This is a genomic window from Metamycoplasma auris (assembly GCF_003253435.1).
Taxonomy (GTDB): Bacteria; Bacillota_I; Bacilli_A; order Mycoplasmatales; family Metamycoplasmataceae; genus Metamycoplasma; species Metamycoplasma auris.
Genome location: NZ_QKUB01000003.1, coordinates 1 through 101015 on the forward strand (window position 1 = coordinate 1; position 101015 = coordinate 101015).

Below are 101015 nucleotides of genomic sequence, written 5' to 3' on the forward strand. Positions count from 1 at the left end.
TTTTTTTTTTTTTTTTTTTTTTTGTATAGGCTTCTGTTTTATTTTGGCAACATTACTGGTGGCACTAAAATATTTATCTATATACCCTAAATACAACAATTTATTTTAGAAACTCTAGTAATCTAATGTCATTATTTATATAATTTTGTTCTTTATTTGCTAATATAAGTTAAATGCTATCTGATAGGAGGATATATGAAAAGATCTAAAAAATTCTTATTTAGTTTGCTATCTATTAATCTTATTTCAAACTCTTTTTTTGTTATAAGTTGCAATACAAACAATCAATCTAATAATCAAAGTAATAGAAATATTCCATTACTTCCAGGTAATCATGTAATTCCTTCAGAACCAATAAATACCAAACCTATCAATCCGTCAAGCAATACAAACCCAACAAATTTAAATCCTAAAAACCCTACAGATTCAAATGAATCTAAAATAATTAATGATGAAAATAGAAACCCTTCAAACAACTCAGATTCAACAAATAATAATCATGCAAATAACTTAATTCCATCCTCTACCACTCAATATATCTCTAACTCTAATTCAAGATTAAAGAGTTTAGATTCATTTTATCTAGTCAATACAAATTCAAAAACAAGTTTTGTTGAAAAATCTCTTTCAGAAAAAGAAATCGAGTCAATGATTCTAAATAATGAAGTTCCTTCTAATTTTTATTCCCATTCTAAGTATGAAATAGATAAAAAAGATATTCATTTGAACTCAAATGGTATTGATACTATAAAACTCAATCTCATTGATACAGAAACTAAGGAAATAATTACTAAAGACATACAATGATATCAAAGAAATTGATATGCTAAAAAAGAAGTTATGAAGGCTGGTGAGGATGAAGATGACGCGAAATTAAAATTAACAATCAATGGACAAATAAGTGGCAAAAAGCATACTAATAATGATTTTGGAAAGGTACAAGTTTGAGCTCATTATAAAGGTTATTTATATTCAACATTGATTGATGTAGATTCAATTGATTTAACTAAATCTAACAAAGAATACACTGAAGCAAAAAACAAAGCAAAAGAAATTGCAAACCAATGAAAAAACCTACCTACCTTACAAAAGATTATTGAAGCTTATAAATGAATGACTAAAAATGTGAAATATGATTATTCACAAGAAAATTTGATTGATGACCAAAGTGCATATTCAGCCCTAGTTAAACAAAAAACGGTATGTACTGGATATGCTAAGGGTTTTAAGATGCTTATGGATGAGTTAAATATTCCATGTCGTTTGATGACTGGAAATGCTGATTATGGATATCTAACTGGGTCTGCTTCAAGACATGCTTGAAATCAAATTGAAATAGATGGAGAATGATATCACGTTGATGCAACCTCTGATCGAGCAGATGAAAAGAAGCCTAATGCTGAAGGTACCTTTAATTTCTTTATGATGCATGATGATGATTTTATTAAGGAAAGCATCTTTACTCGTGGATTATATAAAATGGGTAATCGCTTTAGAAATCTGAAGATTAAAAATTACATTAATTCAAAGGAAGGTGCAATAGATGCTATCGATAGAGAACTAGGTGGTTTAGAAAAACTTCCTCCTTATTTAAAACTAAATTTAGCTAAAGATTCCTATAAATATGTAACTGCAGTATTAGATGAATATAAATTACAGTTAAGTGAGAAGGGAGGTAAAAAACTTAGACTTCCCTATGTAACGTATGATGAAATTACCTACTATCTAAATCAAAGTAAACCAAATGAAAAAATTGATCTAAAACATGTCTCATATAATATTGAAAAAACATTCTTATCAAACAAAGAATTAGGTCAATATGCTCTAAGAATTAAATTTGATCAAAATATTAAAGACATAAATCTAAAATTAGGAAATTTCATTATTAAAAATGCATATGTTAAAGAAACAATTAAAGAAAATGATTCAACATATATTTTAATTCTTGATCATTTTATTAATTATGGAAATGTTGACATTGAACTTCAAGACATTAAAAAATTTGGTTATAAATTTAATATAAAAAATAACAAAAAAGTAAATTTTAATGTTCAAAAAAATGAAATTCCTAAGGCAAAATTAATTTCATTAGACGAAGACAAGATCAAACTAACTGGTGTTGCTTCTAACATGGAATATCGAAATAATTTCAACGAATGAAAACCTATTGTATCTAATAATCAAATAATTGATAAAATAGTCCCAGGTACACTTTCCATAAGATTTAAGAATACAAATGACAAGTTTCAATCAGATATTCAAATAATAAAAATTACTAAAGGTAATGATTTGGATAGAATAGTAAAAATATACAATAACAACATCATTGTTGGTGTCGATTCTACAATGCAATATAGAGTTGAGCATGAAACTACTTGACATTCAATTTCAACCACTAAATTAAAACTTTCTCCTGGGAAATATATTATTAGAAAAGCTCCAAAAGACAACCAACTTGCATCCGAGTCGTTCATAGCAATCATTAAATAAAAAATAAAAAAGTCTATAAGGCAACTTATTTCCTTCCTTATAAACTTTTTTATAAAATCTTATCCATTATTTTAATTTTAGAAATTTCTAAAGTTATAAAATTAATCATTATGAAAAAACTAAGTAAATTTATTTCAATTGTTGGAGCAGTTGCATCTCTAAGCACAATACCAATAATTTCAGCAAAATGCAATGTTTCTGATAATAACAAACCAAACAAAGAAGATCCAAATACTAAAAAGGATGAAGATAAAAACAAGCCAGAAAATAATAAAAATCCTAAGGATGGTGGGGACACAAGCACTCCAAGTAAACCTTCTAATACAGATAACCAAAACGGTGAAAATCATAATGGCAATAGCGAAGTAGCGCCTACGGATCCTAAGAAACCTAGTGAAATAGAAACGCCTTCAAAACCTGAAGAAAATGAAGGAGAAAATCAAGGAAATAATAATGCAAACCAAGGCGGTTCAAATAATGGAAATGAACAACCTAAAGATTCAATGCCTAATGACAAACCTAGAAGCGATAGTGATTCAAATATTTCAGACGAAATTAAAAATAAAACTCCAAAAGAAAAAATTAAATTTATATATGAAACTTTTGAAAAATATAAAGATTTAGATAAATATTTGAAGGATAGAAATTCCGCATCAGAATTTAATAATGGATTAAAGCCTATAGATGAACTATTCAAATATGATAGTGATACTAGAGATAAATTTGCTACCTTTGGATTGGATCATAATTTTCTAGGTGAATTTTCAGATCTTGTTGATCTTCTTTCAGAAATAATACAAAATGAATCTTCGTTATCAACTACAAAAGATAAGTTTAAAAAATTATTTGAAGATATTAAGTCAAAAGTTGATGATGCTTACAAAAAATCCAAACAAAATTAAATCATTAAATAAAAACTAAAAACAATAGAAGATTAATAAAATTAAAAATTTATTTATTCTATTGGAATTATTAAATTTGATAAATGCCTAAAGTTTATAAAGTAAGTTTTTTCTTTATAAACTTTTTTTTAAATAGTGTTTTAGTACATTTTTTTATATATTGAAATAATGAAAGTTATAATATTGAGAATTATGAAAAAATTAACTAAATTTCTTGCAATTATTGGATCAATCACATCATTAAGTGTAATTCCAATCATTTCATCCAAATGCAATGTTTCTGATAATAACAAACCAAACAAAGAAGAATCAAATACTAAAAAAGATGATGATAAAGACAAAAATAAGATAGATAAAAATAAAGATCCAAAAAATGAAGGAGAAACAAATACTCCAAATAAGCCTTCTAATACAGATAATCCAAATGATGCAAAACCAAAAGATGATGGTGAAATAATTCCTAAAGAACCAAATAAACCTAGCGACGCTGAGGCTCCCAAAGAACCTGAAATGCCTGAAATGCCTAAAAAACCTGAAAAAACTGAAAATGGAGATCGAGAAAATAATAATGAAAATGAGGGTAGTTCAAATAATGAGGGAACTCAACCTAAAGATGTAATGCCTAATGATGAATCTCCAAAAAATGAAAACCAACCAATGAATAATGGTGACTCTGCTACTCCAAATAGTAATTCAGAACAAAGCACACCAAAACAAAAACTAGAAGCAATATATAAAGAATTTGAAAAAGTTAAAGATATTGAAAAACAACTAAAGGATAATGATTCAATATTAAAGTTTAATAGCCAATTCGATACACTATATTATAATGTAATGAAGAATCTTAATGAAGATGATAAAAAATACTTTGAAGAAGTGGGATTTGATGATAAATCATATATTGAATTATGAGACCTTTTTGAATTACTTTCAGCAATAATTCATGGGAATCAAAATGTAGAAGAAACAAAAGCTAAATTTATAAAATCATTTAAAGATATTAAATCAAAAATTCAAAAAGCATATGAGATGGCTAATAAGGCAAAATAGACACATTTTTAAAATTAAAAAACTGGCTACTAATGATAGTCAGTTTTTTAATTCATATCTTATTATTTTGCTTATTTGGTATTTAAGAAAAGTAAACAGTAATTTTAGAATATGGGGAAGAAAATGTAAAAGAATTTAAGGTATTGAATTAAATACTAGTCCTTCAATGCATTAATTGGGACAACAACTATTCCATCTTCCCTTTTATAAATACCATTACCAATTCCAACTATTATGCATTTTAGAATTGGTGCCTTATTGTTACTTTGAACAATCTTATCTACAGCATTATTTAAACTTTTAGCAGCTGATTCAACTTGTGCAAAAGACAACTTTATTTCAATTGCTATTCAATCACTATTGTTTAATTCTATTATTGCATCTAATTCATTACCGTCATAATCCCTATAATGAAATATCTTTGCATCCATTGCTTGTGCATAAACTCTTAAATCTCTAATAACTAATGATTCAAATAAAATCCCAAATAACTTAACATCACGTACTAGTTTATTTGGTGTAACATTCAAAAGTGCGCATGCTAATGATGGGTCGCAGAAGTGTTTCTTCTCAGAAATTCTTACTCTTTTTGATGATCTAAGATTTGGTGCATATGGCTCTTGATTATTAAAAATAAACATTCGATTTAAAACATCAATATATTTGTTAACTGTAGGTCTAGAAATTTTTTCATCATCATTTGCAGATATATCTTTTATGATTTTATCTTCTGAAACAAGAGTAGATTCATTTCTTGCAAGTGACTTTAAAATTAATTTTATCTTTAGTGGGTCATATGTTGAATTATCAATTTCTTTAATTGTTTCATTTAAAATTGTTTCAATATATGAGTTAGGTAGCAAATGACAATTTTGAATCGAACTATTAATATTTCTAGGTCACCCTCCTCTAACAATAAAGTATGCTAATTTTTCAAATGACAAAGGTTCAATTAATTGTTCTTTAATTTTTTGATTGCTCAAATCCCTTAATGACACAATTCCGCTTGATTCGTTTGATTCATACAACGACATTGTTTCCATTCTTAATTTAACAATTCTTCCAGCTCCACTGTGTAATATTCCCTTTTTTTTGGGAGTGGATGACCCTGTAAGTATGAATAATCCATTTTGATTTCTTCAGTCAATTTCTCATCTAATTGCGTCTCAAAGGGAAGGTATTTCCTGTCATTCATCAATAAGTCTTGGATTTTTTCCATCTAATATCAATTTAGGATTTATTAATGCAAGTTCTCGATTAGCAAAGTTATTTGATGGATCTCCCACAAAGAAAGAACTCTTAGACTTAAAAAAAGAGGTTCATGTCTTACCACATCATTTTGGCCCTTCAATACATATTGCCCCTACAATATTGTAGTATCTATCAATGACATTTTCAATGATTCTTGATTTGTAATTTTTTATTATTTTTTCTTCTTCTATCATAATGTTTATATTATTTAATTACTGTATATTATATATTGAATTTTACAATATTTAATGCTTATTGTTTACAATATTTAATGCTTATTGTTTACAATATTTAATGCTTATTGTTTACAATATTTAATACTTTTAATTTACAATTTTTAACAAAGAAACTTTACAATTTTTCATAAAATCAATGTTTTCTTGTTTAATTTAATATTAAAAAAAGAGCCCTCTAGTTTTAAAATTGGCTCCTTTTTTTATATTAGAATATTCTTTTTTTCGATTAAAAAAATCTTAAAATTTCTTCATAATTTGGTTCATGACCAACTACTTTAACATAATCAACATATAAGACTTTGTTATTTTCATCTAAAACAAATACAGCTCTTGTAAGTAATTCCTTACCTTCTAACAAAGTTCCTGTTTTTCTACCGAAATCTTTATATTTGAATTCACTTAAAGTTTGAATTGTTTTATTATTTCTGATTGCACATCAACGACCTAAGGCAAAAGGTAGATCTTGGGAAATAACTAAAACTGGGTACTCTTTATTAATAAAATAATTCATAAATTTAGTTGTTTCAGTTTCACAAACGCCTGTGTCGATTGATGGAATAGATAAAATTAATTTCTTTGTTTTTGGTAAACTGCTTAGTTCAAAATCATTAAAATCTAAATCTACTGCCATAAAGTTTGGGAAAGTATCTCCGATTCTAATTTCATTACCTAAAAGATTAACATCATCACTACCAAATTTTACTTTCATAAATCCTCCTAAATGTTATTAATTTATTAAGTGATTAATTATAGACTATTGAATGTATTAATGATTATACATTGATTTTTAATTGCCCATTACTTGAAATTTTTCATTAAAAATGAGTTACTAACTCTTTTTTAATGTTAATAACTCATTTTTATTTTGATTCATCTTCAATAATGTAATCAGTGAAAATTGATAAATCTTCCATCTTAAAAACATGTAAGGATACTAAAGATTTTTTAAATCAATCAATTGTTTTAAGATGATTAATGGCTTTTATAATTTGCAAAAGATTGTTTATAGAACGTGAAAAGTAAAAACTGTTTGATAATCAATGAAAACCATAGTGTCTTAAAATATCACGAATATCCTCGTATGCTTGTTTGTAATTGTCAGAATTTATTCCTTCATGAGTCTTAGAATATTCTCTAATTAAATTCTCTTTTTTTAAATAAAACACTAGTCCGTACATATTTTTCCTTTTTTTACATTTTAATTATATCACAACAATTTTTTATAGAATTTTCCATAATTTAAGCTAATTTCAGAAATATGAATTGCCTAATTTACTAACTTTTTAGCTTCAGCTAAATTCACTCCAAAGAAACTTGTAACACCTCTTTTTTGCATTGTTGCTCCATATAATTTGTCAACTCTTTCCATTGTCCCTTGACGATGTGTTATAACAATAAATTGAGTATTTTCTTTTAAACTTTGAAGAAACTCAGCGAATCTAATTACATTTGCTTCATCAAGCGCTGCTTCAACCTCGTCCAAAATACATAATGGTAGAGGTTTTGCTTTAAGAACTGAAAATAGAAGCGAAATAGCAATCAATGCTTTTTCACCACCTGAAAATAATTTAATATTTTTAATTGACTTTCCAGGGGGTTGTGCCATAACATCAATACCGCTATCTAATAAATTATTTGGATCTGTATATCTGATTTCTGCTGTTCCACCACCAAACATTTTAGAAAAAACATGTTTAAATTCAATGTTTGCAAGGTTCACTGTTTCAGTAATCTTTTCAATGATAATTTTATCCATTTCAATGATTACTTCTTCAATTATTTTCTTTGCCTCGATAATGTCATATTCTTGTTTTTTAAGTTCGTCATAGCGCTCTTCAATTTCCTGAAGCTGGTCAATTGAACCTAAATTAACATATCCTAATTCTTTAATATCATTTTTTAGATCGTTAACTATTCTTCTTGCTGCTTCAAAATCAATTTCAGGATTATATAATTCCTTAGCACTTTCAAAAAGCATGTTATATTGTTCCGAAAGACGTTGTGTAATTGTATTAATCATCACCTCAGCATGACTTTTTTCAGCAATCTTATTTGCATTATTTGTAATCAATGTATTTAATTCATTGTTTGCAATATTCTTTTTTATATTCGCATCACTAAGTTCTTTCTTAGTTGCTTGAAGCAATTCATTTTGCGAATTTTTATTCGCAATAAGATTGCTTTTTTCTAAAATTAATTTTTGAATTTCAGCTGAAATGTCAATCACATTTAATTCATCAAGTTTCTCATCGGCAATATTCTCATATTGAATTCTTAACTCATCAAATTTAGCTTGTGTAGTTTTTAGTTGGTATTCCTGTTTAACAATATCTAAACTAATATTTGAAAATAGGTTTCCTAAATTTTTTTCTTCTTGTTCAAGAATAATTAGTCCCTCATTTTTTTGAGAAATTAGACTAAGAATATTAGGTTTTTGTGCTTCCAAATTCTTAATTTGTTCATCAATTCCAAGTAGATGAGAATCTTCTTCTTTTTGACCTCCGCTTAAGATTCCGCCTACTCTTATAATATCTCCATCCAATGTAACAACCATGTATCTATGCTCTAGAAGTTTGGATATCTTGTTTGCACTTTCAATATTATTTGCAATAAGAATATGACCTAATAAAAATTTCTTCAAAACATCAAATTCTTTTTCTACTTCAACTAAATCACTAGCAACACCAATGAAACCTTTTTGTGTCTGCGCAGCAATATAATAGTGTTCTAATACTTTTTTTGGACTAATTGAAGATAGAGGAATAAATGTAGCTCTACCTCCATTGTTTTCTTTTAGAAATTCAATAGCTTTGACCGCAGTTTCAGGAGTATCAACAACAATATTTTGAAGGGCGCTGGCTAATGTGGTTTCAATGGCAATTTTGTATTGTGAATCAACATTTAGGATATCTAAAACAAGTGCCTTATAACCTTTAAAAAGATGTGCATTTTGCACAATATTTTTAGTTCCTTTATGAAGATTATTTTTTGAATTTTTTAGATTGATTAGGTATTCAAGTTTCGAATTTATTTTTTGAATTCGATCTTTTTGTAAATCGAGTTCATTCTTTATTTCTTGTTTTTTTGCTACTGTATTGATAATTTTTGCATTTATTTCATCGTTTTTTTGTTTTTGATCTTTAATAAATTCTTTAATTAATTCAATCTTTGTATAGAGTGAACTTAGTTCTTCTTTTAGTGCTGATTTTCTTTGTTTATTATCAATGATAATCTCATTATTAATAAGCATTTCACGATGTTTTTCTTCTTTTGCTGCTCTTATTTCAAGATTAGTAATTTGTGATGTAATATCATCAATCTGAATTCCTAAATTTAAAATATTTTGCTCAAGGTTAGCAATCAAATTACTTTTTTTATTGTATATATCTGTATAAGTTTTAATCTGTAATTCTAAGTCTTCTTTTTCTTGCTTGTATGATGATGAATCGGCGCTCAAGTCTTCAAGTTTTGCTGAGTAATCTAAAAAATCATGAATCAATAACGAAACTTCAATGTTTTTTAACTCATTTGTTTTTTGTCTGTATGTTTGTGCTTTTTGAGCTTGTTTTTGAAGAGGTTTAATTTGTCTTTCTAATTCTTGAATCACAATCCCAATCTTATTCAGTGATTCTTCAGTCCGTTCTAATTTCCGCATTGCTTCTTGCTTTTTTGCACGATACATTGAAGTACCAGAAGCTTCTTCGAAAAAATCACGTCTTCTTTCCGGACTAGCTTCTGCAATATCAGAAATTGTTCCTTGACTAATAATTGCTAATGATGATTTAGAAATCCCACTTTGCATTGCAATCTCTTTAATATCTCTCTGACGTGCAATCTCACCATTGATGTAGTATTCATTTGATCCTTGTCCCCGATTTAGAACACGTGAAATTGTAAAAAAATCATGAGGGATATCAACTGCCCGATCTTGATTATCAAAAGTCAAAATTACTTCGGCACGATCCATTTCTTTTTCAGTCTTTGATCCTGCAAAAATAACATCTTCCATGCTATCTCCACGTAATGCTTTCGAACTACTTTCACCAAGTACTCATCTAATTGCATCATTGATATTCGACTTCCCAGACCCATTTGGTCCAATGATTGCAACAACGCCGCCATTAAACTTTAATGTTACCTTATCTGCAAAAGATTTAAATCCATGGGCTTCTACCTGTATTAACTTCATTTTCTTAGCCTCCAATTATTTTTTATAGCTAATACCTACTTAACATTTATCATACACAACTAATTTATAATTATAGATAGTCTAAAAAAATTATTGTCATATATTCTATTATTAAATCTATTAAGTCTATCTTTAAAAATTGTTTAACAATTACTAAAAATGAATTCTCTTTAATATTCATATTAAAACCCATCTAAATATTAAATTAAGAATAGGTCAATATTTGGTAAAATTTATTTATTTCAAATAGACGGAGTATTTCAATGTCAAATAATAAAAAATGGAAGAATAAAAAAATCAACATTAATAACTATAAAAGTTTTGAAATTCAAAGAGAAAAAAAAGAACTTTCTCATTCATGAAAAGTAGCCTTAATTTCTTTATTTCTAATTGCAATTCCTTCATTTATTATATTTATTTTAATTGGTAAAGACAGCTGAGCATTTCCTGCCACTAAGGATTTTGAAAGATGAAGTTTTTTACTTCCTGTTGCTTTTTTGGTTTCTATTATTCAAATCTCAATTGTATGCTTACTTATTTTTAGATTTAAAGTAATTAAAAAAAGCACATTAACTTTTTTGGTTCCGTTTGCCATTGCTATGTCTTCCTTTATGGTTTCTTCAGGAACTGAAAATTGAATCTATAGAGTTTTACCAGCAGTTGGTCTTGGATTACTATCACTTCCAATTTTATTAATCATTAAAAACATTGAAAAAAGACAAGAAACTAAAAAGAAAATTGAAGAAGAAAAATTAGAAAAGCAACATAAATCACTACTAGACTAATTAAGTTTAGTTTTTTTATTTTTACAAGATAAAAATTTTGTTTTAAATCTACTTAATTTTCTTTTAGAAAAGGAGAAAAAATATGTACAAAAAAATATCACTTAATGATAAAGAATTAGCTGAAATGATTGAAAATGAAAATAAAAGACAATCAGAACACATTGAATTAATTGCCTCCGAAAATTATGTATCTGAGGATGTACTTGCTGCAGTGGGATCGTGTTTAACCAACAAATATGGTGAAGGATATCCTAACAAAAGATACTATGGAGGTTGTGAATTCATTGACCAAGTTGAAATACTAGCGCAAGAAAGAGCTAAAAAACTATTCAATGTTAATTATGCTAATGTACAACCTTATTCAGGTTCCGTTGCAAATGCCGCCGTCTATATGGCTCTTTTAAAACCCGGCGAAAAAGTTCTTGGACTTTCTTTAGATTCTGGTGGACATTTAACTCATGGATATCGTATTTCATTTAGTGGTATTTTTTATGAATCATATAGTTATACTGTTAATGAAGAAGGAATTATTGATTATGATGAAGTCCTAAAAATCGCTAAGAAAGTTAAACCTAAAATGATTATTTGTGGTTATTCAGCATATTCGCAAATTGTCGAATTTGATAAATTTAAGAAGATTGCTGATGAGGTTAATGCTTATTTATTTGCCGATATATCACATATATCTGGTTTAGTTATTGCTGGTCTTCATCCTTCACCTGTTGGTTATGCTGATGTTATCATGACCACAACACACAAAACCCTAAGAGGGACTAGGGGTGCTATCATCTTAACAAACAACGAAGAAATTGCCAAAAAAATAGACCGTGCTGTATTTCCTGGATATCAAGGTGGGGCTTTATTTCACCAAATTGCAGGTAAAGCAGTATCATTCTATGAGGCTTTACAACCTGAATTTATTGACTATCAAAAACAACTTCTAAAAAACTCCAAAGTCTTTTGTCAAACTTTTATCAATAAAGGAATAAAGATTATTTCAGGATTAACACAAAACCATTTGTTTATGATTGATGTTAAAGAATCTTATGGTTTAACTGGAAAAGTGGCTGCAAATATTCTTCAAGAATGTAACATTACAGTTAATAAGAATTCGATTCCAAATGATACAGAAAGTCCGTTTGTATCAAGTGGAATTAGGCTCGGTTCAGCAGCAATGACATCAAGGGGTTTCGGTGAGGATGAATTTATTATTCTAGCTAATTTAATTGATAAACTTTTGAAAGAACCTGCAAATGAAGAACTAAAAAAAGTTATAAAAAAAGAAGTTGCAAAATTAACTTCAATGTTTCCAATTAAAAGAAGTTATATCAAAAAATAATTGAGGTTTTAAAATGAATTACAATTTACTTGAAACTGAAATAAGAAACTGAATATCATCAGTCGCTGGTGTTGTCGACTTTTGTGCATTAGACTCTAAAAATCAGATTGACTTTAAAAACAATGGAATTATTGTTCAAAAAAGTATTAAGGCAAAAAATGCAATTGATTTAACTCTTGGATTAATTATTTTAGTAAACCTTAATGCAAGAATTATTGTTGAAGAAATATATCAAATTGTAAGTTACAAACTACAAGAAAAAAATCTTAAGATTTCTAAATTAAACGTTTATATCAAAGGAATTAAATAATGAGTAAAATTACTGGTAATCAATGAATCAATGCTCTTTTATCTGGGACATATAATTTAAAAAATAAACAGAATCTTATTAATGCATTAAACGTTTTTCCAGTGCCTGATGGTGATACTGGATCTAATATGGCTTCAACAATTCTTAGCATTGAAGAAATAAAAATTTCAGATGATTTGAAAATTTCAGACGTTGCCTCATTAGCGGCACAAAATATGTTATTTTCTGCGCGTGGAAATTCAGGAGTTATTTTAAGTCAAATTTTTAAGGGTTTTGCTGTTGCATTTCAAAACAAAAATGAAATCAATGCATATGATCTAGTTAAAGGTTTTGAAGAAGCCTCAAAATACGCTTACAATGCTGTTTTAAAACCAATCGAAGGTACTATTCTAACAGTTATAAGAGAAACATCTGAAGGACTAAAGGATAATATTCTTATTGACGCTGATATATTAGATGTTTTAAGGGCTGCACTTTCATTTGCACGTAAGAGTTGTGATAATACTCCTAATTTACTTCCTATACTTAAAGAAGTTAGTGTTACAGATTCTGGTGGAGAAGGTCTTTATGCCATTATCGAAGGAATGTATTCATATTTCGAAGGCAATCCAATTTCATTACTTGAAAAAGGTATTGAAGTAAATAAATTTATTTCTGACGATGAAGTATTTAATGGTGAATTTGGGTATTGCACAGAGTTTATTATTGAACTAAAAAAACCAAAGAAATTTAACCGTGAAAATCTAATTGCTAAATTAGAAAAGCATGGTAATTCTACTGTTGTTGTCAAAGATGATTTTTACCTAAAAGTTCACATTCATGCAATAAAACCTGGAAATATTCTAAATTTAGTTGATAATCTTGGTCAGTTTGTAAAAATCAAGATCGAAAATATGACCATGCAAGCTAATGATGGCAAAAAAAATAGTAACGAATTAGCAAAGAAAAATAATTCTAATGAGAATGATACTGATGCTAAATTACCTAAAAAATCAGCCGTTATATCATGTAACACAGGAATAGGAATTATTAATCTTTTAAAAGAAAATGGCGCTTCTTACATTATTGAAGGCGGTCAAACCAATAATCCGTCAATTAAAGATATAATCTTTGCAATCGATTCAATCAATGCAGAAACTATTTTCATTTTGCCAAATAATTCAAATATTATTCTTTCAGCTCAACAAGCATCAACAATCATAAAAGATAAAAAAATTATAATCATTCCAACGAAATCACAAGCCCAAAGTTTAAGTGTTCTATATAACTTCAATGAAGAAAATAGTGTTGAAGATAACCATATTTTAATGAAAGAGGCGTTAACCAATATTCATTATGGTGAGATTGCTCCTTCAATCAAAACTACAAAACTAAATAACATCAAAGTTAAGGCTGGAAGTTATATGGTTATTAGTGAAGGAAAACTTATTAATACTGCAACAACATTCAACGAAGCAGCATATAAATTGTTAGATGAAATTGTTAACGAAGAAATTCAATTGGTTACAATCTACTATGGTCAGGGTGTCACTGAAGCTGATATCAATGAATTAAAAAACTATATTGAAATTAATTTTGATATTCAATTTGAAATTCACAATGGTGGACAAGATATTTATCCATATCTAATTGCAGCGGAATAAGCTAAATTAAGGAGTAAAACAATGAAAAAAATAGTCTTTGATGTAATGAATAATGATAATGGAATTTATGACGCAATTAAAGGTGCTATAGCATTTAAAATAAAAAATCCAGAATATAAGATTGCATTAGTAGGTAATAAAGAAATCATTGAGGCTGAATTATCAAAGAATAATCCAACTATCAATAAAGATTCATTCACAATCATTGATTCAAAAAATATCATTCATCTTAGTTCTTCTCCAAGAGATGCACTAAAAAATCCATCATCAATGTTAGATGCATTTAATTACCTAATTGAAAATGATTATGATGCAATTTTGAGTAGTGGTGATAGTGGCGCTTTTACAACACTTTCAATGCTTAAAATAAAAAGATTAAACAATGTTGAAAGAATTGCATTTATGCCTATTCTTCCAACATTAATTGGCAAACACACCCTACTTTTAGACGCTGGGGCGAATATCGAAACCTCTGCTGAATATCTAAATAATTGAGCAATTTTAGCAACTTATTATCATAAATTAATTTTCAATAGCAATATCAAACCAAGTATTGGGCTTTTAAACATTGGAACTGAAGAATATAAAGGAAGTCCTTTAAATAAAGAGGCTTACAAAATTTTAAGAGAAAACCAACATATCAATTTTTATGGCTTTATTGAACCAAAGGATGCAATTGAAGGAAAAATTGATATTATCCTAGCTGATGGACAAAGTGGAAATATATTTTTAAAAACCTTAGAGTCTTCATTCCTTGGCTTCGGTAAAATGTTAAAGGATATAATCCATACAAATATAGTTACAAAATTTGGTGGTTTACTTCTTAAAAAACAACTAAAGAAAATGAAAAGCAATTTTGATTATCGGAATGTCGGTGGTGCCTACATTATTGGATTAGACAAAGTCGTTGTTAAAGCTCATGGTGGTTCAGATGAGATTGCTTTCGAAGGTGCTTTAAATCAAATCAAAAATCTTTTAGACAAAGAAACCTTTATTGATGATCTTAAAAAGGAATTAGATAATATAAATTATGTTTCAATTGAATAAACAAGACCAAATATTTTGAAATGATCTATCTAAACTTTTAGTTGAATTTGAGCTTCCTATATATTTTGTGTCTGATGAAAAGAAATATATTTTTATAACTGCATTTACACATAAATCATATTCAAATGAACATAGAAATTCTGAACATAATGACTATCTTGAATTTATTGGAGATGGAGTTCTTCAATTCATTGTTACAGATTGAATAGCAAAGAGAAATCCTACTTGAGAATCGGGTTTAGCTACACAACTTCGAAGTTCAATTGTTGATAAAAATAATTTATCCGACCTTGCAGAAGAATATGAATTATTCAGATATTTAAGACATTCAAAATCTGCCTTTATTAATGGAATTAATCGAAAAACAATTTCTAATCTTTATGAGGCTTTTATTGGTGCTGTATATGTTGCCTTTGGCATCGAAACTGCAATGAGAATAGCAGAACAAACACTAGGTAAAACTTTTGATTCACACTACTATTCGCAACACTCACATCCTAAGAATGTATTACAAGAATTTTTTCAACAATCAAGTAACTCGAACGTTGAATATAAAACAGAAAAACTTCCTAACAATATTTTTCACTCTTCAGTTATATTTCAATGAGTTAAATATGGTGAAGGAAGAGGGTATTCAAAAAAAGAAGCAGAAACCAATGCAGCAATTGATGCATTAAAGAAATTAAAAACAATAGTAAAATAGTGATTTTAAATTGTAATAAAACTTTTATAAAACAATTTAAAATCACTATTTTTATTTATTCTTAAAATAATTCAACTTGATTGGTTTCGTTTAAATCTTTTAGAATTCCTAATCTTCTTAACTCGTTACAAATTTTTATATTTATTTTTGCTCTTTCTGTTAAATCCTCAATAGAAAGAAATGGAGATTCTGCTCTTGCCTTAATAATTGATTCAGCAACTGTCTCACCTAAGCCATCAACAACATTAAATGGAGGGATTAGTGATTTTTTATCCTTGTCTACAATTCAATTTTTAGCATCAGATTTTTCTAGTGATACATTTTGAATACTAAATCCTCTTGCATACATTTCCTTAGTAATTTCAAATGTTGTTATTAGCGCAGATTCTTTTGTTGAAAGAGGATTTGCCTTATCATTTTTACGATTTTTATAATCATATAGTATTTCACTAACTTTGTTATATCCGTTTGACATAACCTCAATATCTATTGCATCAGGTCGTATTGAAAAATATGAAGCATAAAATTCAAGTGGATAATATAGTTTATATCATCCGATTCTTCAAGCCATAATAACATATGCAGTCGCATGAGCCTTAGGAAACATATATTCAATTTTTTTAAGTGAATTAATATATCAATCAGGAACGTTACTATTGATTAATAGATCTTCTTGTTCAACAGTCAATCCCTTTCCCTTACGTACTCTTTCCATAATCTCAAAAGCCACTAAAGGCTCAATTTTTCTTTTTATTAACTCTTGCATGATATCATCACGACAACAAACACAATCTTTTAGTTTAAACCCTTTTTTTACTAACTCTTCAGCATTTCCTGCTCACACATTTGTTCCATGACTCAATCCACTCAATAGAATTAAGTCATTAAATGTCCGAGGTTGTGCTTCCTTTAACATTCCACGCACAAAATTTGTTCCAAATTCAGGTAGTCCATATGCCCCAGTTGTTTCATTATCAATCATACTTGGACTTATTTTCATTGATTCAGTTGTATAAAATAATTTCATTACTTCTTTATCAAATTTAGGAATACTTTTTACACTTACACCAGTTAAATCTTCAAGCATTTTTATCGTTGTTGGATCATCATGTCCAAGTAAATCAAGTTTTAAAACATTATCATGAATAGATTCGAAATTAAAATGCGTTGTTTTTCAGGTACTATTAGTATCATTTGCTGGATAATTAACTGGCGTAAAATCCTCAACATCAAACTCTTTTGGAATAACAATTATTCCTCCAGGATGCTGACCTGTTGTTCTCTTAACTCCCGCTGCTTTTGATGCTAGAAAATCCAAAAAAGTTCTTGATCAAGGAATCTCATCTTTTCTTTCTTCATGCATATATTTTTCACAAAATCCAAATGCTGTTTTTAGTGCAATTTTTGATATTGTTCCAGCTCTAAAAGAGTGATCATCACCAAATAATTCTCTAACTAGATTATGAATTGTAGGTTGATATTCACCACTAAAATTTAAATCAATGTCAGGAACCTTATTTGCTTCGAATCCCAAGAATGTTTCAAATGGAATATTATGTCCGTCCTTTGAAAGCATTTGATCGCATTTTGGACATCTTTTATCAGGTAAATCTCAACCTGAATAAATATTTGAATCTTCACTTCATTCAAAATATTTACAATTTGAACATAAATAATGTGGTTCAAGCGGATTAACTTCGGATATTTGAGATAAATTAGCAACGATTGACGAACCTACTGATCCTCTACTTCCTACTAAGTATCCATCTTCATTTGATCTTTTTACTAACTTATGACTTATTCAATAAATTGCTGAATAACCATATTTAATAATTGGATTTAATTCTTTTTCAACACGTTCAATAATTTTTTTATCTGGATTGCTTCCATATTTTTCATATAAGTTCTTGTAAACTAATTCTCTTAATTTTACTGGTGAATTGTCAAAACTAGGTACATACAATTTGTCTTTTATAACTTGAATATCTTCAATTTGTTCAACAATCTTCTTAGGATTATTAATCACAAGATCCTTTATTATCTTTTCATCGCCTAAGAAAATAAATTGATCAATCATTTCTCTTGTTGTTAAATATTTAAATGAAGGTTGTGCTCTTCCTTTTAATCAATGCTTTCCTCCACCTAGTGACGGAGCATTAATATAGATTGCATGAATTTGTTTTTGGTATTCATAAACATATCTAGCATCCGAAGTAGCAATGCACATTTTATTTAATGATTTACATTTTGTTAGCAAATCTTTATAGGCTCATTGTAGGTCTGACATTGAAATATCTTCAATTTTTACATAATAAACAAAGGAATCAATCGGAGGAAGTTCAATATAGTCAAAATTCTTGATTTCTTCAATGATTTCATCATCAGTTCCAAACAACACCTTATCTCATAAAAGGGATTGATTTGTTGCTGAACCAAATAAAAGATTAGGATATTTGTCTTTATCTTCAATGTAAAATTTTGGTCCATCAGCAAAGTCATTTGTCAATGAATTAGATAATATTTTGAATAATTCTTTCAATCCTTGTTGATTTTTTGCTAGCACTCTAATTTCTGATGATCTTCTTCTTTTAGCTCATAATGATGTATCATAGTTAAATAAATCCATTGAACTGAATATTTGTTTTTCAATATTTAATCTAGATATCATTCGCAATCACACTTGAGCTAAAACATTGGCATCATAATCTGCTCTATGTGCCTCAGCAACATTGTATGCTATATTAAAACGTTTACATACTCTTTCTAATTTATGTAATCTATCATCAGTATCTAATAGGTATGAAACTCTTAAGGTATCAATACAAACCAAATTACTTATATCTAAATTTAATTCCTTAAATTTTTGAAAACACATTCGCATATCGAAACTACCATTATGTGCGACAGCAATACGATTGTTTAAAATTTCATATATCTTTTTAATTCCTTCTTCTTGTTCATAACCTTTTGCTAACATTGATTCATTGATATTTGTCAATTCTTGAATCTTTTGTGTTAGTGGTTTATTTGTTTTTAAGAAGAATTGAATCTTTTCAATCTGTTTTCCATTTTTTATAATCGAAGCACCAAATTCGATAATATCATCAAATCTTGAAGAAAGTCCAGTTGTTTCAAGGTCAAAAACAACGTATTCTGCATCAGACAATATAAAATCTTTATATCCAATAAAAATTGAATTCTTATTCGATATAGTTGATAACGTGGCTCCATATATTGGTTTAATTGTCTTATTTTTCTTTAAGAGATTATAGAAGCTTGGAAAACTTTGGACATTATCTAGATCGGTGATTGCAATAGCTTTATGTCCTAATTTTTCCATTGCCTCAATATATTCTTCTGGCGATGAAATTCCATCTTGAGCACTCATGTTTGTTCTAACTGCCAAATCAATTCTTTTTTCAGTTTCATTATCTTGTGTAATTGAAACTAATGATTCAGTTGGTGTGTATCAATTCTTGCCTGATGTTAAAATAAATTTACTTTTGGTATACGTATCATCACTTAGAAGACCTTGAACATAAATTGTGTCACCTATTTTTAGGTTAGGTTTTTCATCATTTATATCTTGAATATATTTAATTGCAATTGCTTCTTTATAGTCAGAAATTCGAATGTTTAAAATTCTCTTATTTGTATTTGTCGTTCTTCATTCAAGAAAGAAAATTTCTCCTTTTAACATCACTCTAATCTGCTCAAATGTGATTAACGCATCAGAAATACTCATCTCAATTGGTTTATGTGATGCTTTATAAGATTTATTAAAAAATGGATTATTATCGTCCTTTGATAAAGATTTATTGTTAGTATCCTTCTTGATTGAATCAAAAGAATTAATTAAATCTTTGACAATTGTTTTTCCTTCATTAATTTCTTTTTTTTCACTTAATTTATACAAAGGAGTAAGAAACTCGAATCCTATTTTTTCAAGACATAATTTTATTTCTCTATCAAAGGATTTAAAAGACTCATACGCCTTTTTGGTTGGAATATTGAATGAAATTTGGTTATCATTTAAGTCTAAAATTTCAGGATTAATAAACCCTGAAATTGAATGTAATCTACGATATGAAGTATCTATCATGTATTTTAAATAATCAGCAATAACTTTTTTATCTAAAATCATATTTTGAACATATAGATTAATTTTACAATCTGGAAATTTAGAGCGCATTGCCTTCTTAAACTCAAGATATTTGGTTATTTCAATATGTTCTTCAAATTGAATATCAAAGATTCAATTTTTAAGACTTGCTAATGCAGGCTGCACAGATAAAAGTTTTGTACCCTCAAATAAACTTGAAGGTTTAAAATTTATTTCCTTACATAAATTTTCAAAACCTTTGTCTAGCATAATAACTCCCCTTAAAATTATTTGATTAATAGAATTAAGGACATAGATATCGCAACAAAAGACATTGAATCAAAACGATCCATAAAGCCTCCATGTCCTGGAATAAGATTAGAAAAATCTTTAATTCCTAATATTCTTTTTATCCCTGAGAATACCAAATCACCAATGATTGAAGCAATAGGTAAAATAAACAAACCAGTCACTAATTGTCTTCAATTTGTTAGTATTAAGAAAATAGATGGACCTTGCATTAAGTGTCCTAAGTACATTGTAATAAATACAAAAAGAGAACCAAATATAAAACCAATAATTACTCCTTCTCAAGATTTCTTGGGACTAATTGTTGGCGCAAATCCGACCTTTATTATCTTTCTTCCTAATAATGATCCACCAATATATGCCATTGAATCTGTAAATATTGGAATTGTAATCATGGCAAATAATAAATATATGTTTGCTGCATTAAAAATAAAAATTGCCTTAAATGCTAGCGGAATAAATCATGTTACAAAAATAACAATTAAATAAGAATTTATTTTTCTTTTTAATTTAGCTTTTGAAACAAAAAGCTCAACTAAATAGATGAAAGAAATCAATGTAATTAGAATCAATAATTGAAGAACTCTAAATTTTGTTATTTCATCATAGCCAAAGAACACAGTTAACTTAATTTGTTCAACTAAAGTTTGAATGTCAATCCCAGTATTACTTGCTAAATTTATAAATGAATTATTTGGATTATTTTCTTGATTTATAAATCAATTAATAGGCATCAACCATATTAAAACACTAGATATTGAAATTATGATACTTTCTCATTTTCTTAAAATTCGATGTGAAATAACTTCATAGACTGCCCATGTTGAAATTAAACTATAAAATATGATTCCAATTATTTTTCCTGAAATTTTTCCATAATAAATTACAAATAAAAAAGGTATCAATATTAATAACAAAATGATTGCAGATTTTAATCTAACTTTTATATCTTTCATTTCTTTATCCTAATCTGTTTTAAATTAATTTGACATAAAACAGTTAACTTAAAGAATTTAAATTGTCATTAATTCTTTTTCTTTTGTCTTAAGTAGATTATTCACTTGTTCAATTGCTTTATCAATTTCTTTTTGAATTTGATCTAAAAAATTCTTTTGTAAGTCTTCAGATAGTTCTTTATCTGCTTTTATTTGCTTATTTATGTCTTGGCGAATTTGTCTAATTACTATTTTTGCTTGCTCAGATAATTGTGCTAAGACCTTAGTCATTTCAATACGTTTTTCAGTAGTCATTTGAGGATATATCAATCTTAATTGATGTCCAACATTAACAATTGTAATGTTTAGTTTTTGATCCATTAATGTTTTTTCAATCGCCTTTAAAATCCCCATATCATATGGTTTAACTAGTAATTCTAAGGGTCCATTAGGTGTGATTGATGCTAATTCTTCCAAACTCATTCATGAATCATAGTAATTAATTTTGATTTTATTAATCAATGTTGGATTCGCCTTTCCAACTGCAACCTTTAATAATTGATGCTCAAAATTATTAATTGCTTTATCAATACTATCTTTTAATTCTTCAATATAAAAACTCAACTCCATACTTCTTCCTTATATTATTTATTCCTTTATTTCTTTTGTAATAAGTGTATTTGGGATTCTATTTTCAATTGCTCTTAATAAGGCATTTTCTTCATTAATATCAAAAATGATTATGTCAATATTGTTATCTTTTGCCATTGATGCAGCTGTTTGATCAATAACTCTTAGATCTTTTTCCAATAATTGATCATAAGTTATTTTGTCAAACTTAATTGCATTTTTATTAAATTTAGGATCGCTATCATAAACTCCATCAACATTATTTTTTCCCATTAGAATTGCATCAGCTTCAATTTCAGATGCATATAATGTTGAAGCAGTATCAGTTGTAAAAAATGGTCTTCCAGTTCCACCTGCAAAAATAACAACCTCGCCATCGCGTAAGTATTTTTTTGCTTTTTCATTAATATATACTTCACAAACCTTCGGATCCATTGTTAGAGAAGATAAAACTCGTGATTGTAGGCCGTTATTTTCAAATCCAGATTGAAGTGCTAAAGCATTCATAGTTGTTGCAAGCATTCCGATATAGTCAGCTCTTACTCGATTTATTCCATTCTTAGCTGCGCTAGTTCCTCGCCAAAAGTTTCCGCCGCCAACAACTATTGCTACTTCAACATTATTACTAATTATTGTTTTTAGTTGTTTTGCAAATTTTGTAACTAGTTCATAGTCAATTGCTAAATGTTTATCTTTGTTAGCGAGCCCTTCACCAGATAGTTTGATTAAAATTCTTTTATATTTATAATTCACGATAACCTCATTAAACCAAACTAAATTTATATAAATTTAGTCTATTAAATATTTATATATAATCTAAGCAAAATTATATATTAGTTTAATTTAAATGCTTTTATAAAGATTTGTCATTTATTTTTTTATCTAGAAGAAATAATTTTTCCTTACCTTTTTTCATTGCATCATATGCTCCAGATCTTGTCATTGCTAATTCATTAGCAATTTCTTGAAAAGATAAATCTTCAAATAGATATAGATATAATGCCTGTTTTTGAGATTGAGCTAAAAGAGCGCCATACTTTTCGAATAATTTAATTAATTTATCTCTTTCTTCAAAATCTTGCATTATTCATTAATACCCTTCATTAAACCAAAAATGTATGAATCTAAATCAAACTCTTCTAAATCCTCAATCTTCTCTCCTAATCCGATGTATTTTACGGCTAAATTTATTTCATCTTTAATTGTTAATACAATTCCACCTTTTGAGGTACCATCCATCTTAGTCAACACAATACCACTAAGGTTTGTAGCTTCACCAAATGATTTAGCTTGTGAAATTCCATTTTGACCTGTTGTTGCATCTAAAACTAACAAACTTTCCTGTGGAGCACCTTCAATCTTTGAACTAATTATTTTATTGATCTTTGATAATTCATTCATTAAATTAACTTTATTTTGCAATCTACCCGCTGTATCAATAATTAAAACATCATATTTTTCTTCTTTAGCCTTATCAATAGCTCTATAAACAACCGCAGCAGGATCGACCTCGTTTTGTAATGGTTTAACTATATCTGCTCCAACTTTATTTGCTCATATTTCAAGTTGCTCAACAGCTGCTGTTCTAAAGGTATCAGCCGCAGCAATCAATACCTTATATCCCTCATTAATTAATTTGTAAGCAATTTTTGAAATTGATGTTGTTTTGCCAGACCCATTAACTCCAACAACTAAAACTACATTAGTTCTATTTTTCTTAACATTTAAAGTCGTATCAATAATTGAATTTGATGTATAGATTGTAAAAAGTTTGTCAGCAATAATTTCATTTATTAATTTAGGATCGACAATATTTTCATTTTTTACTTCTTTTTTACACTCTTCAATGATTATTTGAACTAATTTCATTGAAATATCAGCCATTATTAGTATTTCTTCGAGTTCTTCAAAAAATTCTTCATCAATCTTATTGTGTTTATTTTGAAGCTGTTTAATACTTTCGATGAAGGATGAGTTAGATTTTGATAGACCTGCAATGTATGTATCTAGTTTATTTTTTTTCTTTAATTCTTTTTCAAGTTGTTTCTTTTCTTTTGCTTCAATCTTTTCTTGTTTTTTTGCAATTCTTTCTTCTTTAGTACCAAAAAGTTTATCTTTTAATTTTGACCAAAACCCCATCATTTCTCCTAAAAAGATTAATAAATTAATTGTATTTATATAAATTTTAATATAAAAAATCTAATAAAAAAAGAATAGTAAACTATTGAGTTTTTTTATATTTATTCATTTTAAAGTAACTCAATTATTTGCTATTCGATTATTTGTTTAAGTGATACATAAATTATTAAATTTGATATTTTTTTTCAATCAAAACAAGTGTTTCAATATGTGGGGTTTGTGGGAACATATCAAATGGTTGAACTTTTTTAATTAAATAATCATTCTTAACAAACTCATTTAAGTCTCTTATTAAGGTCTTGGGGTCACAACTTAAATATAAGATTTTATTGATTTTTGATTCAACAATAGCATTGATACTTTCTTTTCTTAATCCTTCTCTAGGAGGATCAAAGATAATTAGATCAATTTTTTCTTTATTTTGATTTATTCATTCATTTGCATCTGCATTTATTATTTCTATATTTGAAATATTATTTAATTCAATATTTCTTTTTGCTTGGTCTGTCGCATTTTTGTTTAATTCAATTGAATAAACCTTATTTGTCTTGTTAGCAATATAACACGCAATCGTACCAACCCCACTAAATGCATCAACAACATTTAAATTTTCATTTGGAATTAATTCATATATTTGTTGATAGATTTCTTTAGTAACCTCTTCATTAATTTGATAGAAACTATCATTTTTGACTTCAAAAATATTATTATTGATTTTACATTTTATTCCTTGATGATTTAATAAATTGATTCATTTATTCTCTAGTTCATTAAAGATACTAATTTTATATGCATCATCTAATTTATTGATTTCATTCAAATTGTCTATCAATCTTTTTTCAATATTTCTATCAATATATAGAATAATTTCTATTTCATTTGTTGAATAATTGTTGGCTCTTAAAGTAATTTTTTTAGGTTTTAGTGAAAGAATTGTATCTTTAAATTGTTTGTTATTTTTACTAGACGGATTTAATAAAACTGATTTATAAAAGTCTCGTATTGTTTGATTTGCTAACAATAAATCTTTTTGTTCAACTAATTCATGACTATGTCTTTTATAAAATCCAAAGGATATCTTATTAGTTTTATAATCAACTTGAAGTGTAATCTTATTACGATAGGATAATTGATTTGGTGACTTGATTATTGAATTAATTTTATTAATTCCTAAATTTCTTCTGAATAAGTTTTCAATAAGATTTTGTTTAAACTCTATTTGATTTTCATAACTTAGAACAACAAGTAGAGCACTGCCGCTTTCATATAACATGCTTTCATCAAGATCTAATTTTCTTCTTGCATTTGAGGTTTTTATAAAGTTTATAACTTTTGCAAAACAGCACTTTTTGGAATAATAAGTAATTTGAATATCAGCAATTTCTTGAGGTAGTAAATTATAAACAAAAATAGGAACTTCAAAATCCCTTATGATACAAAGCCCTTCATAACTTAGTCCATCAAACAAAGATTGATTATTTGTTATATTCCTTAAAATTAAATCTTTTTTTAATTGAATATTTTTATTCATTATTTACCCAAGCAAAATTTATTAAACATATTATCAAGTAACGCTTCGTTATCATGCTCTTTGTTCAAAATTTCTCTTAATATTGCTCAAGCTTTATTTATATCTAAGATAACAACTTCTGGTCCAAAACCTGCTTTTAAGCTTTCAATTGTGGTATTTAGTTCATTAATGCATTGTTTTAAAAGTCCGATTCTTCTTGTGTTATAAATTAATTCAGGATCTTCATAATCTAAGTTTAAATAATTTTTAATAAGTGCATTTTTTAGTTCTCATAGATAACCATTTTTAGCTGAAGTTAGAATTACATTATTGGAAACTTTTTCTTTAAGCAAATCACTTTTGTTTATTACTGGAATATAGATTTTATTTTTTGATAATTCTTTTATTTTTATATCTTCTTCATTTTCTTTATGCATTGGACTTGTTAAATGAACCACAATTTTAGCTTCTTCGATAGCTTTAATTGAACGTTCTATTCCAATTGATTCAATTTTGTCATTTGTTTTTCTTATTCCAGCTGTATCAATCATTTTGAATAGAATACCATTTAATTCATATGTATCTTCCACTATATCTCTAGTAGTTCCTGCTATGTCTGTAACTATAGCTTTTTCTTTTCCTAATAGATTATTTAAAATTGATGATTTCCCAGTATTGGGTTGACCTACAATAGCTACCTTAATTCCGTTATAAACATCTGAGGCATTTTCTGATTTTTTAACAATTATTTCAATATTATTTTTTAAATTATTAATCATAGTTAATAATTTTTCACTATTCATTTGTTCAATATCATTGTAGTCAGAATAATCAATATTTATTTCGATAATTGAAATAATCATTAAAAGTTGTTGTTCTAATTTATCAATTATTTCACTGTCTTTATCATTGAATTGTGTGATTGCTATTTCAGCTTGAATATTTGTTTGCGCATGAATTAATGAATTGATTGCTTCTGCTTTTTCTAGACTTATTTTTCCATTTAAAAAGGCTCTTCTTGAAAATTCTCCACGATTTGCCATTCTAGCTCCGTTGGCTAGAATTAAGTTTAAGATTTTATTTGTTACTATAATCCCACCATGAGCATTAATTTCAATTGTATCTTCACCAGTAAAATTTTTGTTTCCAATAAAAAAATTAACTAAAACTTCATCAATTATTTTTTTTGTTCTTGGGTCAACTATATATCCGTAAGTAATCGTTTTATCTGTTCCAATTTTTCCTGTGTAAATTTTCTTTATTATTTCAATAGCATCTGGACCGGATATTCTAATTATAGAAATTGCTTGGTTAATATTACCTGATGAAATAGCAGCAATTGTATCGTTATAAATATTTTTCATAGATTAAATTATAGAATAATTTATTTTTTGTTATACATATGAGTTTTTAATAAATTTTAAATTTAATTGTTAAATTTTGAAATTAATGAAAGACAAGTTATCTGTTATTTTAATTAATAATATAAATAAAGGCTGTAAATAAATAAAAAAGCAATATAAATTGCTTAAATTAAGTTGAAAATGATGTTAATAATCATGTATATAAAAAAGGATATTATAAAAATTATTGACATTTCTATATTTTATAGAAAATAAAAAAGCAAGTTACCTTGCTTTAATTATCATATCTTAACTCTTTTGTTGGAAGGAAGATACATCTTGTCACCTTTTTTAATGTCAAAGGCATCATAGAAATCATCTGAGTTTTGAATTTGAATATTTGCTCTTAAGACCACTGGAGCATGTACATCAGTATCGATTAATAGTTTTTGTAATTCCTTACGGTATTTTGAACGTCAATTAATTGCGTAATTGATATAAAATTCCTTGGCATTAAAGTCATCTTCGGTTTTTGCTGCTTCTAGAGCGCAAGACACTCCGCCCGCATCTGCGATGTTTTCTGAAACAGTTAATTTACCATTACATTTTCCTGCTTCAGTTTTTTTACCATCGAATAATTCAATCATCTTTTGTGCACGTTTATTGAACTCGTTTTTGTCTTGTTCTGTTCATCAATTAACCATATTTCCGACTTCATCAAAATTGGCACCGTTATTATCAAATGCATGTGATATTTCATGTGCGATAACAGTTCCTATACCACCATAATTTCTTGATGATGATTGTTTTTTACTATAGAATGGAGCTTGAAGAATTCCAGCTGGAAATACAATGATATTTTTAGTTGGGTTATAGTAGGCATTTACTATTGCAGGTGTCATTGATCATAAGTCTTTGTTTTTCTTTTTTCCATATTGTTGGAATTTATATTCTGATTCAATTCTTTGAAATTCCATAACATTCATTAATAGGGCATTGTAGCCATCATATTCTTTAAGAATTAGCTTATCGTAGTATTCTTCGTATATTTTAGGAAAACCTACATATGCACCTATTTTGGATAGTTTTAAAATTGCTTTTTCTTTTGTTGCTTCAGAAAGTCAATTATTACTCTTTAAACGTTTAGCATAGATTGAAATCATTTTATCAATCATTGATTCAACATTTTTCTTATTTTCTTCTCCAAAGAAAGTTTCACCATAATATTTTCCAAAAGGCATTTTGTAAATACTGTCAACAACTAATTTAATGGCAATTTTTTGTTTTGGTTGAGCTTTTAATTGTCCTCTTAGTGATCTCGAGAATTCACCAGAAATGACTAAACTATCGTAATCTAAAAAAGGAGCCAAAGATAAGATTGTATTTATGTACAAGAAAGCTTTGTAATTATCAAAGTTTTCTGGAGTAAGTAAGAGTGATAAATCATCAATCAAGCGATCTGAAACAGAAATTACTTGGTCAATTTCTTCGCTATAAATACTTCTAATAATGTTTGATAATTTAAGTGTCTTGATTTTCGAATCAAATTCTGAAACTTTTTTTGGATTGTAAATATTGGTTATAACTGCTCATTCCTCAGCAGATAATATGTATTTAGCTGCTTCAGTATCTCATAATAAAGCTTTGTTAATTAAATTCTCAACTCATTTAGTATCTTTACTAATTTTTAAAAGAAGTTTCTTAACCATTGAAATTCAAATTTTATACATTGAATTCTTTTTTTCTTCATCTGAATAGTATTGCTTTTCAGGGAGAATAACATTAGGACACGAAACAAAAAGAATTTGTTTCTCAAAATTTTTGAAATCAGTCTCAATGAAAAATGGAATAGGAAGTTCAAATCCGCTGAATAGAAAATATTTATAATTACTTTCTAAATCAGCTCAACTTTGAAGTGAATTAATTTTGTCCAAGATTGGTAGTATGGGTTTAATACCATTGCTTCTTCTTTGGTTTCAATCACTAAATAATTTGTAAAATTTAACCATTTCTAAAAGCGTTGGATTATTTTTTATATCAGAAGGATCTTCGATTCATTTGTTCATTAATTTTATTTTCAATTTCGTTAGACTTTCATCTAGTCTTTCAAAAGAACCAACAGACGATTTGTTATCCGGAATTTTGTGTTTAGCTAATCATTCACCATTAATTGCCTCAAAAAAATTATCTTTTATAAGTTTCTTATTCATAAATTACCTTTCTTTATTCTTTACACCAAACTTTTTATCGATTTTATTTTTTGCATAAAATATTTTCAAATTATTGAGTGTAATTGCTTTTTTGAAATTCTTGTAATTGATTTTTTCAAAAACAATTGATATATTTAATTTTTCAGCTTTTCTTAAAAGAAAATTTAAGTGTATGATGATACTTGGTTGATCATTTTTTTTTACAATTTCTTCATCAATTCAAATCATATCAATTCAATCATCAATATTGAATATGATACTTTCATTTATTTCAGTTAATTTTATTTTGGCTTTAAAAGCATTATTAATCTTTCTAATTTGCTCAACTTTTTTCTTTGTTCGACCTAAAGTTTTTTTGCTATTAATTTTTATTAATTGCAAAAAATTTTGAGATTTGGAATTAAGTTCATTGATTGTTGTATTATCAATGGTATTAAAAATATAGTCTTGAATATTAATAATTTTATTTTCGATACTTTCGGAACCAATATTTTTATAAAAATGTCAAAAAGAATTCTTATAGAGATCAAAAATAGTTCAAATTTCCTTGTTTTCTTTATCAAGAAACTTAAATTCTTTTTTAAACTCTTTATCAATCTGCAATATATCAAACCTTTGGATTGAATCTTCTAAATCATTTAAGTAAATTTGTTTTTTATCAAAATCATTCAATTTTAGATTACTTTTAATTAAATCGTATTTATTCTTGAATGCAATAAATTCATTTGAATCAATTAAATTATTAGATAACCAATAACTGTCAAGATTCAAATCTAATTTTAAATAGTCAAATATTAACTCATAGTTATAAATGGCTAACGAAGGATCTTCTTTATTTACAATCAATGAACTATTAAATGCATAAAATGACTTAAAAAAATTCTTATATCAATAAGAGTAGTAGTTTTTAATAATCTTAATGATTTTATTGGAACTTTTTAAACTAAATTTATTTTTAGGAAATAGCAAAAAGAGTTTATTTCAATCTAAAATAGTTTGAACTCCCATAATCTTATGTTGAATGAATAGATCTCTAAATATCTTTATTAAACCATCAAAACTATTGATGTTTTTGATATTTAACATGAGTACACAAGCAACATATTCGTCTTCGGGATTTAGTAGATAATTGATGTTTGTATTCAATCCTTCAATGATTGTTCTTTCAATATTTGTAATTTCTTTTCAACTAAGACTTACCAATAATTTGTTTTCATCAATAAAATTAAGTTCAATATTTACTTTTGTAATACTTAATGATAATTTGTTTTTTTGTTTGTTAAAATCGATTCTTATATTTTTTCTAGTTTCAATTGCATGTTCAAAAGCATAAGAAGCTTTTTCATCTAGCAAACTTAGGAAGGATTCGAGTTTCTTTCATCTTTTATTTCATAATGAAAGTTTTTTTAAAAAGAAAGGTTGAGTATAAAGATTTTGAATATCACTGCGATATTTAATTCTTTCTTTTGCAATATTAACTTCAAGAAAAATTTGGCCATTTGTATTATTGATATCCCATTTTCTTTTGTTAATTAAATAAATAAGTAGGAAGGTGACTACACATACGCTGCTTAATAATATAAGAATAAATATGATTAAAGCATTATTCAAACTCATTGATATTGCCATCCCATTTTTTGATTGAGTGATGTGAACGTTCGAATTGTTTGATTCCTTTATCGTTTTGGAATTTAACGGTAATGATTGAACCAATTAAGTCAATAATTTGTCCCTTGCCATAGACTTTATGAATAATATAATCTCCAACAATTAAATCACTATTATTTAAATCGTTTTCCTTAGTTAGTGCAAAATCAGAAGCTAAATTTATTGAATCGTGTTTACTTCTAATTCCTGTTTCATCAATAAAACGACTTCTTTTTGTAAATCCAGAACGATTGATGGCGAATGAAAAATACAATTTTTTCTTTGCACGTGTGATTGCTACATACATTAATCTTCGTTCTTCTTCTAAAGCTTCAATATCTTCTTTATAGTTATCAAGATTTCTTATAAAAGTAAATTCACGATTAGGGGAATGAATGATAGATCTTCTTAGAGGGAATATCCCATCTGCAAGGCCGCAGATGAAAACATAATCAAATTCAAGACCTTTAGCATTATGTACTGTCATTAATGAGACAAAACTGGTTGCATCATCTTCAACATCACGATCTGTAATCAATGTGATTTCTTGAAGATATTCATCAATGCTACCTTTTTTGTTTTTGTTTTCTCAACGTTCAATTGCATTAATTAAACTTAGAAAATTTTCTTTTCTACTTTCATATTCTTCTTCAATATTTCTAAATGGTTCAAAATAACCAATAACTTGAATCATAAATTCTTTTAGCATTGTGCTAATTTTATTAGTTTTAAGTGCAACTCTAGCTCAACGAATGTTATTAATTAGATTTGCTATTTGTTGAATTGTGATTGTTGATATGTGTAAAGTATTCTGAATTTTATCAAAGTGATTTTCAATTGCATCAAATAAATTAATACCTTTTTCACGTGCAAAATTAAGAAGTTTTTCAATTGTAACTTCACCAATTTTTCTTGATGGTTTATTAATTATTCTTAGAAACATTAATTCATTTCCATCGTGAATAACTCTTAGGTAAGCAAGAGCATCTTTAATTTCTTCTCTTTGATAAAATTTGATTGAACCAAAAAGTTTATAGATTGTATTTTCTCTAATCAATGCTTCTTCGATAGCTCTTGAATAACTATTTGTACGAAATAAGATTGCGATATTTTTTAATTGAATTCGATTTCTTTTTAATTTTGATATGTTTTGAGCAATTCATCTTGCTTCATCTTCTTCAGAATAACCACTAAAGAATTCAACATCCTCACCCTCTTCGTTATAAGTATAAAGTTTTTTTTCTAGTCTTATTTTGTTGTTAGTAATCAATCTATTAGCATACTTCAAAATGGTTTTAGTTGATCGATAATTTTCTTCAAGTTTTATGGTTAAGGCATTTGGATAATCTTTATGAAAATTGATGATGATATTGATATCAGCATTTCTTCAACTATAAATTGTCTGATCTGGGTCACCAACGATTGTTAGATTGTTTGTTGAACATAATTTTTGAAGAATTTTATATTGAATTATGCTTGTATCTTGGAATTCATCAATTAATAAATAATTATATCTTCTTGCTCATTTATTAGCAGTTCGATAAAATTTTGGGTCATAAAACAACTTATAAACAAAAACTAAGAGATCATCAAAGTCAAGCGCTTGTGATCTTTCTAGTCTATCTTGATATTTCTTATAAATTAATTCTTTTGTTTGGATTGATTTTTTTTCTTCATCTGAAAGTGTTGGGTCATCTTCTTCGGATTCAATATTTAAAAAATCAAATAAGGCGTTTTTTTTGTTTTGAATAAAACTAATAATTGAATTATAACTATATTCAACATTTGAAATTTCAAGTTCTGAATATACTGATTTTAGAATGGCTTTTTGGTCTATTTCATCAACAATTTGAAAGTCATTGCGATAACCTAAAAGATGTATATCACGTCTAAGAATATTTGAACAGATTGAATGAAATGTTGTAATTGTTGGAAGTTTTGTTTCATCATCAAGGATACTAGCAACTCTTGATTTCATTTCGCTTGCAGCCTTGTTAGAAAAAGTTAAAGCTAAAATTCGCGAAGGATCTATGTCTAATTCATTAATTAGATAAGTTATTTTATATGTTAGAACTCTGGTTTTTCCAGAACCAGCTCCCGCAATAATCCGCAGCGGACCCTCGTTATATTCAACAGCTCTGCGTTGCTGTTCATTTAAATTATCTAAATTTAGCATATTATCCTCCTTTTGTTATAACTTATTTAATTATATCTTATTAAATATGCGCAAAATAGTACTACTAAAAAATAGCTATAATTAGCTATTTAAACCAATTAATTTTTGGAAGTTCTCTTCTTTTGGAAATAATTAATTTATTTTTAAATTCTTCATCATCTTCAATTTCTTCAAATTTATTTTTCCAAACAGTTTGTGTTCTTGATAATTTATCATTTCAATTAAGTCTAGTTGAACTTATTCCTGAGAGAATGATTAAGATTTGAGCATTTATTGCAATTGTTGCAAGCAATGAAGGAATGGCTAATATTATTTTTTGTCCAGCGTTTAACTTTTTACCTCTTGCTGCATCAATAAAACCATCAGCTGAAATGAGCATAAAACTTAGAAAAACAAAAATTCAAAATAAGGCAAATAATCTTTGGCGATCAAAAATATACTTAGATAATTTTCTGTTTTGGTCAATTTGAATAATTTTAATTTTGCAAATTAACATCCCGATAGTTTGTCCCTTGAGAATAATAGGAATTAAAATGTATTCAAGAATAATAAATAAAATTATTACTAGCAACCAAACTCTAAAAATTATCTCTTTGAAGATTTTGTTATTTGTATAGAAATCCATATTCTTGTAATTAAAAACAATAAATGAAGTCCCAATTGAAAAAATAATAAACAATAATAAATCAATTAATGTAGCTAGAAGTCTGATTCAAAAATTAGCTTTTATATTTTTTTTTACTATCATGTGAATTTTTTAAAAATTAAATTTCATTTTTTGCTAAAACCATCAGTTAAATTGTTTAAATCATTGATTTTGAATTCTTTAAAATAAGGATTAGTCTCTAGTTGTTTTAGTCAAAACTCTTTTTGATTCTTTATTTCTTTTAAAAGCGAGTTTCTTATGTTGGTATAGACCTTGTATTTTAATGAATCTTTTTTAATTTTAAAAATACCTAAATACCCAGCGACATAGTAACAAAAAGAAATAAGATTAGCAAAAATTAATGCATCTTTTTTGTTAGTATCTTCATCGTTGATTGAAGAAATGATTGAGTTTCAAACTCTTGTTAAAGAATTAATATTGAATAAAATGAATTTACCATTTACATCAGAGATTCAAGTATTTTTGTAATAAACGTATGATTTTGCTTTAAAAAAGCAATCAAAAATGAATTTTATGGAACTTTCAAAGTTAAAGTTTTTAATTTTGGATTTCTTAATTACTTCAGAAATAATTTCTTTCTTAATAATGTAATTTGAGTTAGATGAGGATGCTAAAGCAAGAGGTAAATTATTGGTTTCTAAATCGATAATATTAAGGTTTGGAAGAATCTCATCTTTGTAAAATGAAAATACATTTTCTTTTTTAGAATAAGGAATTTCAATAATATCTGGAAATTTATCTAGTGTTTCTAGAAACGAATTTATTCGTTCAATAAATTCACTCTTTATCTTGTAAGTTTGCTTCAAAATGTGAACATATGGCGTGTCAACTAAGTCAATTGCAGTTTTAAGTGTGGAATCAAGACTTTGGTGTGATGAATTGATAAGAATTTTACTTTTTTCTTTATGTTTTGTTTGTAATTTATCAAATTCAAATATTTGCTCATTAGTTGGATTATCGATTGTAATAATAAGATCAAAATTATTATTTTTTTGTTTATATATGTTGTGTAGAATTTTATCAATAGCAATATTTGGATTGTAAATAGGAATTATAATTGTTAAATTTTTATTCATATTTTAACCTACATTTTTATTTGTCCTGCGACTCTTGGAAATGGAATTACATCCCTAATATTCGCAATTCCAGTTACATACATAACTAATCTTTCAAAACCGATACCAAAACCTGAAGTTGGGGCATAGCCAAAGCGTCTTAAATCTAAATATCATTGTAATGGATTAGTTGGAATATGAAGTTCATTCATACGGTCAAGTAACTTTTGATATCTCTCTTCACGCTGACTTCCACCAATTAATTCACCAATTCCAGGAACTAATAAATCAAATGCAGCAACTGTTTTGTTGTCATCATTTTGATACATATAGAAAGCCTTAATATCTTTAGGATAGTTAATAACGGCAACTGGGCCTTTAATGATTTGCTCAGATAAGAATTTCTCATGTTCTGATGCTAAATCCATTCCGAAATGAATATCTTTTTCAATAAAGTGTTCTGTATAGTTCTTTAATTTTTCAACAACATCTTTATATTCAATTATTGTTAGAGTATTATCTAAAAACTTATTTAGGTTATCAAGTAATCCTGGATTTAATGAGTCTAAATAATTCATTTCAGCGCCAAAGTTTTTAATCGTATTTCTAATTGAAGTCTTTAATAAATCATCTGCAAGAAAAATAATATCTTTAAGTTTATAAAAAGCTACTTCAGGTTCAATCATTCAAAATTCTGCTAAATGTCTTGAGGTGTGTGAGTTTTCAGCTCTAAAAGTTGGGCCAAAAGTATATACTTTCTTAAAACTTTGTGCATAGGCTTCAGCATGCAGTTGTCCAGTAACACCAAGAAATGCCTTTTGTTTAAAGAAATAATCTTTGCTTTCATCATCGACTAAAAGGGTTTCGCCAGCCCCTTCTCCATCATTGGAAGTAATAATTGGTGAAGCCATATATAAGAAATTATGTTCTTGAAAGTATTTGTGGATTTCGAAGGATAATGAGTTTCTTATCAACATTATGCATTTAAAAAGGTTTGTTTTATTTCTTAAGTGAGGAATTTCTCTTAGAAATTCAAGTGAAGTTTCTTTTTTTTGGATAGGAAAATCTTCATCAACAGTGTTAATAATTGTTAATGATTCTAAAACTAACTCAAAGGGTTGTTGTGCTGATGGAGTAAGATGTATGTTTCCACTAACAATTACTGAAGTTCCAAGTGATATATTAGATACTGAATAATTTTCAATATCTTTTCCCTTAGCAACGATTTGAAGATTAGAAATTGAACTACCATCATTTAATGTTAGAAAGCGAATTTTTTCATTTCCACGATTAGAAACAATTCAACCTTTTAATTCGAGTTTTAATCCTTCTGTAATTTCATTTTTCTTTTGTATTGTAAACAAATCTTTAATTGTCATAATGTTCGTGTATTGATTCCTTATTTATATTAAATATATTTTAATTAATATTTAATTATACTTAATTATTTTACTAGCGTTACTTATATAGGATTTTCTAAGAATTAAAGATTGAATTTGATTGTGGTAAAAATAAGAAGAGCATAAAATAAATAGAATTAAAAAAAACAAAAAAGGCTTATTTATGAATTATAAAAACCTTTTTTTGTTTTAATAAACAAAGTATAAATTTAATTTAGGATTTTAGACAAATTTAATTTTAGTTTTTAGTTTTTTCGAAGTAATATGAAACAATTTTTGTTCTTAAATTATTGTCAATAAGAGGGTAGGTGAATAAGGAATATCCATTATCCTTTGTTGGATGAGGTTGCTCAAAAATTCCTCTTGCAATTTCATCATTTCCAAAGTATCATTTATCAATAAATTGATATGTTAATGAGTCAGCAGGAGTGTATGAAATATAATCAAAGTTTCCTATTTCAGATAATTCAATATCTCCAAAAACATCACTAAATATGTCTTCAAATAATTTATATCCATCATCAGAATGAGATCTAAGTAAATAAAGAAATTCTTTGAATTTATTGTCTTCAACTTGATTTGGATTAATGTGTTTAAATCATTCCTTTAAGTCAGATCAATTATTGTTTTTTAATAATTGATTCTTATTTAATAAATCAATTATTTCTTTCTTAGTTTCTTCATTTTCAAAGATATGTTGAAGAATTTCTTTTGCATCTTCTATTGCTTTTTCATTAATGTTCTCAATAATTTTCTCAATGAATTTTTCTTCGAGATTGTTTAATGCATTTTGGCCATTATACTCAGAATTATTACGATAAATATTTTCTTTTAAGGTATTTAGAAATTTATTTGTATCTTCTTCACTTAGTTTGTGTGAGATAATTCATCCATCCATTAGAATGTAATTATGTTTTGGTCTTATAAAGCGAATTAGTCCTTCTTCAACACTAGAAAAATTATCTTTTGAATAATAAGCATCTAATGCATCCCCATTGTAAACGACGGCAGCATCACTACGTCCTGAGGTTGGTTCAATTAAATGGTTAACTAATTCCAAACCATCCCCACTTAAGAAATTGTATTTTGTATCTCTAATTTCTTTTCCTGATGCATTTTTAACAAAGTTAACAAATGAATCAATTGCATCCTTATAATTATCTTCATTGAATTCAAAAAGTTTACCTTCTTCATTTGCAGTGAATTTTTTTTCTCAACCATCGCCATAATTGAATGCACCAATCATTAGGTTATCAACATATGCATTAGTTCATCCGACCCTTTGATAGTTGTTTTTTTGCAATGTTTTAAAGATATCAAGTCAATCTTTTTTTAATGTTTCATTTGCTAAATTTTCTATTTCTTCATCACTGATTTGTAAATGAGGTCTTGTACTCTTATTGATATTATAAGCAACGCCTTTATCTTGAGAATAATAAGGAATAATAAAGTCAGCAAAATGATCTCATTCATCAATATTTTTAGTCTTAGTTTCAAGTGATCTTCATGATCTTTTAGTAGAATCAATCTCAAAGCCAATTCTTTTTAAGTCTTCAGGGGTCATTGATGCTAATTTATTGTAGATTAATTGATCAAAGTTTTCAAGATGGTCTTGAATTGTTTCGGTAAATAGTTTCTTACGATTTTTTCAATCATTAGTTTCTTTTCCAAAAATGATTGAATAATCGATTTTCTTTATTTTTTTATCTAGGATTAGTTGTGCTGCTTGAAAGTCGCTACCAACACCGGCAATTGCTTTATCTTGAACTAATGCCTGTGTAAACTCATTTACTTCCTTGAATTGTTTGTAGTTGTAATCTTGGTTAATTTTTTTAATAATATCAGGCGCTAAATATGATTCATAATTGTATATACTAGGACGATATTTATTATTCAATTTTAAGGCTAGGGAACCAATAAATAGAAATAGAATTAGTATGCTAGCAAAGAAAAATATTAATGCTTTAAAAAGTCTTCTATGCAATTTATAAGAACCTCCCTAAAAATCTCTTTGTTGTTGTTTTCTTGTAAGTAAAATAGTCTTCTTAGTTTTTATGTTTTGACTTTTTTTGAATATGATATAGATTGTGTTTGAGAAGATAACAACAATTAGTGATATGGCACCTATCGCTAATGATCAGGCTTGAAATTGTCCTTCATACAATTTAGTTCCTAAGGTTTGAGTATTAGAAACTATTCTTGTAATAATGAAATCATCAAATGATAGAGTCATTGTCATGACAAATGTAAAACCAATCGAACCTAACATATATACAAAGTAAGTTTTAAATCATGTTTTAAATTTTGAATAACCTAAATCTTGACTTGCTTCGAATAGGTTTTTTGAAAATTTATCACTTTTAGGAAGCATGATTAGGATACCGTATGGTAAACACATAACTGTGTGTCCAATGATTGCTCTAAAGAATCCTTCGCTTGTTGCTTTAAGAGTTCCAAAGAAAATAAAGTTTAGAACAATTGCTAATGTTAGACCTGTAATAACATCGGGATTAATTAGAGGAATATTTGAAGTAGTTTGAACAAATGAACGCGCTGCCTTATTTTTGTGTCTCCAAAGAGCAAAAACAGTAAGTAATGATAGGGAAATAACTAAAATCGATGTTGCTAAGCCTAATAAAAATGAATTTGCAAATGCTAATAAATTTGATTTTGAAAATAGTTCTGTATATGCTTCAAACGAAGTTCGATTTCAAGTAGTTACAGAGAAAATTCCTTTATCAGATGGAGAATTGAAACTATATATGCTTCCAAAAATAATTGGAATATATAGAAATGCTAGGATTACAAACACATATGAGTATTTAATAAAACTTTTAAATTTATTCATAGTGACTCCCTTGTTTCTTTCTTGAAATTAGATATGGAATACCATAGATAATTCCATAGATAGTTAGCAATACTGAAAGTGTAATAATAACTAGAGTTGATGAGTTCGCTAGATCAAATGGATTTGCTGTATTTGCAAATTGATTAATTAGGTTACCAATCAATTGTTTTTGACTTCCGTTTGGTAGTAGTTTATCTGAAATAATAATTGAGGTTGCAGCCATCATAAGTACAATTCCTAATCCACTTAAAATTGCCTTTGCTGAGTAAGGAATAATAACAGTAAAGACTGTTTTAAACTTTGAATAACCTAAATCTTGGGATGCTTCAATAATATTATTTGGCATATCCTTTAAAACTTGGTATAAAGGAAGTACCATAAAAGGTAAGTATAAATAAACCATTCCAAGAATAATAAAGAAGTTATTGTTAAGTTGATTTTCATCAAAGATCGCTGAAAATAACCCTCTTACTGCTAAAGCTTTTGAAATTGTAAAGATTGCTAGTGGACTTAAAATTAAGGTTAATCCTAGAATCTTAATGACCGAATATTTTGAACGAGAAACAATGTAAGCATAAGGGAAACCAATAATAAGTGTTATTATTGCAGCAATTCCACCAGTTAAAAGTGATCTACCAATGATTACTCAAGTTGAAGGTCTTAATGCAATTGCTCAGTTTTCAAGTTGTTTTTGTTGACCTTCTAAGGGCTTAAAAGCATAAATTGAAACAAAAATCATTGGAAGAATAATAAATAAGATTGTAAAGATAACATATGGAATTATTAATGATAGCTGAAGTTTTTGAACAGGAGAAATAAATGTTTTCTTTTTATTTTTCTTAGTTTGAGTTTGCATTTTAAGATTTAAACTTCACTTTCGTGGTTTTCTTGTTCACCAAATTTTTTATCTTTCTTCATTAAATGAATTGCATCAGTATCTCAGTTCAAATATACTTCTTTTCCAACATCATGTTTTGAAGGTGTCTTAACATTAATAATATTACCTTTTACATTAATATCATAGTTATAAAAGATTCCACTATATGTTGATTTTATGATTTCACCAGTTAGTTTAGCTTTAGCCTTTGTTTTTGTAATGATAATATCTTCAGGTCGAATTAAAGCATCAACTTTTTCTCCTGGTTTAAATTCAGTGTGAATTGTTTCAAAGGTTTTTGAAATGAATTTTACTTTATTATCTTCAACAAAGGTAGCGTCAAAGAAATTCGAGTCGCCAATGAAATTTGCTACTCATTTATTTATTGGATAATCATACAATTCTTTAGGTGTTGCAAATTGTTCAACCTTACCATCTCTAATAACAGCAATACGATCACTCAATTGAAGAGCTTCATTACGGTCGTGAGTAACAAAAATAAATGTTAATTTAAGTTTTTGTTGAATATCTCTTAGTAAAATTTGCATTTTTTCACGAATCTTAGCATCTAGAGCACTAAGTGGTTCATCAAGTAATAAAATTTCAGGCTCAATAACTAATGAACGAGCTAATGCAACTCTTTGTTTCATCCCGCCTGATAAGAAATTTACATTTTTCTTTTCATTACCGCTTAAACCAACCAATTCCATGATTTCTTTAACTTCTTTATCCATTTCAGCATTATTAATTGGACGAGTTAAATATCTTTTCTCATAGCTTTCTGTTTTTAAGTCAACATAGTTTTCTCAATATGAGTATTTGAAATCCATATCATCAATTCATTGTTGATATTTCTCTCTCTTTTTCTTTGAAAGTTTGGAATTATTATTCAATTCCTTTTCATAAATTTCAAATTCTTTGTCAAGCATTGCCATTTTTTGCTGAGCAAATTTTTTTCATTTTGTCTTTTGTAAAGTCAACTTTGTTTTAAATGACTTAGGAACATTTTCTTTTTTAATACGTTTAAGTCTTAAACCGTATTTAATGTTATTTTCCACATTAAGATGACTAAAAAGTGCATAATCTTGAAAAATTGTTGAAACGTCTCGTTTGTGAGGAGATAAATCCTTAATATCTTTCCCGTGTAATTTTACTTCACCACGAGTTACTCATTCAAAGCCGCCAATTATTCTAAGAATCGTTGTTTTTCCTGAACCAGATGGGCCTAATAAAGTAATGAATTCACCTTTATTAATTTTTAGATTAACATTATCAAGAACGATTTTATCTTCAAATTCTTTGACAACATCAACTAGTTCAATAATTGAGGAATCCTCCTTTTTAATCTTTTTCTTTTCCATTTTTGCCTTTCATTATGTTTTAAATTTAAGAATTAGTTATTTCATAATAATATTCAATCATTTTTGTCTTTAATTCAAGACTAAGAGGTTGGTACGCTCTAAATTTAGTTGTTTTTTTAGTTTGTTCATCATCAATGTCAAAAATCCTTAAGGCCTTTTGATCTTTATTTTTCTTTTCATCTAAAAAGTATCATTTTTTTATAAATTCTTTTACATTCTTAAAACTAGGAGTGTAGTTTATATGATGAAAGTTTAAAATAAATGGCGAATCAAATGATTCTCATGCTTCTTGGAATGATTCAAAATTTTCTTTAAAGAAAGAAGCTTCTATTTCATCTAGTGATCTATTTTTGTTAGGAATTTTATCGTTGAAGTCTTTGAATAGAATTTTCTTATATTCATTCTCTTTAGAAGGATTTTTTTCTATAAGTGTATTAAGAACATTCTTAATATATTGAGATTCAAGTTGTTTGCTATTGTAAGCGGCATCTTTATAAAGATTGTCATGAAGTTCTGATAATAATAAATCAGATTGTAAGTCATTTGTATCTTTTGAGATTATTCAACCATCGATATTTATATAACTATAATTTGGTCTTACAAAAGAAATATTATCTGATTCCGGCAATGAAGCAAAGTTATCATTTCCATAATAAGCATCTAGTGCATCACCATTATACATAATTGCAATGTCAGCCTTATTTTTCTTTGGTTCAATAATTGAAGAAACTAATTCCTGACCATCAGTTACTAACTTATTTCTATTTGTATCTTTGATTGAAGATTTAGTTGTATCAAGCACTAATTTACTAAAATCATTAAAAGTTTCTTTGAAGTTATCAAGGTTATAAAGAATTCAATTTCCATCTTTATCAATTTGATTTTTAAAAGTAACTTTATCTTTTTCATATTGATCTTGTGTGTAAAATTGACCAATCATTGCGTTATCTAAGAAATAATGTGTTCAGTATACATTAGGGTTTTTATATTTGCTAACTAATTTAGACAAAGTAGTTGATCAACTTTCTCCGTCAATAACGTCATCAAATTTAGAGTTTTCTTTAAGATTGTTTCTTTGTTTTTTAGAAATATCTGTATTTTCGGGATTATATGCAATAAGTTTGTCTAGTGTGAAATAAGGAATAATGTACTCATAGAAACTATCAACTTTGCCATCTAAATCAATATCAAATCCTATTGGTTTTTTATGATTATTTTTATCGTAGATAATTCTTTTATCATTTGGATTAGATTTCTTAATTTGTTCAATGATTCATGAATCAAAGTATTCAAATTGCTTTTGGACTTCTGGAGAATATAGAGCGAAGATTTTATCTTTTTTATTATTTTCATCGTAATCAACAAATTCACCATATATTTTTTTGAAATTTATTTTTTTAAGTTCATTTTCAAGAATTAATTGTGCAATTTGATAATCTGAATGAACACCGGCAACAGCTTTTTTATTTTTTATTGCCCTTGTGAATTCATCAAGATTTTTAAATACATGATATGAGTAATTCTTTTTAAGATTATTAATAATAGGTCTACTTAGATATGATTCGTAGTTATAGATGCTGACTTTATATGGATTATTAATTTTAATAAAAAGAATAATAAAGAAGATAACAAATAACATTGAAAATAAAATCGAGAGGAGAATTAATCTAATTCGATGAGTTAAAAAATATTTTTTCATCTAATAACCCGCTCTCTTAATTTTTTGTTCATCATCAACTCAATTTTCGTTTACTTTAACTCTTAAGAATAAGACGATTGAATGTTGAAATACATTTATCATCTTTTGTCTTGCGGACATTGAAATTGTTTTAATTTTCGATCCAGATTTTCCAATTACAATTCCTTTTTGAGATTCGCTCTTTACAAAAATAGTTGCTGAAATTTTATAAGGTTTTCTATCATCTTCATCTTCTATGAATTCGTCTATATCTATTGATATTGAATGAGGGATTTCATGATACAAATTATTGATTGCAGCTTCTCGAATAATTTCTTTTGCCATAAAGCGTAGTGAAACATCACTAAATTGGTCTTCTTCATATATTGGTTCAGAATCATAAGCATAATTTTTAATCTCATCAATTAAATCATAATAACTTTGATTATATCCAAGACCAACACCCAAAACAGTATTAAAGCCTAACTCTTTTAATTGGGAGGCTTTTTCATCTAGAATTTCTTTATTATTTACTAAATCGATTTTAGTTATGATTGCAATTAAATTAGCCTTTGTTGATTCTTTAATTTTGTTTATGATGTATTTATCACCGGTACCTAATTTTTCATTTGCTGCAGTAACAAATAGAACTAAATCAACATCTTTAATTGTGCTATAACTTTTTTCATTTAATTTTTCAGACAACAAAAATTCAGCCTTATGAATGCCTGGAGTATCTATAAATATAAGTTGACTATCATGGTCATTGTAAATGCCTTTGATATTATCTCGAGTGGTTTGTGCTAAATGAGTAACAATTGATAAATCGAAATTTAATATATTGTTTAATATTGTACTTTTGCCTACGTTAGGTCTGCCAATAAGGCCAACATAGCAAACTTTTTTCATATATGACCTCACTTTAATATCTAGTAATATTTAATCTTTGCATTATATTTTCGACATGTTCATTCATTATTTTTGCTTCTTCTTCTGTTTGATGGTCAAAGCCAAATAAATGTGCAATACCATGAGTAAAAATATAACAAAATTCTCTTCTCAAACTATGATTAAATTCTTTAGCTTGTTTAATTATTTTTCAAGGTGAAATTATGATTTGTCCAAGTTCCAATAATTCTAAAAAATCGAGTTCTTTTTGTGCTTCAAAAGGAAAGCTTAAAATATCAGTTGTATAGTTCTTTTGACGGTGCAGAAAATTAAGTTTTTTCATCTTAAATTTAGTTACAAATAACAGGTCAACTGATATGTTCTTGGGGGCATTAAATTCCCTCTTAGCTTCAGCTAAAATGTTTAAAAAATCTTCCTTAAATTTAAATGCAAAAAGACTGCAATTTTTGATATTCAAATTATTCATACGCATAATTATAAATTAATGAAAAAAAATATTAAATATTTATGAAAACTTATAAATTTTGTGATTATTAGTAATGAATGTATTCGTATGACTTACTTCAATAATTATTGAAGTCTTTTGCTTTTTTAGAATAAGATTTTTTATATTTTCTAATAGATCTTTTGCTATAAATTCAAGTGATTCATCTAATAAAATCAATTGGAATTTTTTAATCATTAAGGGCAATAATTTTATGATTTGAATTTGTCCCATTGAAAGTTTATTTTTTAGCATAAATAAATTAGCAAATAGATCAACATTTAACTCATTTAATAGATCAATAAAATTTTGGTCTTTCAATATCATTTCTTTTTCGTTATCTGGTATTTTAAAAAATAAATATGTGTATAGATCTACATTAGGAAAATTATTATCTTTGTTAATCATAAAGATATTGTTCATAATTCAATCATTTTCAATCTCTTCAATTGGTATATCATTGAGAAAAACAAAATTTTTTACATTCGGAAAGGAACCTGAAAGAATTTTTAAAAGTGTAGTTTTTCCTGTGCCATTTTTGCCTTCAAAAACAAAGTTGCTATCAATTACTAGGTTTAAGTTAGAAATGATTTTCTTTGAAGAATAACCAAAACTTAAGTTCTTAATTTTTATACTCTCTAAGTCTTCTTTTAAACAAAGTTTATTATTGTTGTCTATAGTTGGAATATCTAAAACAAAAAATAAACGTTCTACATTGATTTTGTTTATCTTTTTTTCTGTTAAAAAAATTTGTAAATTATTTAGCGGTTCATTCAATAATGATTGAATTTGAAAAACAAATAAAATTTCTGAGATATTGCTATTTTTGACATTTGCAAAAATTAAAAATATAAATGTGTTGCTAATAATTGTCATTAAAGAAAATAATGAATTTTTAATTATATTTAATTTGTTAATTTTTTGCTCAATGGAAATCCCAAAATTGATATTGTCATTGTAGTTTAATACTGAAAAATATTTTCAAATTTTTTTGCCATATGGTTCATTATTTTTTGATAAAAAAGTCAACTCATTTATCTCATTTAAATTATTTGTGATTAATTGTTTAGAAGAAAAATAAATTCTTAAATTTATTAAGTAAGTTAAAAGTAACTTTATTGCATTGGTAAGGATAATAATGCTAATTGACTTAAAATTAACAAATAAAATAAAGGGTATTAGATATGCTAGTGTAAAAATAATTGAAGGGCAAAAAAATATTATTGATGCATAAAAGTTTGATACTAAATTAATTGATAAGTATCTTAGAAGAATTTCATTTTGTTCAATTTTATTAATCTGTTGATGTTGTGCATCATCTAATTTGGATATGAAGTCCTTTTTTAGTTTCTTTACTATTTTTAATCTTATAAAATTTAGGCAAAGATTACTTATTAAATTTGATAGTAAGATTGCAATTGAGATTCAAAATAAGAAAATAATGGTTTTAGAAGTCTGTATTCAATCTAAATTTTGGATATAGGAAAAAATATATTTGTTAATAAGCGATAAAAAGAAATTAAGAGTAACAGTAATTAAACTTAGAAAAATTACAAGGAAGATAAAACCAAAATAGATTTTAAATGGTCATTTAAAGACTTTTATTAGTTTATTATCACATTGCTTTTCTTGAGTTCTTTTAGTAAAGAGAATTATGTTTGAATACATTTGCTTAAAGATTGAAAGTTTTATTACTCGTTTTCCATTTATTGAATCATATATCTCAATAGAATCATGTTTTATTTTCTTTATTATTATGTAATGCAAGAGATTATCAATCTTTATGATAGAGATACAAGGAAAAGTAATATTCAAAGAAATTAATTCATCAAATTCAATCTTGTAAGGTTCAATTTCTATTGATATTTTACTTGCAGTTTCAACTAGGTCAGATATTGAAATCCCATTCTCGCTATAGGAAGTCATATATTTTAGTTGGTTGATATCTAATCATTTTTTTCAATAAAATCTATATAAGGCTTGCAAGACATATAATCCGCAATCTTTTATGTCCTCTTGAATTCTTATTTGCATACCTCAATTTTCAAGTACAATCGCAATTAAAATAGATAATTAGCGAAAAAAAAGCGAAAACTTATATTTTGTTTAAAATTATTTGTTATGAATAACAAATACAGAAAAATTTCTTTTAGTTTACCTTTTATAGGTGCTTCAGCTTCATTGCTATCTCCATTGGTTTTAGCAGCAACTTGTAGTTATGATAAACCTACTATTTCAATTTCCGAAGATAGCAGACACAGTTATCTAAACAAAAAAGGTGAAAGAATTATTAAGGGCAGTGCTTTAGAATTCTATAATACAAATCGTCAAGGTGTATTTAATCCAATTGATTCGTCAGATAAGTTTTATAAGATCTTTAAGGACCATAATCAAAATGCTTTAAATGCAACACACGATCCAAACCATAAACCAAAAATAAAAGGAAACTTTGAATTTCTTAAATTTAATAATCTAACAGCGCCATATAGTTATCGGATTTATTCATTTAGATATCCTGAACTAGTTGCCAATATTCCTGGGGTGGCAAAAAGAAAAAAATATACTGACTATAAAAATAATCCAAAAGCAGTCTATATTGTTTTATATTGAACTTCTAAGATAAATGAAGCACCTTCAAATTGAGTATCAGATATTGTTAGTCGTTCTGCTGCGCATTTAAATGTTGGATTTAGTCCCGAAAGAAGAGAAGAAGCTCCTTGACCTTTTGTTAGAGGAATTATAAACAATGAGTTTTGAAAAAATATTATTGAACCAGTAGTTTTGATTTTTGATAAGGAATAAAAAGGAATAAAGTTATGAAAACAGTTAGAACAAGATATGCCCCTAGTCCAACTGGATATTTACACATTGGTGGAGCTAGAACAGCATTATTTAATTATTTATTTGCAAAACATTTTAAAGGTGACTTTGTTTTTAGATTAGAAGATACAGACGTTGCAAGAAATGTTGAAGGCGGAGAAGAAAGTCAACTTGATAATTTGGCATGACTTGGGATTATTCCTGACGAAAGTCCTTTAAATCCTAATAAAAAATATGGTTTCTATCGTCAATCTGAAAGACTTGATATCTATCAAAAAGTAATCAACAAACTTTTAAGTAAAAATTTAGCCTACAAAGCTTATGATACACCTGAAGAGTTGGAACTACAACGTAAGGAACAAGAGGAAGCAAAGATTGCATCATTCAGATATGACTCAAGCTGACTAAAAATCTCAGATGAAGAGAAAAAAAAGCGAGATGAAAATAACCAATATTCAATTAGATTAAGATTAAAGAAAAATGTCGTTTATGGTTGAAATGATTTAGTTCGTGGAAGAATTGAAGTAAATAGTGATGATATTGGAGATTTTGTCATTATGAAAAGTGACGGATATCCAACTTATAATTTTGCCGTTGTAGTTGACGATCACATGATGGAAATAAGTCATGTTTTAAGAGGTGAAGAACATATTACAAATACGCCTAAGCAACTAGCAATCTATGAAGCACTAAATTGAGATACTCCAATCTTTGGACATTTAACGATTATTACAAATATGGAAGGTAAGAAACTTTCAAAAAGAGATAAAAGTCTAAAACAATTCATTGAAGACTATAAGAATGAAGGTTACCAACCACATGCAATTTTCAATTTCTTATCCCTTCTAGGTTGAACCTCAAAAGATAGTAAAGAAATTATGAGTCATGCTGAATTAATTGAAAATTTTGATTATGAACGCCTATCTAAATCACCTTCTAAATTCGATATTGTAAAAATGGAATGATTTTCAAAACAATATATGAAAAAAGCAGCAAATGAAGAAATTATTAAGCAAATTGACTCTCCATTTGAAGCAAGTTGAAATGAGTTATTTGTTGATACTTATAAACAATCTGCAGCAACAATAAATGAAATTAAAAATAATCTTTTAATCTACAGTAATCCAAAAAAAGAAACCAAATTAGAAATTCAAAATTTGGATGTTGTTAAAACATTTTCTATGTATCTAAAAGATTTAGATTTTAGTATTGAAGGAATTCAAAAAGCTATTGAAGCAACAAAAGAAAAATTGAATCTTAAAGGTAAAGAATTATTTATGCCAATTAGAATTGCTACAACTCTTGAAGAGCATGGTCCCGAGTTAGCAAAAGCAATTTTTCTATTCGGAAAAGAAATTATTTTTGAAAGACTTTCAAAATGAAATTAAAATATGTATTAATTTCTGATTTTAATAATCATGAAGAAAAAGTGATTGAAACAGAATATGTTGATTTCAATGAAGAAGAAAGAGGAAAATTTAGTCATATTGAATTCAGTGATGAAAAAGAAATGCATTGTATTCTAGATGTTGCTGACGATGAAATTAGAATATCATATGCTGCTCAAAGTTTGAGTATGAAAAAGAATCAATTCATTGAAAATAGATTGAATATTTCAGAAAAAGACTGAATAGCATTAGATGTATATTTAATCAAAGTAATTATTAGCAAGGAATTGATTTCTTTTACATACGATTTGTTGCAAGATAGAAATATCATTGTAAGAAATACAGCTAAACTAGTATTTAAAGATTAAAAAATCTAGGCTTTATGTCCTAGATTTTTTAATTCAGATTAAGAAAATTACTTTATCTTTTTAGTTTTGAGACAAAATCTTTTAATTTAGAAGTATATGACTCTTTTATACTTTCATATTTTGTAACAATATCTTTTCATATAGAGTTATCTTTTCTAGCTCTAGATTCATCATAAGAATTTTTTGTCTTATATTCTGTATAAGAGTCTGAATCTTTTATTTGAGCACCTAAAGAAAATAAAGATAATGAATAAGTAAATAAATTGCCGTCTTTCATTATCGTATTTTCAAAAGTATGTCCAAATCTTCCTTGCTTATTATTTCAAATTTCATTCTTTTCTTTTATATATTTCTTTATTTTGTTAAATAACTCTTCATTTTCTGAGTGAATAGAAGGTAAATCTTTTGGTAATTCATTCATAGAAGTTTCAGGACTATCAGCTTGAGGTTCATCACTTCTAGTTGTTCCTTCTTCTGTAGTTTCTGGTTGTGTTGGGGACATTGATTCAGAATTAGTTCCTTCAGATCCGCTAGTAGATCCTTCTGAACTATTTGAAGAATCTATAGATTCAGGAGTTGGTGGAACCTCAACCCCCCCCTATTGCTATCGGTGGTATTTTCAGTAGTACTTCCTTCTGCGGAACTACTACTACTACTACTATTTGTTTCTGTTTCTGTTGTACTTGATGAGCTTGAACTTTCATCTGTTGTTGAATTTGGTTGTTCTTGATTCGTTCCTTCAGGGGAAGTTTCAGGTGTTAAAGATGGTGTTGCATTGTTTCCATCTTGAGTGGAATTACCTTCAGGTTTCTTTAGATTTGGATTATCTGCCTGAGGTAAATTAATATCCATATTTTTTTTAGGATCTTTTGATTTGTCATCATTGACATTATTGCTATTTTGACATGATGCAACAATCAATGTTGGAGTAATTGTTACAAATGATCCTAGTAGTAATGCAATTTTCTTAATCATAATTTATTCTCCTATTATTTTTTTTATGGGTATTCATAGGTATATTTTTATTAATGAATAAAATATAAACCTTATTAAAGTCAATTATTATAAGGAAATAATTCAATAATTTATTGAATTTTGATTAAAAAAATATTGAATTTATTGAGATTCTTATCATAAATTACTAAATATTTACTATAGAAATGAAGTGAAATTAGAATCTAAGAATCTTTAACTACTAGTTAAAAAATATCAAATATAATTAAGTTATAAAAGAATTAAGTTAAAACATTATATAAAAAAGAAGTAAAAAAATGAGTTATCCTAAGATTGTTATTGATGAAGAAAAATTTAAAAATAATGTAAGAAAAGCTATTGGCATTTGTGCAAAAAAAGGCATTGAAGTTCTAGCTGTGACTAAGGGATTTTGTGGCAATAGAAGAATGGCAGAATTGTATTATGAAGCTGGGATTAGATATTTTGGAGATTCAAGACTTGACAATTTTGAAGTCTATAAAGATATACAAGGACATAAGCAACTTCTAAGAATTCCAATGATTTCTGAGATACCAAGAATGCTTGAGTTGTGTGATTCATCACTCCAAGGCGATATTAATGTAATTAAGAAGATTAGCGAATATGTAATATTTAAAAATCTGAAACCTCATGAAATTGTATTAATGGTGGATTTAGGAGATCGTAGAGAAGGTTATTTACCTGAGGAAACACTTGAAATAGCTAAGGAAATAAATAAGTTAAAAGGTGTTAAATTAATTGGATTAGGTTGTAACTTTGGTTGCTATGGTGCTAGAATTCCCTCAGATGAAGCAATGGCAAAGTTTGTTGAATTACAGCATCAAATTGAAAATGAATTGCATATTAAATTAAGTCATATGTCAGGCGGGAATTCATTAAGTTTACATATGGTATGAGAAAATCGAATGCCATCTGAAGTAAATTTCTTAAGAATGGGTTTTGCAATGATATTCGGAACTGAAGATATGCACCGTCAAACAATTGAGGGTATGTATCGTGATGCATTTCATTGTGAAGCTGAAGTAATTGAAGTTGATTTTAAATCATCGCTTCCAGTCGGAGCTTGTGGGATTGATGCATTTGGTCATGTTCCATATTTTGAAGATATTGGAAATATAAGAAGACTTATTCTTGGCATTGGAAAACTAGATACGATGTTTGATGCTATGATTCCTAAGGATAAAGATCTAAAAATCTTAGGAGGATCTTCAGATCATTTAATTATTAATGCACAAGATAGCAAAATTGATTATAAACCAGGGGATATTGTCTCATTTGATTTAGATTGAGGTAGCTTACTTTATTTATTCAATTCAGATTACGTAGAAAAAGAATTTAAAAAATAAAAATTTAAAACTAAGAAACTAAATTTAAAAGTAATTTTAGAATTTATTTAATTTGACAATAAATTTAAAATTACTTTTTTGTTTTATTATTTTTTAATTCGCTTTTGCTATCATATTTAAATTAAATATTTTTATATAAAAATATGTATTATTTTTTATATGTTTGATTGAAGATATATTTGAATAAATCTATTAATTTTTATTATTGCTTATTTCATAGGTTCAATTAATATAAGCATTTTGATCTCTAAAAAATGAAATAAAGATATAAGACAACATGGTTCACACAATGCGGGTTCAACAAATGCTCTGAGAGTATTTGGATTCAAATTTGCAATTTTAGTTTTTATCTTTGATTGCTTGAAGTCATTTATTCCAACAATGATAGTTTTCTTATTCAAGAAATTTCTTAATAATGGTGATACTAAATCTATTATTCCTTTGTTTGCTGGATTAGGAGCATTCATTGGACACATTATTCCTTGTTACTTTAAATTTAAAGGTGGTAAAGGAGTGGCGTCTTTCTTTGGAATGATTCTAGCCTTTGATTTAACTACATTCTTTATGCTTGCTTTATTTTATCTTTGTTTAGTATTAATTACTAAATATGTTTCGCTTACTTCAGTTATATCAGCAATTGTTTTTGCTTTTTTAAGTTTCATTCCTTATTACTATAATGAATGAGTTTTATCTTTCATTAATCAAAATATACCACTATGATCCCACAGTTACATTCTAGTTGGATGCACAATTATTATTATGCTTAAACATATTCCAAACTATATTAGATTAATTAAAAAAGAAGAGTCAAGATTAAATTTAATGAAATTTAGCAATTAAAATGTTAAAGTGCTAATTTAGTGCTAAAATTATTGAGATAATAAAACTTTAAGGAGTAATTTTATTATTTCAATTATGGATTTAAAGAATCGTCATCTTGATATTTTTAAAATGATTGTTGAGACTTTTTTTGAAACAGGCGAACCAGTTGGATCTAAAAAACTTGTTGATATAAAAAAACTTGAACTTTCATCTGCAACAATAAGAAATATTATGTCGGATCTAGAAAAGCAAGGTTTTTTAGAAAAACCGCATACTTCAGGTGGAAGAATACCAACTACCTATGGTCTTGAATACTATACTAAATATATTGCATATAATCCTAAAAAATTTTTTAATCGAAGCCTAAACGACATACTAATTAAAAAAAGATTAAGTGTTGATACTACGTTGGATGAAGCAGCTAATTTGATCAGTAAAATGGCGCATTTTACAGTTATTGCAACTTCGAATAATAAAGATGAGAAATTAAAAAGTATTCAACTAACTCCACTTGATGAAAAATCAGCAGTTATTGTTATTGTGACAAGTTCTGGTAATGTGCAAAATAAACTATTTGACTTTGAAGAAGGAATTGAATTGAATGATCTTAGAATTGCAATTCGATTATTTAAGGAGCGACTTATTGATACACCAATGATTGAGTTAGCAATAAGAGCAAAAGCTCTACTTCCATTATTTAAGGAAAGAATTGGAAATTATGAGCGCCTCCTTGAGCGATTCATCAAAACAATTTTTGTTTTTGAAGAAAAAACACAAAATAAAACGTATAACAAAGATGCAATGATTTTATCTAAAAATATTTCAAGAGAAGAATTAGTTGGATTGCTCGAATTAATTGAAAAACATTCAGTTTGATCAACGATTGAAAATAACCTAGATGAGGATAACAAAATTAGACTTGATTTCTCTAGAGAAAATTTAAATATAATCAGTAAAAAAATTGATTTTGAAAATGATAAAAATATCAAAGAAATTTCAATCATGGGTCCCAAAAACATTGATATTGAAGAATCATTAGAAACACTTGATTTATTGTCAATACTAATAAAAAAAGGAGATAGATAATGTGAACTTTTGAAAAATTTGAACAAGTTATATTTGAGTTATTGAAAAAGGATAATTCAAATCAAAAGGAAGAGTCAAAAAAATATTCCTATATTTGAAATTATGATGAAATTGATCCATTAATATTGGAAATTATTAGTAATGGTAAGAAATTAAGTGAAACTGAAATAATATTTAAGAATAAAAAGACTGTTTACAAACTTAAATTAATCTCAAGAAAAAAAATTAATGCAAAAGAAAGATCATTGATTGAAAAAAATCAATCTTTATGCAATGATTTAAATAAATTGAAGAATGAACTTCAATTAAAAGAAGCTGAGATTAAAAAACTTAATGATGATATTGAAAACCTAAAAACTAAAGCAATTTTAGATGCAAATGTTTTTAAACAAGAAGCAATTAATGTTCAAAAGAAAGCACAATCTACAATTAATGAATATAAGGCAAAAATATCAGAACACCAAGAAGAACAAATTAAAGAAGCAAAATTATATGCTTTGCAATCATTTTTAGAAAAATTAATTTTGCCACTTAATAATTTTGAGATTGCAATCAATGCCGCTCAAAACATTGATAACTCAGTCTTAAAGAACTTTATTGTTGGATTCAATATGCTTTATAAGCAAGTTGAAGAAGTGTTATTAAGCGTCGGACTTACAAAAATTATTCCTAGTGTTGGAGAACAATTCGATGCTAATATTCATCAGGTTTATGAATTAGTTACATCAGATTTAGAAAAAGATACAATTATTGAAATTAAAAATATCGGATATAAATTGCATGATCGTGTAATTAAACCGGCATTAGTTATTGTTGCTAAATAATTCCTATTTTTTTCTCAAAAATTAGAAATATTTAATCAGATCAAATAAAATAAAAATAAATTTGAAAGAGGAAAAATGATATTACCTTTTATACCAATCAAAAAGCAAATTCTTCTGCCATATGACACAGATCAAATTAGAGTTGGAAAACCTAATTCAGTTTTAGCAATGATGCAATCTCTTGAAAACAAAGAATATAAAAATAAAATTCTAATTACTTTTATTAAGGATGAATTTGCAAGAGAAACTGAAATAACTAATAGAGATATGATAGAAGATATTGCAGTTGTTGCAACAGTAAAAAACTCAACAGAAAACAATGGTGTGTATACACTTAAATTAAATTGTTCAGCAGCTGTAAAGTTAGGAGACCTTCTAAAACTAGATGAGAATGATAAAAGTAGTCCTTTAATATTTGGTTCATATGAGCAAATTATTGAACCTAAGGGTTTAATTTCAATTGAGTTATTACAAAAATCGTTAAAAAAATTAGATGATTTTATTGCTAAAAAACCATCTAATCAATCTGATGCAAAATTCTTTAATCCAAATACTTTTGATTTTGCTGCCGCTGAGACATTTAGAAAATTTATCGTAAATGAAATTATTGATGTTGAAACCACTACATATAAAGAACCTCAATTGAATGAGAAAATTTGAACGATTATAAAAATAATTAAAACTCATCTAACGAGAGAAGATTTAATTAAACTACTTCATTTAAAAAATGATGAATTAATTAATGAAGTAGTTGCAATATTATCATTAAAATTTGAATCAGTTAATGTTGATTATGAATTAAGCAAGAAAATGAATGAAGAAATGGAAAATTCTCAAAGAGATTTCCTAGTAAGAGAAAAAATTAAGCAATTAAGATCGATGCTTAATGATGATTCGACAAATAATGCTGAAAAAATTGAAAAAGACCCTGAAGAAAGTAAAAGATATCCATCATATGTTTTAGAAGCTCTAAAGATTGAACAAGCTAGATTAGCATCAATGATGGCATCAAGCCCAGAAGCAAACATTACAAAAAATTACATTGATTTAATTCTAGCGTTACCATGAAGAAAAGTAAGCAAAGAATTAATAGATATAAATCATGTAAGAAAAATACTTGATAAGCATCACTCTGGTCTTGAAAAACCAAAGCAAAGAATTCTAGAATTCATTTCTGTTTTAACTCATACAAAAAGCAAAAATGCTGATGAAGAATATATTGCAATCAAGAATGATAACGAACATTTTATTGATAAGAATCTATTTGTTCATAAAACAGGCGAAACGTTAAACAATCCAGTTAATAATATTCCAATTTTAACTTTAATTGGTCCTCCAGGTACAGGTAAAACTACTCTAGCAAAATCGATTGCCGAAGCATTACAACGTAGATTTATTAAGGTATCTTTAGGTGGAGTTAAGGATGAAAGTGAAATAAGAGGACATAGAAGAACTTATGTTGGAGCAATGCCTGGAAAAATAATTTCTGCAATTAAAAAAGCAGGAGTTTCAAACCCAGTTATATTGCTTGATGAGATTGATAAAATGTCTTCAGACTTTAGAGGTGATCCAACAAGTGCAATGCTTGAAGTACTAGATCCTGAACAAAATCCTAACTTCCAAGATCATTACTTAGATCTTGAATATGACTTATCAAAAGTTTTATTTATTGCAACAGCAAACTACTATGATAGTATCCCTGCTGCTTTAATTGATAGAGTTGAGTTACTTGAATTATCAACTTATACTACTGCTGAAAAGATAGAGATTGCTAAAACTCATTTAATGCCTAAAGTATTAGAACAAAATGCTCTAACTGAATCACAAATGAAAATTTCTTCTGAAATGCTTGAATTTATAATTTGCTCATACACAAGAGAAAGCGGAGTTCGTGAACTTAAACGTTTACTAGATAGTATTGCTCGTAAAATCGTAGTTAAGATTTTAGACAAAGAAATCACTGATAGTTTTGATGTATCTGAGGAAATAATAATTGATTTTTTAGGACCAATTAAATTCGAAGAAGATGAAAATGAGAATAAAGATCAAGTAGGAGTTGTTAATGGACTGGCATATACTAGTTTTGGTGGTTCTACTTTAGCAATTGAGGTTACAACTTTTCCTGGTAAGGAAGGATTAAAACTAACTGGACATTTAAAAGATGTTATGAAAGAGTCAGCTCAAATTGCATTGGCTTATGTAAGAGCTAACGCAGAAAAATTTGGAATTGATTTTGATTTTGATAACAAGTCAATTCATATTCACGTGCCTGCCGGAGCAATACCAAAGGATGGCCCTTCAGCCGGTGTAACATTTACTACTTCAATCATAAGTGCCCTATCTAAAAAAGCAGTTCCAGCTAATATCGGAATGACAGGTGAAATAACACTAAGAGGAAAAGTTCTTCCAATTGGTGGATTAAAAGAAAAATCACTTGCTGCAGCGCAATTTGGAATTAAAAAGATTTTTATTCCATATGATAATGCTAAGAATTTAATCGATGTTCCTGAAGAAGTTAAGAAGGAAGTTGAGTTTATTCCAGTAAAATACTACGAAGAAATATTTGACGCACTTTTTAAATAATTAAAAATAAAAAAAGAAAAAATTAGCCTAACTAACTTGGGCTAATTTTTTATAAGCGATTCTTTATTTTAAATTTGCAAGGTGTTTTAGAGTTCTAATGTATTGATTTACAAATGATGACTCATTGTCGTATCATGCATACACTTTGTATAACTTCTTACCATCTACTTCTAGAGCTTGGGTTAATTGTGAATCAAAGATTGCTCCTGCTGTAGAACCAATAACATCACTAGATACAATAGGATCTTCAGTGTATTTTAATGAATCTGAGGCTGCATTTTTCATTGCTTGATTTATTTCTTGAACTGTAACATCTTTTTTAAGTTCAATTGTTAAATCAATGATTGAACCAGTGATTGTTGGAACTCTTAAAGCAATACCATTCATTTTTCCTTTTAATGTTGGAATAACTTTTCCAATTGACTTAGCTGCTCCAGTAGTTGTAGGAATCATATTTGATGCTGCTGCTCTTGCTCTTCTTAAATCTGAGTGAGGTGCATCTTGTAATCTTTGGTCAGCAGTATATGAGTGTACGGTGGTCATGTATCCTTTTGCCACACCAAATTCTTTTTCTAATACATTTAATACCGGTGCTAAGCAATTAGTTGTACATGATGCTCCAGACACAATAACATCATCTTTTGTTAAAGAATCCTCATTAACTGAGTAAACAACTGTTTTGACTTCAGAACTCTTTGATGGGGCAGTGATTAAAACCTTTTTAGCTCCAGCATCAATGTGTAGTTGCGCTAATTCGGTAGTTAAAAATCTACCAGTTCCCTCAACAACAATATCAACACCTAATTCACTTCATGGTAGTTGTTTTGGATCTTTTTCACTGAAAATTAGGTATTCTTTGCCGCTGACAACTATTGCCTTGTCGTTGCTACTAATTTCATAGTCAAATGTTCCATGTGCTGTGTCGTATTTTAATAAATGTGCTAAAGTTTTAGCATCTGTTAAATCATTAATTGCAACAACTTCTAAATCTTTGTCATTAATTAATTCTCTAAAAACTAGACGTCCAATTCTTCCAAAGCCATTAATAGCTATTTTTGTTTTCATTGTTCTCCTTTTTTACTCCATATTAAATTAAATCGATGATTTAAGTTAATATCTACATAAAAAATTATATTCCAATTAACTAATTCGAATTTTCAATTTTTTTAATGGCATTATACACACCTGAATTTTTGTATGACCCAGCAACTCATGCTGCTTGACTTTTAACATTTCGTAAAGCATTTTTCATCGCAACAAAGGCACCAACATAAGGGATTGAAGAGGTATCATTTCCTGAATCACCAAAATGAATAGTTTCTTTTGGATTTACATCTAGTAATTTTGAGACGAATTCAATAGCTTTTCCTTTGCTTGCATTGATATCATTAATTTCAATTGCAAATCCTTTTGAAACTATAAAAATTGAAATATTTTTGAATTCACTCTCTAGTTCTTCTTTTAATTTTTTAATTCCTTTTTTAGTGGTACCAAAGACAATTATTTTTGTGCAATCAGTAATTGTTTCCAAATCATCATAATTCTTTTGTGTCATGCTTCTAACTCATGGTCTAATTAATTTTAGTCTAGCTTTATTACCATAAATTGTGTTTCCACTATTTAAAATGAAAAATAGATTCTTTTGTTTAATTAAATCAAGAATTTCAATTACTGTGTCTTTATTTATTTCATGTTTTGCAATAATTTCACCATTTGAATCAACAATGATGCCACCGTTTTGGCAAATCACATATTTAGAGTTTGCTTTTTTAGCTAAGTCTAAGACGAAATCAGATGCATAACGACCAGTGGCAATAATAAAAGGAGTACCACTAGTATTTTTTCCTTTTAATATTTGCAGATTTTTTTCACTAATCTTTTCTTTTGTTTTTGGTAAATCTAATAAAGTACCATCTAAGTCTGTGAAATAGGCTTTTGGTTTGAAATTAATCATAATTTACTTTATTTTTTAATAAATTGTTTCTTTAATTCTTCAACTGGTAAATAGCCTCTAGTAGAATTTACTAATTTACCATCGTCATAATAGAATAATGAAGGAATTACACTAACTCCCATTTCACGTGCAAATTCAACATTTTGATCAACATCAAAATCAAAAACATTAATGTCTTCATTTTCTGTTGCAAGACGTTGCAATTCTGGACCAATCATTTGACATGGACCACATCATGTAGCTCTAAATGCAACGATTGACTTACCATTTAAATGTTCATTATTTAATTCTTCTCTTAATAATTTTTTATACATATTTAACTCCTTAAATTAGATTAATAAGATTTTGCAAAAATTACAATTTTATCAGTTTTTTTATTTGAGTAGAAGCAATTATCGCTTTGTATTTTTATGTCTAAATTGAATGGCATACAGCGTGACGTTGCGCCAGTATCTTTCTTAATTTCATCCTCAAGAATTGAATCACCGCAGAATTTAGTAATTGCTCAATAACCTGAATTAATTATTTGTTTGAATTCATCATAGTTATAAGCAATTTTGATGCTATTAATTAATCTTAGTTTTGCTTGATTAAATAAATTATTTTGGATATCATCTAGTAACTTTTTAGTCATTTGCAATACATTAGAGATTGGAACTTGGTGTTTTTCAAGTGTATCCCTTCTAACGAAGGTTACAACGTCATTATCTAAATCTCTAGGTCCAATTTCAATCCGTAATGGTGTACCATGAATTTCGGAATTAGCTGCTTTAAAACCTGCGTTTTTATTGCTTTTATCAATCTCATTAGATATAAATTCATTATCTAAAAGCATTGATATTTGAGATGCAACTTCTGAAACTCTACTATCTTTGGCAGCGAACAATTCAATAATATCTACTTTTGTTGGAGCAATCTTTGGAGGAATGATGATGCCGCGGTCATCCCCATGAGTCATTATTAGAGCCCCAAGCAATCTAGTTGAAACTCCTCATGATGTTCCATAAGGATTTTCAAGTTTATTCTCTTTGTTTTTAAATGTAATATTAAAAGCTTTTGTAAAATTTTGACCTAAATAATGACTTGTACCAGTTTGCAATGCTTTTTTATCTTTCATCATTGCTTCAATTGTGTATGTGTATGTTGCGCCAGCAAATTTTTCGTGTTCGGTTTTTTGACCTTTAACAACCGGAATAGCTAAATATTCCTCAACAAATGATGTGTAAATATCTAGCATTTTTTTTGTTAATGTTTCTGCTTCTTCTTGCGTTGAATGAATTGTGTGACCTTCTTGTCATAGAAATTCACGTGTTCTTAAGAATGGATTAGTTGTCTTTTCTCATCTCAAAACATTTACTCATTGATTATAAATAAGTGGAAGATCATTATAAGATTCAATCTCATTTTTAAAGAAATCACCAAATAACACTTCACTTGTTGGTCTAATAAAGAATTTTTCAGTTAATTTCTTGCCTCCAACTTCAGTGACTGTTGCTAATTCAGGATTGAAACCATCAATATGATTTTTTTCTTTATTTAGTAGACTCTCGGGAATTAAAAGAGGCAGATTAACATTTTTGACGCCAATTCTTTTAAATTCTTTGTCTAAAATTAAACGAATATTGTCTCAAATTCCAAATGATAAAGGTTTAAAAATAATTGACCCTTTTGAAGAACCATAGGCCATTAAATCACCATTTTGAATTACATCTGTATATCATTTGGCAAAATTTTCTTCTTGTGTTGTAATTTTTTCCAATTTCTTCATAACTAATAATTTTATAGATTTTATTGATTTTTAACTTAAATTAAAACAGGCCATTTTACCTGTTTTAATTTAATAATAAATTAAACTATATTAATTGATCAAAAATATCGTCTCCAGTTTCAATTAGTGGAACACCAAAGTTTTTAGCAACAATGTTACCTGCAGTTCCTAAGCCCTTTAGAGTTCCAAGAATTTTTGGATTCTTAAATGATTTAGAAAATACTGTCAATGGCAATGCTTCTCTTGTGTGATCTGGACCGAATGTTGGATCGTTACCGTGATCCGATGTCATGATTAGTAAGTCGTCTTCCTTCATTGCATTAATTAACTTAGCTAATTTAATGTCTAATCTCGAAACATTTTGACTATATCCAACTGGATCTTCACGATGGCCATAGTGGCTATCAAATTGAACTAGATTTACAAAAATAAATTGATTTTTTGAATCTGATGTGGCAATATCAATTGCAACATCCATGTTTTCATCATCAGAAGCTGGTCCATAATTTTTATCCACACCAACGCCAGTAAAAATGTCATTGATTTTTCCAACAGCAATAACTTCAATTCCTGCTTTTTGTAAGTCTTCCATGATAATGTGACCAGTAGGTCTATTTGCAAAATCATGTCTATTAAATGTTCTTGTGAATTTTCCATTTTCATAAACAAATGGTCTTGAAATAACTCTAGCAACATTTCATTCAGGTTTTGATGAACAAATTTCTCTTGCTTTTTTTGCATATGCATTCAATTTTTCAACACCCAATGTCTTTTCATCACCAATGATTTGCAATGTTGAATCTGGGGAAGTATAGATAATCATATCCCCAGTTTCCATATGTTGATGTCCAAGTTCAGCTAAAATAACTGTTCCTGATGCGTTTCTATTTCCAATGATTTTTCTTCCATCTCATGCTTTTGATAGCTCAGCAACTAAGTCATCTGGAAATCCTTTTTCTGTGAATTGAGGGTTAGGAGTTTTTGTATAAATACCCATCATTTCTCAATGTCCAGTTAATGTATCTTTTCCATTTGACATTTCATGAATTGTGCCAACATATGCTAAAGGTTTTTTAACTCTTTGGTTGTGTCCTGCAATCTTTGCAATTTCAGTAATTCCTAGTGATTTTCAAGTTGGAATTTCTAAAGGTAAAGCTTCTGAAGCATGTAATAAACTATTAGCTCCCTTGTCTCCGAATTCTTCTTGTCTTGGTTCAGGTCCGATACCCAATCCATCTGTTACAATAAAAAATATACGTTTGAATCTCATAATCTCTCCATTAATTACATTAATTATTATATTACTATAAATTGCTTTTAGAAAAAGTAAGCATTTATTGATTTTTCAACTTAATTTATTGAGTTTTTTTAATTAAAAAAGCCATGTTTTTTATTCAAAAATTCAGTTTTTTATCTATTTTAGTTGAAACAAAAACAAAAAAATATTTTTCAAATAAGAAAGGCATTTATTCTTAATGTTTATAAGGAAAAAAATAAAATTCATTCTGAAATAAAAAATATATTATTCATTAGATTACTAAATTAGTGCTTAGATATTTTTTTAGTTTCAAATATGATAAAATAAGTAACAATTATGAAATCAACAAAAAAAATATTATTATCAATTGCATCAGTGTCACCAATTATAGCTTCAGCTTTTGTAGTTTCTTGTGGTAAGGGAGAAAAGGCTAACGATTTTGCGAAAACTTATGTTTTAGGAAATAATGGGATTGCAAATTACAATAAAGATACAAAAACTTTAGATTTAAGTAGAGCTACAAATCTAAAAGTTATTCCACAAGCTTCATTTTCTGATAAAGCATTAAAAATTTTATTTACACACACATCAACTAATTTTTCAAATCCACAATTTAGATTACCTGAAGGAATTTTTGACCCAACTACAGGAGCTATTAATATTGAAAAGATTATTTTACCAAGTAGTATTACAACAATTGAATCAGGTGCATTTGAAGGACTTGGTCTTAAAGAAGTTAAGTTTGATCAAACATCTAGTAATTTAACATCTATCCAGGATAATGCATTTTTAAATAATAATTTGACTTCTTTAGAGTTGCCTGAATCAATAGTTAATATTGGCAATGGCGCATTTATGAATAATAATATTAAATCTATTAACCTTGATAAGTTAAAGAATTTTAAAAAATTAAAAACTGCAGTTTTTGCCAATAATGAATTAAGTACTATTGATCTAAGTAATATTGTTGAAATCGAAGAGTCTGCCTTAGCAATGAATAAATTTAAAAGCATTACCCTACCTAATAATTTAAAACATGGCAATGTCTCAGAAAAATTATTTTTCTATATTCAAAAAGATGCAAAAAATGAAAATGAAAAAGTTAGTTTAGATATCAAAGATAATCTTTTAAAAGACTATCTAAAGAAGAAATTAAATGAAAATAAAGATAATAATCTAAATTATCAAATTACTAACTAAGAGATGTAATCTTTTTATTCTTCAATCAGTAAAAAAATATTTAAAAAGTATTGATTTTACTAAAAAAATAGTATAAAAAAACTCCTAATTCAAGAGTGGGAATTTGGAGTTTTTTTATTCAAATTAGAATTCATGTATTGTTATATTTAGACTATCAACAACGATGAATTTGTCACCCTTTCTTGCACCATAAGCACCTAGAATTTGACGTCCTGCTTCATGGTCATGTTTGATTAATCCTCTAATTGCTTCAGAGTGTTTTTCACAAAATACACCAGCGGTTACGCCATAACTTCAAACCAGTTTATCATCACTTACAATACCAATAATATAAGCATTTGGACGATATTTAGCAATCTCTTTTAGTAGTTTTCCACTGTGACTTAAAACTATTGCATATTTATATTCACCAGTTTGTAAGATAGAAGCAACTTCATATGAAATAAGCATTCTTGAATCTTGATCGTTAGCAACTTTTTGAATTTGTTTTTCATAGAATAATTCAGTGAAGTATTCCTTCTCAGCTCTTTTTACAATTTGAGACATAACTTTAACTGCTTGCACAGGGTATTTACCACTTGCAGATTCACCAGAAAGCATTGTAGCGTCAGCACCTAACTCAACTGCATAATAAACATCAGTTACTTCAGCTCTTGTTGGCATTGGTGAGTTTTCCATTGAGTCCAACATTTGTGTTGCTACAATGACCTCTTTACCTTGCATTCTTGCCGAACGAATAATTTTCTTTTCATAATATGGAACATCATAAAAAGGAATTTCTAAACCTAAATCACCACGTGCAATCATGATTCCATCTGATGCGCGAATAATTTCTTCTATATTATCTATGGCTGTTTGAGATTCAATTTTAGAAATAATTTGAATATGTTTTCCATTATTTTCATCAAGAATTTTTCTTATTTCTTTGACTTGATTTGCATTATTAACAAAAGATGCTGCAATATAATCAACCTTATATTTTGCACCTCAAATAATGTCATCAATATCCTTTTTGCTTAAGAAAGGAAGGGAAAAATCAACACCAGGAATATTAACTCTTTTGTTTGTCTTTAAAAGATGTGAATTTAAGGTTTCAACAATAATTTCAGCATCTTTTACTTCTTTAACAAAAGTTACTAACTTTCCATCATCCAATAAAACTCGATTGCCTTCTTTTACATCTAAGTCCATCCGATATGAAACAGTTATTTGGTTTTCATTACCAATTAAATTTTCATATGATTCCTTATCAGTTCTTATTGATAGTAATTGTTTAGCTGGAATTAAACAGCTTCCATCTTTTATTTTTCCAACTCTAATTTCAGGACCTTTTGTATCCAACATTAAGGAAATTGGTCGATCTAGTTCACTTGATATTTGTCTTGCAATATCAAACTTGTGTTTGTGTTCTTCTCCATTGCCATGTGAAAAGTTGGCTCTAATCGTTGTTACGCCAGCTTCAATCAACTCTTTCATTGTTTGATAATTATCGCTTGAAGGTCCAATTGTTGCCACAATTTTCGTTCTTTGCTCATTAAATTTCATTGTTTTTTGCCTTTCAACATAGTTTTTTTAGATTATATAAAAATTTTACAATAAATTAAAATCGTCTTTTTTATTAAGAAAAATAAAGGGATTGCTTTTATTAAAATTTGATTGTAATTTAAATATAATTTAAAAATATAAATTTCAAGTAGTAAATGGTGGATAGAATGTTAAAAGGTTTTGATAATGAAAAATACATAAATTTACAATCGGAAGCAATTCGAAATCGAATTAATAAATTTGGATGTAAATTGTATATTGAATTTGGTGGAAAACTATTTAATGATTTTCATGCCACAAGAGTTCTGCCAGGATTTCAACACAATACCAAATTCAATATGCTTTTAAAACTAAAAGATGACCTTGAAATGATTATTGTGATCTCAAGTTTAGATATTAAAAATAAAAAAGTTAGATCTGATATAAATTTAACTTATGAGGAAGATGTTTTTAGATTGATAAGTAAATTTAAAAAACATAAACTAGATATCAATAGTGTAATTATTACGCAATTTGAGAATTCAGATGAGATTAATTCTTTTATTAATAAATTAAATAAGAAAAAAATTAAAGTAGTTAGACAATATAAGATTAAAAATTATCCAAATGACATTGACTTAATTGTTTCAGATGAAGGTTTTGGTAAAAATGAATATACTAAAATTAAAAAGAAATTAGCAATTGTTACTGCCCCTGGACCAGGATCCGGAAAATTAAGTGCAATACTTTCCCAACTATATCATGATTATAAAAATAATGTTAAATCTAGTTATGCCAAATTTGAAACGTTTCCAATCTGAAATTTAGATGTTAAACATCCTGTTAATTTAGCATATGAAGCAGCTACTGTTGATTTAAATGATTTAAACATGTTAGATCATTATCACTATAAGGCATATAGAACCAAAGCAACAAATTACAATCGTGACCTTGAAGCCTTTCCAATTCTTAATAAAATCTTAAGTTCAATTTATCAGAATTCAATGTATAAATCTCCTACAGATATGGGAGTTAATATGGCTGGTTTTTGTATTACTAATGATGAAGTAGTATCAATAGCTTCAAAAAAGGAAATTATTCGTAGATACTATCAAACCAATATTAATTACCAATTAGATAAATGTCCAAAAATTCATGTGACAAGATTAGCAAAGATAATTAAACAAAATGATATTGATCTCAATCTTATTAAGTCAATAAAAGTGGCTAATGAATTTAGTGCTACAAATAATATTATCTGTTCAGCAATCGAAATTGATGAAAACAATGTTTTAATTGGTAAAGAATCAAATCTTTTAAATTCCAATAGTGCAGCAATTTTGAATGCATTGAAATACTTTGCAAAGATTGATAGAAGTATTGACGTACTTGAACCTTCAGTCATTGAATTAGTTCAAAATCTCAAGCAATCATTACACTATAACCAACTAAGTTTAGATTTGAAGGAAACTTTATTTGCTCTATCTGTTAGTGCCAATAATTCTGAAATCGCAAAGAAAGCATATTTACAACTTAAGAATCTCTCAGGTTTATTTTTACATCGTACTTCTATATCAAGTGATTCAGATCGAGAAATACTTAAAAACATTGATATTCAATTGACAGAAGAAACAATCTTATAGTTCAAAATAATAAAAAGCAGATGACAAATAGTTTCAATCTGCTTTTTATTATTTTGTTATAAGGGATTATTTTGTTATTGTATTTCTAACTCAGAAGTTTGAGAAGCAAGAGTTGTGCCAAATGCTTTTCTTCTGATTAAATAAGTACCTTTTTTAGGATTAGACATCACTGAATTTGCAATTGGTTTTCAATCTTTTTCATCCTTAAGCCTATATTCCATTGAATCATCTAGACCAATAATTAGATTATTGTAAATCAATTTAACTTGATTATCTACATCTTGTGCTTTTTCAAGATTAATTGTTTGAACTTCAGAATCAACTTTGTATGTATCTTTATAACGAATCGAAATAGTTCCTAAGGTTGCGTTATTAATTAGAAAATTATCATTAGTTATATCAAACCATTCATTATTATTTTTCTTATATTGCATACCACTTGACACATTTTTAAGGACAACTTGATTTGATGATATTGCTTGAAGAGTGGCATTTGGTTTGCTATGTTTTTCAATCTTAAATTTTAATTTACTATCTGATTTGATATTAAATTTGTAACCCATTTTCTTTATAGATTTTAGAGTTATTTCAAGATCACCGAATTTCTTAAAATGATCAAGAAATAGTATGTATCCATCATCAATCTTTTTAACTTCTTTTATCATTGCGTTTTCAATGTTGAAGTTACCAACTTTTAAATCAGTGATTTGTTCTTTATTATTGAATTTAACCTTAATTGCGAATGAATTTTCAGTTTTATATTTTTCAAGATAAATATCTGCATCAATAACAGGAATTTCTTTATTTTTGTTTATAAACTCATATTCAATTTTCTTAGTAACACCATTTTCAAGAATTTTTGGTCTTTCAGAAATTTCCAATCCTTTTTCTTCAAAAGCTTTGATAACGCCAGAAAATGAACTAGCAACTAAGGTTAAATGAGTAGGTATCTTATTTAATTCTCCTAACTTATTATCAATTAGAGCTAAAACTTCATCTTTTGTGTGAACAAAGTCATTAATTTTATAGTTTCTTAAGCGACTTCCCTCTTTACCTATACTACGATTGAATTTATCTTTTTTATCAAAGTCTTCATTACTATTCATAAAAAACTTAAATTCAGTTTCTGTCATTGGTTTTTCTCCAACTCTATTTTCCAAACGGTCAGAAGTAGGGTCGACATGATATCATTCACCATCAACCTCAATTAGATTTCAAACGTGTCTTGCAGCATTTTCACGACTACTTTGTCCTTCGATTAAACGACATTGTATTCCTAATTCATCCATAAGCATTTTGAAACCTTTAGCATAACCAGTACATACTGTATGCTTCTCGACTAATGCTGAATATGCAGTTTGATTAAGTAGAACATTTTGAAGTTCACGATTATGGTCGTATTTAACATTCTTTGTAATTCATTTATAAGTTTCAGTAATTTTTTCTAGGATTGGAAGGTTGTGTCAATCCTTAACAATCTTTTTAGCTTCTTCTCTAGCTTTCTTTTCTTCATTAAATTTCTTAGTATTCTCAACTGACATAACATCAACAATAGTTGAATATAAATGTCCCTTGTAATAGGCTCAAACTTCTGTTGCACCAGAATCATAACTGTCATGTTGCTTTCCAGTTATACTTCCGTCAGCATCTAATTTAAGTTTAGTATTGCTATTGTCTTCACCACCTTTGATAACGGCAGTTTCTGGATATCTTAATCTTTGATATCAACTAACACCATCGACTACTTCAGTCTGAGTAGTTGTATCTACTAATGAAAGTTTGCCTTTTTGTTCATTGCCAATTACTGAATTTTCATTTTTAATTTTATATCTTGGATGTGAGTAAAAGTTTTTTGGAAGAAAATCATTTAAGATCATTTTTCTAATTGAATCTTCTGATTGATTAATTTCTTTAAATTCTTTACTTGAATTATCAATATAATTTCTATCATTATCTAGGAAACTATAAGTTGAATTTGTTATTTTAAGATTGGTTTCAATTTCATTATTGATTTTATAATGATCAAAATTAGGTTCTACTGATTGGTTTGAATTAGAGTCTGAATTAGAGTTTGAATTTGGCAATGATTGATTGGAATTTGAATCTTTTTCAGGATTAATGAAATTATTTGAAGGTTCTATAATTTTGTTATTTTGAGGATGATTGGGTTTAATACTTGGAGTAATACTTGGTTTGTTTGTGTGATCGATATTTGCATCATAGTTATCATTATGATTATCTATCTTAATGTATGATTCGTTATTGTTACTACAACTAATTGCTATTGTTCCAATTGCTACAATATTAAGTGATCCAAGTATGCTAAGTATATTTTTCTTTTTCATAAATATAAATCTCCAAAAGTAATAAAAGAAATATTCTATATTATTACTAATTAAAATTTTAAATTTTTAAATTTATTTAATTAAATTTGAATACAAAAAGTTAGTAATTTAGAATCATTAATTTCTATTTATAGAAAAAGTATTAGAAAAAATAATTAAAAAACAAACCTTTGTAGGAATGTAAAATTAACATAGAATATTTATCGTATTTAGTTAATAGTAATCTTTTCAAATAACTCAGAAATTGTTTGTTTGAACAATTCCTCTAGATCATTTGTTTGATCATATTTTGAGTAATAATAATTGCTTAGAAGCTTAGTTTTTGGTGAAACAATATCTCTTGATGATGAAATTAGTGTAGGAAGATTTTTTGTATTTCTAGTCGTGAAAATATTTATTAGACTATCTAAATATCATTGAGGTTTGATACCTAAAGTTAGATTATTAATAATTAAAACATCAACACGATTGAGATGTCATATGATTGATTTTTTTTCATCAATATTTGAAGAAATATAACTGTACAAGTCATTAGAATTAATAAATGCGACAGTTTTATTAAATAAAAGTGCACTTAGTGATGCTATGTATTTCAATATATTGGATGCATACTTATTTTTATTATCAAATAATCAAAGATTAGCTTCAAAAATTCCTTTTGAGGCAATATTCTTAAACAATGTTTTTATTCTTCCAGACTCTTTTGTATTTATTAGATTATCCAAGAAATTTTGTAGGGATGACTTAAGGGGAGTAAAAACGCGATTGCTTTTGTTCTCAATAAAGTAACTTTCAATGATTGGATCCAATTCTGTAACTGAAGTTAGTCAGAAATTTTCTAATTTCTTTGATTTTTCAAAAATCGGATTTTTTGAATGATCTTCATCTAAAAATCCATACATATTTACATACAATTCATAATGTGGTTTGTGATTGTGTTCAATAATAAAATCATGATATCTTTGAAGGATGCCCATACCTTTTTTTATTTGTTGTTCATTCAAATTAAGACGTTGAATCTCTTTTTTAATGTATTCATCTGATAGAACTTCTTCACGCAATTTATTTATATCTAATTCATCGTTGGATGAAAAAATGGATTCTAGTATTTTTTTATCCATATATTTTTCCTCCCATTAATCATCTCAAGCCAATCCATCACTTAAATCATTTTGCATAGCATTATTGTCTTTAGATTTCATTGATGAGTGAACCAAGTTTCTATTTTTAAATAAACTAGCTTGATTCAATTCATTGTCAATCATATCTGCTTCAAAAAGATTTCTTTTAGCAAAATCATTCGCAATCTTTTCAATATAGTTGCATACAATTGAATTATTTATAGCGATCGAATATTTTATAATGGAATTAATAGCAGAGTCGCTAAAATTCATTAGTTTAATTTTCTTAAGCATCAATATTTGCGAAGGACTTAATTCTCTTTTAGTGTAGTAGTGAATATATTCTTCAGCACTTAAACTATTCATAAGTTGATAGTCATTTTTTAATTTAAAATCTAATTTTATATCCTGTGTATATAGCAGTTTTTTTGTATCAAATATATCAAAAAAACTTTTTGAAATATTATTTAACTTATTTTCATCAAATGTGTAATTTGCATTTTTTTGAATAATTTTATAATAATTTTCTTGACCTATTTTTTCTTGTAGAATACTTGAAATTAATATGTTGTTTGAGATTTCATTTGCATTAAGAGGTCTTATTAATCTAAAAAGAATATCACCATTTATATCTTGAAAAGTTTTTATAAGACCTATAGCCTCAAGCTCATTTTTCGTTTTTTGAAGTTCTGAAAAATCTAAGATCAAGAAATTCATCGTTGAAACTAAATCGTATTTTTTTTCTTTATTAATATTATATAAGTCATATAAGTGATGATAAAATGCAATTCCATTATTCCCGATTATTGGAGTATAAAATGTTCTAAGGTTAACTAAATCTTTTGAACTAATGGTTCCTGCATTATCGATCCAAAATTTATAGTTTTGCATGTAACATATACCTCCCTTATCTTAATGTTTAATCTGAAATTTGATTTTCGAATTGCATTTATTTATGCTTCGTAAAATAATTTTATGAGACTAAAAATACAATAAGTCTCATTTTTTATCAATTTCGAATTTATAAGGTATAAATGTCTCTATTATAGACAAAAACTATTTGCTTTTTTCATCTTAAATTAAGATGTTTTTATTTCTAAAAATGGTTTTTTGACACATATTTATTAACAAAAAAATAATTATTTAAGCTGTTTTTAAAAATAGATTAATAATTTTAAAAATCTCATTTCAATTTGAGTTGAAAACATTAAATTATCTTGTAGATAATGATTAGAAATTATTAATTTTTGAAGTTTTAAATTTTTTTAGATAGTCTCAATTAAAAAACTTAATTGACCTTTTGATTATAATTAAACTATGAAATTATTAAATCTCCATTTAAATACAACATACTCATTTTTACAAAGTACAATAACTGTTGATGAAGCCATTTCTAAGGCTTTGGAAAATAATGTTGAATATTTAGTGTTTAGCGAAAAAAATCACTTTTTTAGTTTGGGAGAAGCCAATTTAAAATGTATTAAAAATAATCTAAAACCTATTTTTGGACTTGATGTTTTTTTGCAAGTAAATAATAAAGAATTTCGATATAACTTATTTGCAAAAAATAAAGAAGCTTTTTATAACTTGAAACTTATTTCCTATTTATTACTAAGCGGTAGAAAATTTTCAGTAGATGAAATATTAGAAAATTACTTGGATATTATTCTAGTCGAAAATCCGCATTTAAGTTACTTCAAGGAAACAAAAATAGAAATAGAAAATAAAAATTATTATATTGGAATTGAGTTTGACGAGTTAGATAGCTATTTAGATTCAATTGATCAAAATAAAAACATTTTAATTTTTAATAACTTCAATATTTTAAGTTTAGATGATTACTCAATTATTGAATTACTTAACAAGATGTCTAATAGAAATAGTGATTTAAATTTAGGCAATTCATTCAATTTTCAATTTGATTCATCATTAGAAATAATTAATAGATTGTTCTTAAGAACAAACGAATTTATAAAAAGTTTATATTTTCCATTGGAAAAAAAAGAATATTTATTGCCTAAATTTGAGAATGATAAAAATCTTCAGTCCGATGAGTATTTAAAGTTTTTAGTATTTAAAAAAATAAGAGAATCAGTGCAGTTAACTTCGCTATTTCAACAAGACATTTATGCTACAAGATTAGAGAAAGAACTAAACATAATAGCAAAAATGAATTTCTCAGATTATTTTTTAATTGTTCAAGATTGAGTGAATTGAGCAAAAAATAATGATATTGCAATCGGACCAGGAAGAGGTTCTGCTGCTGGTTCATTAGTTTGCTTTGTTCTAGGAATAACTGAAATTGATCCAATCAAGTACAATTTGATTTTTGAGCGTTTTTTAAATACAAAAAGAATTTCAACGCCTGATATTGATATTGATGTTCAAGATGATAAAAGGTATCAAGTTATCAATTATTTAATTAGTAAATATGGATATGATAGAGTTAATAATATTGTTACTTTTTCTACCTTAGGAAAGAAATCTGCAATTAGAGATGTCTTAAGAGCGTATGGTACAGTGCCATCTAAGATTAATAGTATTTCAAAACTCATATCTTCAAATGATGATGATTTAAATGAAGAATATGAAAAGAATACTTTTCTTAAAAAGGAACTTGAACAATTGAATAGCAATGACTCTGAATTTGCAAGTAAAGTCATTAGTCAAACTTCAAGAATTTCAGGTTTTTATCGTCAGATTGGAACTCATGCAGCTGGAATTATCATTTCTTCAACTCCAATCATTGAATCAATCCCAATATCAAAAAACGTTGATAACTTCTTGCAAACGCAAATTAGTTTGGAATATCTTGAATATTTTGGACTTATCAAAATGGATATTCTAGGTCTTAAAACACTGACAACAATTAAAGAAATTGAGAGTCTTATTAATTCTAAATATCCTAACAATAAGATTGATTGAGAAAAAATAAATTATTATGATAAAAAGACTTTTGAGTTGCTATCAAGCGGAAGCACATTAGGCGTATTTCAAGTTGAAAGTCCAGTAATGATAAAAGGTCTTAAAGAAATTCAAATTGATAATTTTAATGATATTGCAGCAGTTATTTCACTAAATAGACCTGGACCAATTGCATATGTATCTAATTATGCGAAACGTAAAAAAGGAATTGAAATCATTCCTTCAATTTCAATTGAATATGACAAAATTGTTAATGCTACATATGGAATAATAATTTATCAAGAGCAAATTATGCAAATAGCTCAAAAAATATCTAATATGCCATTTGAAGAAGCGGATCTTTTGAGAAAGATAATTTCCAAAAAACAAGCTAATGAAATGGTTCGAATAAAAAATGAATTCATAAATAAAGCCATTCAAAATGGATATGATAGCAAAGTTGCAAATGATATCTTTAATAACATTGAAAAATTTGCAGACTATGGATTTAATAAATCACATGCAATTGCATATTCGACATTAACATTTAAAATGGCCTATTTAAAGGCTAACTATCCACTTGAATTTTATGCTTCATGTATAACATCAGCAAATGGAGCTCAGGCTACTATTGCTAAGTATGTGAATGAAGCAAAAAATATGGGAATTGAATTTATAAGTCCAAATATCAATAAATCGACTGATATAGCAAGGATTGAAGACAATAAGATTGTTCTTCCATTGGGTCTAATAAAAGGTATTGGGCCAGAAATGGTTAAATTAATTGTTGAAAATAGATTTGAAGTTAAGGGATATAAAAATTTTGTTCACTGCCTTCTAAGTCTTTCAAAAATTAAATCACTAGGTAGAGCAACGCTCGAACTTTTGATTAAATCAGGCACTTTTAGGGACTTTAATTTAAGTCAACAAACAATGATTAATGAACTAGATTCTAAGTCAGATTTGAATATATTTATAAGAGAAAATATCACAGAAACAAATGAAAAAATTCTTAATAAAGTAATTAATTATCAATTAATTGATAATAATGAAGACGATGAAGTTTTATTACAAACTAATGAAATTGAATTGTTAGGACAATCCTATAATTATTTTGCGACATCAAAATATGAAATAGAAGGCAATAGATTAATTAACACAAGATCAAATAATGAATATATTTTAATTGCTCAATGTGTTGATGTTGTTGAAAGAATTAATAAGTATAGAACAAAGCAACAAATCTTATATTTTCAGGATTCTAGTTATAAGGTTGTCTCAATTCAATTCAAATACAATGAGGAACTAAAAAAACTTAAAAATAAAATTGTAAAGATTAAATTTATAAGAAGAAAAGAAAATTGAATTGATTTAATTGATTTTAAGGTTATTAAATAATGAATAATAAATTGTTAATTATAGATGGAACTTATTTGGCATATAGATCGTACTTTGCACTAAATAAGTCCAATGTGCTTTTGGTTAATGAAAGTGGGTTTTCAACAAACGAAGTTGTACTATTCTTTAAAACACTATTCAATTTAATTAATGAATATCATCCAACACATTTATTTATTGCTTTTGATGCAAAAGAAAAGACTTTTAGACACCAAATGTATGATTTATATAAGGCAAATCGAAGTAAAATGGAACCTAGTTTCTATTTGCAATTAGATTTGATTAAAGAAATTCTTAGTGCTCTTAAAATAAGAAATATTGAGAAGAGCGGATATGAAGCAGATGATATTATTGCAAAGGTATGCAATATGTATACCTCTACAAGCAAATTAATATTCTCAGCCGATCAAGACTTAAATCAATTGATTGATGAAAAAACATCAATTATTAAAAAAAATAAAGACTCATACTTCATATTGAATAATTTGAATTTCAAAGATTCATATTTCATTGAACCCAGTCAGGTTATTGATTACAAAGCAATTATTGGAGATAGTAGTGATAATTTTATGGGTATTAAAGGAATTGGCCCAAAAACAGCATCAAAACTTCTAAGTGAATATCAAAATCTTGATAATATCTATGCAAATCTAGATAAGATTAAAGATTCATGAGCTTCAAAATTTATTGAATATAAAGAATATGCATTTAGAAATAAAATCATAGCCAAATTAGTAACTGATTTTGATTTAGAGAATATCAATGAGGACACTCTTGCTTTAGGAAATATTGAACTTTCAGACAAAGCAATCAACTTGATTGATGAATATGGTCTTAATTCAATAAAAATTAATGTAACAAAATTATTAAAAAATTCGGCAATTAAGTAAGCCGAATTTTACTTTGTTTTTTGCTTTAATTCATTTAAATAAAGTTCTAAATTTCTTTTATGAAATTCAAGTTTTTCTTTCTTTTCATTTATTTGTTTTTGAGGAGCATTTTGTATAAATTGAGGATTATTTAAGAATTTTTCATTAAATGCAATTTCATCTCTTGTTTTTTTAATTAATTTTTCTAGTTCACTAATTTCGTTAAGTTTATCTTCATTTCTTTGTTCAATGAAAATCTTTCCAAATGAACATTGAATTAAAAAATCATTATTTTTATTGACATTGAAGTTGGATAACTTATTAATTATTAATTGATTTAAAGAATTAATATTGCAATCTTCAATAAAGTAATTTAGAGTTATCGATTTTGAAATCTTTTTGTCTTCGCGATATTTTCTTAAATTTGTAATTAATTCAATAAGGTTGTCAATGCTTTGATAATTAGAATTTTTATTAATACTATATTCAATGCTTTTTGTTTGTAGTAACTCTTCATGATATATATCTTCAAATAAATAATCACTTAAAAAAGGCATATATGGATGAAGAGTAATTAGAATTTCTCTGAATAAATAATGAATGAAATAATTATTATTCTTAAATTTTAAAAATTCTAAGTATCAAGATGAGAATTTATTAATAATAAAATCATAAATAAACTTATAAACTATTGTAAATTCATATTTATTCATTGCTACATCAATGCTTTGCTTCATTGAATTAAATTGTAAAAGAATTCAAAAATCAAATTCATCTAATTTATCATATTTAATTTTTTCTTCAAGATTTACTTCAATAGGTTTGATTAGTCTTGCAATGTTTCAAAACTTGTTAATGAATAATCTTGCACTTTGAATTTTGTCATCACCGAAGTTGATGTCGGCTCCCGGTGAGCAATTGAAAATCAATGACATTCTTAAGACATCTGAACCATATTGATCGATAACAGAGATTGGGTCAATTCCATTTCCTAATGATTTCGACATTTTTCTTCCCTGAGAATCTCTTACTAATCCATGAAGAAGAACTTGTTTAAATGGAATGTTATCCATAAATTGTAAACTTTGAAAATACATCCTTGAAACTCAAAAGAAAATAATATCATAGCCTGTAACTAGTAAGTTAGTTGGGAAGTATCTTTTAATTTTTTCATTTGTTTGAGGCCATCCTAAAAAAACAAATGGAGCTAATGCTGAACTAAATCATGTATCTAAAACGTCATTATCTTGAATTCAATCTTCTCCAGGATTATCAATCTGAACTAACATCTCATCATTTTTATATCATGCAGGAATTCTATGCCCTCATCAAAGTTGTCTACTAATAGTTCAATCATGAACATTTTCCATTCATTTAATTAAAACTTCTTCGAATCTAGCAGGAATAAATTGGACTGCATTTGATGAATCTAAATTCTTAAGAATTTTCTCTGCCAATGATTTCATCTTAACAAATCATTGCGGTTTAACAAGAATTTCAATTGGTTCATTAGTTCTTTCTCCATAACCTACGTTAGAAATAGTATCTTCTACTTTTTCCATTAGGTTATTTTCACTTAGTTCTTTTGCAATTAAAACTCTTGCTTTGAAACGATCCATTCCTTGATATTTTTTTGCATTGGAATTCATTTTTCCTTCATCATCAATGCATTCAATGACTTCAAGATTGTTTTTCTTTATTATTTCAATATCATCAATTGCATGAGCTGAAACTTTCATGATTCCAGTTCCAAATGAAGGATCAATTAAGGTCGAAGAAATAATTGGAATTTCTTTGTTTGTTAGTGGATGAATGATTGTTTCATTCATTAATTGTTTGTATTTTGAATCATTTGGATTAAGAGCCAAAGCAACATCTGAAAACATTGTTTCTAATCTTGTTGTTGCAACAGTTAAATGAGTATTTTTTCCCTTAAGAGGATATTTAACATAATATAGTTTTTGTTTTACTTCAGTAGGGATAACTTCGATATTTGATAAAGCAGTTTTTAATTTCGGATCCCATGAAATAGCTTTTGTATCGCGATAGATTAAACCATCTTTAAACATTGATACAAATACTTTAAGAACAGCTTCATTAGCATATTTATCTAATGTAAATCGTTCACTTGGATAATCTAATGCGAGTCCGAGTTTGCCTCATTGTTGACTAATTCGGTTAGAGTATTCATCTTTTCATTTTCAAATTTCATCAACAAATTTTTCTCTTCCTAATTTATATTTATCTAATCCAATATTCGATAGTTTTTTTTCTACAACAACTTGGGTAGCAATACCTGCATGGTCTTTACCAGCAACTCATTTGACATCAAAACCCTTGCTACGTTTATATCTTATGATTGTATCGGCAATAAATGTGTCTAGCGCATGACCAATATGTAATTGGCCTGTAACGTTTGGCGGTGGTAGGATGATAGTAAATGGAGGTTTATTCAAATTATGAGTTGAAAACGCTTGCATATCAACTCATTTTTTATTTCTTCCCTTTTCTACTAATATGTGATCGAAATTTTTTTCCATATTTTCACCATCATTAATGTTTTTTACTTCCGCGATTTTCTTGTTGAAATTAATTATTGTTTCTTCTTCAAAATCATATTTGTCATTAATTTCAGCCTCTTTTTTAGTTTGATTTTCATCTAATAAAAGAAGATCTCTTATTTTTTTATTTTTAATATTATTGTCTTCTACTCATTTAGTTAATTGCGATCAAGTACATCAGACATAGTGGTCAGGTTCAATTTCGTATTTAAAAATACCTTCAACATTATTGCTTTTTTCAATGAAATTTCTTAAATCATCTTCGCTATCAAAAGTAGTTTTGTTGAGGATTTTTTTTACATAAGGATTTATTGGATTATTGATAATTTTATTAGTCTTTCCTTGTTCTATTGTACTCGAGTTATAAATAACATTTAAATCAGTCGTAATTTTTGATGCGAGTTCAATATTATCTAAAAAATAAATTCCAATTCCTTCTTTACTTAAAATGTACTCATTTAACTTATTTAATGTGTCAAGTTGAATTTTGAAATTTAACTTGGAAATTAAATTTCCTAAGATAATAACGTCTGGATTATTTAAGAAAATTTTATTAATTTCAAGAGCAATTTTTTCATCAAGTGTTAAATATGATAAATTCATTACCAATTTATCTAATGACATGCCAGAATTTTGAATTATTTTATAGATATTTAATTTCAATATTAATTGAAAGAAAGCATCCTTATTATTTTTTATATTATTGATAATTTTTTCATAATTATGAAATTTATGAAATGAATCAAATAAAAGAAATTTCATTGATGTAAGATCGTAGAAAATTCTTGACATAGGATTTGAAAATAAAGACTTTATGTCTGAATTATCAATTTCAGTTGAATGTTGCTTAAATATTTCATCTAATAATGAATTAATTTTCTGTTTAATGAGTAAAAGATTGTTTTTATTTTTGTTATAAAAAGGTAAAGAATTTAAGTAAATTTTGAAAGATTCATTTTTTATCTTTTTTCCTTCAGTATCTATTTTTCAATAATACTCATACTTCTTTTCTTCTAAATCATACTCATATTCTTTAAGTTTGGCAATACTAATATGATTAAATTCTTTTACATTTTTTAACTTAGAAATTTCGTCATTAATTTTTTTAACTATGTTTGTTGTTTCTTCTTCAATTAGATTCTTAAATCTTTCATCATACATTTTGATACTTTTTTCGATGATAGATTTAGTAATATATTTTGCTTGAGATTTTAGTTGCTTGTGTGAACTAAGAATACCTAGAGCACTGATTTCATTGACGATGTAATCTCTTAAATCATAGATTTCCTTAATAAAATCAATGATTAAAGATTTCTCAAATAATCTTATTTTGGGTAGATACTTTTTACATGCTTCATAAAATTTTTTATTTACATAATATCTTGGATAATAATACGAAAATGCATCAACTTTATTTTTTTTATTTAGATTAGCTTTGTTAAAAGAAGTTTCTAAAATGAACTCATGTTTTAATTTATCAAAATATTTTTTTGTTTCTAATTTTGTGTTTTTCTTTAATTTAAATATCTTTAAACGATTTTTTAATTTATTTAAAACAGGAGAATTTAAAGGAATTTTTTTTCTTTGATTATTTTGATTAATTAATTTTTCGTATTCTAACTTAGCGAAATTATATTCTTTAAATTTAAGAAGTGATGAACCACTTTCATAATCACTAATCCGGTCTTCAAGATAAGTTAAAAATTCTTGTTCATAATTTTGAATTATCTTAATGACATTTTTAATTAAATTGTAAACGTTTTGCATTAAGATAATTTTGTCATTGTAACTAAGCTCATGAAGTTTTTCATTTGCATCAATATCTACTATTGATTTGATTTCTTCGATTATTGGTTCAATTTCTTTTTGAAGACTTTGATTGATTGAAGAGTATTTTAAATTTAAATGATACTTTGAATCTTGGTAAACATCTTGTCAACCTTTTTTAAAAACAGTTGTCATAAAATTAATGATGTTATTATTCTTGATGTATCTTTCAAGGTAAGAAAAAACAGTATCTTTTGTTTTATTTGAAAAAAGATTTTCATCATCAAATCCGAATGCTAGTTTCTTTTGATATTCATCGTTTTTGTATGTCAATGAGTAGTTTTTTTCTTCACCTTGTTTAAATTCAATAAAACCTTGATATCCTTTTCATTTGATTTTATTATTTGTCAATAATCTAAAAATGGCATCTTTTGTTTTGACATCATTTGAAAGAATTGCTAAAATATTGTTTTTAGAAATTGAAAAATTAAGATTACTAATGAGTAAATCAAAATTCATCTTATTATTTGTTCAGTTTTTTGCTCTTGCTTTTAAACCTGTAACTCTTAGTCCTGTAATTTTTTTATCCATTAAAATCTATTGCCTTCTTTCGATCTAATAAGTGAGGCAACTACTTTGTATGTTGCTAAAATGATTGCGAGATTAAAGAATATTTTAATTGGACTAGTTAAGGTTTGACCAGTAAAGTTGACCCAAAAATCAGTTTTAAGTGTCTCAGTATCTGCTCAAGCTAATAAAAGAGTATTAATTAATTCAAGAATTGCACAAAATGTTATGATTGCCATAACCTCAATAAATGTTTGGTAATTCTTTCTTAAAAACAAGCGATAAAGAACTACAAACACAATCATGCCAATGAAACCTGAAGTTGTAAGGATTACATAAAATAATCTATTTTTAATAAAACGGTTGTGTTCAAAAATTGAACTATCCAATTTTGAAAATATTGCTAGAATAATTATAATTTGCAATGCTAAAAAAGCAATTGCTGAAATAAATGAGAAATTAATCATTGCAACAGGTTTTTGCTTTGTTTCAAGAATAATAACCTTAACTTCATAGAAGGCAATCTTTTCTGAAAAATATTGTAAGTCTTCAGAGTTACCTCTTGCCTGAGCCTCTAAATATTGAATCTTAAAAAATTCAATAGTTTGTTTATATTTATAAATTCTGTATCTTCTTGAAAAAAACAACTCATTTAGATTGAAAAAGTAGTAGCCAATTAGACCTGGAATAAATCCGGCAGTCGCGACAGCTAACGTATACAAAACATTGTAATAAGTAGGAACCAAAGCAAATGAAATTAAATCAGCTAGAATTCCAGTTATAATGCCAACAATTGGTCCAAATACAAAACCAGTTATTTTTATTGGAAGGCCAATAAAACTAAACTTAAAAGCAGGAAGTGCACTAATTGGAAGAATTCTAACTGAAATTAGAAACATAACAACTGAAATCGCAATTAAAACACCAACAAATGCAATCTTTTTAGGATTTCATTTTCTAAAAGATATATTTGTTTGTGATCTTGCTCACTTTAAGTAGTGATTAATACCACCAGGCAATTTCTCTTTCATATCCTTCCTTTTATTTCTTAATTTTATTCATACTATGAACTTTATAAGTTTTTATCTCTAGTAATAAACTAGTCTAATTAATATAAATAATAATATATTATTATTCTCTTTATTTAAGTAATTTGAAACAAACCAAAAGTTGATTAGTTTCTTTTATTTAATCATCTTCCTTTTTCAATAGTTGGAAGATTAATAAAAGTTTTATAAAAACTTGCATTTACTATGACACCTGTGTAAATAAAATATGACATTATACTTAAAAGTAAAATAATGTACATAAACGAGGCAACTATTCCAAATTGTTTATAGTTTATCAATGATGCTAAAGATCCAAAAATCAAAATATATAGTGAAGTAGGAATTGTTGCAATTAATACTCCGGGGCTAATTTGTGAGAATTTAATCTTAAAACTAGGAGAAAATTTAAATGAGATAAGTAGTGAGCAGTATATTAACATTGGCAAGAAGAGAATAATTGGCAATCAAAAAATAATTTGAAAGTCTCATCTTAAATCAATAAGACCCTTAATTGAAGATACTTTTTGTTTAAAAACATTTTCTAAAATAAAAGCTAAAAATGCGGAATAAGTTAATAAAAATATTGTTAAAGAAATTGTAATGATAATACTTGTAAGAAATCCCTTTACTCTTGTTTTTCAAAGAGCATTTGTTGTTTTGTGTCCATAAAGAGCATCAATTGAAAGAATAAATTTGCTATATCCTTTTGATGAAAGCCATAAAACAGAAAGAGACAAAATAATAAAGGTTATTGCTCCACCAGCATTATTTAAAATTCCAGAAAACGCAGGGATAACTTTATCAATTCCAGGAATTAATTGACCTAAAATAATAACCTTAATTATAGTCTCATAATCTTTGTTAATTAGACCTATGATTCCAATAACTAAACCAATAGTTGGAATAAAAGAAAGAAACATATACATTGCAAACCCGGCAGGAACAAATGCGAATTCATAGGAATTTATTTTTAAATATGTTGTATTAACAATTTCTTTAGCTTTAGATCTTGAACTTCGCAATGAATTTGGCATTGCAATAAAAAGAATGCCGTAAATGATTGACTTAATAATTTTTTCAATTATATTATTTCTCTTTTTATTCTTTACAATGTGCTTTGATGAAAAGTTCTTTGATTGTCTAGTATCTTGTTTCTTTTCTTCTTCCTGATTGTCTGGTTCTTTATCTCATCCAGTTTGTAAATAATCTCTATTCTTTTTCTTCATTTAATGCCTTAATTAGTTGATTTAATTTAATTATATCTGCTTTACCACTAGTTTTTTTCATCACCTGACCACTTAGAAATTTTGAAGCACGCGCAAAATTATTCTTAAATTCAACTTTAAGTGAAGGGTTTTCATTAAAAATTTCTTCAATAACTTCTTCAAGGTTTATATTTTTATTCTCAATAAAAAGTCCATTGTCTTTAATAATTAAGTCGACTAAAAACTCTTTATATATTTGGACTAATTCTAAGATTTGTTTAATGCTATTTTTTGATACTTTGTTATCAATAACATATTGAATCAACTTTGAGATTTCCTTTGAATTGGATATAATTTGGTGACTAAAGTTTGGATTTTGATTCATATATGAAACAATTTCTGAAAAAAAGATATTAGTTGTTTTCTTAAAATCTGTTGTATTTAATGAATCTAAAAAATTAGCATATGTTGGATTATTAATCAATTGCGAAATTTGAACATTATTTAATCCATTGACTAGATATCTTTGTTCTTTTTGATATGGAAGTTCTTCGATAGAAATGCTATCAATTAATTCATTGGAAAGTCTAATATATGGAATATTAGGTTCAGGAAAATATTTATAATCAATTGCACTTGATTTTGAACGCATTAAGACTGTAATTTGCTTATCTTCATCAAATCTTTTTGTGGATTGCTCAAACGGAATGTTATTTTCATAGCAATTAATTTGATAATTTGCTTCATAATTAATTGCTTTTTCAATATTAGAAATTGAATTTAGATTTTTTATTTCAACTCTTGTGTTTAAGTCGTTAGTTCCCTTTCTTCTTACTGAAATATTAACATCAACTCTTAGACTTCCTTCATTCATTTTAGCATCGGAGATATTAATAGCTAAAGCAGTTTGTCTTATTGCTTCAACATATGCAATTGCTTCCTGTGAAGAATGAATTACAGGGTCTGAGACAATCTCAATTAGTGGTATTCCTGAACGATTATAATTTAGGAATGTTAATTTATTTTGGTGTAAGGATTTTGCTGTATCTTCTTCAAGATGAATTCTTTCAATCGAAACATCTTTTCACTCATTGTCGACTTTTATTTTGATATTGCCATTTTTGCCTATGGGATTAAATTGCTGAGTTATTTGATAACCTTTAGTTAGGTCGGGATAAAAGTAATTTTTTCGATCAAATCTAACTAAATGGTCAATTGTCATATTTAGTGCTTTAGCTAACTTAATTCCCTTAATTATTGCTTCTTTATTAAGAATAGGTAGAGTTCCTGGGTATGCTAAATCAATTGGTGATACATATATATTTGGATTATCTGAATATGAATTAGGTTGAGATGAAAACATTTTTGTTTTAGTGTTTAGTTCAATATGTATTTCAATTCCAATAACTAATTCTCAATCATTATTCATTTAGATCCTCCAATATTTTTTCAATATATAATGCATGTTCAAATAATTTTGTATCTTTGTAGATCTTTGTATCAATAGCAATGTTGAATGGCATTGATGTTGTTTTATCAATTCCCAGTTTCATTGTTAATGATGGATTACCAACTAAATTAGCATATGTTAATATAAAATCTAGATAGGATTTATATTTTGAATCTTTTCCGATTTCAGGAGCAATATCATTTGAGGCAGGATAGATAAATAAGTCTACACTCTCATGAATTTTAGTGAAGTATTCAGATAGTAATCTTCTAATTTTTTTAGCCTTCACAAAGTATTTAATTTGATTTTCATTTTCCAAAAATAATGAACCAAGAATTAAACGACTTTTAACCATTTTTCCAAGATATTTAGATCTTGTTTTGATGAATGTTTCAGTTCAATCATTACCTTCATCTCTTTGTCCAAAGCAAACTCCGGTTAGATTAGCTAAATTTGATGAAGCTTCAGAGAATGATATGACTTTATAAATTACATCAATTGAATTAAGAAGTTTTTCGTTTTCCTCAATTGCAATTAATTCAATGTTCTCTTTTTCTAATTTATCCAATAAATTTCGATAAGAAATAGCAACTGAAGGACTTAACTTATCAAAACAATTTAGGTATGCAATCTTTAGAGGCTTTTTTTCTTTTATATTATTGTAATCAAAACTTAGATTAATCGAAGTCATATCATTTTCAAAATCTTGCTTATATAAAACTGATGAAATTTTAATTAAGTCATTAATGTTATGAGAGAAATAAGCAACTGTATCAAGTGATGAAGCATAAGAAAAAAGACCATATCTACTAATTGCGCCATAACTTGGTTTGAAACCGATTGTTCCAATATTTGAAGCAGGTTTTCGAACGGAATCCCCTGTATCTGAACCGATAGCAAAATCAATTTGGTGATCAAATGTTGCTGCCGCTCCTGATGAAGAACCTCCAACTAAAAATCTTTTATCTAGAGGGTTTTTAATTAGACCGTATGCTGAATGTTCACCACTACCAGCTAATCCAAATTCATCTAAATTAGTTCTAGCAATACATGTAGAGCCTGCATCTTCTAATAATTTAAGAATTGTTGCCTTATATTGAGGTTTAAATGTTTCTAAGAATAAACTTGAAGCACGACATGGAACATCTATATCAGCATAATTATCTTTAATAGTAAAAATATAATTAGCTAAAAGACCTTTATCATTTAATTTTGCATCTTTAAAAACAAATGAAAGTGCATTATTGTCATCTGTAGATAATTTTTTAATTATTGGTTCAAGATTCTTATTCTTCATTGACTACTCTTTTCATTATTACTAGATCATCATTACTATTGGCAGCATTGGCTAATAAATCTTTTTTTTCAATTTTCTTTGTGCTGTCAACTACATCTTCTCTTAGATCTTCAAAAGCAATTTCTTTTTCATTGATATGTGAAAGAGGCTTAATCCCCTCTAAGTCCATTCATTCTAGTTCATGCAATGATTCATCAATTGAAGCAAGAAGTTTTTTTGTTAACTCAATAACCTCGTCATTTGGTTCAAGTAATAAATCATTTGCAAGTTTCTTTATTTTTTCAATTTTCATATTTAATTAATTCCTATCATCTTGGATATGAAATAAAAATCTGGTCATTGTATTCAGCAAATTTTTCTGGTAAATGAGAAAATTTAATTGAATATGAATGTAAATACATACGTTTAGCTTTTTTGCCACCATATTTAGTGTCACCTAGAATAGGTGCTTTTAGATATTCTAGAGTAGCTCTAATTTGATGTTTTTTTCCAGTAAGAATTTGTGCAAACTTACGATTTCCTTCCTTAAAAAAGATAGTTTTTGCTTTAGTTCCAAAATCTGGATTAACTTTCATTTTTTCATTTTTAATATCTTTTTCAAGTCTAACAGTAATATCTAATTTTTCTTGGTTAAAATTCTCTGAGACAAATTGGTAAATTTTTTCAAAATGTTTTTGATTATCTTCAAATGTCACTAGTGCTTCATAATTTTTAGCATAAACAACAAGCCCACTTGTTTTTTTATCTAATCTTCCAATTGATGCAGGCACAAAAGAACTAGTCTTTTTGAAATTAAGATATTTATGAACTTGATCATCCAAGCAGTTTTCTTCAGAATGCATTGCTACATTTGTTTCTTTGTCAATGATCAAAAGATTTTTATCTTCATAAATGACCTTAAAATTGATATTTGCTGTGTTTCTTTTTTCTTCTTTTTTAATTTGGCTAAGACCATAGATAATAATTTCATCGCCAAGTTGCAATTTATATTGTTTATCATTGGTTCTTAAACCATTAATCTTTATATCTTTTTGTCTAAAAATTTTTTCTATTCTAGACTTTGGAACATTATCACAAACACGAAGAATGTATTTGTAAAGAATACGTCCAACATCATCTTTCTTAGCACTAAATTTATTCATTTAAATCATCCTTTATAAAAATACCATCATTGTTTGTATCACTTCTTTGTGAATCAAAGAGATTGAATTCTTTTTCATTTATATTTTCGTCTACATTTGAATATCTCTCAAATTCAGGAAAAACAGGAAGTTCAGCTAATGTCTTAATCTTAAAATAGTCATAAAATTTGTTTGTTATACCATATAAAATTGGGCTACCTGGACTTTGAGCTACTCCTACTTCTTCAATAATTCCTTTTTCTAATAAGCTTGCTACGATTCCATCACTAATAACACCACGGATACTTGAAATGATTGAGCGTGTAACTGGTTGTTTATATGCTACAATCCCTGCAACTTCAATAGCTGCATTGGAAAGTTTTTGCTTTCTTGCAATGCTTAATAAGTCGGAAATATGATCTTTAGCAGCCTCAATAGTTAAAAACTTATAAACATCATTAAATTCAAAAACCTTAATTCCGCGGTCTTGATTGTTAAAAAATGTTTTAAAGTCTTTTAACATTTTTTTTCCTTCTTGAATTGTATTCAGTTTAAATACATCCCTTATTTGCTCTGGACTAATACCTTCACTGCCTTGAATAAATAAAAGCGCCTCGATAATCTTATTATTCATATTTATCCCCTTTAGTTATTCTTATTGCACCTTCATCTTCAAATTGCTCAATGATTAAAATTTCTTGTCTTGCTAAGTCGAGAATGGCTAACAAAGTAATTACAAAATGCCCCATTGAAGGTACATCAAAAATTTGTTCAAATGAAACATTGTCTTTATTTCTAAATAGATTAATGATTCTTTCTTTTTGTTGTTCTGGACTAACTGAGATTGTTGAAATGGTAATGTTTCGAATGATTTCTGAATAGGTACGTTCAAACATTTTTCGTAAAGTAATAACTAACTTTGAACTACTTGAATACCCATCTAATATAGAAGGATCAACTTCTTTTTTAAATTGATCTGCTTCTTCAGGTTCCTTTGAAAAAATATTTTGTCTTCGTTCTTCTTTTTCCTTTAGAATTGTTGAAATTTCTTTGAATTTCTCATATTCAGCAATTTGCTCAATCAATCTTTTCTTTTCTTGTTTTACTTCTTCATCATCCTCACCATCCTGAAGTAGCATTTTTGCCTTAAGTTGCAATAATGAGGCTGCCATAATTAAATAGTCTGAAGCGATATCAATTTCATAAGGTTTGATATTTTTAATTATTTCAAGATATTGAGTAACTAGTTCGATAAGATCAATTTCAAAAATACTTATATTTTTTTCTTTGACCAATGTTACAAGTAAATCAAGTGGACCATCAAAATTAGATAATCTAAAAATGTGTTTGTTAGATGAATTTATAAATTCATCTGAATCTCTATTTTCAAGATTATTCATATTTAAAACTAATCCTTTTTATCTTTTAGAAAATGTATTATTGATTGTTTCAGATGATGTAATTGTTTGATTAGTATATGAACTTTCGACAATACTCTTAATTCAATCAGCAAAATCTTTTTTGTCTAGAGTTTGGAATTGTTGCGGTCTAATAACTGGGTGAAATTTAATAGTTACCACTAATTTACCATCTCTATTTTTATCTAATGCATTAGCTGCATTGTTGATTGTTACTGGTACTAGAGGAATATATGTTGATTGTGCTGTTAAAAAAGCCCCGGCATGAAATGTTTGAAGTTTTCCGTCTTTAGTTCGAGTTCCTTCAGGAAAAATAACACCACAAGTTGAATTTCTTTTAACATATTGGCCAAATTCTCTTAGAATTGAAAGAGCTTCTTTTGGTTTATTTGTGTCAATATAAAAAGTATCTATTAAATCACTAATTTTTTTGATTGTTTTTTTCTTCTGAACTTCAGAACGCGCTACAAATGTCGCTTGTTTAGATTTTTTTGATCCATCTCCATGATTTCAAAGAGCTGAAACAATAATTAAAGGATCTAAATATGTAGAATGATTTGGTGTAAGAAAACATGGCCCACTAGGGATGTTTTCAAATCCTTCAACCTGAACGTCAACATTTAAATGTTTAAGAATATTGGAACAGTGTTTTTGAATATAAAAATGTTTTTCACCTTGTTTATAATAATCAGGCATTCTTCTATTTCTTGCTGCCTTTGATTTTAGAACTGTAATATTATGAAGTATTGGAATAATTCTTCAAAAGATTCGTGTTTTTAATTTCATAGTCTAAAACTCCTTAATCATTTTTTTTAAATGCAACAGCTGCAACATAGCCATCTTCAATTGTTGTTGAAAGCTGAAAATCTAAAAAAATATACTTACCTTCATTAGTTTTCTTTATCAATAATTTCTTAAAATCAAACAATGAATTATCAATCTTATAAATGCATTCTTTAATTGCTCATCTTGTTGCAAGAAAAGTAGGTTTTTTTTCTTTTTTTAAGCAATTAAATTCTTCGATTTCATCTGGGTGAAGAAATTTCTTTATTGTGTTGATTGAAAGACGCTTAAATCGTTTGATTTTTGTTAAGTCAATTGAAATCATTTTGCCCCTAACGATAAATAATTATTAATTATAAATTAATAAATAATTTTGGAATTTAAAAATAAAAAATATGCAAGTCTCAACTTGCATATAACTTTTATTCAGCACATAGAGGATCAAATGGTGAAATTTCTGTTATTGGTTTTTCAAATGTTTCTAGTATCTCAGCAGTTAAGTATTTTTTATCAATAATTGCCATGTAGTTGTAATCTGTAAATCATTGATCACTCATGGATCAAAAACCTTTATTTCCAATATCAGCACCTCAACTGTTTTCAACCTTTCATGCGATTGGATTTTGTTTCTCATCCAAATTTACACCTACCATATTCATTGCGTGTGAAATTACCGAAGCTCTTGATTCAAATTTTTCTGCTTTGCTAAAATTAGGAGTCTTTGTAAGTGTTAGATCGAAATTATATAAGTTGGAATCTAAGATACCTTCGCGATTTGAAAATGTTGAAACATCACAACCAAATCAAATTCCCTCGCCACCTTTAATTTGATTAATCATCACTTTTTTTAATGTTTCAATGTCGACATTGATCATTGTAAGCGGGATACCACCAACCATATTATTTGCTAGTGGAGCCTTAATGATTGAATTAAGTGGAAATTTATTTCTTGGGTCAGCTACCAAATCAATCTTGTTTTCAATAAAATCTCCAACGTACTTATCAAAGAATTCATTTGGAGTCATTGTTTCAAGAGCAACGTATTTTTTGTCTTTATTCATATATTCAAATTTGAATGATTTTGGAGGATGACCTAATGTTTTAAGAAGAATGTTATAAACGTCTTCTAAGGCTTTTTCTTTTAGTTCTAGTACTTCATTTTTATTCTTATTTAATTTAAAATTCTCTCTAATTCTTGCTGTGTAGGCCTTCAATCTTCAATTAATTTGATTTACCATATCATTAGTTGATTCAGAACTATGAGATTCATTCATTGCGTCCTTGGGAACTATTCCATATTTTTTAACTAGATTAACAAAAAATTCTCAATATCCTCCGTCTGATATAGGATTATCATTGAAATGTCTAAAAAGTCTATCTTCACTATCTAGTTCAAGTCCTTCATTTACGATTCAATCTAAATAAAAATTTGCTTTTTCTAATTTGTCATAAAAGTGAAGATAGTTTTGTGATAATTCAATATTTTCAACATTTAAATCTTGAATTAATTTAATTCTAAGTGAATTTAGTCCTGCGAAGATTCAACATCTTCCACTTTGTTTTTGGTTTGTTATATTTCCAACCTTAGTTTCGTTTGAAAACACAAAATTGTGTTTTCTTACTATTTCATTATTTATAGAACTTTGTTTAAGACCAACCTTTAATATTGCTGATTCAATAACTTTATTTGTTAAATTTGAATCATATTTTTCTTGAAATTTATTCAATAGTTCTTTAGTTATAGCGTTCATTTTACTCCTTATTTTTTGTTGCTTTTTTTAGTTTTTGTACAGAATTCAGTTACTTCAATAATATTTCTTAATGTTCCAATAAATGTAATCATGTCATTTTCTCTTAGTACAAAATCACCACTTGGAAGAAATGTTTTTTTATCTCTTTGGATTAATGAAATTAGGACATTATATTCGTCTCTAAAAGGCAACTCGCTAATGTTTTTATTAATGATAGTTGGATTTTTGATTGAGGTTGTTGTACTTACATAACCATCCCGAATTTCAACAATATCCTCCGAAAAATGTGTTAGAGAATTATCTGAAACCATAATTGCAACCTTTTTTCCTGCTTCTTCTTCAGGTGAGATAGTTTGTGTAATTCCAATTTGTTTTAAGATTCTGGCATGTCTTGAATTAAGTGAGCGAGCAATAATCGTTTCGACGCCCAATTCCAAAAGTGCTGAAACAATTTCGATGTTATTTGGTGTCGCTACAATAACAACATCAAATTCTTTGATGTTTAGAGTTTCAAGTGTTTTGATATCAGCACAATCTGCAACATAAACAGCATCAACTTCATCTTTAAATTGAATCAAATTATGTTCATCATTATCAATTAAAACTAATCTTATGTCGTTAGTACTATCTGAAATTAATTTTTTTACAATTGCTTGCCCAAATCTTCCAATTCCAATGATACAAATTTCCCTTGCTCTTTTAAAAAGTCCCATAATTTCTCCATAATAAAAAGTAGTAATGTTTATTAAATATTATCATAATATTTTTTTGATTGTTAATGATGGAGAAATCTTATTTTTTAAGTTTGACAATTTTGTATTTAATTATTATTAAATACATAATAAAATACTCAATTTTAGTAATAAATTTATATATAAAAATGATATAAAATATATATTTTATATATTTTGGAATATAATAAACGCATGCGAAATAAGATAGGTAGCGCCAAAAAAGCAAGCATTATCTTGAAATTTTTAAGAAAAATCGGGACAATAAGATATATATTTCTAATATATATTTTGTTTACGGTTTTAATTTCTTTGTTGCTTTTTTGGAATATCTCACACAAGGTAGATGTTGATACTAAAGACCCAATTAGAGTCAAATATATTGATGCATTATTTATTGCAACATCTGCGTTTAGTGATACTGGATTAACAACTCTCACGCCATCTAGTACTTTTAATGAATTCGGACAATTCTTAATCGCAATTAGTATGGTCGTTGGTGGAATTGGAATTTTTACAATTAAGTTATATATATTTCAATCCATATTCGGACTTAGATCAAATTTATTTAGTAATATGGTTTCACAAACAGAAAGAGGTTCCTCAACTATTTTTGAAACACGAAAGATGATCAAGGTTGCAATTTCATTTTTAATTATTACGACAGCAATTGCCTCAATAATATTTACAATGCTTCTTTATTTTAGAGAGAATACAAATTTTGTTTTACCTAATCAGGATGCATCAGGTTTTGGCAAGGTTGCAATGGCAAAGAATGAAATTCCCTATCAGAATTTTCCACAAGCACTTAAATTAGGTATCTTTCATGCCATAAGTTCTATTAATAATGCTGGATTTGACCTATTTGGAAATAAGAGTTTACAACCTTTTTATAAGGACTATGCATTTCAATTAGTTACAGTTACAGTGTTTGTTATAGGTGGCGTCGGATTTCCTGTAATTTATGATATTTGAAGAAGAATCCAACTTAAGAAAACCAATTCAGTTCATAGATTTCATTTGTTTACAAAATTTACAATCATAACTTATATTGTTACAACATTAATTGGTTTTGGTTTGACTGCGGTTTTGGAATATACTTCCAAGGCAGATAATGCTTTTTGAAAACAATCTATGTATGGAAATGATGGAGATAAAGTATTTGCAATTTTCTTCCAAGTAAGTTCAACTAGATCCGCTGGTTTTTCAACAATTGATTACACACATTTCAATCATTCAACTATTTTAATTCATAGTATTCTTATGTTTATTGGTTTTTCTCCTGTTTCAACAGCGGGTGGTGTGCGTAATACAACGATTGCAGTTATTTTCTTAAGTATTCTTACAATGATAACTGGAAAAAGAAGAATTAATGCTTTCAAAAGACAAATTGGAAAAGAAATATTGATTAGAGCAGTTAATGTATTTGCAATCGCATCATTACTAGTAATAATCTTTTCAATTATTTCGTATTCAACATTTGAACATCCAAGTCATACAAATCTAATTTTTGTAATGTTTGAAGCATGTTCGGCATTTGGAAATACAGGATTAACTAGTGGCGTAACTTCTCATGAAAGTTTACATATTGCTGGAAAATTAAGTCTAATTTCATTAATGATCATCGGTCAGTTTGGTATCCCACAGGTAATTAAGTTCTTTGGGAAAGAAAAAACAAGATCAGAACACTATCAATACATCTATGAAGATGTATCAATAGGTTAGGAGAAACTTATGAAAGTAACTAAGATGATTAGGAAAGTAGGTGCTATTGCTATTTCAACATCTTTAATACTTACTATTCCTCTAATTTCAGCTTCATGTAAGAATGAAGATAAAAAGGAACAGCATGATGATCCAAATACAAAAAATAATACACAAAAACCACTTAAGGGTGAAGTTAAGTATTTAGCTATTGGTGATGATTATGCACTGGGGCATAATAATGCAAAAAATGCACAAATAAAGAATCATTTAGATCCTAAAAGCAATCAAGTATTAGGAGTGTCATATGCTTCTTATTTGGCTAATGCAATAATTAGTCTCAAAGATGAAAGTACATTTCTTAAAGAATATAACAATTTTGGCTTAATCAATTCTAATATAGAGGATTGATTGTATCTTTTAGATCTAAATAACAATAAGACAGATTTACATTTTGAAAGAACTAAAAAAGTTAATCAAAATTTAGGAGCAATTAATGCTAATTTAAGCAAAAATGAACTAATTAAGGACTTAAAGAATGCTAATCTTTTAAGTATTTCACTTGGTTTTAATGATTTATTTAATAAAGAAGAGCTTCTAAATTTATTATTCAATCAAATTGATGATTCGAAAGAATTACTTAAGAAACTAGATGAAAAGATTGAAAAAAGATTGAAATCAATTGAAACCAATTATCTGAAACTAATTGATGAAATTAAAAAAGTCAATCAAACTATCAATATTAATCTAACTGGTTATCTTGTACCTTTTTTACATTTGCAAAAAACTGAAAACAATAAAGATATTGCTAAGTTTCTAAAACAAACAACAAACAAACTTAATGAAATAATTAGTAAAATAGCAAAAGAAAAGGAAGTTAATTTTTATTCATTCGTTAATGAAGAGTTAATTATTTCAAACATTACTGATTTTAGTTTGGATTTTTTAAGTTTTCTTCCATCAAAAAATGCATATAAAAAACTTGCTCAAGATATCTTTGCTAAAATGGCAATTTCAAAAGAAAAATACAATCTTTTGTTTAGTAGTGCTAATAAGTCAGACCACAAAGTTGCATTATTATTTAGTAAACTTCCTGAGACAATTAAAGCAACTATTTTTGGGATCAATGATTCAAGTAATGGTGCATATAACATGCGTTATACTTTTGAAAACTTTGATCAAAATCAAGAAATTATTAATTCAGAAAAAAGTGGTAGTTCTATTGAATCATTACTAGTTGAACATTCAATCAATTTAGATTCAATGAAGAAGAGTGAAATAAAGGATCTTTTGATAGGTCTATTTGGAGTTGTTGGTTTCAATAATAAGGATTTCTATTCCTTAATTGAAAAGTTATTAGAAAATGAAAATGAATTAGAGTTACTTAAGAAACTAATCAAACAAATTTTAGGATCAGAAACCTTTAAGTTGCTTTTGAAAAAATCTAATGCAAAGATCCTAGAACTAATTGAAAAACAATCACATCATAATACTTCTTTAGAACAAATTAGAAATCAAGGCGCAAATGCTTTAGATGATAAATCAATCGTTTTTAATCTTATTAAAGATATATTAAATGATAAATTTTTAGAAAATAAAGAAATTTTAACCTTCTTAAAAACTAATTTACCAAAGATAATTAGATCAATCTTTGGTAATACTTTAATTAATAAATTATTTATTGGGCCATTGAAGCAAATTTTCTTTAATAAAGTTGACAAAAATTTATTAGATAATGAAATCAATAAAATCATCGATCAAATATCAACTAATCTTCTAGATAAAAGCAAAAGAAATAAATATTTTGCTAAGAATGATTTTTCTTTATTTGTAAAAGAACTTCTAATTGATATTGAAGAAAAACACATTAACTTATATGCTTTGGTACTTGATTCAATAAGAAAAAATTCTAGTTTATTTGATAAGGTAGTTGTAGAAATACTTAATAGTTTAGATGAACTTTATAAGATTAAGCATCAAAATAAAGTAGACGATGTTAAATACTTCATAAAATCACTTCTTGAATCTGTTGGTCTTAATAAATTAAAAAATAAAGATGAATGATCATATGGAATTTTTAAGTTTCTAATTGAAAGTATTGTTTTAAATAATGAAAATAATAAGCAAGAAATAACTAAGAAATTCCTTACTAACTTAGCACTAAATAATAATGATGGAATTAATCAAGGAAATAAACTATTCTTTAAACTAATTAGTTTCATTCCAAGTAAGATTCAAAATTTTAACAAAGAAAAATATGTTAGTGGAATGGTATATTTAACTTCTTCAATGATTGATGTTGAAAAGTTTCTAGAACCAGACAAAATCACTGATTTTATTAGTAATAAAGATGCATTTTTAGACTTTATAAAAAATATTTCTAATAAAAAGACAAATAAAGACTTAACTGAACAAGGCAAAGAAAATATCAAGAAATTCATTTCAGTTGTAATTGATGATGGACTAGATAATAATTTTGCTAAATTAATCTTAGAAAAATTCACCAATTTTTCGATTATCATGCCTTTAACTAATTTGATCAAAGCAAACAACTTAGAAAAAGACTTATTAGAATTAAATAAGAAATTCAAAACAATCGAAGAGTTAGTTAACTCTTGATATAAAGGTGTTTATGAATCCGCTTTAAGCAAAGAAGTTGTTAATAAAATCAAAAATACAATTAATGATATTGTGTTTGATGAAAAGCAAATATATAACAAGGAAAATCCAATTAAATTCTTGTTATCAGTATTGGAAAATGCTGAGCAAAATGGAATGTTTGGAATCATTGAAGAAATAAGTAATCAACTTGGTAAAAAAGAAGAAAATTATTCAGTTTTTGTTGATCTTATTACAGTTTATCTAAAAAAGAAATTTGCTATTGAAATCAATGGGGATGATAAGAAAAAAATTCTTTCGACAATAAGTAAGTTCTTTAAGGAATTTCCAAAATTAGGAATTTTCAAGACAATAAAGAAAAACTTCGTTGATTTAGTTAAGGAAGTTAAAAAACAAAATGTTAACGATCTAAATCAATTAGGTCAAGCATTTAAGAATAATCTTTCAAGATTAACAAATTCGATTTTTGATAATGATAATATTGAAGAATTACTTGGATTCATTGTTGGCAATGATGACAAAGAAAAAAAGAATAATGTTATTGTTCAATTATTACAATTAGTTTTATCTAAAGTTAATGACAAAAACAAAGATACGATTAAAAAAGAAATTGGCAATTTATTAAATAAACTTATTGATATGCCAAATTTCAAGAATTTGTTAACCAATCAAATTGAAAACATAAGTAACTTAATTTTGAAAGAGGATTCTTCTGCTACCAAATTTGCTTCTTTAACAAAGAAAAAGTTGGAAAAACTTCTTTTAGATGACGAACTAAAATTGAAAGAATTAATTACAAAACTAGTTGATTCAGTTTTTGAAATTAAAAATAATGAAGGTGATTTAAAAGATTTAGATTCAATAGCTAAATGAGTATCAAAACTTTTAAAGGAAAACAAGAATATATTTGAAGAAAAGATACAAGTTCTTTTAAAAGAATTAATTGAAGATAAAGATTACTTAAAAGAATTAATTAAGTTTGTTTTAGGTGTTGTTGGTAAAAAATTTAGTTTTGATTCAATGAGTGATCAGATTGATGATATTGCAGAATTCCTTGCAAGATCAATTAGTAATTTAAATAAAAATAATGGACTTTCAGAATTAATTTCTAAGTTACTTAGTTCAATAATTGAAAATGGCATTTTTAACAATGGCTTTGATTCTACTAAAATAAAAGATAGTGTTCTATTAGCATTGAAAAAATTTGATTATAAAGGAACCTTTACAGTTGATTTCTTTAAAAAAGCTGCAGAAGCAGTGTTTGATAAAAACATTAAAAAAGAACAGTTTACTAAGGAATTAACATCATTATATAAATACTTATCAACTAATATTCCTAAATTAATTAGTAATTTAAAATCAGCAAATCTAAGTCCAAGCGCACCTGCAAATGATAGTGGTCGTGGGGATTCCTCGAATGGAAACACTAATACAAACGATGAATCACAAAAGCAACTATTTGATAGTCTTGAACAACTAATTGTTAATTCATTAAAAGGATTGAATGGTGCATTGAAAGATGACTCATATAAAGATATCAGAGAGTCAACTATTTCAACAATTTCAACAATTATTAATGGCCAAGTATCAAATGCAATTAAGAATATTAAAAGTGATTTATTATCTGCAAATAAGTTAGTTCCAATAATTGAAGCATTCTTTAATAATCAATATTTCCAAAGTCTAATTAAAAATGTTATTGAAGAGTTTTTAACTAAGAATGAAATTAAGAAGGATAAGGTTGCTGACATTCTTAATGAAATTCTTGAGAAGGTATCAGAAAAAATTAATAATGAAGTACCTACATTAATTAAGAGTTTAGCAAATGATAATAAATTAATGGAATCAATTGCTGCAAGTTTAATTGATTTCCTTGGGTTAAAAAGCACTACTAAAGAAGACAAGAAATTTCTTGCTGATTTATTGAAGAAAATCTTAAACGAATTAGCTAATAAAGATTATCTAAAAACTAAGATTATTAAAAGAACCACTCATCATTTAACTGAATATAGCAAACAATTTAATATTCAAGAACCTTTCAAATGAATCCTTGAAGCAATTGAAAAAATCAAATCAGGTTTTAGTTTATCTGACCTAAATATTTTGGGTGACCTAGTAGGAGATAATAAACCTATTAATGGAGAAAACTTAGTAAAACTTATAAACTTACTATTCGGCAAAAGTGATTTGAATGATTCATTATTGTACAAGGCATTAAGAAATATCAATATGAATTCTGATAAAGATAAAAGAACTAATATGAAAACGCTGAATGATGCAGTTGGTAATGCAATTAGTGGTCTATTTTCTTTTGGTAGAGGTTCAAATTCAAATGGTGACAGTGATCCTTACAACATGACGCCTTCTTTAGATGTCCTTAAATTTGCTGATGATATCTTTAGATTAATATATGGTGAATTCTCTAAAAAAACTAAGGATAAAAATGGTTTCAAAGATAAATCGCAAACTGATGAATGAAAGGCTGTATATCGTTTGAAAGTTGCAATTGATTTCATGGTTTTTGAAATGTTTGGGCGTGAAACTGAAATGAATAATCGAGATAACTGAGGCACTATTAACTTATACAAGGGCAAAAGAGCCATATTATGAGAACTTCAAGAGGGAACTAATCTAAAATGAATTCCTGGCGTTGGTAATAAGTTTTCTGGTATGGGCGGTTATTTTAAAGATTTGCATGAACGTCGTCAATTTACAAATTATTTAAAGGATGAAAGTGGTGGCTTTCTAGGTTTTTTCAAAACATATACTTATTACGAAGAATCAAACTATGGTCCTGAATCTATAACTTATATCATTACAAGTTCAGGATATAATGATTCTGAAAGTTCAAGTCAACTTAAGGACTTCAAGTATATAGTTGATGAGAAAGAACAAAACAAAAGAATTTCTAAGAAAGAATATATCCTTCTTACTCTAAAAGAAGGTGGATATGGTAAATTCATGAAATTGAATAATAAGAAATCAGAATCGAAATGATCAGATTTAAACCAACTCGGCATAAATGATTTTTTTTCTGATTAGATAAATTCAATAATTAACTAAAAATTGCTACAAGTAATTATTACTTGTAGTTTTTTAATGTAAAATTTTATTTGCACGGCCAACTGCTGCAATGAGAATGTAGAGGAAAATCCGCTCTAGCACTTGCTGAGATGCAAGTAGTGTTCATGCTAGGTCAAATAAACCTAGGCAGCTTCTTAATAGAGGTTGACGACTAGTGCAACAGAGACGAGCTTATTAGATTAAGGTGCAACGATGTAAACTCCATGAGTTAGAAACCCAAATTTTGGTGGGGGAACCTTGCTAAGGGAATTAAACTAAAGCAGGGAAGTTATTTTAATAACTTAGATAAATAGTTGGCGCTGTGATTAATTAATAGTCAATAAATTGTTCTATATGTTTCATTTTTTTTGAACTCCTTTCTATTGTGTTTCTATTTTTTAACTAATTCACAGTACAAAAAGCGGTTTATAGTGCAAAAGGTCATCTTGGCCTTTTTTTATTTTCGCTATTTTTTCTCAATTTGCTAAAAATACTAATTACTACGTATTAGCATTAAATCATAAAAAGGAGCAAAAAAAATGAATGAAATACTACTATATTTTTCGCTTAAATATAAGGGTGAATGACAAAAAATATATCAAGCAATATTAAAAAAAGAAGTCATTGAGGAAAATGATTTTAGAGAACGATTAAATAATTTTAAGAATGACAAAATTGAATATATAACAATCCTGGATGATTTATATCCAAAACAATTAATGCATTCTGCGCAACCTCCATTTGTTCTTTATTACAAAGGAGATTTATCAATCTTAAGTAAAAGTAATAAATGTATTTATTTAACAGGAGCATACGAAACACAAGCAATTACAAATTATGTTAATAAATTGGAAAGTAAAAAAAAAATGTCACATTTTTAAATTTAATATGACCTGGACTTGAACAATCTATTCTAAGTATTCTTTACAATCATAATTTCAAAACAATAATCTTGCTACCATGTGGTATCAATTGATCTTTGGATAATCTACATTTAAGAAAATTTGATCATCAAAATTGTTTATTTCTATCTGAATTTCCTAGTGATTCACATCCTACAAAAAATTCATTTATTTCAAGAAATAGAATTAGCGCTAGTTTATGTAATAGTCTTGTCTTATTATCTTTGATTGATCAAAGATATAACGCATTGATTAATGAGTTCTTAGACCAAGGAAAAAACATTCAATGTTTATTGTTTAATGACCATGATAAAAAAGATTGTAATGTCGATTTAATTAATCAAGGAGCAGAACTAATAACAGAAAACTCTGAAATTTTCTAGGTGCAGTTGATAACTAATAAATTTAATGTATTATGGAATACTAAGTAATATATTATTCAATAAATATAAAGTATATTTATAAGTAGAATTAATAATATAATTTTATTTGGTAAATAAAAATTAAATCTATAAATTCAATATGTTTAATAATCTTGATGATTTTTAGAAAAAAAATAGGAAAAGAGGAAATTAAAATGACACCGCATATAAATGCAAAGGATAATGCATTTGCTAAATTAGTATTAATGCCAGGGGATCCTTTACGTGCAAAATATATTGCTGATACATATTTGGAAAATGTTGAATTAGTTTCTAACGTAAGAAATGTATTTATGTACACAGGATATTACCAAGGAAATAAAATTTCAGTTTGTGCTTCCGGGATGGGAGTTCCTTCAATCGGAATTTATTCACATGAATTATTTAGTGAATATGGTGTTGAAGCAATTATTAGAATAGGTTCAGCTGGTTCCCTAAAAGCTGATCTAAAAAACTATGAAATGGTTTTAGCATCATCTGCTTATAGTCAATCAACAACCTTTAGAAGCTCTGTTCTAAAGGATTCAGAAGTGACTAATATAGCATATCCAGATAAAGAATTAAATGAATTAATTTTAAAGAATGCTTCTGATTTGAAAATGAATGTTCATGTGGAAAGAATTTTAACTGAAGATGCATTTTATACATACCAAACACCACAAGAGAGAGCAGATATTTCAGAAGGTGCTGTGTGTGTGGAAATGGAAGCATATGGACTATTTAGTATTGCTGAAAAATTAGGTAAGAAGGCTGCTACATTATTAACAATCTCAGACAACTTAATTACACATGAATATACAACAAGTGAAGAAAGACAAAATTCATTCAATAGTATGATGAAATTAGCACTATCTTTAGCTAAGGACTTTCAATAATGCGAATAATTGATATCATAAATAAAAAAGCAAGTAAACAAGAATTAAATAAAGAAGAAATTGAATTCTTTGTTAAAAACTATGTAAGTGGTAATATACCAGATTATCAGGCTTCAGCACTTCTAATGGCAATCAAATTAAACTCAATGAATGAAATTGAAACATCATATTTAACTAATGCAATGATTAATTCAGGAGATACAATTGACTGATCATATTTAAATAACGTAATTGCAGATAAACACTCTACTGGTGGTGTAGGTGATAAAGTAAGTATTGTTTTATGTCCAATTTTAGCTTCCTTAGGATTAACAATTGCCAAGATGTCAGGAAGAGGACTAGGACACACTGGTGGAACTCTAGATAAACTTGAATCGATAGCAGGATTTAGAATTTCATTATCAGATTCAGAGTTTAAAGAAGTTGTTGAAAAACATAATATGGCAATCGTGGGACAAAATGAAAAATTAGTTCCAGCAGATAAAAAAATATATGCATTAAGAGATGTTACTGGTACAGTTGATTCAATTCCTTTGATCGCAACTTCAATAATGTCTAAGAAATTAGCCACTGGTTCAACATGTATATTATTGGATGTTAAATGTGGTAATGGTGCATTCATGAAGAATCTAGAACAAGCTAAGGAACTTGGCAAATTGATGATTCAAATTGGTAACCAATTAAATCGAAAAATTGCTGTTGAAATTACAAATATGGAAAAACCACTTGGTAGAGCAATTGGAAATAAGATTGAAATCTTGGAAGCAATTGATTCACTAAATGGAAAAGGTCCAAAAGATTTCATGGAAATTATTTATTCATCAGGTTCTACTTTACTTCTTTTGGCAAATAAAGCAAAAAGTGAAGAAGAAGCAAGAGCAATGATAAAAGAAGTTATTGATAATAAAAAAGCAATTACTAAATTTAATGAATGAATAAAAGCTCAAGATGGAGATATTGATTCAGTCTATAAAAAAGATTGATTTAATCCAAAATATAAATATGAAATCATTTCAGATAATGAAGGATATTTAAAAATTGATTCAGCAATTGAATTTGGTCTAGTAGCAATGAAACTTGGAGCAGGTAGAAGTAAAAAAGAAGATAGTATTGATTTTGAAGCAGGGATTTATTTGAATAAAACATCAAATGACTATGTTAAAAAAGGTGAAGTATTATTTACTTTATATTCTTCAAATCCAATTAATACTGATCTTGCAAAAGATTTATTGAATGTAATCCAATTTAGCAAAAATCCATTTGAAATTAAGGAAGTTTTAGCTAAACTAAA

The 101015-nt window shown here is 27.0% G+C and carries 77 protein-coding genes and 1 other RNA gene; 28 read left to right on the plus strand and 50 right to left on the minus strand.

Translation table 4 applies throughout. The features are described from left to right. Window positions 1-195: 195 nt before the first annotated feature. From BCF89_RS07805 to BCF89_RS01415, 3 genes are all read left to right on the plus strand, one after another. Window positions 196-2490, plus strand: a complete 2295-nt coding sequence (locus BCF89_RS07805) for an MAG6410 family transglutaminase-related lipoprotein (protein WP_111518327.1) — start codon at window positions 196-198, stop codon at window positions 2488-2490. A 110-nt stretch (window positions 2491-2600) separates the two neighbouring features. Further along, complete coding sequence (locus tag BCF89_RS01410; protein WP_111518329.1) at window positions 2601-3392, plus strand: Mbov_0729 family lipopotein; 792 nt, start codon at window positions 2601-2603, stop codon at window positions 3390-3392. Window positions 3393-3584: 192 nt separating this feature from the next. Continuing rightward, entirely contained in the window at window positions 3585-4442 is an 858-nt protein-coding gene (locus BCF89_RS01415; RefSeq protein ID WP_111518331.1) for an Mbov_0729 family lipopotein, read from the plus strand. Between the two features lie 155 nt (window positions 4443-4597). On the opposite strand, the gene BCF89_RS07810 is transcribed toward BCF89_RS01415, so the two are convergent. The 4 genes from BCF89_RS07810 to BCF89_RS07825 form a co-directional block, all read right to left on the minus strand. Continuing rightward, window positions 4598-5887 (minus strand): ATP-binding protein, encoded by a 1290-nt coding sequence (locus tag BCF89_RS07810; protein ID WP_111518333.1) that lies wholly within the window; start codon window positions 5885-5887, stop codon window positions 4598-4600. Between the two features lie 268 nt (window positions 5888-6155). After that, a complete protein-coding gene (tpx, locus tag BCF89_RS07815) occupies window positions 6156-6638 on the minus strand; it encodes a thiol peroxidase (RefSeq protein ID WP_111518335.1) in 483 nt (160 codons plus the stop codon). 151 nt (window positions 6639-6789) lie between these two features. Continuing rightward, window positions 6790-7107: a virulence protein gene (locus BCF89_RS07820; RefSeq protein WP_111518337.1), complete on the minus strand. Its 318-nt coding sequence runs from the start codon at window positions 7105-7107 to the stop codon at window positions 6790-6792. Window positions 7108-7196: 89 nt separating this feature from the next. Next, entirely contained in the window at window positions 7197-10118 is a 2922-nt protein-coding gene (locus BCF89_RS07825) for an SMC hinge domain-related protein (protein WP_111518339.1), read from the minus strand. Window positions 10119-10381: 263 nt separating this feature from the next. Between BCF89_RS07825 and BCF89_RS07830 the strand changes: the two genes are divergently transcribed. From BCF89_RS07830 to rnc, 6 genes are all read left to right on the plus strand, one after another. Further along, window positions 10382-10903 (plus strand): hypothetical protein, encoded by a 522-nt coding sequence (locus BCF89_RS07830; RefSeq protein WP_111518341.1) that lies wholly within the window; start codon window positions 10382-10384, stop codon window positions 10901-10903. Between the two features lie 82 nt (window positions 10904-10985). After that, window positions 10986-12242 (plus strand): serine hydroxymethyltransferase, encoded by a 1257-nt coding sequence (gene glyA, locus BCF89_RS01445; protein ID WP_111518343.1) that lies wholly within the window; start codon window positions 10986-10988, stop codon window positions 12240-12242. Window positions 12243-12255: 13 nt separating this feature from the next. After that, entirely contained in the window at window positions 12256-12552 is a 297-nt protein-coding gene (locus BCF89_RS07835; RefSeq protein WP_111518345.1) for a hypothetical protein, read from the plus strand. Next, window positions 12552-14195, plus strand: a complete 1644-nt coding sequence (locus BCF89_RS01455) for a DAK2 domain-containing protein (RefSeq protein WP_111518347.1) — start codon at window positions 12552-12554, stop codon at window positions 14193-14195. Before BCF89_RS07835 ends, BCF89_RS01455 begins: the two co-directional genes overlap by 1 nt. Window positions 14196-14216: 21 nt before the next feature. Next, window positions 14217-15242: a phosphate acyltransferase PlsX gene (gene plsX / locus BCF89_RS01460; RefSeq protein WP_111518349.1), complete on the plus strand. Its 1026-nt coding sequence runs from the start codon at window positions 14217-14219 to the stop codon at window positions 15240-15242. After that, complete coding sequence (rnc, locus tag BCF89_RS07840) at window positions 15226-15945, plus strand: ribonuclease III (RefSeq protein ID WP_111518351.1); 720 nt, start codon at window positions 15226-15228, stop codon at window positions 15943-15945. The genes plsX and rnc overlap by 17 nt, the downstream gene beginning before the upstream one ends. A gap of 61 nt (window positions 15946-16006) precedes the next feature. Here the strand turns inward: rnc and BCF89_RS07845 are convergent, their stop codons facing one another. The 22 genes from BCF89_RS07845 to BCF89_RS07910 form a co-directional block, all read right to left on the minus strand. Then, entirely contained in the window at window positions 16007-20317 is a 4311-nt protein-coding gene (locus BCF89_RS07845) for a PolC-type DNA polymerase III (protein ID WP_111518353.1), read from the minus strand. Between the two features lie 17 nt (window positions 20318-20334). Next, complete coding sequence (locus BCF89_RS07850) at window positions 20335-21312, minus strand: phosphatidate cytidylyltransferase (RefSeq protein ID WP_111518354.1); 978 nt, start codon at window positions 21310-21312, stop codon at window positions 20335-20337. Between the two features lie 57 nt (window positions 21313-21369). Then, complete coding sequence (locus BCF89_RS01480; RefSeq protein ID WP_111518355.1) at window positions 21370-21921, minus strand: ribosome-recycling factor; 552 nt, start codon at window positions 21919-21921, stop codon at window positions 21370-21372. A gap of 18 nt (window positions 21922-21939) precedes the next feature. Further along, entirely contained in the window at window positions 21940-22674 is a 735-nt protein-coding gene (gene pyrH, locus BCF89_RS01485; protein ID WP_111518356.1) for a UMP kinase, read from the minus strand. Window positions 22675-22774: 100 nt separating this feature from the next. Next, window positions 22775-23005 carry a hypothetical protein gene (locus BCF89_RS01490; RefSeq protein WP_111518357.1) on the minus strand — a complete coding sequence of 77 codons (231 nt, stop codon included), beginning with the start codon at window positions 23003-23005 and terminating at the stop codon, window positions 22775-22777. After that, window positions 23005-24060, minus strand: coding sequence for a signal recognition particle-docking protein FtsY (gene ftsY, locus BCF89_RS01495; RefSeq protein WP_111518358.1), 1056 nt, complete (start codon window positions 24058-24060; stop codon window positions 23005-23007). The genes BCF89_RS01490 and ftsY overlap by 1 nt, the downstream gene beginning before the upstream one ends. Before the next feature lie 166 nt (window positions 24061-24226). Further along, window positions 24227-25591 carry a 23S rRNA (uracil(1939)-C(5))-methyltransferase RlmD gene (gene rlmD, locus BCF89_RS07855; RefSeq protein WP_111518359.1) on the minus strand — a complete coding sequence of 455 codons (1365 nt, stop codon included), beginning with the start codon at window positions 25589-25591 and terminating at the stop codon, window positions 24227-24229. Next, window positions 25591-26934 (minus strand): tRNA uridine-5-carboxymethylaminomethyl(34) synthesis GTPase MnmE, encoded by a 1344-nt coding sequence (gene mnmE, locus BCF89_RS01505; RefSeq protein WP_111518360.1) that lies wholly within the window; start codon window positions 26932-26934, stop codon window positions 25591-25593. Before mnmE ends, rlmD begins: the two co-directional genes overlap by 1 nt. A gap of 278 nt (window positions 26935-27212) precedes the next feature. Continuing rightward, a complete protein-coding gene (locus tag BCF89_RS07860; RefSeq protein ID WP_111518362.1) occupies window positions 27213-29123 on the minus strand; it encodes a M13 family metallopeptidase in 1911 nt (636 codons plus the stop codon). Window positions 29124-29126: 3 nt separating this feature from the next. Further along, a complete protein-coding gene (locus BCF89_RS07865) occupies window positions 29127-30740 on the minus strand; it encodes an MHO_4530 family protein (RefSeq protein WP_111518364.1) in 1614 nt (537 codons plus the stop codon). Next, the gene (locus BCF89_RS07870; RefSeq protein WP_111518366.1) at window positions 30727-32946 is read right to left on the minus strand and encodes an ATP-dependent helicase; all 2220 of its coding nucleotides are present in this window, start codon (window positions 32944-32946) and stop codon (window positions 30727-30729) included. Before BCF89_RS07870 ends, BCF89_RS07865 begins: the two co-directional genes overlap by 14 nt. 85 nt (window positions 32947-33031) lie before the next feature. Beyond that, complete coding sequence (locus tag BCF89_RS07875; RefSeq protein WP_111518368.1) at window positions 33032-33694, minus strand: RDD family protein; 663 nt, start codon at window positions 33692-33694, stop codon at window positions 33032-33034. Next, window positions 33688-34689: a glycosyltransferase family 2 protein gene (locus tag BCF89_RS07880; protein ID WP_111518370.1), complete on the minus strand. Its 1002-nt coding sequence runs from the start codon at window positions 34687-34689 to the stop codon at window positions 33688-33690. The genes BCF89_RS07875 and BCF89_RS07880 overlap by 7 nt, the downstream gene beginning before the upstream one ends. 8 nt (window positions 34690-34697) lie before the next feature. Further along, entirely contained in the window at window positions 34698-36047 is a 1350-nt protein-coding gene (gene asnS / locus BCF89_RS01535; RefSeq protein ID WP_111518372.1) for an asparagine--tRNA ligase, read from the minus strand. A gap of 259 nt (window positions 36048-36306) precedes the next feature. Further along, window positions 36307-38052: a hypothetical protein gene (locus BCF89_RS07885; protein ID WP_111518374.1), complete on the minus strand. Its 1746-nt coding sequence runs from the start codon at window positions 38050-38052 to the stop codon at window positions 36307-36309. 15 nt (window positions 38053-38067) lie between these two features. Further along, entirely contained in the window at window positions 38068-38916 is an 849-nt protein-coding gene (locus BCF89_RS07890) for an ABC transporter permease (protein WP_111518376.1), read from the minus strand. Then, window positions 38909-39772, minus strand: a complete 864-nt coding sequence (locus tag BCF89_RS07895) for an ABC transporter permease (RefSeq protein WP_111518378.1) — start codon at window positions 39770-39772, stop codon at window positions 38909-38911. The genes BCF89_RS07890 and BCF89_RS07895 overlap by 8 nt, the downstream gene beginning before the upstream one ends. 8 nt (window positions 39773-39780) lie before the next feature. Next, window positions 39781-41154, minus strand: coding sequence for an ABC transporter ATP-binding protein (locus BCF89_RS07900; protein ID WP_111518380.1), 1374 nt, complete (start codon window positions 41152-41154; stop codon window positions 39781-39783). 25 nt (window positions 41155-41179) lie between these two features. Next, window positions 41180-42853 (minus strand): type 2 periplasmic-binding domain-containing protein, encoded by a 1674-nt coding sequence (locus BCF89_RS07905; RefSeq protein WP_111518382.1) that lies wholly within the window; start codon window positions 42851-42853, stop codon window positions 41180-41182. Continuing rightward, window positions 42854-43741 carry a GTPase Era gene (gene era, locus BCF89_RS01565; protein WP_111518384.1) on the minus strand — a complete coding sequence of 296 codons (888 nt, stop codon included), beginning with the start codon at window positions 43739-43741 and terminating at the stop codon, window positions 42854-42856. A gap of 13 nt (window positions 43742-43754) precedes the next feature. After that, the gene (gene ybeY / locus BCF89_RS01570) at window positions 43755-44207 is read right to left on the minus strand and encodes an rRNA maturation RNase YbeY (RefSeq protein ID WP_111518386.1); all 453 of its coding nucleotides are present in this window, start codon (window positions 44205-44207) and stop codon (window positions 43755-43757) included. Between the two features lie 39 nt (window positions 44208-44246). Next, on the minus strand, window positions 44247-46259 hold the full coding sequence (locus tag BCF89_RS07910) for an Mbov_0121 family peptidase domain-containing ABC transporter (RefSeq protein WP_111518388.1): 2013 nt from the start codon (window positions 46257-46259) through the stop codon (window positions 44247-44249). An 87-nt stretch (window positions 46260-46346) separates the two neighbouring features. Between BCF89_RS07910 and BCF89_RS01580 the strand changes: the two genes are divergently transcribed. The 3 genes from BCF89_RS01580 to BCF89_RS01590 are packed head-to-tail and all read left to right on the plus strand — an operon-like array spanning window position 46347 to window position 48801. Further along, window positions 46347-47027 (plus strand): hypothetical protein, encoded by a 681-nt coding sequence (locus BCF89_RS01580; RefSeq protein ID WP_111518390.1) that lies wholly within the window; start codon window positions 46347-46349, stop codon window positions 47025-47027. Between the two features lie 14 nt (window positions 47028-47041). After that, window positions 47042-48433: a glutamate--tRNA ligase gene (gene gltX / locus BCF89_RS07915; protein WP_111518392.1), complete on the plus strand. Its 1392-nt coding sequence runs from the start codon at window positions 47042-47044 to the stop codon at window positions 48431-48433. After that, window positions 48424-48801, plus strand: coding sequence for a hypothetical protein (locus BCF89_RS01590; protein ID WP_111518394.1), 378 nt, complete (start codon window positions 48424-48426; stop codon window positions 48799-48801). The genes gltX and BCF89_RS01590 overlap by 10 nt, the downstream gene beginning before the upstream one ends. A gap of 52 nt (window positions 48802-48853) precedes the next feature. Here BCF89_RS01590 and BCF89_RS07920 read toward each other — a convergent pair whose 3' ends face one another. Beyond that, window positions 48854-49303, minus strand: a complete 450-nt coding sequence (locus BCF89_RS07920; RefSeq protein ID WP_111518396.1) for a hypothetical protein — start codon at window positions 49301-49303, stop codon at window positions 48854-48856. Window positions 49304-49362: 59 nt separating this feature from the next. Further along, entirely contained in the window at window positions 49363-49776 is a 414-nt protein-coding gene (locus BCF89_RS01600) for a hypothetical protein (RefSeq protein ID WP_111518398.1), read from the minus strand. Window positions 49777-50072: 296 nt separating this feature from the next. Between BCF89_RS01600 and BCF89_RS07925 the strand changes: the two genes are divergently transcribed. The 5 genes from BCF89_RS07925 to lon all read left to right on the plus strand — a co-directional run bounded on the left by BCF89_RS07925 (window position 50073) and on the right by lon (window position 56455). Then, entirely contained in the window at window positions 50073-51140 is a 1068-nt protein-coding gene (locus tag BCF89_RS07925) for an alanine/ornithine racemase family PLP-dependent enzyme (protein ID WP_111518400.1), read from the plus strand. A 159-nt stretch (window positions 51141-51299) separates the two neighbouring features. Further along, window positions 51300-51980, plus strand: a complete 681-nt coding sequence (plsY, locus tag BCF89_RS07930; protein ID WP_111518402.1) for a glycerol-3-phosphate 1-O-acyltransferase PlsY — start codon at window positions 51300-51302, stop codon at window positions 51978-51980. Window positions 51981-52055: 75 nt separating this feature from the next. Continuing rightward, entirely contained in the window at window positions 52056-53048 is a 993-nt protein-coding gene (gene hrcA, locus BCF89_RS01615; RefSeq protein ID WP_111518404.1) for a heat-inducible transcriptional repressor HrcA, read from the plus strand. After that, window positions 53048-53872: a nucleotide exchange factor GrpE gene (locus tag BCF89_RS01620; protein WP_111518406.1), complete on the plus strand. Its 825-nt coding sequence runs from the start codon at window positions 53048-53050 to the stop codon at window positions 53870-53872. Before hrcA ends, BCF89_RS01620 begins: the two co-directional genes overlap by 1 nt. A gap of 75 nt (window positions 53873-53947) precedes the next feature. Continuing rightward, complete coding sequence (lon, locus tag BCF89_RS07935) at window positions 53948-56455, plus strand: endopeptidase La (protein WP_111518408.1); 2508 nt, start codon at window positions 53948-53950, stop codon at window positions 56453-56455. A 63-nt stretch (window positions 56456-56518) separates the two neighbouring features. Here the strand turns inward: lon and gap are convergent, their stop codons facing one another. The 5 genes from gap to BCF89_RS07945 form a co-directional block, all read right to left on the minus strand. Further along, on the minus strand, window positions 56519-57520 hold the full coding sequence (gene gap / locus BCF89_RS01630) for a type I glyceraldehyde-3-phosphate dehydrogenase (protein ID WP_111518410.1): 1002 nt from the start codon (window positions 57518-57520) through the stop codon (window positions 56519-56521). A gap of 79 nt (window positions 57521-57599) precedes the next feature. After that, window positions 57600-58409 (minus strand): HAD family hydrolase, encoded by an 810-nt coding sequence (locus tag BCF89_RS01635; protein ID WP_111518412.1) that lies wholly within the window; start codon window positions 58407-58409, stop codon window positions 57600-57602. Window positions 58410-58417: 8 nt separating this feature from the next. Beyond that, window positions 58418-58723 carry a thioredoxin family protein gene (locus tag BCF89_RS01640; RefSeq protein WP_111518414.1) on the minus strand — a complete coding sequence of 102 codons (306 nt, stop codon included), beginning with the start codon at window positions 58721-58723 and terminating at the stop codon, window positions 58418-58420. Between the two features lie 20 nt (window positions 58724-58743). Continuing rightward, entirely contained in the window at window positions 58744-60177 is a 1434-nt protein-coding gene (proS, locus tag BCF89_RS07940) for a proline--tRNA ligase (RefSeq protein ID WP_111518416.1), read from the minus strand. Window positions 60178-60262: 85 nt separating this feature from the next. Then, window positions 60263-61447, minus strand: a complete 1185-nt coding sequence (locus BCF89_RS07945) for a phosphopentomutase (RefSeq protein ID WP_111518418.1) — start codon at window positions 61445-61447, stop codon at window positions 60263-60265. A gap of 324 nt (window positions 61448-61771) precedes the next feature. Here BCF89_RS07945 and BCF89_RS01655 point away from each other — a divergent pair, with 324 nt between their 5' ends. Further along, window positions 61772-62635, plus strand: a complete 864-nt coding sequence (locus BCF89_RS01655) for a leucine-rich repeat domain-containing protein (RefSeq protein ID WP_111518420.1) — start codon at window positions 61772-61774, stop codon at window positions 62633-62635. Window positions 62636-62758: 123 nt separating this feature from the next. On the opposite strand, the gene pyk is transcribed toward BCF89_RS01655, so the two are convergent. After that, window positions 62759-64180, minus strand: coding sequence for a pyruvate kinase (pyk, locus tag BCF89_RS01660; protein WP_111518422.1), 1422 nt, complete (start codon window positions 64178-64180; stop codon window positions 62759-62761). Between the two features lie 155 nt (window positions 64181-64335). Here pyk and BCF89_RS01665 point away from each other — a divergent pair, with 155 nt between their 5' ends. Next, window positions 64336-65802, plus strand: coding sequence for a DUF1846 domain-containing protein (locus BCF89_RS01665; protein WP_277870043.1), 1467 nt, complete (start codon window positions 64336-64338; stop codon window positions 65800-65802). A gap of 74 nt (window positions 65803-65876) precedes the next feature. Here BCF89_RS01665 and BCF89_RS07950 read toward each other — a convergent pair whose 3' ends face one another. From BCF89_RS07950 to BCF89_RS01680, 3 genes are all read right to left on the minus strand, one after another. Further along, the gene (locus tag BCF89_RS07950) at window positions 65877-68147 is read right to left on the minus strand and encodes an MAG6410 family transglutaminase-related lipoprotein (RefSeq protein WP_111518426.1); all 2271 of its coding nucleotides are present in this window, start codon (window positions 68145-68147) and stop codon (window positions 65877-65879) included. A gap of 209 nt (window positions 68148-68356) precedes the next feature. After that, window positions 68357-69268 (minus strand): primosome protein, encoded by a 912-nt coding sequence (locus BCF89_RS07955; RefSeq protein WP_111518428.1) that lies wholly within the window; start codon window positions 69266-69268, stop codon window positions 68357-68359. A 15-nt stretch (window positions 69269-69283) separates the two neighbouring features. Continuing rightward, window positions 69284-70159: a DnaD domain protein gene (locus tag BCF89_RS01680; RefSeq protein WP_111518430.1), complete on the minus strand. Its 876-nt coding sequence runs from the start codon at window positions 70157-70159 to the stop codon at window positions 69284-69286. Window positions 70160-70585: 426 nt separating this feature from the next. Here BCF89_RS01680 and dnaE point away from each other — a divergent pair, with 426 nt between their 5' ends. Continuing rightward, window positions 70586-73570 (plus strand): DNA polymerase III subunit alpha, encoded by a 2985-nt coding sequence (dnaE, locus tag BCF89_RS07960; RefSeq protein ID WP_111518432.1) that lies wholly within the window; start codon window positions 70586-70588, stop codon window positions 73568-73570. Then, entirely contained in the window at window positions 73570-74460 is an 891-nt protein-coding gene (locus BCF89_RS01690; protein ID WP_111518434.1) for a 5'-3' exonuclease, read from the plus strand. The genes dnaE and BCF89_RS01690 overlap by 1 nt, the downstream gene beginning before the upstream one ends. 8 nt (window positions 74461-74468) lie before the next feature. Here the strand turns inward: BCF89_RS01690 and BCF89_RS07965 are convergent, their stop codons facing one another. The 13 genes from BCF89_RS07965 to BCF89_RS01755 form a co-directional block, all read right to left on the minus strand. Beyond that, the gene (locus BCF89_RS07965) at window positions 74469-79358 is read right to left on the minus strand and encodes a valine--tRNA ligase (RefSeq protein WP_277870044.1); all 4890 of its coding nucleotides are present in this window, start codon (window positions 79356-79358) and stop codon (window positions 74469-74471) included. Continuing rightward, window positions 79358-80365 carry an ECF transporter S component gene (locus BCF89_RS01700; protein WP_111518436.1) on the minus strand — a complete coding sequence of 336 codons (1008 nt, stop codon included), beginning with the start codon at window positions 80363-80365 and terminating at the stop codon, window positions 79358-79360. The genes BCF89_RS07965 and BCF89_RS01700 overlap by 1 nt, the downstream gene beginning before the upstream one ends. Window positions 80366-80508: 143 nt before the next feature. Next, the gene (locus BCF89_RS07970) at window positions 80509-81609 is read right to left on the minus strand and encodes a YhjD/YihY/BrkB family envelope integrity protein (protein WP_111518438.1); all 1101 of its coding nucleotides are present in this window, start codon (window positions 81607-81609) and stop codon (window positions 80509-80511) included. Continuing rightward, entirely contained in the window at window positions 81593-83017 is a 1425-nt protein-coding gene (gatB, locus tag BCF89_RS07975) for an Asp-tRNA(Asn)/Glu-tRNA(Gln) amidotransferase subunit GatB (RefSeq protein ID WP_111518440.1), read from the minus strand. The genes BCF89_RS07970 and gatB overlap by 17 nt, the downstream gene beginning before the upstream one ends. Next, on the minus strand, window positions 83010-84335 hold the full coding sequence (locus BCF89_RS01715) for an amidase family protein (RefSeq protein WP_111518442.1): 1326 nt from the start codon (window positions 84333-84335) through the stop codon (window positions 83010-83012). The genes gatB and BCF89_RS01715 overlap by 8 nt, the downstream gene beginning before the upstream one ends. Then, window positions 84325-84627 (minus strand): glutamyl-tRNA amidotransferase, encoded by a 303-nt coding sequence (locus BCF89_RS07980; protein ID WP_111518444.1) that lies wholly within the window; start codon window positions 84625-84627, stop codon window positions 84325-84327. The genes BCF89_RS01715 and BCF89_RS07980 overlap by 11 nt, the downstream gene beginning before the upstream one ends. Before the next feature lie 13 nt (window positions 84628-84640). Continuing rightward, window positions 84641-85477 carry an RluA family pseudouridine synthase gene (locus tag BCF89_RS01725; RefSeq protein WP_111518446.1) on the minus strand — a complete coding sequence of 279 codons (837 nt, stop codon included), beginning with the start codon at window positions 85475-85477 and terminating at the stop codon, window positions 84641-84643. After that, window positions 85470-86090 (minus strand): SMC-Scp complex subunit ScpB, encoded by a 621-nt coding sequence (gene scpB, locus BCF89_RS01730; RefSeq protein ID WP_111518448.1) that lies wholly within the window; start codon window positions 86088-86090, stop codon window positions 85470-85472. Before scpB ends, BCF89_RS01725 begins: the two co-directional genes overlap by 8 nt. After that, on the minus strand, window positions 86083-86856 hold the full coding sequence (locus BCF89_RS01735) for a segregation/condensation protein A (RefSeq protein WP_111518450.1): 774 nt from the start codon (window positions 86854-86856) through the stop codon (window positions 86083-86085). The genes scpB and BCF89_RS01735 overlap by 8 nt, the downstream gene beginning before the upstream one ends. Before the next feature lie 18 nt (window positions 86857-86874). Continuing rightward, window positions 86875-87660: a lysophospholipid acyltransferase family protein gene (locus BCF89_RS07985; RefSeq protein ID WP_111518452.1), complete on the minus strand. Its 786-nt coding sequence runs from the start codon at window positions 87658-87660 to the stop codon at window positions 86875-86877. A gap of 13 nt (window positions 87661-87673) precedes the next feature. Next, window positions 87674-87982, minus strand: coding sequence for a 4'-phosphopantetheinyl transferase superfamily protein (locus tag BCF89_RS07990; RefSeq protein ID WP_111518454.1), 309 nt, complete (start codon window positions 87980-87982; stop codon window positions 87674-87676). A gap of 97 nt (window positions 87983-88079) precedes the next feature. Continuing rightward, complete coding sequence (locus BCF89_RS01750) at window positions 88080-89408, minus strand: C1 family peptidase (RefSeq protein ID WP_111518456.1); 1329 nt, start codon at window positions 89406-89408, stop codon at window positions 88080-88082. Window positions 89409-89416: 8 nt separating this feature from the next. Further along, on the minus strand, window positions 89417-90121 hold the full coding sequence (locus BCF89_RS01755; RefSeq protein ID WP_111518458.1) for a potassium channel family protein: 705 nt from the start codon (window positions 90119-90121) through the stop codon (window positions 89417-89419). A 309-nt stretch (window positions 90122-90430) separates the two neighbouring features. On the opposite strand from BCF89_RS01755, the gene BCF89_RS07995 reads away from it, so the two are divergent. The 7 genes from BCF89_RS07995 to BCF89_RS08010 all read left to right on the plus strand — a co-directional run. After that, entirely contained in the window at window positions 90431-91864 is a 1434-nt protein-coding gene (locus tag BCF89_RS07995; protein WP_277870045.1) for a TrkH family potassium uptake protein, read from the plus strand. A 9-nt stretch (window positions 91865-91873) separates the two neighbouring features. Then, complete coding sequence (locus tag BCF89_RS08000; protein ID WP_111518462.1) at window positions 91874-97504, plus strand: transcriptional regulator; 5631 nt, start codon at window positions 91874-91876, stop codon at window positions 97502-97504. 71 nt (window positions 97505-97575) lie between these two features. Beyond that, window positions 97576-97959, plus strand: an RNA gene (gene rnpB, locus BCF89_RS01770) — RNase P RNA component class B. A gap of 105 nt (window positions 97960-98064) precedes the next feature. Next, window positions 98065-98406, plus strand: a complete 342-nt coding sequence (locus tag BCF89_RS08005) for a DNA-processing protein DprA (RefSeq protein WP_277870046.1) — start codon at window positions 98065-98067, stop codon at window positions 98404-98406. A 98-nt stretch (window positions 98407-98504) separates the two neighbouring features. Then, complete coding sequence (locus tag BCF89_RS05310; protein WP_241856542.1) at window positions 98505-98810, plus strand: DNA-processing protein DprA; 306 nt, start codon at window positions 98505-98507, stop codon at window positions 98808-98810. Window positions 98811-99004: 194 nt separating this feature from the next. Continuing rightward, window positions 99005-99724, plus strand: a complete 720-nt coding sequence (deoD, locus tag BCF89_RS01780) for a purine-nucleoside phosphorylase (protein WP_111518464.1) — start codon at window positions 99005-99007, stop codon at window positions 99722-99724. Continuing rightward, window positions 99724-101015 (plus strand): thymidine phosphorylase (locus BCF89_RS08010; protein WP_111518466.1); only part of this gene is annotated, 1292 nt, incomplete at its 3' end. The genes deoD and BCF89_RS08010, both read left to right, overlap by 1 nt.